The 112,775-nt window shown below is 71.5% G+C and carries 99 protein-coding genes, 1 rRNA gene and 9 pseudogenes (1 of these 109 running past the window's edge); 58 read left to right on the top strand and 51 right to left on the bottom strand.

What is annotated here, in order from left to right; all coding sequences use genetic code 11:
* The 3 genes from rrf to ACYVMZ_RS31010 form a co-directional block, all read left to right on the top strand.
* Positions 1-94, top strand: a 5S ribosomal RNA gene (gene rrf / locus ACYVMZ_RS31000); the annotation flags it as partial.
* Between the two features lie 203 nt (positions 95-297).
* On the top strand, positions 298-1,215 hold the full coding sequence (locus ACYVMZ_RS31005; RefSeq protein ID WP_461085740.1) for a hypothetical protein: 918 nt from the start codon (positions 298-300) through the stop codon (positions 1,213-1,215).
* Positions 1,107-1,844 carry a hypothetical protein gene (locus ACYVMZ_RS31010; RefSeq protein WP_461085724.1) on the top strand — a complete coding sequence of 246 codons (738 nt, stop codon included), beginning with the start codon at positions 1,107-1,109 and terminating at the stop codon, positions 1,842-1,844. Before ACYVMZ_RS31005 ends, ACYVMZ_RS31010 begins: the two co-directional genes overlap by 109 nt.
* Before the next feature lie 52 nt (positions 1,845-1,896).
* Here ACYVMZ_RS31010 and ACYVMZ_RS31015 read toward each other — a convergent pair whose 3' ends face one another.
* Positions 1,897-3,189, bottom strand: coding sequence for a DUF1015 domain-containing protein (locus tag ACYVMZ_RS31015; protein ID WP_461085542.1), 1,293 nt, complete (start codon positions 3,187-3,189; stop codon positions 1,897-1,899).
* 74 nt (positions 3,190-3,263) lie between these two features.
* Here ACYVMZ_RS31015 and ACYVMZ_RS31020 point away from each other — a divergent pair, with 74 nt between their 5' ends.
* From ACYVMZ_RS31020 to ACYVMZ_RS31035, 4 genes are all read left to right on the top strand, one after another.
* Positions 3,264-4,295, top strand: coding sequence for an HAD hydrolase-like protein (locus tag ACYVMZ_RS31020; protein WP_461085544.1), 1,032 nt, complete (start codon positions 3,264-3,266; stop codon positions 4,293-4,295).
* A 77-nt stretch (positions 4,296-4,372) separates the two neighbouring features.
* Positions 4,373-5,416: a FecCD family ABC transporter permease gene (locus tag ACYVMZ_RS31025; protein ID WP_461085546.1), complete on the top strand. Its 1,044-nt coding sequence runs from the start codon at positions 4,373-4,375 to the stop codon at positions 5,414-5,416.
* 8 nt (positions 5,417-5,424) lie between these two features.
* The gene (locus ACYVMZ_RS31030; protein WP_461085548.1) at positions 5,425-6,471 is read left to right on the top strand and encodes a FecCD family ABC transporter permease; all 1,047 of its coding nucleotides are present in this window, start codon (positions 5,425-5,427) and stop codon (positions 6,469-6,471) included.
* The gene (locus tag ACYVMZ_RS31035) at positions 6,468-7,364 is read left to right on the top strand and encodes an ABC transporter ATP-binding protein (RefSeq protein WP_461085550.1); all 897 of its coding nucleotides are present in this window, start codon (positions 6,468-6,470) and stop codon (positions 7,362-7,364) included. Before ACYVMZ_RS31030 ends, ACYVMZ_RS31035 begins: the two co-directional genes overlap by 4 nt.
* Here ACYVMZ_RS31035 and ACYVMZ_RS31040 read toward each other — a convergent pair.
* Positions 7,348-7,695, bottom strand: coding sequence for an SCP2 sterol-binding domain-containing protein (locus ACYVMZ_RS31040; RefSeq protein ID WP_461085552.1), 348 nt, complete (start codon positions 7,693-7,695; stop codon positions 7,348-7,350). The two genes, ACYVMZ_RS31035 and ACYVMZ_RS31040, sit on opposite strands and share 17 nt — an antisense overlap.
* A gap of 42 nt (positions 7,696-7,737) precedes the next feature.
* Here ACYVMZ_RS31040 and ACYVMZ_RS31045 point away from each other — a divergent pair, with 42 nt between their 5' ends.
* The 6 genes from ACYVMZ_RS31045 (at position 7,738) to ACYVMZ_RS31070 (ending at position 13,937) form a co-directional block, all read left to right on the top strand.
* A complete protein-coding gene (locus ACYVMZ_RS31045; RefSeq protein ID WP_461085554.1) occupies positions 7,738-8,022 on the top strand; it encodes a hypothetical protein in 285 nt (94 codons plus the stop codon).
* 7 nt (positions 8,023-8,029) lie between these two features.
* Positions 8,030-8,845 (top strand): TlyA family RNA methyltransferase, encoded by an 816-nt coding sequence (locus ACYVMZ_RS31050; RefSeq protein ID WP_461085556.1) that lies wholly within the window; start codon positions 8,030-8,032, stop codon positions 8,843-8,845.
* Positions 8,842-9,747: an NAD kinase gene (locus ACYVMZ_RS31055; protein WP_461085558.1), complete on the top strand. Its 906-nt coding sequence runs from the start codon at positions 8,842-8,844 to the stop codon at positions 9,745-9,747. The genes ACYVMZ_RS31050 and ACYVMZ_RS31055 overlap by 4 nt, the downstream gene beginning before the upstream one ends.
* 139 nt (positions 9,748-9,886) lie before the next feature.
* Positions 9,887-11,605 carry a DNA repair protein RecN gene (gene recN / locus ACYVMZ_RS31060; protein WP_461085726.1) on the top strand — a complete coding sequence of 573 codons (1,719 nt, stop codon included), beginning with the start codon at positions 9,887-9,889 and terminating at the stop codon, positions 11,603-11,605.
* An 84-nt stretch (positions 11,606-11,689) separates the two neighbouring features.
* Positions 11,690-12,463 carry a hypothetical protein gene (locus ACYVMZ_RS31065; protein WP_461085560.1) on the top strand — a complete coding sequence of 258 codons (774 nt, stop codon included), beginning with the start codon at positions 11,690-11,692 and terminating at the stop codon, positions 12,461-12,463.
* 331 nt (positions 12,464-12,794) lie between these two features.
* Complete coding sequence (locus ACYVMZ_RS31070; RefSeq protein ID WP_461085562.1) at positions 12,795-13,937, top strand: glycosyltransferase family 4 protein; 1,143 nt, start codon at positions 12,795-12,797, stop codon at positions 13,935-13,937.
* Here the strand turns inward: ACYVMZ_RS31070 and ACYVMZ_RS31075 are convergent.
* Positions 13,934-15,577, bottom strand: coding sequence for a PucR family transcriptional regulator (locus ACYVMZ_RS31075; protein ID WP_461085728.1), 1,644 nt, complete (start codon positions 15,575-15,577; stop codon positions 13,934-13,936). The two genes, ACYVMZ_RS31070 and ACYVMZ_RS31075, sit on opposite strands and share 4 nt — an antisense overlap.
* A 225-nt stretch (positions 15,578-15,802) precedes the next feature.
* Positions 15,803-16,064 (bottom strand): annotated as a pseudogene (locus tag ACYVMZ_RS31080) (FAD-binding protein); the annotation flags it as partial.
* A gap of 183 nt (positions 16,065-16,247) precedes the next feature.
* On the opposite strand from ACYVMZ_RS31080, the gene ACYVMZ_RS31085 reads away from it, so the two are divergent.
* The gene (locus ACYVMZ_RS31085) at positions 16,248-16,439 is read left to right on the top strand and encodes a hypothetical protein (protein ID WP_461085742.1); all 192 of its coding nucleotides are present in this window, start codon (positions 16,248-16,250) and stop codon (positions 16,437-16,439) included.
* Here ACYVMZ_RS31085 and ACYVMZ_RS31090 read toward each other — a convergent pair.
* A pseudogene (locus ACYVMZ_RS31090) lies at positions 16,376-16,781 on the bottom strand (DUF3093 domain-containing protein). The gene ACYVMZ_RS31085 and the pseudogene ACYVMZ_RS31090 overlap by 64 nt on opposite strands.
* Positions 16,782-16,882: 101 nt before the next feature.
* Between ACYVMZ_RS31090 and ACYVMZ_RS31095 the strand changes: the two are divergent.
* The 7 genes from ACYVMZ_RS31095 (at position 16,883) to ACYVMZ_RS31125 (ending at position 24,714) form a co-directional block, all read left to right on the top strand.
* A complete protein-coding gene (locus tag ACYVMZ_RS31095; protein ID WP_461085730.1) occupies positions 16,883-17,161 on the top strand; it encodes a DUF6228 family protein in 279 nt (92 codons plus the stop codon).
* A 379-nt stretch (positions 17,162-17,540) separates the two neighbouring features.
* Complete coding sequence (locus ACYVMZ_RS31100; RefSeq protein ID WP_461085564.1) at positions 17,541-18,788, top strand: aspartate ammonia-lyase; 1,248 nt, start codon at positions 17,541-17,543, stop codon at positions 18,786-18,788.
* Positions 18,789-18,826: 38 nt separating this feature from the next.
* Positions 18,827-20,275: a four-carbon acid sugar kinase family protein gene (locus ACYVMZ_RS31105; protein WP_461085566.1), complete on the top strand. Its 1,449-nt coding sequence runs from the start codon at positions 18,827-18,829 to the stop codon at positions 20,273-20,275.
* Positions 20,275-21,123 carry a class II fructose-bisphosphate aldolase gene (locus ACYVMZ_RS31110; RefSeq protein WP_461085568.1) on the top strand — a complete coding sequence of 283 codons (849 nt, stop codon included), beginning with the start codon at positions 20,275-20,277 and terminating at the stop codon, positions 21,121-21,123. Before ACYVMZ_RS31105 ends, ACYVMZ_RS31110 begins: the two co-directional genes overlap by 1 nt.
* A 173-nt stretch (positions 21,124-21,296) precedes the next feature.
* Positions 21,297-22,046, top strand: a complete 750-nt coding sequence (locus ACYVMZ_RS31115) for an aspartate/glutamate racemase family protein (protein WP_461085570.1) — start codon at positions 21,297-21,299, stop codon at positions 22,044-22,046.
* A gap of 48 nt (positions 22,047-22,094) precedes the next feature.
* A complete protein-coding gene (gene otnI, locus ACYVMZ_RS31120; RefSeq protein ID WP_461085572.1) occupies positions 22,095-22,901 on the top strand; it encodes a 2-oxo-tetronate isomerase in 807 nt (268 codons plus the stop codon).
* A complete protein-coding gene (locus tag ACYVMZ_RS31125) occupies positions 22,855-24,714 on the top strand; it encodes an aldehyde dehydrogenase family protein (RefSeq protein ID WP_461085574.1) in 1,860 nt (619 codons plus the stop codon). The genes otnI and ACYVMZ_RS31125 overlap by 47 nt, the downstream gene beginning before the upstream one ends.
* Positions 24,715-25,618: 904 nt before the next feature.
* Here ACYVMZ_RS31125 and ACYVMZ_RS31130 read toward each other — a convergent pair.
* The 13 genes and pseudogenes from ACYVMZ_RS31130 to ACYVMZ_RS31190 all read right to left on the bottom strand — a co-directional run bounded on the left by ACYVMZ_RS31130 (position 25,619) and on the right by ACYVMZ_RS31190 (position 37,593).
* Positions 25,619-25,972, bottom strand: a complete 354-nt coding sequence (locus tag ACYVMZ_RS31130; RefSeq protein WP_461085576.1) for a cupin domain-containing protein — start codon at positions 25,970-25,972, stop codon at positions 25,619-25,621.
* 249 nt (positions 25,973-26,221) lie between these two features.
* On the bottom strand, positions 26,222-27,502 hold the full coding sequence (locus tag ACYVMZ_RS31135) for an NAD(P)/FAD-dependent oxidoreductase (RefSeq protein WP_461085578.1): 1,281 nt from the start codon (positions 27,500-27,502) through the stop codon (positions 26,222-26,224).
* A gap of 175 nt (positions 27,503-27,677) precedes the next feature.
* Positions 27,678-27,815 carry a hypothetical protein gene (locus tag ACYVMZ_RS31140; protein WP_461085580.1) on the bottom strand — a complete coding sequence of 46 codons (138 nt, stop codon included), beginning with the start codon at positions 27,813-27,815 and terminating at the stop codon, positions 27,678-27,680.
* Positions 27,812-28,678, bottom strand: coding sequence for an ABC transporter permease (locus ACYVMZ_RS31145; protein ID WP_461085582.1), 867 nt, complete (start codon positions 28,676-28,678; stop codon positions 27,812-27,814). Before ACYVMZ_RS31145 ends, ACYVMZ_RS31140 begins: the two co-directional genes overlap by 4 nt.
* Positions 28,675-29,574: an ABC transporter permease gene (locus ACYVMZ_RS31150; protein ID WP_461085584.1), complete on the bottom strand. Its 900-nt coding sequence runs from the start codon at positions 29,572-29,574 to the stop codon at positions 28,675-28,677. The genes ACYVMZ_RS31145 and ACYVMZ_RS31150 overlap by 4 nt, the downstream gene beginning before the upstream one ends.
* 3 nt (positions 29,575-29,577) lie before the next feature.
* Positions 29,578-30,717 (bottom strand): ABC transporter ATP-binding protein, encoded by a 1,140-nt coding sequence (locus ACYVMZ_RS31155; RefSeq protein ID WP_461085586.1) that lies wholly within the window; start codon positions 30,715-30,717, stop codon positions 29,578-29,580.
* Entirely contained in the window at positions 30,710-31,813 is a 1,104-nt protein-coding gene (locus ACYVMZ_RS31160) for an ABC transporter substrate-binding protein (RefSeq protein WP_461085588.1), read from the bottom strand. The genes ACYVMZ_RS31155 and ACYVMZ_RS31160 overlap by 8 nt, the downstream gene beginning before the upstream one ends.
* A gap of 391 nt (positions 31,814-32,204) precedes the next feature.
* The gene (locus ACYVMZ_RS31165; RefSeq protein ID WP_461085590.1) at positions 32,205-32,885 is read right to left on the bottom strand and encodes a haloacid dehalogenase type II; all 681 of its coding nucleotides are present in this window, start codon (positions 32,883-32,885) and stop codon (positions 32,205-32,207) included.
* Between the two features lie 125 nt (positions 32,886-33,010).
* Complete coding sequence (solA, locus tag ACYVMZ_RS31170) at positions 33,011-34,147, bottom strand: N-methyl-L-tryptophan oxidase (RefSeq protein WP_461085592.1); 1,137 nt, start codon at positions 34,145-34,147, stop codon at positions 33,011-33,013.
* 114 nt (positions 34,148-34,261) lie between these two features.
* Entirely contained in the window at positions 34,262-35,320 is a 1,059-nt protein-coding gene (locus ACYVMZ_RS31175; RefSeq protein ID WP_461085594.1) for a tartrate dehydrogenase, read from the bottom strand.
* A 73-nt stretch (positions 35,321-35,393) separates the two neighbouring features.
* The gene (locus tag ACYVMZ_RS31180; protein WP_461085596.1) at positions 35,394-36,278 is read right to left on the bottom strand and encodes a LysR family transcriptional regulator; all 885 of its coding nucleotides are present in this window, start codon (positions 36,276-36,278) and stop codon (positions 35,394-35,396) included.
* Between the two features lie 425 nt (positions 36,279-36,703).
* Positions 36,704-37,088, bottom strand: a pseudogene (locus tag ACYVMZ_RS31185) (ATP-binding cassette domain-containing protein); the annotation flags it as partial.
* 100 nt (positions 37,089-37,188) lie between these two features.
* On the bottom strand, positions 37,189-37,593 hold the full coding sequence (locus ACYVMZ_RS31190) for a hypothetical protein (protein WP_461085598.1): 405 nt from the start codon (positions 37,591-37,593) through the stop codon (positions 37,189-37,191).
* Between the two features lie 209 nt (positions 37,594-37,802).
* Between ACYVMZ_RS31190 and ACYVMZ_RS31195 the strand changes: the two genes are divergently transcribed.
* Positions 37,803-38,075 (top strand): hypothetical protein, encoded by a 273-nt coding sequence (locus ACYVMZ_RS31195; RefSeq protein WP_461085600.1) that lies wholly within the window; start codon positions 37,803-37,805, stop codon positions 38,073-38,075.
* Here ACYVMZ_RS31195 and ACYVMZ_RS31200 read toward each other — a convergent pair.
* The 4 genes and pseudogenes from ACYVMZ_RS31200 to ACYVMZ_RS31215 all read right to left on the bottom strand — a co-directional run.
* Positions 38,034-38,309 (bottom strand): annotated as a pseudogene (locus ACYVMZ_RS31200) (hypothetical protein); the annotation flags it as partial. The gene ACYVMZ_RS31195 and the pseudogene ACYVMZ_RS31200 overlap by 42 nt on opposite strands.
* Entirely contained in the window at positions 38,248-38,604 is a 357-nt protein-coding gene (locus tag ACYVMZ_RS31205) for a UvrD-helicase domain-containing protein (RefSeq protein WP_461085732.1), read from the bottom strand. The gene ACYVMZ_RS31205 and the pseudogene ACYVMZ_RS31200, both read right to left, overlap by 62 nt.
* Before the next feature lie 38 nt (positions 38,605-38,642).
* Positions 38,643-39,403 (bottom strand): annotated as a pseudogene (locus tag ACYVMZ_RS31210) (transposase).
* 73 nt (positions 39,404-39,476) lie between these two features.
* Positions 39,477-41,279 (bottom strand): glycoside hydrolase family 15 protein, encoded by a 1,803-nt coding sequence (locus ACYVMZ_RS31215; RefSeq protein ID WP_461085734.1) that lies wholly within the window; start codon positions 41,277-41,279, stop codon positions 39,477-39,479.
* Positions 41,280-41,808: 529 nt separating this feature from the next.
* Between ACYVMZ_RS31215 and ACYVMZ_RS31220 the strand changes: the two genes are divergently transcribed.
* The 11 genes from ACYVMZ_RS31220 (at position 41,809) to ACYVMZ_RS31270 (ending at position 54,738) form a co-directional block, all read left to right on the top strand.
* Entirely contained in the window at positions 41,809-43,470 is a 1,662-nt protein-coding gene (locus tag ACYVMZ_RS31220) for a CTP synthase (protein ID WP_461085602.1), read from the top strand.
* 95 nt (positions 43,471-43,565) lie between these two features.
* Positions 43,566-44,192: an NUDIX domain-containing protein gene (locus tag ACYVMZ_RS31225; RefSeq protein WP_461085604.1), complete on the top strand. Its 627-nt coding sequence runs from the start codon at positions 43,566-43,568 to the stop codon at positions 44,190-44,192.
* A gap of 171 nt (positions 44,193-44,363) precedes the next feature.
* Positions 44,364-46,430 carry a tetratricopeptide repeat protein gene (locus ACYVMZ_RS31230; RefSeq protein ID WP_461085606.1) on the top strand — a complete coding sequence of 689 codons (2,067 nt, stop codon included), beginning with the start codon at positions 44,364-44,366 and terminating at the stop codon, positions 46,428-46,430.
* Positions 46,431-46,575: 145 nt separating this feature from the next.
* A complete protein-coding gene (gene ald / locus ACYVMZ_RS31235) occupies positions 46,576-47,691 on the top strand; it encodes an alanine dehydrogenase (RefSeq protein WP_461085736.1) in 1,116 nt (371 codons plus the stop codon).
* Positions 47,692-48,115: 424 nt separating this feature from the next.
* Complete coding sequence (locus ACYVMZ_RS31240; protein ID WP_461085608.1) at positions 48,116-49,252, top strand: ParA family protein; 1,137 nt, start codon at positions 48,116-48,118, stop codon at positions 49,250-49,252.
* Complete coding sequence (locus ACYVMZ_RS31245; protein ID WP_461085610.1) at positions 49,237-49,830, top strand: hypothetical protein; 594 nt, start codon at positions 49,237-49,239, stop codon at positions 49,828-49,830. Before ACYVMZ_RS31240 ends, ACYVMZ_RS31245 begins: the two co-directional genes overlap by 16 nt.
* Positions 49,831-49,848: 18 nt before the next feature.
* Positions 49,849-51,120, top strand: a complete 1,272-nt coding sequence (locus tag ACYVMZ_RS31250; RefSeq protein WP_461085612.1) for a segregation and condensation protein A — start codon at positions 49,849-49,851, stop codon at positions 51,118-51,120.
* Positions 51,117-51,839, top strand: coding sequence for an SMC-Scp complex subunit ScpB (gene scpB / locus ACYVMZ_RS31255; RefSeq protein WP_461085614.1), 723 nt, complete (start codon positions 51,117-51,119; stop codon positions 51,837-51,839). Before ACYVMZ_RS31250 ends, scpB begins: the two co-directional genes overlap by 4 nt.
* On the top strand, positions 51,839-52,903 hold the full coding sequence (locus ACYVMZ_RS31260) for a pseudouridine synthase (protein WP_461085616.1): 1,065 nt from the start codon (positions 51,839-51,841) through the stop codon (positions 52,901-52,903). Before scpB ends, ACYVMZ_RS31260 begins: the two co-directional genes overlap by 1 nt.
* A 99-nt stretch (positions 52,904-53,002) precedes the next feature.
* Positions 53,003-53,722 (top strand): NUDIX hydrolase, encoded by a 720-nt coding sequence (locus tag ACYVMZ_RS31265; protein ID WP_461085619.1) that lies wholly within the window; start codon positions 53,003-53,005, stop codon positions 53,720-53,722.
* A complete protein-coding gene (locus ACYVMZ_RS31270; RefSeq protein WP_461085621.1) occupies positions 53,719-54,738 on the top strand; it encodes an ADP-ribosylglycohydrolase family protein in 1,020 nt (339 codons plus the stop codon). The genes ACYVMZ_RS31265 and ACYVMZ_RS31270 overlap by 4 nt, the downstream gene beginning before the upstream one ends.
* A gap of 33 nt (positions 54,739-54,771) precedes the next feature.
* Here the strand turns inward: ACYVMZ_RS31270 and ACYVMZ_RS31275 are convergent, their stop codons facing one another.
* From ACYVMZ_RS31275 to ACYVMZ_RS31285, 3 genes and pseudogenes are all read right to left on the bottom strand, one after another.
* Positions 54,772-55,527 carry a nucleotidyltransferase domain-containing protein gene (locus tag ACYVMZ_RS31275; protein ID WP_461085623.1) on the bottom strand — a complete coding sequence of 252 codons (756 nt, stop codon included), beginning with the start codon at positions 55,525-55,527 and terminating at the stop codon, positions 54,772-54,774.
* A 22-nt stretch (positions 55,528-55,549) separates the two neighbouring features.
* Positions 55,550-55,954 carry a Rieske (2Fe-2S) protein gene (locus tag ACYVMZ_RS31280; RefSeq protein ID WP_461085625.1) on the bottom strand — a complete coding sequence of 135 codons (405 nt, stop codon included), beginning with the start codon at positions 55,952-55,954 and terminating at the stop codon, positions 55,550-55,552.
* A pseudogene (locus tag ACYVMZ_RS31285) lies at positions 55,951-56,198 on the bottom strand (DUF6529 family protein); the annotation flags it as partial. The gene ACYVMZ_RS31280 and the pseudogene ACYVMZ_RS31285, both read right to left, overlap by 4 nt.
* Before the next feature lie 115 nt (positions 56,199-56,313).
* On the opposite strand from ACYVMZ_RS31285, the gene aroH reads away from it, so the two are divergent.
* The 5 genes from aroH to der all read left to right on the top strand — a co-directional run bounded on the left by aroH (position 56,314) and on the right by der (position 60,834).
* Positions 56,314-56,676, top strand: a complete 363-nt coding sequence (gene aroH / locus ACYVMZ_RS31290) for a chorismate mutase (RefSeq protein ID WP_461085627.1) — start codon at positions 56,314-56,316, stop codon at positions 56,674-56,676.
* Positions 56,673-57,758, top strand: a complete 1,086-nt coding sequence (locus tag ACYVMZ_RS31295; protein WP_461085629.1) for a prephenate dehydrogenase — start codon at positions 56,673-56,675, stop codon at positions 57,756-57,758. The genes aroH and ACYVMZ_RS31295 overlap by 4 nt, the downstream gene beginning before the upstream one ends.
* An 89-nt stretch (positions 57,759-57,847) precedes the next feature.
* On the top strand, positions 57,848-58,534 hold the full coding sequence (gene cmk / locus ACYVMZ_RS31300; protein WP_461085631.1) for a (d)CMP kinase: 687 nt from the start codon (positions 57,848-57,850) through the stop codon (positions 58,532-58,534).
* Complete coding sequence (locus ACYVMZ_RS31305; RefSeq protein WP_461085633.1) at positions 58,492-59,226, top strand: lysophospholipid acyltransferase family protein; 735 nt, start codon at positions 58,492-58,494, stop codon at positions 59,224-59,226. Before cmk ends, ACYVMZ_RS31305 begins: the two co-directional genes overlap by 43 nt.
* Before the next feature lie 114 nt (positions 59,227-59,340).
* On the top strand, positions 59,341-60,834 hold the full coding sequence (gene der / locus ACYVMZ_RS31310) for a ribosome biogenesis GTPase Der (RefSeq protein ID WP_461085635.1): 1,494 nt from the start codon (positions 59,341-59,343) through the stop codon (positions 60,832-60,834).
* A 68-nt stretch (positions 60,835-60,902) separates the two neighbouring features.
* On the opposite strand, the gene ACYVMZ_RS31315 is transcribed toward der, so the two are convergent.
* Positions 60,903-61,304, bottom strand: coding sequence for a hypothetical protein (locus ACYVMZ_RS31315; RefSeq protein ID WP_461085637.1), 402 nt, complete (start codon positions 61,302-61,304; stop codon positions 60,903-60,905).
* Between the two features lie 156 nt (positions 61,305-61,460).
* Positions 61,461-62,243 carry a hypothetical protein gene (locus ACYVMZ_RS31320; protein ID WP_461085639.1) on the bottom strand — a complete coding sequence of 261 codons (783 nt, stop codon included), beginning with the start codon at positions 62,241-62,243 and terminating at the stop codon, positions 61,461-61,463.
* Between the two features lie 537 nt (positions 62,244-62,780).
* Between ACYVMZ_RS31320 and ACYVMZ_RS31325 the strand changes: the two genes are divergently transcribed.
* A complete protein-coding gene (locus tag ACYVMZ_RS31325) occupies positions 62,781-63,422 on the top strand; it encodes a LysM peptidoglycan-binding domain-containing protein (RefSeq protein WP_461085641.1) in 642 nt (213 codons plus the stop codon).
* Between the two features lie 76 nt (positions 63,423-63,498).
* Here the strand turns inward: ACYVMZ_RS31325 and ACYVMZ_RS31330 are convergent, their stop codons facing one another.
* Genes ACYVMZ_RS31330 through ACYVMZ_RS31340 form a run of 3 tightly spaced genes read right to left on the bottom strand, consistent with a single transcriptional unit; the run spans position 63,499 to position 67,398 of the window.
* Positions 63,499-64,149, bottom strand: coding sequence for an ATP-binding cassette domain-containing protein (locus tag ACYVMZ_RS31330; protein WP_461085643.1), 651 nt, complete (start codon positions 64,147-64,149; stop codon positions 63,499-63,501).
* Positions 64,146-66,899, bottom strand: a complete 2,754-nt coding sequence (locus ACYVMZ_RS31335) for an ABC transporter permease subunit (protein ID WP_461085645.1) — start codon at positions 66,897-66,899, stop codon at positions 64,146-64,148. Before ACYVMZ_RS31335 ends, ACYVMZ_RS31330 begins: the two co-directional genes overlap by 4 nt.
* 10 nt (positions 66,900-66,909) lie before the next feature.
* Positions 66,910-67,398 (bottom strand): hypothetical protein, encoded by a 489-nt coding sequence (locus ACYVMZ_RS31340; protein WP_461085647.1) that lies wholly within the window; start codon positions 67,396-67,398, stop codon positions 66,910-66,912.
* 238 nt (positions 67,399-67,636) lie between these two features.
* Between ACYVMZ_RS31340 and ACYVMZ_RS31345 the strand changes: the two genes are divergently transcribed.
* The 3 genes and pseudogenes from ACYVMZ_RS31345 to ACYVMZ_RS31355 form a co-directional block, all read left to right on the top strand.
* The gene (locus ACYVMZ_RS31345) at positions 67,637-68,212 is read left to right on the top strand and encodes a hypothetical protein (RefSeq protein ID WP_461085649.1); all 576 of its coding nucleotides are present in this window, start codon (positions 67,637-67,639) and stop codon (positions 68,210-68,212) included.
* On the top strand, positions 68,181-69,488 hold the full coding sequence (locus ACYVMZ_RS31350) for an ABC transporter substrate-binding protein (RefSeq protein ID WP_461085651.1): 1,308 nt from the start codon (positions 68,181-68,183) through the stop codon (positions 69,486-69,488). Before ACYVMZ_RS31345 ends, ACYVMZ_RS31350 begins: the two co-directional genes overlap by 32 nt.
* Before the next feature lie 45 nt (positions 69,489-69,533).
* Positions 69,534-70,599 (top strand): annotated as a pseudogene (locus ACYVMZ_RS31355) (helix-turn-helix transcriptional regulator); the annotation flags it as partial.
* On the opposite strand, the gene ctaD reads toward ACYVMZ_RS31355, so the two are convergent.
* Entirely contained in the window at positions 70,484-72,175 is a 1,692-nt protein-coding gene (gene ctaD, locus ACYVMZ_RS31360; RefSeq protein WP_461085653.1) for an aa3-type cytochrome oxidase subunit I, read from the bottom strand. The pseudogene ACYVMZ_RS31355 and the gene ctaD sit on opposite strands and share 116 nt — an antisense overlap.
* A gap of 427 nt (positions 72,176-72,602) precedes the next feature.
* Here ctaD and ACYVMZ_RS31365 point away from each other — a divergent pair, with 427 nt between their 5' ends.
* On the top strand, positions 72,603-72,818 hold the full coding sequence (locus tag ACYVMZ_RS31365) for an I78 family peptidase inhibitor (protein ID WP_461085656.1): 216 nt from the start codon (positions 72,603-72,605) through the stop codon (positions 72,816-72,818).
* Between the two features lie 72 nt (positions 72,819-72,890).
* Here ACYVMZ_RS31365 and ACYVMZ_RS31370 read toward each other — a convergent pair whose 3' ends face one another.
* Positions 72,891-73,916, bottom strand: a complete 1,026-nt coding sequence (locus ACYVMZ_RS31370) for a phosphatase PAP2 family protein (protein ID WP_461085658.1) — start codon at positions 73,914-73,916, stop codon at positions 72,891-72,893.
* A 229-nt stretch (positions 73,917-74,145) separates the two neighbouring features.
* Positions 74,146-75,407 (bottom strand): annotated as a pseudogene (locus ACYVMZ_RS31375) (hypothetical protein).
* Between the two features lie 273 nt (positions 75,408-75,680).
* On the opposite strand from ACYVMZ_RS31375, the gene ACYVMZ_RS31380 reads away from it, so the two are divergent.
* Together ACYVMZ_RS31380 and ACYVMZ_RS31385 are read left to right on the top strand one after the other, a co-directional pair.
* Positions 75,681-77,285, top strand: coding sequence for an MFS transporter (locus ACYVMZ_RS31380; RefSeq protein WP_461085660.1), 1,605 nt, complete (start codon positions 75,681-75,683; stop codon positions 77,283-77,285).
* 95 nt (positions 77,286-77,380) lie between these two features.
* Positions 77,381-78,571 (top strand): acyl-CoA dehydrogenase family protein, encoded by a 1,191-nt coding sequence (locus ACYVMZ_RS31385; RefSeq protein ID WP_461085662.1) that lies wholly within the window; start codon positions 77,381-77,383, stop codon positions 78,569-78,571.
* Positions 78,572-78,608: 37 nt separating this feature from the next.
* On the opposite strand, the gene ACYVMZ_RS31390 is transcribed toward ACYVMZ_RS31385, so the two are convergent.
* Entirely contained in the window at positions 78,609-79,046 is a 438-nt protein-coding gene (locus ACYVMZ_RS31390; protein WP_461085664.1) for a cell division protein SepF, read from the bottom strand.
* A 291-nt stretch (positions 79,047-79,337) separates the two neighbouring features.
* Between ACYVMZ_RS31390 and ACYVMZ_RS31395 the strand changes: the two are divergent.
* From ACYVMZ_RS31395 to ACYVMZ_RS31415, 5 genes and pseudogenes are all read left to right on the top strand, one after another.
* Positions 79,338-80,556 (top strand): annotated as a pseudogene (locus tag ACYVMZ_RS31395) (DUF5685 family protein).
* 406 nt (positions 80,557-80,962) lie between these two features.
* Positions 80,963-81,868, top strand: coding sequence for a S1 family peptidase (locus ACYVMZ_RS31400; RefSeq protein WP_461085666.1), 906 nt, complete (start codon positions 80,963-80,965; stop codon positions 81,866-81,868).
* A gap of 413 nt (positions 81,869-82,281) precedes the next feature.
* On the top strand, positions 82,282-83,364 hold the full coding sequence (locus ACYVMZ_RS31405) for a S1 family peptidase (RefSeq protein ID WP_461085669.1): 1,083 nt from the start codon (positions 82,282-82,284) through the stop codon (positions 83,362-83,364).
* Between the two features lie 490 nt (positions 83,365-83,854).
* Entirely contained in the window at positions 83,855-87,271 is a 3,417-nt protein-coding gene (locus ACYVMZ_RS31410; protein ID WP_461085671.1) for a DNA polymerase III subunit alpha, read from the top strand.
* A complete protein-coding gene (locus ACYVMZ_RS31415) occupies positions 87,268-88,242 on the top strand; it encodes a DNA polymerase Y family protein (protein ID WP_461085673.1) in 975 nt (324 codons plus the stop codon). The genes ACYVMZ_RS31410 and ACYVMZ_RS31415 overlap by 4 nt, the downstream gene beginning before the upstream one ends.
* 17 nt (positions 88,243-88,259) lie before the next feature.
* Here ACYVMZ_RS31415 and ACYVMZ_RS31420 read toward each other — a convergent pair whose 3' ends face one another.
* A complete protein-coding gene (locus ACYVMZ_RS31420; RefSeq protein WP_461085675.1) occupies positions 88,260-88,634 on the bottom strand; it encodes a cupin domain-containing protein in 375 nt (124 codons plus the stop codon).
* An 87-nt stretch (positions 88,635-88,721) separates the two neighbouring features.
* Between ACYVMZ_RS31420 and ACYVMZ_RS31425 the strand changes: the two genes are divergently transcribed.
* The gene (locus tag ACYVMZ_RS31425; RefSeq protein ID WP_461085677.1) at positions 88,722-89,168 is read left to right on the top strand and encodes a MarR family winged helix-turn-helix transcriptional regulator; all 447 of its coding nucleotides are present in this window, start codon (positions 88,722-88,724) and stop codon (positions 89,166-89,168) included.
* 179 nt (positions 89,169-89,347) lie between these two features.
* Here the strand turns inward: ACYVMZ_RS31425 and ACYVMZ_RS31430 are convergent, their stop codons facing one another.
* A complete protein-coding gene (locus tag ACYVMZ_RS31430; RefSeq protein WP_461085679.1) occupies positions 89,348-90,280 on the bottom strand; it encodes a lytic polysaccharide monooxygenase auxiliary activity family 9 protein in 933 nt (310 codons plus the stop codon).
* Between the two features lie 189 nt (positions 90,281-90,469).
* On the opposite strand from ACYVMZ_RS31430, the gene ACYVMZ_RS31435 reads away from it, so the two are divergent.
* Entirely contained in the window at positions 90,470-90,919 is a 450-nt protein-coding gene (locus tag ACYVMZ_RS31435) for a GNAT family N-acetyltransferase (RefSeq protein ID WP_461085681.1), read from the top strand.
* Between the two features lie 14 nt (positions 90,920-90,933).
* Here ACYVMZ_RS31435 and ACYVMZ_RS31440 read toward each other — a convergent pair whose 3' ends face one another.
* Entirely contained in the window at positions 90,934-91,068 is a 135-nt protein-coding gene (locus tag ACYVMZ_RS31440) for a hypothetical protein (RefSeq protein ID WP_461085683.1), read from the bottom strand.
* Positions 91,069-91,207: 139 nt separating this feature from the next.
* Here ACYVMZ_RS31440 and ACYVMZ_RS31445 point away from each other — a divergent pair, with 139 nt between their 5' ends.
* Positions 91,208-91,849 carry a class I SAM-dependent methyltransferase gene (locus tag ACYVMZ_RS31445; protein WP_461085685.1) on the top strand — a complete coding sequence of 214 codons (642 nt, stop codon included), beginning with the start codon at positions 91,208-91,210 and terminating at the stop codon, positions 91,847-91,849.
* A gap of 61 nt (positions 91,850-91,910) precedes the next feature.
* Here ACYVMZ_RS31445 and ACYVMZ_RS31450 read toward each other — a convergent pair whose 3' ends face one another.
* Entirely contained in the window at positions 91,911-92,411 is a 501-nt protein-coding gene (locus ACYVMZ_RS31450) for a ribonuclease FAU-1 family protein (RefSeq protein ID WP_461085687.1), read from the bottom strand.
* Complete coding sequence (locus ACYVMZ_RS31455) at positions 92,392-93,321, bottom strand: GNAT family N-acetyltransferase (RefSeq protein WP_461085689.1); 930 nt, start codon at positions 93,319-93,321, stop codon at positions 92,392-92,394. Before ACYVMZ_RS31455 ends, ACYVMZ_RS31450 begins: the two co-directional genes overlap by 20 nt.
* Before the next feature lie 160 nt (positions 93,322-93,481).
* On the opposite strand from ACYVMZ_RS31455, the gene ACYVMZ_RS31460 reads away from it, so the two are divergent.
* Positions 93,482-93,850 carry a GntR family transcriptional regulator gene (locus tag ACYVMZ_RS31460; protein WP_461085691.1) on the top strand — a complete coding sequence of 123 codons (369 nt, stop codon included), beginning with the start codon at positions 93,482-93,484 and terminating at the stop codon, positions 93,848-93,850.
* Positions 93,851-94,426: 576 nt separating this feature from the next.
* On the opposite strand, the gene ACYVMZ_RS31465 is transcribed toward ACYVMZ_RS31460, so the two are convergent.
* The 6 genes from ACYVMZ_RS31465 to ACYVMZ_RS31490 all read right to left on the bottom strand — a co-directional run bounded on the left by ACYVMZ_RS31465 (position 94,427) and on the right by ACYVMZ_RS31490 (position 101,015).
* Positions 94,427-95,200 (bottom strand): DUF72 domain-containing protein, encoded by a 774-nt coding sequence (locus ACYVMZ_RS31465; protein ID WP_461085692.1) that lies wholly within the window; start codon positions 95,198-95,200, stop codon positions 94,427-94,429.
* Between the two features lie 21 nt (positions 95,201-95,221).
* Entirely contained in the window at positions 95,222-96,316 is a 1,095-nt protein-coding gene (locus ACYVMZ_RS31470; RefSeq protein ID WP_461085694.1) for a DUF5925 domain-containing protein, read from the bottom strand.
* Between the two features lie 66 nt (positions 96,317-96,382).
* Positions 96,383-97,180: a polysaccharide deacetylase family protein gene (locus ACYVMZ_RS31475; protein WP_461085696.1), complete on the bottom strand. Its 798-nt coding sequence runs from the start codon at positions 97,178-97,180 to the stop codon at positions 96,383-96,385.
* Positions 97,173-98,225, bottom strand: coding sequence for a glycosyltransferase family 2 protein (locus ACYVMZ_RS31480; protein WP_461085738.1), 1,053 nt, complete (start codon positions 98,223-98,225; stop codon positions 97,173-97,175). Before ACYVMZ_RS31480 ends, ACYVMZ_RS31475 begins: the two co-directional genes overlap by 8 nt.
* A gap of 11 nt (positions 98,226-98,236) precedes the next feature.
* A complete protein-coding gene (locus ACYVMZ_RS31485; RefSeq protein ID WP_461085698.1) occupies positions 98,237-99,073 on the bottom strand; it encodes a glycosyltransferase family 2 protein in 837 nt (278 codons plus the stop codon).
* A gap of 736 nt (positions 99,074-99,809) precedes the next feature.
* Complete coding sequence (locus ACYVMZ_RS31490; RefSeq protein WP_461085700.1) at positions 99,810-101,015, bottom strand: S8 family peptidase; 1,206 nt, start codon at positions 101,013-101,015, stop codon at positions 99,810-99,812.
* A gap of 315 nt (positions 101,016-101,330) precedes the next feature.
* On the opposite strand from ACYVMZ_RS31490, the gene ACYVMZ_RS31495 reads away from it, so the two are divergent.
* Positions 101,331-102,137, top strand: a complete 807-nt coding sequence (locus tag ACYVMZ_RS31495; protein ID WP_461085702.1) for an SGNH/GDSL hydrolase family protein — start codon at positions 101,331-101,333, stop codon at positions 102,135-102,137.
* A gap of 4 nt (positions 102,138-102,141) precedes the next feature.
* Here the strand turns inward: ACYVMZ_RS31495 and ACYVMZ_RS31500 are convergent, their stop codons facing one another.
* The 4 genes from ACYVMZ_RS31500 to ACYVMZ_RS31515 all read right to left on the bottom strand — a co-directional run bounded on the left by ACYVMZ_RS31500 (position 102,142) and on the right by ACYVMZ_RS31515 (position 108,706).
* The gene (locus ACYVMZ_RS31500; RefSeq protein WP_461085704.1) at positions 102,142-103,788 is read right to left on the bottom strand and encodes a serine/threonine-protein kinase; all 1,647 of its coding nucleotides are present in this window, start codon (positions 103,786-103,788) and stop codon (positions 102,142-102,144) included.
* A gap of 43 nt (positions 103,789-103,831) precedes the next feature.
* Positions 103,832-105,520 (bottom strand): nickel transporter, encoded by a 1,689-nt coding sequence (locus ACYVMZ_RS31505; protein ID WP_461085706.1) that lies wholly within the window; start codon positions 105,518-105,520, stop codon positions 103,832-103,834.
* Positions 105,517-107,073: a tetratricopeptide repeat protein gene (locus ACYVMZ_RS31510; RefSeq protein ID WP_461085708.1), complete on the bottom strand. Its 1,557-nt coding sequence runs from the start codon at positions 107,071-107,073 to the stop codon at positions 105,517-105,519. The genes ACYVMZ_RS31505 and ACYVMZ_RS31510 overlap by 4 nt, the downstream gene beginning before the upstream one ends.
* A 100-nt stretch (positions 107,074-107,173) precedes the next feature.
* Entirely contained in the window at positions 107,174-108,706 is a 1,533-nt protein-coding gene (locus ACYVMZ_RS31515) for a DUF4331 domain-containing protein (protein WP_461085710.1), read from the bottom strand.
* 336 nt (positions 108,707-109,042) lie between these two features.
* On the opposite strand from ACYVMZ_RS31515, the gene ACYVMZ_RS31520 reads away from it, so the two are divergent.
* The 3 genes from ACYVMZ_RS31520 to ACYVMZ_RS31530 all read left to right on the top strand — a co-directional run bounded on the left by ACYVMZ_RS31520 (position 109,043) and on the right by ACYVMZ_RS31530 (position 110,846).
* Positions 109,043-109,585 (top strand): sigma-70 family RNA polymerase sigma factor, encoded by a 543-nt coding sequence (locus ACYVMZ_RS31520; RefSeq protein WP_461085712.1) that lies wholly within the window; start codon positions 109,043-109,045, stop codon positions 109,583-109,585.
* Between the two features lie 52 nt (positions 109,586-109,637).
* A complete protein-coding gene (locus tag ACYVMZ_RS31525) occupies positions 109,638-110,450 on the top strand; it encodes an anti-sigma factor (protein WP_461085714.1) in 813 nt (270 codons plus the stop codon).
* Positions 110,451-110,576: 126 nt separating this feature from the next.
* Positions 110,577-110,846, top strand: coding sequence for a hypothetical protein (locus tag ACYVMZ_RS31530; RefSeq protein ID WP_461085716.1), 270 nt, complete (start codon positions 110,577-110,579; stop codon positions 110,844-110,846).
* Positions 110,847-111,043: 197 nt separating this feature from the next.
* Here ACYVMZ_RS31530 and ACYVMZ_RS31535 read toward each other — a convergent pair whose 3' ends face one another.
* Together ACYVMZ_RS31535 and ACYVMZ_RS31540 are read right to left on the bottom strand one after the other, a co-directional pair.
* Complete coding sequence (locus tag ACYVMZ_RS31535) at positions 111,044-111,826, bottom strand: ABC transporter permease (RefSeq protein ID WP_461085718.1); 783 nt, start codon at positions 111,824-111,826, stop codon at positions 111,044-111,046.
* On the bottom strand, positions 111,823-112,775 hold the 3' portion of the coding sequence (locus ACYVMZ_RS31540) for an ATP-binding cassette domain-containing protein (protein WP_461085720.1). It continues 31 nt past the right edge of the window; only the last 953 of its 984 coding nucleotides appear in the window; its start codon lies off the right edge, out of view — the gene reads right to left on this strand; its stop codon occupies positions 111,823-111,825. Before ACYVMZ_RS31540 ends, ACYVMZ_RS31535 begins: the two co-directional genes overlap by 4 nt.

The following is a 112,775-nucleotide window of genomic DNA, read 5'->3' on the forward strand; positions in this document are numbered from 1 at the left end:
AACGCCCGGTTACATTCCGAACCCGGAAGCTAAGCCTTACAGCGCCGATGGTACTGCAGGGGGGACCCTGTGGGAGAGTAGGACGCCGCCGAACAATCTTTGGAGGGACCCCTGGTCTCCAGCGTTCAGCTGGGACCAGGGGTCCTTTCGCTGTTTTGAAACAGGCACAGCCCGGAGCGCGTCGGGTACCCGGCTGCGCGAGAATGACTGCGGTACCGAAGACAGGAGTCACCATGTCCACCAACTCTCCCGACGACCGACCAGAGCGCGACCAGCGGCGACGGGACAGTGGTGACCGTGACGACCGCAGTGGTCAGCGCGGGGAGCGCGGCGGCTTCCGTCGTGACAACGACCGTGGTGGCTACCGTCGTCGTGACGACCGCGATCGTGGCGGTTTCCGGCGTGACGACCGCCGGGGCGACGATCGGCGAGGCGACGATCGACGTAGCGGCGACCGTCCGTCCTTCCGCCGTGACGACCGTGGGGAGCGTCGGGACGACGACCGCGGGGAGCGCGGTGGGTTCCGTCGTGACAACGACCGTGGTGGCTACGGTCGTCGTGACGACCGCGATCGTGGCGGTTTCCGGCGTGACGACCGCCGGGGCGACGATCGACGAGGTGACGATCGACGTAGCGACGACCGTCGCAGGGACGACCGTGGGCAGCGCGGCGGCTTTCGTCGTGACGACAGGCGTGACGATCGTCGGGATGACCGGCGTGACGACAGGCGTGACGATCGGCGTCATGACAGGCGTGATGACCGGCGCGAGGGCGACCGTGGTGGGTACGTCCGGCGTGACGAGCGTCGGGATGATCGGGACCGAGGGTTCCGGCGGGACGACCGGAGTGCTTTCCGGGGGCGGGACGACCGCCGGGGCGATGACCGCGGGGAGCGCGGTGGGTTCCGACGTGAGGACAGCCGGGGCGAGCGCGGTGGGTTCCGGGGGCGGGACGACCGTGGGCGTGGGCCCCGTCGGGACGACCGTGGTGGCCGGCCCGGTGGGTTTCGCGGGCGGGACGACCGGCGTGATGACCGGCGTGACGACCGGCGTGGTGGTGGGCGGTTCCGTGAGGAGCGGGATCGTGACCGGGAGCCGATCAAGCGGCTGCCGATCCCCGAGGACGTCACGGGCGACGAGATCGACAAGGACGTACGGCAGGAGCTGCAGAGTCTGCCGAAGACGCTCGCCGAGGACGTCGCCAAGAACCTGGTGATGGTCGCGCGGCTCATCGACGAGGACCCCGAGGCCGCCTACGGATACTCCAGGGTGGCGCTGCGGCTGGCGTCGCGGGTCGCCGCCGTACGGGAGGCCGCCGGGTTCGCCGCGTACGCCAACCAGAAGTACGGTGAGGCGCTCGCCGAGTTCCGGGCCGCGCGGCGGATGACCGGGACCGTGGATCTGTGGCCCGTCATGGCCGACTGCGAGCGTGGGCTCGGGCGGCCGGAGAAGGCGCTGGACATGGCCGGGGCGCCCGAGGTGCACAAGCTGGACAAGGCGGGACAGGTCGAGATGCGGCTCGTCGCGGCCGGCGCCCGGCGTGACATGGGACAGCTGGACGCGGCGATCGTGACGCTGCAGAGCCCCGAGCTGGCGTCCAACTCCGTGCAGCCCTGGACCGCGCGGCTGCGGTACGCCTACGCCGACGCGCTGCTCGCCGCCGGGCGGGAGAGCGAGGCGCGGGAGTGGTTCGCGAAGGCCGTGGAGGCCGACCGGGACGGCAGCACGGACGCCTCCGACCGGCTCGCCGAGCTGGACGGCGTGGAGTTCATGGACGCCCTTGACGAGAGCGGCGGCGAAGACGCCCTGCACGAGGACGTCTCCCCGGAGGACGACAAGGACTGACGTCCGTGGCGGAAAGGGCGGGGCTCCGGCAGCGGGGTCCCGCCCTTCGTCGTCAGAGGTCCAGTGCGCGCAGCACCAGGCCCGACGCCGGTTTCGGGCCGAACGACGTCGACTTGCGGGGCATCGTGACGCCCTGGCGGGCGAGGTCGCGGACGACCTCCTCGCGGACCGGGTGCAGCAGGACGGCCGTACCGCCGTCGCGTTCCGCCTTGGTGACCGTGGCGGCCGTGTCGTGGATGTAGGCGATGCGGGAGGGATCGTCCTCGGGGATGTGCCAGACGTGGTCGAGGAGAGTGGCGTGCAGGACCGTCGCGTCCAGGGTGCGCCAGGCGACCGGGCGGTCGACGGGGATCGTACGGGCCAGGAGGTCCGGGTCCGGGCGGTCGACGAGGTGAAAGGCACCGTCGCCGGCCAGCAGGAACGCGTTGCCGGCGCAGGCCGCGTCCGCCAGGACCGCCAGGGCCTCGGCCAGGGGGACGTCGAGGCGGCGTACGCGGAACAGGCCGTCCAGGGCGGCCAGCGCGTCCGCGACCGGCAGGCCGTGCAGGAGGCGGTGGATGGCGCGGACGCGGAGCGGGTAGCGGGCCGTGTCGACGAGGAGGACCAGGCCGTAGTCCCAGGGGCTCGGGGAGGGGTGCTCGGTGCGGAGGCGGCGGTAGGTGGCCCAGCGGTGGTGGCCGTCGGCGATGAGGGCCTGGTGGCGGGCCAGGTCGGTCTGGATCTTCACCAGGTCGGCCGGGTCGGTGACCGACCACAGGCGGTGGCTGAAGCCGTCCTCCGTGGTCGTGGCCAGGAGCGGCGGCTGGTCAGCGGTGCGTTCGATCAGGTCGGCCGTGGCGGTCGCCGAGCCGTTGCCGCGGTAGGTCAGCAGGAGCGGTTCCAGGTTCGCCGAGGTGGCCCGCATGAGGGCGGCGCGGTCGGCGACGATGTGCGGCATGACGTCCTCGTGCGGGAGCACCACCTGCTCGGCGGGGTCCGAGACGCGCAGGGCGCCTATGACGCCGCGTTGCAGCATGCCGTTGCCGTCGCTCTGTTCGTAGATGTACAGGCCCGGTTCGGGGTCGGCGGTCAGCACGCCCTCGGACAGCCAGCGGCGCAGGGTGTCGGCGGCCTGTTCGTTACGGATGCTGGGGGTCGCGGCCTCGGGCAGGATCAGGCGGACGATGTTGTGCGGGTCGGCGGACTGGAGGTGGTGCAGGCCGTCGGGGCGGACCACGACGTCGTACGGCGGGGATGTCACGGCGGCCAGGCTGCCGACCCGGTCGGGGTCGTAGCGAAGGCCTCGGAACGGGGTGAGTTCCAGGCCTCGGCGCGTCGTTGCTTCCCAGTGACCTGCTGTGTTCATCCCGGCATCGTACGGGTGTCAGTGGCATGGGGCATGATCGGGGGAAAGCGAGCCACACCGAGGAGCGATGCGGAATGAGCCGGAGCGTCAGGACGAGGCCCGAGGGCAGTGGGCAGGCCCTGAGCGAGGCGTACGACACGGCGCTGCTCGACCTGGACGGAGTGGTGTACGCGGGCGGGAGCGCGATCGCGTACGCGGTCGAGTCGCTCGCCACGGCCCGCGCGGGCGGCATGCATCTCGCATACGTCACCAACAACGCTCTGCGGACTCCGGATGCCGTGGCCGCGCATCTGACCGAGCTGGGGATACCGACGGGCGCGGACGACGTCATCACGTCCGCGCAGGCGGTCGCGCGGCTCATCAGTGAACAGGTGCCGGAGGGCTCCCGCGTGCTCGTGGTCGGCGGGGAGGGGCTGCGGGTGGCGCTGCGGGAGCGCGGGCTCGTACCCGTCGAGTCGGCGGACGACGATCCGGCGGCGGTCGTGCAGGGGTACGGCGGGCCCGAGCTGCCGTGGGGGCGCTTCGCGGAGGCCTGTTACGCCATCGCGCGCGGGGTGCCCTGGTTCGCGTCGAACACCGACCTGACGATCCCCAGCGGACGCGGTATCGCGCCCGGCAACGGCGCGGCGGTGGAGGTGGTCCGGATCGCCACGGGCGCCGATCCGCAGGTCGCGGGCAAGCCGCTGCCGCCGATGCACCGGGAGACGATCCTGCGGACGGGGGCGAAGCGGCCGCTGGTCGTGGGGGACCGGCTGGACACGGACATCGAGGGCGCGTTCAACGGCGAGGTCGACTCGCTGCTCGTCCTGACCGGTGTCACGGATGGCGCGCAGCTGCTGGCCGCGCCTCCGCAGCATCGGCCGACGTACGTCGACGCCGATCTGCGCGGCATGCTCACCGGGCAGCCGGAGGTCGTCGAGGTGGGCGGTGGTGGCTTCCGGTGCGGTGGATGGACGGCGAGTGCGGATGCCGGGCGACTGGAGCTGGAAGGGGGCGGCGAGGCCCTGGACGGGCTGCGCGCGCTGTGTGCGGCGGCCTGGACGGTGGCCGGGGAAGGTGTGTGCGGGCTGGACGGGGGGAAGGCACTGGCTCGACTGGGCCTGTGAGTGCCGCGGCTGTGCGTCCGAGGGGGCGGTCGGCCTCGGAATCGTGATCGCTTGGCAGGGTAGGCTAACCTAACTGCGTGTTGGTCGACAGTCCTCCTGAACAGCGCGCGGAGACCGCCCCCGCGCCCCCAACCCGCCGGGCGATACGTGCCTTTGGGCTGCTCGTCTCCCTGGCCCTCCTGGTGCTGGTCGCGTTGGCGAGCATCGCGGTCGGTGCGAAAGAGCTCTCTCTGGAGCAGGTCTGGCACGGTCTGTTCGAGGACTCGGGCACGTACGGCGACGTGGTCGTCGCGGAGCGGCTGTCGCGAACCGTCCTCGGACTGCTCGCCGGTGCGGCGCTCGGGCTGGCCGGGGCGGTGCTGCAGGCGCTCACCCGCAACCCGCTGGCCGATCCCGGTCTGCTCGGCATCAACGCGGGCGCGTCCGCCGCGGTCGTCACCGCCATCACCTACCTCGGCGTCACCTCGCTGACCGGCTATGTGTGGTTCGCGTTCTTCGGCGCGGCGGCGGTCGGGGCGCTGGTGTGGTTCCTCGGCGGCAGCCGGGGCGCGACGCCGGTACGGCTGGCGCTCGCTGGCATGGCGATCAGTGCCGCGCTGTACGGCTATCTCCAGGCCGTGATGATCCTGGACGAGGCGGCGCTCGGGAAGATGCGCTTCTGGACGGTCGGTTCGCTGTCCTCGGCGGACGACAAGACCATCACGCAGGTGCTGCCGTTCCTGCTGGCCGGCTCCGTCCTGGCTCTCGCCCTCGCCCGGCCGCTCAACGCCATGGCCATGGGCGACGACACCGCCAAGGCCCTCGGCGCCAACCTGAACCGCACCCGGGCGCTGTCGATGCTGGCCGCCACCGTGCTGTGCGGTGCCGCGACCGCCGCCTGCGGGCCGATCGTGTTCGTCGGGCTGATGGTGCCGCACGTCGTGCGGTCCTTCACCGGGCCCGACCTGCGCTGGATCCTGCCGTACGCCGCGCTCCTGTCGCCCGTGCTGCTGCTCGGCGCCGACGTCATCGGCCGGATCGTGGCCCGGCCCGCCGAGCTGCAGGTCGGTATCGTCACCGCGATCCTCGGCGGCCCGGTGTTCATCTATCTCGTACGACGGCGGAGGACGGCGCAGCTGTGAAGACCGCAGTGAAGACCACACGTGCCACACGGGCTGTGCGGACTCCGGGCGGGCTGTCGGTCCGGCTGGACGTGCGCGCGCTGACCGTCGTCGTCCTGCTGCTGGCCGCGGCGCTCACGGCGAGCGTGGTGCTGATCGGTACCGGCGACTTCCCGATCCCGGCCGCAGACGTGCTGAAGACGCTGGTCGGCGAGGGCAACGCGGGCCAGGAGTTCATCGTCAACGAACTGCGGCTGCCGCGGGTCCTGGTCGGGCTGCTGGTCGGCGCCTCGCTCGGGCTCGGCGGCGCACTGTTCCAGTCCATCTCCCGCAATCCGCTGGGCAGTCCGGACGTGCTCGGCCTCGGGCAGGGCGCGACGGCCGGCGCGCTCACGGTGATCGTGCTGTTCTCCGGGAGCGCCAACCAGGTCGCCGTCGGCGCGCTCGTGGGCGGCCTGGTGACCGGGCTCGCCATCTACCTGCTCGCCTGGAAGCAGGGAGTGCACGGATACCGACTGGTCCTGGTCGGTATCGGTGTCTCCGCGATCGTCACCGCGATCAACGGCTATCTGCTCACCAAGTCCGACATCGTCGACGCGGCCCGTGCGGTCGTGTGGATGACCGGGTCCCTCGACGGCCGTGACTGGGCCCAGGTCTGGCCACTGCTCGGGCTGTGCGCCGTACTCGTCCCGCTCGTCCTCGCCAACGCGCGCGGGCTGCGGATGATGGAGATGGGCGACGACGTGTCCTACGCCCTCGGGGTGCGCGTCGAGCGCGTACGGGCGCTGCTGATGGTCGCCGCCGTGCTGCTCACGGCGTCCGCGACCGCCGCCGCCGGTCCCGTCGGCTTCGTCGCGCTCACCGCGCCGCAGCTCGCCCGGCGCCTGACCCGCTCGCCCGGTCCGAACCTGCTGCCGTCCCTGTGCATGGGCGCCGCCCTGCTGGTCATCGCCGACTGGGCGTCGCAGCGGGCCTTCGGCGCCGACCAGCTGCCCGTGGGCGTGGTCACCGGCGTCCTCGGCGGCGTCTACTTGGTGTGGCTGCTGGTCACCGAGCGCAGGGCGGGCCGGATATGAGTGCCGCCCCCGGCTCGGATACGAGCGCCAAGACCAGCGTCAGCAGCGGGCTGAACAACCAAAGGAGCACCGTGAACCGCCTGTCCGCCGAGAACGTCACCCTCGCCTACGACCAGCGCGTCATCGCCGAACAGCTGTCGGTGGAGATACCCGACCACTCCTTCACCGTGATCGTCGGCCCGAACGCGTGCGGCAAGTCGACGCTCTTGCGGGCGCTGTCGCGGATGCTCAAGCCCAGCCAGGGCCGGGTGCTGCTCGACGGGCAGGTCATCCAGTCGATGCCCGCGAAGAAGGTCGCCCGGACCCTCGGGCTGCTGCCCCAGTCGTCGATCGCGCCCGACGGGATCACCGTCGCCGACCTCGTCGGCCGCGGCCGTTACCCCCACCAGGGCATCCTGCGCCAGTGGTCGACCGAGGACGAGCGGGTCGTCCAGGAGTCCATGGAGCAGACCGGGGTCGCCGAGCTCGCCGACCGGTACGTCGACGAGCTGTCCGGCGGTCAGCGGCAGCGCGTGTGGATCGCCATGGCGCTCGCTCAGCAGACCCCGCTGCTGCTGCTCGACGAGCCGACGACGTATCTGGACATCCAGCACCAGATCGACGTACTCGATCTGTGCGCGGAGCTGCACGAGGAGCAGGGGCGCACGCTCGTCGCCGTGCTGCACGACCTGAACCACGCCGCCCGGTACGCCACCCACCTCATCGCCCTGCGCGAGGGGAAGATCATCGCCGAGGGCGCGCCGAACGACATCGTCACCGCGGAACTGGTCGAGGACGTGTTCGGGCTGCGCTGCCAGGTCATCGACGACCCGGAGACGGGCACGCCGCTGGTGGTGCCGGCGGCGCGCAAGGCACGTACGGCCGCGAAAATGGTGGCTACAGAAGCTTTCTGAGGCGGAACACGTCCCGCAGGCCCGCCTCCAGTCTCACCCGGCCCGAACCCCAGGCCTTGGCGAAGTTCAGCTCGCCGTTCACCAGTGCCACCAGGTCGTCGCCCGTCAGAGCCAGTCTGATCTCGGCCTTCTCGCGCGGCGGGCCCTCAAGGGTGTCGTGCACCACGATCCGGCCGTTCTCGAGCCGGCCGACGAAGGTGACGTCGAGGTCCTTGATGTGGCAGCTCACCGAGCGGTCCAGGGCGGCGGCCTCGCGGACGTCCCCTTCGGCGTTCTGCATGTTGTCCGAGAGCTTGTCGAGTGCGGCGCGGCACTCCTCGATCGTGGCCATCGCGACCGACGGTACCGCAGCGGTTCGGGGTAGCGTCAGGGCATGGACGACGCAGTTCCGCAGACCGGGACGCCTCAGGAGGCGGTGGAGGCCGAGCCCGCGTACGACCCGGCCGCCCCCGCCCCGCTGAACGTGCCCCGCACCCCCACCGGCAACGCCGACGTGGACGCGGCCCTCGACCGGCTCGGCGACGCCGACCACCTCGCCACCGACGGGCATGTCGAGGTGTACGAGGATGTACACCAGGGGCTGCGCGACGCGCTCACCGCGCTCGACGCCCGCCCGGGACCTCCGGCGCCCCCGTCACCGTTTGGACATAGGAGCTGAACCAACCGTGGCAGGAGTCGCACGCCGCCGTCTCGACGCGGAGCTGGTCCGCCGGAAGCTCGCGCGCTCACGTGAGCACGCCAGCCAGCTGATCGCCGCCGGGCGCGTCACCGTCGGCAAGACCGTCGCGACCAAGCCCGCCACACAGGTGGAGACGGCGGCGGCGATCGTCGTCGCGCAGGACGAGAGCGATCCCGAGTACGTCTCGCGGGGTGGGCACAAGCTCGCGGGCGCCCTGGAGGTCTTCGTGCCCCAGGGACTGGTCGTCGAGGGGCGGCGGGCGCTGGACGCCGGCGCGTCCACCGGCGGCTTCACCGATGTCCTGCTGCGCGCCGGGGCCGCGCACGTCGTCGCCGTGGACGTCGGATACGGACAACTGGCCTGGTCTCTCCAGAAGGATGAACGCGTCACCGTCAAAGACCGTACGAACGTGCGGGAGTTGACGCTTGAAGTGATCGATGGGGAGCCTGTGGATCTTGTCGTGGGGGATCTGTCCTTCATCCCGCTCGGGCTGGTCCTGCCCGCCCTGGTGCGGTGCGTGAAACCGGACGCCGACCTGGTGATGATGGTCAAGCCGCAGTTCGAGGTGGGCAAGGAGCGGCTGGGCAGCGGGGGAGTCGTACGGAGCCCGCAGCTGCGGGCGGAGGCCGTGCGGGGGGTGGCCGAGAAGGCCTGGCAGCTGGGGCTCGGGGCGAAGGGTGTGACGGCCAGTCCGCTGCCCGGGCCCTCGGGGAATGTCGAATACTTTCTGTGGCTGCGGGCCGGGGCACCGGAACTGGACCCGGCCGACGTTGACCGTGCAGTGGCGGAGGGGCCGCGTTGACAACGAACCGAGCTCGTACTGTTTTCCTGCTCGCCCACACGGGGCGGCCCGCGGCTGTGCGCAGTGCCGAGCTCGTGGTGAAGGGGTTGCTGCGCTCGGGGCTGGGCGTGCGCGTCCTGGAGGCGGAGGCACGGGACCTTCCGCTGCCCGACGAGGTGGAACTCGTCAAGGAGGCGACTCCGCAGTGCCTCGACGGGTGTGAGCTGCTCATCGTGCTGGGTGGCGACGGAACGCTGCTGCGGGGTGCCGAGTTCGCCCGGGCCTCCGGGGTGCCGATGCTCGGCGTCAACCTGGGGCGGGTCGGGTTCCTCGCCGAGGCCGAGCGCGACGACCTCGACAAGGTCGTCGACCGGGTCGTGACCAGGGCGTACGAGGTCGAGGAACGGATGACCGTCGATGTCGTCGTCCACCGCAACGGCGACATCGTGCACACGGACTGGGCGCTGAACGAGGCGGCCGTGCAGAAGGTGTCCGCGGAGCGGATGCTGGAGGTCGTCCTCGAGATCGACGGGCGGCCGGTCACGGGGTTCGGCTGCGACGGGATCGTGTGCGCGACGCCGACCGGGTCCACGGCTTACGCGTTCTCCGCGGGCGGGCCCGTGGTGTGGCCCGAGGTCGAGGCACTGCTGATGGTGCCGATCAGCGCGCACGCGCTGTTCGCCAAGCCGTTGGTGACCTCCCCGGATTCCGTGCTGGCGGTGGAGGTGCTGCCGCACGTACCGCCGGGGGTGCTGTGGTGTGACGGGCGGCGGACCGTGGAGCTGCCGCCCGGGGCGCGGGTCGAGGTGCGGCGGGGGGCTGTGCCGGTGCGGCTGGCCCGGCTGCATCACGCCTCGTTCACGGATCGGCTGGTGGCGAAGTTCGCGTTGCCCGTGTCCGGGTGGCGGGGGGCGCCGCACTAGCCTCCCGGGGGCCGAGCCACTCCCCCGGGTGACATAAGCGACCCATGTGACTTTGTCACCTGGGGCTTCTCACAAGCGAGGCGGGGGCCGTCGCACTCCCCGCCCCCGACCTCGTAAGGTCGTGTCCGTGTTGGAGGAGATGCGGATACGGTCGCTCGGAGTGATCGACGACGCTGTCGTCGAGCTGTCGCCCGGATTCACCGCTGTCACCGGTGAGACGGGTGCGGGCAAGACCATGGTGGTCACCAGCCTCGGACTGCTGCTGGGCGGGCGTGCGGACCCCGCGCTCGTGCGGATCGGTGCCGACAAGGCGGTCGTGGAGGGGCGCATCACCGTGCCCGCGGACGCGGCGGCCGCCGTACGGGCCGAGGAGGCCGGCGCCGAGCTCGACGACGGGGCGCTGCTGGTCAGCCGTACCGTTTCCGCCGAGGGGCGCTCGCGGGCGCACCTGGGCGGGCGCAGCGTGCCCGTGGGGCTGCTCGCCGAGCTCGCCGACGACCTGGTGGCCGTGCACGGGCAGACCGACCAGCAGGGGCTGCTCAAGCTGTCCCGGCAGCGGCAGGCCCTCGACCGGTACGCGGGCGACGCCGTCGCCGTGCCGCTCGCCAAGTACACCGAGGCGTACAAGCGGCTGCGGGCCGTCTCCGCCGAGCTGGAGGAGATCACCACGCGCGCGCGTGAACGGGCCCAGGAGGCCGACATGCTGCGCTACGGCCTCGACGAGATCGCGGCCGTCGAGCCGCGGGCCGGTGAGGACGCCGAGCTCGCGGAGGAGGCCGAGCGGCTGGGGCACGCGGAGGCGCTGGCGTCCGCCGCGTCCGTCGCGCACGCCGCGCTCGCGGGCAATCCGGAGGACCCCGAGGGAGTGGACGCGGGGACGCTCGTCGCGGGCGCGCAGCGGGCGCTGGAGGCCGTACGGTCGCACGATCCGGCGCTGGCCGCGCTCGCCGACCGGATCGGCGAGATCGGAATCCTGCTGCGCGATGTGGCGGGCGAACTGGCCGGGTACGCCGACGATCTGGACGCCGATCCGCTGCGGCTGGCCGCGGTCGAGGAGCGGCGTGCCGCACTCACCGGGCTGACGCGGAAGTACGGCGAGGACATCAACGCCGTACTGGCTTGGGCGGAGAACAGTGCACAGCGGCTGACCGAGCTGGACGGCGACGACGAGCGGATCGAGGAGCTGACCGCCGAACGGGACGCGCTGAGGGCCGAACTGGGCGGGCTGGCACAGGCGTTGACGGACGCGCGGACGGAAGCCGCCGAGCGGTTCGCCGCCGCGGTGACCGCCGAGCTCGCCTCGCTCGCCATGCCGCACGCGCGCGTGTCCTTCGCCATCCGGCAGACCGAGGACCCGGAGGGCGTCGAGGTGGGCGGGCGTACGGTCGGGTACGGGCCGTCCGGTGCCGACGAGGTGGAACTGCTGCTCGCCCCGCACCCCGGGGCGCCGCCGCGGCCCATCGCCAAGGGCGCCTCCGGCGGTGAGCTGTCGCGCGTGATGCTCGCCGTGGAGGTCGTGTTCGCGGGGACCGATCCCGTGCCGACGTACCTCTTCGACGAGGTCGACGCCGGTGTCGGCGGCAAGGCGGCCGTCGAGATCGGGCGGCGGCTGGCTCGGCTGGCGAAGACCGCGCAGGTCGTCGTCGTGACGCACCTGCCGCAGGTCGCCGCCTTCGCCGACCGGCAGCTGCTCGTGGAGAAGACCAACGATGGGTCGGTCACCCGGTCCGGCGTGAAGGTGCTCGAAGGGGAGGAGCGCATCCGGGAGTTGTCCCGGATGCTCGCCGGCCAGGAGGACTCGGAGACGGCCCGGGCGCACGCGGAGGAGCTGCTGGCGACGGCTCGGGCGGACGTGTAGCGGGCGGTCAGCCCGCGCGGATCCGGGGCGAGCTGTTGTGGGCGGTGGGCGGACTGCTGTCGGCCGGGGTCCTAGGCTGGCCGGATGATCGACCGTGCACGCACGACCAGCTCGTTCGCACGCGCCGCCGCCCTCACCCGGGGTGCGACGGCCGCCCTCCGCCGCGCGGCGCCCGGTGGCCGCGACCGGTGGGAGCGGAAGAACTACGCCGGGCGGACCGTCGAGTTGTACGCGGGGCCCGCTGCGGCGCTGGCGGCTGCGGTCGGGGCCGGCCGGGTGCGGCCTGCCGCCGGGTTCGCCGTGCTGGCCGCCGGGGTCTGCGGGGCGTACGACGATGTCGCCGGTGCCGGGGATCCCCGGCGGGGGTTCCGGGCGCATCTCGCCGCGCTGCGGGACGGTGAGGTCACCAGTGGTGCGGTGAAGCTGTTCGGGATCTCGGCGGCCGGGCTCGTCGCCGGGGCGCTGCTCAAGGAGCGGCCGGTCGACAAGGTGCTGGCAGGCGTGGTGATCGCCGGGGCCGCACACTTCGTCAACCTCGTGGACGTACGGCCCGGGCGCGCCGCCGCGGCGGTTCTCGCGCTCGGGGCGCCGGGGCTGGTGCGCGGCGGGCCCGCGGGGGAGGTGTCCGCCGCCGCGATGGGGGCCGCGGCGGCCGTACTGCCCGACGACCTCGGCGAGCGGGCGATGATCGGCGACACGGGGGCGCATGCGCTGGGGGCGGCGCTGGGAGCAGCCGTCGTCACCGGCGCCGGTCGCGCCGGGCTCGTTGCGCATGCGGCCGCGCTGGTGGGTGCGGCGGTGTGCGGTGGTGAGGTGAGTGGGCTGGCGCGGGTTGGGCTGCGTGTGGTGACGGGGTGAGAGGTGGGCACGGGTCGGGCTGAGGGTGGGCGCAAGGTGGGCCGGGCGGGCACGGCCGGGTTGCCGCGCGGCGGCAAGGTGAGGGAGCCGGCCTCGGCAGTGGATCGGCTGGGTCACTCGTGTGGGTGACGCTGCCCGTCTCGTTGCCGCGGCAGCCGTGCGGTCGCGGTGGTCGCCGTTCCCGGAACCCCCGTACGTCCTGGCATCCTTGGCGGAGTACGCGTAGGAAACCGCGCGGTGCACACCCTCCGCCCGATCCTTCTGTACTTTCTTCGTGACCGCCCCGAATCTTCTTCGTGACCGCTCGACCCGAACCAGGAGCCCCGGCCACGTGACCCCCGTGAGCAGCCCGTCACCGCACGGCCAGTCGCCGCTGCGCACCGTGCAGGTGCTGGGCGGAGGCAACGCCGCCAGCAGTGCGCACGTGCGCTCCCTGGCCGCGGGGCTCGTCGCGCGGGGCGTGAAGGTCACGGTGTGCGCCCCCGTGGAGGCGGACCACGCCTACGACTTCACCGGCGTCGGCGCCGGCCACGTGCACGTGCCGCGCAGCAGCGACCCGGTCTCGGTGGCGGCCCTGCGCGCGGCCTGCGCCAACGCCGACCTGGTGCACGCGCACGGGCTGCACGCCTCCTTCCGTACCGTGCTCGCGCTGAGCGGTCGGCGCGTCCGTACCCCGCTCGTCGTCACCTGGCACGACCGGGCGCACGCCGACGGGCCGCGCGCCCAGCTGCTGCGGCTGCTGGAGCGGCGCGTGGCGAAGGCGGCCACCGTGGTGCTGGGGACGACCTCCGCGCTGGTGGACCGGGCGCGCCGCACCGGTGCGCGGGACGCGCGGCTCGCCGCCGTCGCGCTTCCGGGGCCTCGACGGCCCGTCGAGCCGGACGATCCCGACCGGCTGCGGCCCAAGGTCCGGGCCGAACTCGGTGCCATCGGGCGCCCGTTGCTGATGGCCGTCGGCTCCCTGGAGCGGCACCGGGGGTACGACGTCCTGCTGGACGCCACGCACGCGTGGCGTCGCCTCGATCCCGTGCCGCTGGTGGTGATCGCGGGGGAGGGCTCGCTGCGCGGCGAACTCCAGCGGCGGATCGAGGAGGAGGGGCTGCCGGTCCGGCTCATCGGCCGACGTGACGACGTCACCGACCTGCTCATGGCCGCCGACCTCGCGCTGCTGCCCAGCCGGTGGGAGGCGCGCTCCGTCCTCGCCCAGGAAGCCCTCCACGCGCGCGTGCCGCTCGTCGCCACCCGCGTGGGCGGCATCCCCGAACTCGTCGGCGACGCCGCCGAACTCGTCCCGTACGGCGATGCCAAGGCGCTCGCCGACGCCGTCGTACGCCTGCTCGGCGATCCCGGGCGCCGGGAGCTGCTGAAGGAGAAGGGCGCCCGGCAGGCGGCCGACTGGCCGACCGAGGACGAGACCGTCGCCCAAGTGTTGAGCATCTACGACGAGTTGACCCAGCCGCAGCCGTTGATCTAGCCCACGTGGCGGCGTGCCCGCAGGGCCAGGCTCAACGCCAGGACCGTCTGGGGGTCGTCGAGGTCCGTGCCCAGCAACTCGCCGATGCGGGCGAGGCGGTTGTAGAGGGTCTGCCGGTTGAGGTGCAGTTCGCGGGCCGTCTCCGCCTTGCGCCCGGCGTGGGCCAGGTAGGTCTCCAGGGTGGGCAGCAGCGGCGGTCTGGAGCGGCGGTCGTGGTCGCGGAGCGGGCCGATGGCGCGGTCCACGAAGGCCGCCAGGTCCGGGTGGTCGCGCAGGCGCCACAGGAGCAGGTCGGTGTCCAGGCGCCGCGCGTCGTACCAGGGGCGGTCCGGCAGGCCCTGCGCGGCCGTCGCCGTCTCCGCCGCGTGCCGCAGCCCCGCCGAGGCCGCCGCCCAGCCGCCGGCCACCCCGACGACCACGACCGGCGGCTGTGTCCCCGGCCTGAGCATCCCGGCCCGTTCCACACCGGCCCGCAGCGCCGCCGCGACCCGGTCCGCCAACGCCGACCGCTCCGACTCCGAGCGCAGCCCCAGCAGCAGCGGCACACGGCCCTCGACCGGCCGTACGCCCAGCAGGACCGGCACACCCACCGAGGCCAGTTCCTCCCCGACCGCGCGGGCCAGCACCGCCCAGCCACCGCCCGGCGCGAGGGCATCCCCGAGTCGCATCACCACCGGCAGCAGCGGGCTGTCGCCCGGCTTGAACCCCAGCACCCGCGCCTGTGCGGGCGCGTCCTCCGCGCTGATCCGGCCCTCGGCGAGGTCGGTGAGGAAGTCGCCGCGTCCGCGCGCCGCCAGTTCCTCCTCCTGGCGCGCCTGCATCAGCACCACGGCCAGGATGCCCGCCGCCCGCTCGGCCGCCATGCGGTGCACCGGCGCCAGCGGAGCCCGTACCGGCAGCAGGACGAGCCGCGCGCGAACACCGCCGGAGCCCGGGCCGCCGCCCGGCACGTCCACGAGGACCGAACCGGCCGGTGGCGGGGCGTCCTTGTGCGGGCCGCGCAGTCCCTCCCACACCTGGAGCGGGTCCGCGCCCTCGGGACCGGCCCCGGCGGCGTACAGCAGCTGGCCGTCCGCGGTCTCCAGGAAGACCGGGTTGCCGCTGAAGTCCGCCAGAATGCCGAGGACTTGCGGTACTCCGCCGCCTCCCAGCAGCGCCTGGGTGCAGCGGCGGTGCACCTCCTCGGCGCGCTGCAGCAGCGCGTAGTGGCCGTTGACGATCTCGGTGTGGATCTCCTCCGTGACCGTCACGAACGGCACCTCGCGATGCAGTTGCACGAGCGGCAGACCGGCCGCGCGGGCCGTGTCGACCAGGGCGGCGGGCAGACGCGTGAAGCGCGGGCCGAGCTCCACCACCAGGGCCGCGATGCCGCGCTCGGCCAGGGTGCGCACGAACGCCCGCTGCTCGGCCGGGCGGCTGCCGAGGCCGTAGCCGGTGGTCAGCAGCAGCTCGCCGCCCTTGAGCAGCGAGGCGATGTGGGGCACCTCACCCGCGTGCACCCAGCGCACGGTGCGCCCCAGCCGGTCGGCGCCCGCCAGCACCTCGGGCAGCCCGCCGCGCAGCCCGGGCAGCTCCAGCGCGCGCTGCACGGTGATCCCGGCCCCATGGGTACCGAATCCGCTGTCCCTACCGCTGTCCATGTGCCGGACGCTACCCGGGGGCATGCGTCCGGCACATCTCCGCGCGGTTCCGGAGCCCGGTGACGCCGGCCGGACGCGGGAGCGCTGGTCGGCGGCTGGGCGTGGCTGGTCGGCGGCCGGACGCGGGAGCGCTGGTCGGCGTCCTGTGTCCGACCGGCCGGAACACGGACGGCGAGGCCGGAGAAGTCCCGGCTTGAGGTACCTGGCGGTACGGGTCGGGGCGGGGTGCATCCGGCGCAGGCGCAAGTCGACGACCAGTGCCCCGTCCCCCAGCGTCATGCCCAGCACGCTGTGGCCGCCGCCCCGGACCGCGACGGGCGGGTCCAGCTCGCGGCGCCGAAGCGCACGGCCCGGACGACGTCCTCCTCGTGCGCGCACCGGGCGATCACGGCGGGCCGCCGGTCGATCATGCCGTCGAAGACGCTCCGCGCCTCGTCGTAGCCCGGGTCCCCCGGGAGAACACCTCGCCGGTCGGACCCTCGCGCAACGCGGCGAGGGCCGGGCCTGTTGTAGGTTTCCTTCGCTTTTGGCCACCGCTGGGGCCGTGCGCTCCAGGTTCAGATGCGGTACCAACAGGCTGGCCGCGGTTCTATTCCATGATCGTGTCCATTTCCTGGGGGCTGTTCCGTCGCATGTCAGTGCATGTTCAGAGGCCCGCGCACCGATCCTCGTGCCGGACGCACGCAAGCTCGACCGCACGGCGTACGGCAGCCTGCGCGAGGCCCGCATCGCGTACGAGGACCGGCAGCGCCAGGAGCAGCTGGCGCTCGACGACCCACGGTCGCCCATCCTCCCCTGTCAAACAGAGCTGCGGATCGCTTCCGCAAGCCGATCCGGCGTGCGGGTGGAGAGGTGGATGTAGGGAGTGGGGTCCCCGGGGGCGACGACCTCGACGCGGACCGGGTGGTGATGAAGCCGCGCATCACCATGAACGCCGGCAGAACTTCCTTATACGTACGCCACGCCCGAGCTTCCTCGCCGTCGAGTGACTCCGGTTCGCCCAGTGCGGTCAATGGGATACGTGCGTCTCCGACGAACAGCAAGCCAGCCACCACACGGATCCGCATCGAACCCAGCGCGCTGACCACGAACCCGGCCAGGCCGGTGCCCGCGGCAGGTCGATCAGGGCGGCGATCACGCCGTAGGGCATGAAGACAGCGGCAAGGGAGAGGCCGAAGAAGACAGCAACGCTCGACTTCCTCATCAGGGCCTGCGGGCCATGGGGAAACGTCGAGACCTCGGTGCAGACCTGGGACGGCGACGGCCTCGGCACTTCCTCACCTCGCTTGCCGAAGACTTCCGGGGCTGGAAGGAGTACGTACCTGGCACTCCCTCTGCTGCGACCCGACTCTCTCAGCGGAGCACCGCCACGGTGGCCACGTCCAACTGACTTGGGGCATTCACGACCGAGCGCCCTCCGAGGAATGGCACTTCCCGACCACCACGGTGCACGCAGCAGGCGAGGACATCCGCAACCTCGCCGCCGAGATCCACACTCATTGCGGGGCGTCGCGAAGTAGCCGAAAGGGGGCGCCTCACCACGTGAGATGCCGCCTAAGGCCGCCTTATAGGGCAGCCTTATAAGGTACATCGGGATTGGGTCTTGGACGCGCTGCCCGGCCCGCTGCTGCAATCGGCCGTATGACGAACCAGAACCACCGCCTCGCCCTCGCCCCCGGTGACGGCATCCGGTCCGAGGTCCTGCCGCCCGCCGGGCGATTGCCGAAGGCACCCGTCCCCTCCTGGGACGGCACCGCCTGATTCCTGCCGCCCGGCGGCGCCTGCGACGAGGCAAAGGACAAGGCGTTCTGAGCCGATACCGACGGCGGTGACACTGCCCAGACTTTCCGCGGCGTGGTCGTGGCAAGTCGCACCGCCCTGGCGGGTCGTGCTCGCTCGCCCTCTTGCCGCACCCCACACACCCGCACGCCTGAACACGCTCCGAGAGAAGGCCCGGCCTGCCATGACCGCCGTAGCGCACCGCAGCGAGCACGACCTGCTCGGTTATCGCGACGTCCCCGCTGAGGCGTACTGGGGCATCCACACCCTGCGCGCCAGGGAGAACTTCGCCATCACAGGCACGCCGATTGCCGCCTGCCCGCATCTGATCGACGCTCTGGCCGCCGTGAAGGAGGCCGCCGCCCTGGCGAACGAGGAACTCGGCCTGCTGGAGCCGAGGAAGGCCGCCGCGATCGTCGAGGCCTGCCGTGAGATCCGCGACGGCAAGCTGCACGACCAGTTCGTCGTCGACGTCGTCCAGGGCGGCGCCGGCACCTCCACCAACATGAACGCCAACGAGGTCGTGGCGAACCGGACGCTGGAGCTGCTGGGGCACGCCAGGGGCCAGTACGAGCACCTGCACCCCAACGAGGACCTCAACCTCGGCCAGTCGACGAACGACGTCTATCCGACCGCGGTCAAGATCGCGACGGTGTTCGCGGTGCACGGCCTGCTCAGGTCCATGCTCGTACTCCAGGACGCCTTCGCCGCCAAGGCGGTCGAATTCCGGAACATCCTCAAGATGGGCCGCACCCAGCTCCAGGACGCGGTCCCGATGACGCTAGGTCAGGAGTTCTCGGCGTACGCGGTCATGATCGAGGAGGATCGCAGCCGGCTCTCCGAGGCAGTGGAGCTGATGCACGAGATCAACCTCGGTGCCACCGCGATCGGCACCGGCCTCAACGCCCCTGCCGGCTACGCCGAGGCCGCCCGCCGCCACCTCGCCGCCATCACCGGACTGCCGCTGGTCACCGCCGCCAACCTGGTGGAAGCCACCCAGGACTGCGGGGCGTTCGTGCAGATGTCCGGTGTGCTCAAGCGGATCGCGGTCAAGCTCTCCAAGAGCTGCAACGACCTGCGGCTGCTGTCGTCCGGCCCGCGCGCCGGGCTCGGCGAGATCAACCTGGCGCCCGTACAGGCCGGTTCCTCGATCATGCCGGGCAAGGTCAACCCGGTGATCCCGGAGGTCGTCAACCAGGTCGCCTTCGAGGTGATCGGCAACGACGTCACCATCACCATGGCCGCCGAGGCCGGACAGCTCCAGCTCAACGCCTTCGAACCGATCATCTGGCACTCCCTCTCAAAGAGCATCACCTCGTCCTGGACAAGGGCCTGTTGCCCGCCGGCACCCTCGCCGAGCTGCTCCGTCCCGAGGCCGTCGCGGGACCCGGTCAGGCCCTGGTGTGACGTGATCAAGCGCGACCCCGACTGACGTTCCCCGCAACTACCCCTAATGGAGCAGGAATCGCCATGCCCCTACCCCTCCATGCCCAGGCGCGGCCCGCCCCCGAGGCAGCGGTGCTCACAGGGCTGCCCCCGGTCCGCGAGGTGAGCGCCGCGGAAGTGGCCACCCGGATATCCGGCGGCCCCCGTCTCGTCGTCCTCGACGACGATCCCACCGGCACCCAGACGGTCGCCGACGTGCCCGTCCTGACGTCCTGGACGGTTGAGGACCTGCGCTGGGCGCTGCGCCAGGACAGTGGCGTCTTCTTCGTCCTCACCAACAGCCGCAGCCTGTCTGCTGAGGACGCCGCCGCGCGCAACCGCGAGGTGGTCCGCGCCCTGCACGCGGCCGCCGCGGGCGAGGGCACCGGTTACGTCCTGGCCAGCCGTGGCGACTCGACGCTGCGCGGCCACTTCCCGCTGGAGACCGATGTCCTCGCCGAGGAGCTGACCGAGCTGGGCGCAGGTGCCCCGGACGGTGTGGTACTGGTCCCCGCCTACATCGAGGCGGGTCGGCTGACCATCGGCTCGAACCACTGGATGCGGACCGCCGACGAACTGCTCCCGGTCGGCGAAAGCGAGTTCGCCCGTGACGCCACCTTCGGCTACCGCAGCTCGTCGCTGCCCGAGTGGGTCGAGGAGAAGACGGGCGGACGCATCCCCGCGGACCAGGTCCTGCGCATCACCCTCGACGACCTGCGCGGCGGTGGCCCGGCGCACACGGCGCGGCTGCTGTCCTCGCTGCGCGGCGGACGGGTGGCCGTGGTCGACGCGGTGTGCGACGACGATCTGCGAGTGCTCGCCCTGGCCCTCGCGGAGGCGGAGGAGAACGGCACGCGGCTGCTGTACCGGGTCGGGCCGTCCTTCGTCAGGGCCCGCGCCGGACAGGCCGGGCGGGCACCGCTCACCCCGGCCGAACTGCGCCCGCTGCGCGGCGACGCACCGCACGGTCTCATCGTCGTGGGGTCTCATGTCGCGCTGACGACACGGCAGTTGGACCGGCTGCGGGAGCGTGGCGGGATCGCCGAGTACGAGCTGGACGTGGCCCTGCTGCTCGACGAGGAGCGGCGTGACGCCCACATCGCCGAGGTCGCGGCCGCGGCCGCCGACGCGCTGGACTCGGCCGACGCCGTGATCCGCACCTCTCGCGTGCTGGTGACGGGTGCCGACGCGGACGACAGTCTGGCGATCTCCCGCCGGGTCTCCGCCGCGCTCGTTCAGACCGTGCGCCAGGTCAACGCCTCCCGGCGGCCCGCTTTCGTCGTCGCCAAGGGCGGCATCACCTCCAGCGACACCGCCACCCACGGCCTTGAGATCCGCCGTGCCTGGGCCCGGGGCACGCTGCTGCCGGGCATCGTCTCGCTGTGGGAGCCCGTGGACGGCCCCGCCGCAGGCATCCCCTACATCGTCTTCGCCGGCAACGTCGGGGGCCCCGATGCCCTCGCCGACGCCCTCGACCTGCTCAGGAGTGCCTGATGCTGCTGCACGGAACCGATGCCCTGAAGCAGGCCGCGGCCGCCGGTCACGCCCTGCCCGGGTTCGTCGCCTACAACCTGGAGACGGTCCAGGGCGTCACGGCCGCCGCCGAGGCCGCCGGACGGCCGGTCTTCATCCAGGCGGGCTCCAGTCCCTTCAAGCACGCCGGCCGCGAGGCCCTGATGCGGCTGGCACTGGACGCCGCGGCGCGCTCCACGGCCTCTCTCGGAGTGCACCTCGACCACAGCCGGGACCTGGACGAGATCACGGCCTGCCTGGAGGCGGGCTACACCTCCGTCATGGTCGACGGCTCCCACCTGCCGTTCGCCGAGAACATCGCCTTGACGAAGGAGGCGATCCGCCGGGCCCGCGACCACAGTGCCTGGGTGGAGGCCGAACTCGGTGCCCTCCCCGGCGACGAGGACGTCTCCACCGACGCCGTCGCGCCGGCCGCGGCGATGACCGACCCGCAGCAGGCGGCCGAATTCGTGGCCGCGACGGGCGTGGACGCACTCGCCGTCGCCGTCGGCAACGTCCACGGCTTCACCAAGCACCCGGTCCGCCTGGACCTGGAGCGGCTGGCCGCGATCCACGAGGCCGTAACCGTCCCGCTCGTCCTGCACGGCGCCAGCGGTCTGCCCGTCGAGGAGCTGCACGGCGCCCTCGCCCGAGGCGTCGCCAAGGTCAACGTCAACGCCGAACTGCGCCGCGCCTATCTGGAGGCCACCCGCGTGACCCTCCCGTCCGCGTTGCCCGGCTCCGACGTCGTCTCCCTGTGGGCGGCGGGCCGCGACGCGGTCCGGGACGCCGCCCTGGAGGTCATCGGCCGCCTCAGCCCCCGCGCTTAGGGGACGCACGCGTGACCTGATCCAGCCCCGCTGCCCTAGCCGCACCACACCGCCAGACACAAGACCGTCGTGCGCCCCGGCCGTGCGCGCTGCGCGCGGTTCGCACCGTTCCGTCCCGCGCACTCGTGCCCTCCTGGGCACGCGGGCCGGTACCTCACCCTCTTGGAGCCACCATGTCCACCACTGCCTCGATCGCCGTGCTGCACACCAGCCTGCTGTTCGTCAACCCCGATTCGGTCATCAACGAATACCTCGCGGAACTCGCGCCAGACGCCAAGGTCCTGCACTTCGTCGACAGCGATGTGCTCGCAGCCGTGGTGCGCGACGGTGAGGTCTCACCTGCCAGCACGCGGCGCATGGTGCACCTGGCCCAGGCCGCGGAGTCCGCAGGGGCCGACGTCATCTTCTCCGCCTGCTCCTCGGTCGGTCCGGCCATCGACGTGGCCCGACGCCTGGTCTGCGCCCCGATCGTCAAGATCGACGACGCGATGACCGCGTCAGCGGTCGAGACCGCGGGCGCCATCGGCGTCCTGGCGACGGTCCCCACGACGCTGCCGCCGACCCGTGCCCTCGTCGAGGAGAAGGCCCGGGCTGCCGGTCGCGACATCACCGTCCAGGAGCAGCTGTGCGAGGGTGCCTTCTCGGTGCTGATGTCCGGTGACCGCGACCGCCACGACGCGATGGTGCTGGACGGGGCACGGGCGCTGGCCAAGGAGGTCGACGTGATCGTGCTGGCGCAGGCATCCATGGCACCGCTGGCTCCCGCGATCGCCGAAGCGGTCGGCAAGCCCGTGCTCTCCAGCCCGCGCAGCGGAGCGGAGAACGCGGTGCGGGTGCTGAACGAGCAGACGGCGGAACCTGGCCATACCACGGAGAGGGCCTTTGAGACCACGGGATGGCAGGGAGGCTGCGGAGCAAGGTGATTGAACCACTGACCGTGGCCGTCCCCCGGCCGGAACACAGGAGCCAGCATGCCGAGATTCGCAGCGAACCTGTCCATGATGTACAACGAGCACGATTTCCTCGACCGCTTCGCCGCGGCCTCGGCTGATGGCTTCCAGGGGGTCGAGTACCTCTTCCCCTATGCGTACGACGCCGCCGAGCTGCGCCGCCGGCTCGACGACCACGGCCTGGTGCAGGTGCTCTTCAACGCACCTGCAGGAGCGTGGGAGTCCGGAGAGCGCGGGATGGCGGCACTGCCCGGACGTGAGGCGGAGGTGCGTTCCGGGGTGGACCGGGCGCTGGAGTACGCGGGGGTGCTGGGCTGCCCGCGGGTGCACCTGATGGCCGGGCTGGTCCGACCGGACGCGACACCGGTGGCCAAGCACCGCGACACCTATCTGACCAACCTGGCGTGGGCCGCGGAACGGGCCGCCGCGGCGGGCGTCGACATCCTGATCGAGCCGATCAACGGCCGCGACATGCCCGGATACTTCCTGAGCACCCAGGCCGAGGCCCACGCCGTGGTGCAGGAGGTGGGAGCCGCCAATCTCAAGGTGCAGCTCGACCTCTACCACTGCCAGATCGTCGAGGGCGACCTCACCACGACACTGCGCCGCGACCTGCCGACCGGCCGGGTCGGTCATCTGCAGATAGCGGGCGTGCCCGACCGGGATGAGCCCGACCAGGGTGAGTTCAACGTCCGCCACCTGCTCGACGTGGTCGACGAACTGGGCTTCGACGGGTGGGCCGGCTGCGAGTACCGCCCCCACGCCGGCACGAGCGAAGGTCTTGGCTGGCTCAACGACTACCGCAGCCACCAAGCAGACAGCGCATGAGGATGAGCGGTACGGCCTCGACCCTGACCTGGTCACCTTCGCCAAGGGCGTCACCTCCGGCTACGCCCCGCTGGGCGGCGCCCTGGTCTCGCCGCGCATCTGGCAGCCGTTCTACCGCGACTGCGAGCAGACGCCGATCTTCCAGCACGGCGCCACCTACGCCGGAGACCCCACCGCCAGCGCCCTGGCCCTGCGCAACATCGACGTCCTCGAACTGCGCGGCAACACCGTACGGATCAGCCCGCCCTTCATCACCACCGACGACGAACTCCGCCATCTCGTCGCCGCCATCGACACCGTCATCACCGCGCAGGACAGCGAGCTCATCGCCATCCACCAGCGCTACGCCGCGCCCACGCGCCCCGTTCTCCAGGAGACTCCCGTGTCTGACACCGTCGTACCCCCCAGCATCGAATGGGGCGCCGACACGGCGCCCGTGCACAACCCCTACACCGGCGAGGTCATCGCCTCGGTGCCCACCGTCGAAGCAGGCGCCATCGGCGGCATCCTGCAGCAGGCCAGATGCGGGCGCCGCACCGCGGCCGCGCTGTCCCGCGCCTCCAGGGCCTCCGTGCTGGAACGCGCCGCCCGACTGATCGAGCAGCGCGCCGAGTCCTTCGCCCAGCTGATCGTCAGCGAGGCCGGCAAGACCATCACCCAGGCCCGCAAGGAAGTCGCCCGCGCGGTCAACACCCTGTCCCTGTCCGCGGCCGAGGCACGGCGCAACGCCGGCGAGGTCATCCCCTTCGACTCCCATGAGGGCTCCGAGAAGCGGCAGGGCTGGTTCACCCGTGAACCGCTGGGCATCATCGCCGCCATCACCCCGTTCAACGACCCCCTCAACCTGGTCGCCCACAAACTCGGCCCCGCCATCGCCGGCGGCAACGCGGTCATCCTCAAACCGTCCGCGCTGACGCCACTGTCCGCGCTGCGCCTGGTCGACACGCTCATCGAGGCCGGCCTGCCCGAGGAGATCGTCACCGTCGTCAACGGCGACGCCGGCATCGCCGCCGCGATCGTCGCCGCCCCCGACGTGCGCATGGTGTCCTTCACCGGCGGATTCGCCACCGGCGAGGCCATCTCCCGCACGGCCGGCCTGAAAAAGCTCGCCATGGACCTGGGCGGCAACGCCCCGGTCATCGTCATGGACGACGCCGACCTGGACGAGGCCGTGGCCTCGTGCGTCTCCGGCGCGTTCTGGGCCGCGGGCCAGAACTGCATCGGCACCCAGCGGATCCTGATCGCCCACGACGTCTACGAGCGCTTCCGCGACGCCTTCGTCGCCCGCACCAAGCTGTTGCGCGTCGGCGACCCCCTGAACGACACCACCGACGTCGGCCCCATGATCACCCGGGAGGCCGCGGCCGCCACCCGGGCCAAGGTCGACACGGCGGTGGCCGAAGGCGCGGTGCTGCTGTGCGGCAACGACGTCAACGGCGCCCTGTACACGCCGGCCGTCCTGGAAGGTGTCCCGGCCACCTGCTCGATCTGGCAGGAGGAGGTGTTCGCCCCGGTCGTCGTGCTGCAGCCGTTCACGTCCTTCGAGGACGCCATCGAGCAGGCCAACGCCATCGACTACAGCCTCCACGCGGGCATCTTCACCTCGCGCCTGGACCGCGCCCTGAGCGCGGCCCGGCAGCTGGAAGCGGGCGGAGTCATGATCAACGACTCGTCCGACTACCGCTTCGACGCCATGCCGTTCGGCGGGTTCAAGTACGGCAGCATGGGCCGCGAAGGCGTGCGCTTCGCCTTCGAGGAGATGACCCAGCCCAAGGTCGTCTGCATCAACCACATCACCGACGTGGTGCACTGACCGCCTTGCGCGCCGAGCACGACTCTCCGGGCAGTGGCGCGACCGGAGGGTTTGTCAGATCTGTGGTGGGGCGCACCTGACTGTCTGTAGCATCAGCCGCATGATTCGGCTGGAACGATCGCCTGACGCCCTGACAGCAGAAGGGTGCCTCCCACCTGCGATGATCTGGACTGTCTAGATCAAGAAGACCGCGAGGAAGAGGCACCCAACGGGTGAAGAGCAGCGGCTGGGATCATCGGCTTGCCGTGCGGGCCGACGGCAAGAACCTGATCGGCCACGCGGGCGTGGGCTGCTGCGGAAGGTTGCGCCCGCATCGGCCTGGCCACTGCGCTGAATGGGGCGTTGCCGAGGGGCACCGGGCCGGACTGGCGGGACCGGGGCTCGGCGCTGCTCCAGCTGGCCTGCGCAGTCGTGCTCGGTGCGACGAACACCTAGGAGGCGGCCGAACACCGCCCGCCAGTGGTACTGGAGTTGCTCGTCGTCGTGCTGGAGAAGGAGCCGGGTTCAGGCGACGTTCGTGGCGACGCGAGGGCTTGAGCCGGCGCACGACATCCCCGCGCGCCGGAAGCGGAGCGAACGCGGGCAACCAGGACACCCAACACCCCCGCCTGCGCGAGGCACTGGAGAACCGGCCGTGCGCTTCGCCACCCCCCTGCGGGCCGCGGGCCACGGAGGGCCCCTTCGATCTGGGCCTCTCCGTGCGCCCACCTGCTTTCCATGCGGTGACGCCGAGCAGTACGGATGGGACCGGGCGACAGCCGACGGTCCCATCCGTACATACCCCGTCGCTGAGCCGCATTTCTGCCACAGCGCGGTCCTCATTCAGGGCATCGAGACATGTGTCTACCGGGCAGATTGCCCTTGCGAAAGGCCCCGACGCCGATCGTGCCCTGCGGGATCGGCGTTACGACACGGTCACGTAGATCTTGCGCACGGTTTCGATGGTCTTCCAGACACCGACGTAGCCCGGCTTCATGACAAAGCTGTCGCCAGCCTTGTAGATCACCGGCTCACCACCTTCCGGCGTGAGTTCGACGACTCCGGAAAGGATGTGACAGAACTCGAAGGTCTCGCCCTTGATCGAGCGCGTCTCGCCGGGAGTGGCTTCCCAGACACCCGTGTTGATCGTTCCTTCGCGGGCGGCGTCCTGGGCCCATGTCCTGTAAGTCGGGTCGCCGGAGATCAGGCGTTCCGGCAGCGGGCCGGACTCGCTGGGAGCGAAGGAGGGGTTGGTGTCGATGGTCTTCAGGAGCGACATGCTTTTCCTCTATTGCTTTCGGGAACGAGGCAAATTGAGAACGGACATACCAAGCGTCACCGGGTCGGGTTCGACCAGGCTCATCGTGCATCTGCGATTGAGGCCTGACAGCTGCGCTCCACGGTCACGGCGCGCAGCAGGTCGGCGAGCCTCTCGGCGGGCAACGGGCCCTTCTCCTGAGCGGTCGGGCCATGCACGGCTTGCCACAGAGCCATGCTTCCGATGCTGCCCAGGCCGGCTGTCGACCGGTCAGCGGATGCGGTCCAGCGTCTTGTAGTAGGCGCCCGCGAAGGGCAGGAACCAGGCAGTGCCGTTGTAGAGGGGGATGCGGGGCGGGGCGATGTCGCGGACGGGGCTGACCTCGGGGTGGCCGTCCATCACCTCGGCCATGACGTGCCCCATGTGGGTTGCCATCTGGACGCCGTGGCCCGCGTATCCCATGGAATAGTAGACGCCGTCCTCGGTCTGCCCGGCGTGCACGATGCGGTCCATGGCGAAGCCGACGGAGCCGCCCCACACGTACTCGATCTTGGTGCGGGAGAGCTGTGGGAAGATCTCGCACATCTCACGGAACAGAACCTGTCCGCTCTTCTTGTCCGAGGTGGGATCGGACGGGGCGAAGCGGGCACGGCCGCCGAACAGCAGCCGGTTGTCAGGGGTGAGCCGGAAGTAGTGGCAGACCTTGTTGGAGTCGACGATGAGGCGGGCCTTGGGGATGATGTCCCGGGCGAGCTCCTCACCGAGCGGCTCGGTCACGATGATGAAGCTGCCCACGCAGACCTGCTGGCGGCGCAGCCAGGGGAAGTTCTTGTCGGTGTAGGCGTCGGTGGCCATCATGACCTGCCCGGCACGGATCACACCGCGCTCGGTGCTGACCTCGTACCGGCCGGCAGCGGTACGCCGCACGCCGGTGGCCGCGTTGCGCTCGTGGATCTCGACACCGGTGCGCTCGCACGCCTCGGCCATACCGCGCACGAAGCGGCCGACGTGCAGGGCGGCGCTGAACGGGTCGAGCAGCCCGCCGTGGTAGGCATCGGATCCGATCTCGGAACGCAGCTCGGCCTTGCCGATCAGAGTCGTCTCGTGTCCGAAGTACTTCGCCAGGTCGCGCTGCTGGGCCTTCTTGCTCTCGAAGTGCGAGGGGCGGGACGCGACGCCCAGGCGTCCGACGCGACGGAACTGGCAGTCGATGGATTCCTCGTTCACGAGCCGCTCGACGGTGTCCACGGCCTCGCCGTAGGAGTTGTAGATCTCGCGGGCCCGTTCGAGGCCGTACCGGCGGATGGCCTGGCCCACACCGATGGTGAAGCCCAGGTTGGCCATGCCGCCGTTGCGGGCGGAGGCGCCGGAGCCGATCTGGCCCTTCTCGACGAGGGTGACACGGGCACCCTTGCGGGCGGCGTGCAGGGCGGTGGACAGACCCGTCAGGCCGGCGCCGACGACCACCAGGTCGGTGTCCTCGGTCAGCGGCTTGCCGGACCGGTCGGGAAACGCCCCTGCGGTTTCTATCCAGTAGGGAATCGTCTTCATTTCGGGTCCTTAGCGGGGAGTTTTCACGGCGCGGCCGGGCACCACCAGGAGCACGGCCGACGGGGCTGCGGTCGCTGATCAGCGGGGGCGCAGTGGGATCAGCGGCAGGAAACGGTTGCAGACGCGGGCGAGGAGGCCGGCCCCGCCTGCGGTCGGCGCGATATCAGGTCGACGATCAGGCCGGTGCCGGCCACAGCCCCCACGGGCCGCCGATGCAGCGCCTGCCGTCGGCGTCGTCGACGTACGATCCCTCCCCTCGCTGGACGACGAGGAGGTTCTCGCCCTCGAGGCCGAACGAGCCGTTGGCGGTCATGCGGCCTCGCCGGCGGGATTGGCGACGCCTGCCGTGTTCTCGACCGAGAGCAGGGAGCCCTGCTTTCCGGAGTCGATCCAGCGCACCAGGGCCACCAGGCCCAGGGCGAGGATGGCGAAGGCGGTGAGCAGCGCGCTGACCGCGGTCACGCTGGGGTCGATCTCGAAGGTGAGGGAGTTGTAGACCTGCACGGGCAGGGTGACGGTGTCGACGGAGGAGAGGAACTGGGAGATGTAGAACTCGTCGAAGCTGGTGATGAAGGAGAAGATCGCTGCCGCGATCATGCCCGGCGCGGCCAGGGGGAAGGTGATGCGCCGGGCGATCGTGAGGCGGCCGGCGCCCATGCTGGCGGCGGCGTCTTCGAGGCGTTCGTCGATGCCGCGCAGGGTCGCGATCAGGATCAGCACCGCGATCGGCGCGGCCAGCACCGTGTGCCCCAGCGCGATCGCGATCGGACTGCCCAGCATCGCGGCCGGCTCGAAGAGCAGGAACAGGCCCAGCGCGGTGACGATCTGCGGGATGACCAACGGTCCGAGGACCAGGGCGAACACTGCCGAGCGCAGCGGCAGTTCACTGCGGACCAGAGCGGTCGCCGCGGTCACAGCGATGATCAGTGAGAACACGGTGCTCATAGCGGCGATCAGGGCGCTCAGGGAGAGCGCGGCGGGCCATTTGCTGCCGTCGGCGAACAGTGCCTTGTACCAGTTCAGCGTCCACGCCTCGGGGGGGAACGACGCGACGGCGTTGTTGCTGAAGGAGGTGACGAGGATGACGACGATCGGCAGCGCCAGGAACAGCAGGATCACGGTGGAGATGGCCGTCAGGGCGATCCGCCCGGCCAGGCTGCTGCGCAGTTCCATCATGACGCACTCCTCTTCTTACGGCTGGCGCCGAGGGAGCTGACGGCCTTGACCAGCAGCAGTCCGGCGAGGGTGAGCAGCAGCAGGATGACGCCCTGGGCGGCGGCCCCGTTCCACTGGTTCTCCTTGGTGACCTGCTGGTTGATGAGGGTGGCGATCATCGTCTGGTTGGGTCCGCCCATCAGGGCGGGGGTGATGTAGTAGCCCAGCGAGAGGATGAAGCTGAGCAGTCCGGCACTGGCCAGGCCGGGGGCGACCAGCGGCAGGTAGACCCGGCGGAAGATGGTCACCCGGCCGGCGCCCATGCTGGCCGCGGCCGCCAGCAGGCGCCGGTCCACGCCGCGCATCACCCCGTACAGCAGCAGCACGGTGTACGGGAGCATCATGGAGGTGGTGCCGATGACCACGCCTAGCTCGTTGTAGAGCAGCTGGAACGGCGCTCCGGGGACGGACAGGGCGGTCAGGGTCTCGTTCACCAGGCCCTTGTCGCCGAGCATGATGATCCAGCCGTAGGTACGCACCAGGGCACTGATGAAGTGCGGCACGACCACGACCAGCATCGCAAGGCCCGCCAGGATGGGCTTGAGCCGACAGATCGCCTGGGCGAGGAGAAACCCGAAGACCAGGCTGAGCAGCGCCGTCTCGGCGGAGATCCGCAGCGTGGTGATCAGCACGGACAGGTTGACACCCGTCAGCGCGTCGGCGTACCAGTGCAGCGTGAAGGCGCCGTTGGCGTCCTTCAGGCTGAGCAGCAGGGTGCTGAAGATCGGGTAGACGAACAGCACCAGCAGGTAGACGACGACGGGCAGGGCGTAGAGGATCCCGACGCGGGTCTTGCGCGAGGCGAGGAGCTTGCGCGGACGGGCGGGCGCTGGGGCGGTGGCGGTGAGGGCGGCCATGGCTCACCCGTCCTGTTCGGTGGCGAAGAGGTTGACGTCGTCGGGGTCGGCGGTGATCCCGACCCGCTCACCTGCGACGGGGCCGCGTCCGGCCGGGACCTCCAGGCGCAGCAGGGGCGCGTCCTTGCCGTCGATGCGCACCCCGGCGCGGACCAGGGTGCCGACGTAGGTGGCGGTCTCGACCGTGCCGGTACAGAACCCGTCGTCACTGGCGCAGGCCCGCAACCGGCCCGGCTGCACAGCCACCTTCACCTGCGTACCGGTGGCCAGGTCGTGGCGGCGCGCTTTGATCAGGCCGCCACTGCCATCGAGACGGACCAGGGTGTGCTCGCCGTCTTGCTGCTCGATGCGGCCGGGCAGGAAGTTGGCCGCGCCGAGGAAGTCCGCCACGAAGGGGGTCTTGGGCCGTTCGAACAGCTCGCGGGGGGTGTCGAACTGCTCGATCAGGCCGTTGCGCATCACCGCGATGCGATCCGACATGACCAGCGCCTCTTCCTGATCGTGCGTCACATAGATGACGGTCAGGCCCAGCTCCTGCTGGATGGTCTTGATCTCCACCTGGAGCTGGTCGCGCAGCTTCTTGTCCAGCGCGCCCAGCGGCTCGTCCATGAGGATGACCGGAGGCCGGTAGACCAGCGCCCGGCACAACGCCACACGCTGCTGCTGACCACCCGACAGCTCACGCGGCTTGCGCCCGGCGAACCGCGACAGGCCCGCGATCTCCAGCGTCTCCCCCACCCGCCGGCGGATCTCGTCCTTGCCCACCCCACGCAGCGTGAGCGGGAAAGCGACGTTCTCCTGCACGGTCATGTGCGGGAAGAGCAGGTACTGCTGGAAGACGAAACCCAGCCCCCGCTTCTGCGGCGCGAGCCGCGTCACGTCACGGCCGCCGACGGTGATGGTGCCGGAGTCCGGCTCACAGAAACCGGCGATCATCATCAGCGTCGTGGTCTTGCCCGACCCCGACGAGCCGAGGAAGGTGACGAACTCACCCGCCGCGATCTCCATCGACGCCTCGTCCACGGCGACCACGTCACCGTAGGTCTTGCGCAGAGCCACCACCGACAGCGCCTTGCCGGTCGCGGTGGCCGGCTTGGCGCCGGCCACCTTCACCGACGGTGCGGCAACACCGAAATCAGCCACGAGCCCACTCCAACCAGCGCTTGGTGACGGCCGCTTCGTTCTTCAGCCACCAGTCGATGTCCGCGTCGAAACCCTTGTCGTAGTACTTCGGCGCACCCGCGAGCGCGTTGCGCTCGGCCTCGGTGAGCTTGGCGTAAGCCAGCGGCGAGGACGGGTTCGACGGGAAGGCCTTGGCCAGGTTGGCCTGGCTCTCGGCACTCAGCGAGAAGTCCATCAGCCGGTAGGCGTTGTCCGCGTTGGCCGCGCCCTTGGCGATGGCATAGCCCGAGAACTGGCGGCGGATGCCGTTGAGCTGGCGCTCCACCGGGACGCCCTGCTTTTGCAGATCGGCGATCCGGCCGTCCCAGACGGTGGACATCGTCACCTCCTGGCGGCTCAGCAGCACGCCGGGCACCGGGCCGCTGTCCCAGAACTTCTTGATGTCGCCCCGCAGCCGGGTCAGCACCTTGAACGCGCGGTCCACATCCAGCGGATACAGCTTGTCCATCGGCACACCGTCGGCCAGCAGCGCGAACTCCAGCTCCGGCAGGTCACCGTCCGGGCTGCACATCGCACGCCCGCCCTTGAACGCCTTGGTGTCCCAGAAGTCCGCCCACGACTCCGGCTTACGGCCGCCGAAGGCATCCGTGCGGTACGCAATACACTGACCGTAGAAGCTGTGGCCGATGGCATGGTCGGTGATCTGAGCCTCGGGGATCTTCGCGCTCTTCACGCTCTTGAGCCGGTCCCGGTCCAGCGCCTCCAGGGCGTCCTCGGCCGCGTACTTGGCGAACGACATCATTGAGTCGTTGATGAGGTCGCACTGCGGGCGGCCCTGCTTGATCTGGGCCAGCAGCGGGGCGTTGTCCAGGTTGAGCACCTTGACCTGGATGCCGGTCTCCTGGGTGAACGGCGTGTAGATCGCCTTCTGCAGGGCCGCGCCCCAGGAACCGCCGCTGTCGCGGACGACCACCGTCTTGCCCTTGCCGCCGCTGCTCGCGGCGGACCGGCTGGTACCGGTACCGCAGGCGCTGAGGGCGGTCGCGGCGGTTACGCCCGCCGTGACTCCGCCTATTCCTCGCAGGAACAGTCTGCGGTCTATTCGGGCGTCTTTCATTGTGTGCCTCCTGGTGGTGCCGGCCGCGAGAAGGGGAGCGGCTGGGGACGTGGAAAGCGGCAGCTGGAGCTGGGTTTAGGGGGTGGTGATCTGCCTCGTCGGAATCGACGCCCTGGCCTGGGCCGGAGGGTTGGGCGCGTGGCTGTGTCGGAGTCCCACGGGAGGGCCAGGGCGGCCAGTTCCGGGTCCGGGACGGTGAGGTCGTGCGTGCCGTAGGGGATCAGCCCGCCGGCCCGGGGCGTGGAGCGTGTGCTCCCCGCTTTCGGCCGGGTCGATGATGCGGCGGAGGACGTCGCATCATCGACCCGGTACTTCGAGTTCTACGCGGTCGTCGCCGACATGGACGGCGGGTCCTTCGGGGCTGTCGGTGCGGGACGGCGCGCGTCGCGCGTCAGATGCCGAGCATGGTGTTGAGCTCGTCCAGGGACTTCACCGTCACGTAGTCGTAGCCGTGGGTGACGGGGTCGCAGCCGCGGTCCAGGAGGACGAGGTTGCGGAAGCCCATGTCGTGCATCGGCATCAGGTCGTAGCGGGTGTGCGAGGAGACGTGCACGAAGTCCTCGGGGGACGCGTCGAGCTGGTCGAGCATGTACTCGAACGCCGCGTAGCGGGGCTTGTAGTAGCCGGCCTGCTCCGCGGTGAAGACCGCGTGGAAGTCCGCACCGAGCCGGGGCACGGTCTCCTCGAGGAAGGCGTCCTCGGCGTTGGAGAGGATGACCAGCTTGTAGTTCTCGCCCATCTTCTTCAGCGGTTCCGGCACATCCGCGTGCGGGCCCCAGCTGCGCACCCCGTCGGCGAACCGCTTGCCGGCGTCCGGGGCCGCCTTGATGCCCCACTTGCGGCAGACCCCCTCGAAGGCGGCCTGCAGCGTCTGCTCGTAGGGGTAGTACTTGTCGAGGACCGAGTCGTAGCGGTAGCCGCGGAACTCCTTGACGAACTGGTCCCAGTGCTCGGCCGGGATCTGGTCGCCGACGAGCTCACGCGTGATGGGGGTCATCGGCCACTCGATCAACGTGCCGTAGCAGTCGAACGAGACGTACTTCGGGCGGAACTGGAACGAGGGAATGGGCATGGAAGTGCTCCACTTTCTTGCGTCGGGGAACCGGTCAGGGCCAGCGTGGGCCCTTCTTAGACATGCTCATGACAGAGATGTCGGGAGTGGGGGTGGGGGGTGATGACGTCGACGATCGCCGGGGATCAGGCGGCGCCGACTCCTGCCGGAGCGAGGAAGTCGATCGGCTGCTGCGTGGTGCCGTCGAGCGCCAGGTCGGCGGCGATCTCTCCCATCGCGGGCGACAACTTGAAGCCGCTGCCGGAGAACCCGGCCATGACGATGATGTCGTCCTCGCCGGGCAGATGACCGACGAGCGGGTTTGCGGACTCCGTGTAGCCCTCCATGTAGGCCGACACCCTGATGGGGTCGGGGTTCAGGTCGGGCATGAGTTCACCGATGAGCTCGCGGAAGATGCCGAGTTCTTCGGGGCGGACGGTACGCTCGAGCCGTTCGGGCTCGGGCACCGGCGCATGGTATTTGAAGGAGAGACCGAGCTTGACGGAGATGCCGTCGGGCGACGGGATTCCGAAGCAGTCGTGGGGTGTGGCGCGCACGAAGGAAGGGGCACCGCCCGCGAACCAGTCGTGGCGGGTGGGCAGGTGCCAGGAACAGATCACCCGGCGGACGTCGATGCTCCGGGGCAGGTCCGGGAGCAGTGTGTTGATCCAGGGGCCCACGGTCACCACGGCGGCGTCCACATGGTCCGTGCCGTGGTCGGTGACGACGTTCACCCCGCCGCCGGCCGCGGGGGCGACCTCCCGCACCGTGGTGTAGCGGTGCAGCCGGGCGCCCAGCTGCTCGGCACGGGCGGCGGCGGCCTGGATCGACGCCTCCGGCCTGATGACGGCGCCCAACCGGTCGAGGACGGCGGTGTGTCCGTCCGGGAGCCGGTGCTGCGGGTAGCGGCGGGCGAGTTCCTCCCGGTCCAGTACCTCGTGATCCAGCCCCTGGGCGGCGCTGGTGGAGAGGAGGAGGCTCATGGACGGTGAGGAGGCCTCTCCCATCACCAGGCTGCCGCTGCGGCGTCGCAACGACCGGCCCGTCTCCGCCTGGAGCTGCTCCCACATCCGGTCCGCGAGCCGCAGCAGCGGAATGTACCCGGGCTCGCCGAGGTGGGCGGCTCGGTAGATGCGGCTCTCGCCCCCGGCCGCTCCGCGGTCGTGACCCGGTGCGTACCGGTCGTAGCCGATGACCTCGGCTCCGCGGGCGGCCAGTCTCCACATGACCTGGCTGCCCATGCTGCCGGCACCGATCACGGCGACGCGTTTCGGGATGCTCATGAAATCGCTCCTTTCTTCCGATTTTGGGTCCCGCTGGATTGGCGTTCACTTTCGGCCATGGAATCTTGCGGGTCAATCCATACTTCGCTTTACCTTGAGGCAGGGGGAGACGGCTCAGAGGAGCTCGATCAGCTGGTCGGTGAACTCGGCGGTGGTCGCCGTTCCGCCCAGGTCACGGGTGCGGACATCGGTCTTGGCCAGGACCGAGGCGATCGCGTCCGTGATGTCCCTGGCCGCGGCGGGATGGCCGAGGTGGTCGAGCATCATGGCCGCGGACCAGATCGCGCCCAGCGGGTTGGCGATGCCCTGACCCGCGATGTCGGGCGCGGAGCCGTGCACCGGCTCGAACATCGAGGGGAAGTCCCGCTCGGGGTTGAGGTTGGCCGCCGGGGCGATGCCGATGGATCCGGCGACGGCGGCCGCGAGGTCGCTGAGGATGTCGCCGAAGAGGTTGGAGGCGACGACGACGTCGAAGCGGGCCGGCTCGAGGACGAACTTGGCCGCGAGCGCGTCGATGTGCTCCTGGTCCCAGGCGACCTGCGGGAACGAGGCGGCCCGCTCGGTGACGAGCTGGTCCCAGAACGGCATGGTGTGGATGATGCCGTTCGACTTGGTCGCGGAGGTCAGGCGGCCGCCGCGCTGGGAGGCGAGCGTGAAGGCGTAGTCCAGCAGGCGTGAGACGCCGGCCCGGGTGAACACGGCCTCCTGCACGGCGATCTCGTCCGGGAAGCCTCTGTTGAGCCGGCCGCCGACCTCGCTGTACTCGCCTTCCGAGTTCTCCCGCACGACGACGACATCGACCTCGCCCGGCCGTGCGCCGCGCACCGGGCTGTCGATGCCTTCGAAAACACGGATGGGCCGGAGGTTGACGTACTGGCGGAAGCTGCGCCGGATCGGGATCAGCAGCCCCCACAGCGAGACGTGGTCGGGCACCCCCGGGTATCCCACCGCGCCCAGCAGGATCGCGTCCTTGTCGCGCAGCTGGTCGATCCCGTCGGCGGGCATCATGGCGCCCTCCCGCAGGTACCGCTCGCACGACCAGTCGTACGACGTGTAGGACAAGCTGAAGCCGTGGCGGCGGCCGAGGACATCGAGCACCTGCTGTGCTGGGGGCAGTACCTCGGCGCCGATGCCGTCGCCCGGGATCAGGGCAATCCGGTGGTTCGTCGTCATGGCGTCGATTGCAGCAGGGCGGTCCGTGGGGCGTCCAAGACGCAAAGCGGATCTCCCTTATAAGCGGCGCCTATCAGCTGTCGGCGGCCGAGGTCGCGGCCGTGAGGAACGCGGCGGCCGCGGGCGACAGGATGCCGCGGCGGGCGACGAGGGCGATGTCCAAGGTGTTCTCCGGCTCGATGTCCAGGACGCGGGCGCCCAGCCGCCCGGCGAGGTCCCGCCAGGAATCCGTGACCACCGCCAGCCCCACCCCGGCCAGCACCAGAGGCATCAGCGACACCCGGTGCTCGGTCTCGACCGCGACGGCGAACTCGATGCCCTGCTCCTGCAACGCGTCGACATAGGCACGCATCCCGGTACCCGACTGCCCGACGATCAGCCGCTGTCCCGCAAGCTCCCGGCATTCCACCGCCGTCCGGCCGGCGAACGGGCCGTCGGCGGGCACCACCAGCACGAAACGCTGCCGTCCCAGCGCATGCGAGACGACCTCCTTGTCGGAAAGAGGACCGGCGGACGCCAAAAGCCCCAGCTCCACCGCACCCGTGCGCACCATGTCGATCACATCACGCGACGTGAACGCCGCATTGATCGCCACGGAAACACCGGGATAACGGCGGCTGAAGGCACTCACCAAGCTCGTCAGCGGCTCCACCGCCTGTGACGGCATCGCCGCCACATCCAGGCGCCCCTCACGCAGCTCATGCACCGCCGCGACACTCGCCCGCGCCGTCTCCAGACTCCGCACAGCCTCCCGGGCAGGCTCGATCAGGGCCCTTCCGGCCTCCGTCAGCACCGCCCTGCGCCCGATGCGATGGAACAGTTCGGATCCCAGATCACGCTCCAGCGCCCGCACGGCCTGCGACAGCGACGGCTGCGACACGTACAGAGCCGACGCCGCACGGTTGAACCCCCCACGATCAACGATCGCAAGGAAGTACTCCAGCTGCCGAATGTCCATACGCGCCCTCTGCCCTGGAAGAAATCAACCGACGACTCGACCGGTCCCGACCATGGTGGCGTGAAGGATCGCCTCGACGAAGTACGGACCACCGATGCACTGGCCGTCATCCTCACCGAAGCGCGGTTACAGCCACCTGAGGCACTCAATGGCTGGCTGCGGCACTCGGTCACAGCCGTCTCCCGGCCCGAGGCTCGAACAGACACTGAGGGCTTCTCGCATGTGCCGTCACCGACAGGGCCGGCAACTGTCACACTCAATACTGCATGCACCGTCCAGGATGGAACGCTTACGCAAGAGGATGCTCCTCCGCAGGAGAACGAACGGTGCTGCAAGTGGCGGACCGCGAAGTGTTCGCGACGGTTGCACACCAAAGAGGCCGCCTTCGTTCGAGTGACGCGGGCCGGCTCACGGCGGGTACTTCCGGTCGCCTCGTCCAGGAGCAGCGGGCGGGGCTTGCTCAGGAGGGCGCGGGCGATGGCGATGCGTTGCCGCTCGCCGCCCGATAGCTTCGAACCGCGGTGTCCGACCGGGGCGTCCAGGCCGGGGGGCAGGCGCTCGACGAGGGTGTCGAGTTTTGTCCGGGCCAGGACGTCGCGGATGTCGTCGTCCGTCGCGCCGGGCGCCGCGAAGACCAGGTTTTCCCTCAGCGTGCCGGTCAGCACCGGAGCGTCCTGCTCGACATAGCCGATGGCGGACCGAAGCCGGGGCAGTGACCTAGCCCCTTACGTCCGTGCCGTCGACCAGCACGCGGCCGCCGGCGACCTCGTGGAACCGCTCGATGAGCGCGAACACGGTGCATTCAGCGGCCGACCCGGCCGCGGACCGGCGGGATCGCGTCGAGCAGCGCACATCTGGGTCATGCCGTTGTGGCGTCGGTGAAACCGCCCACGAGGCGGAGAATCGGGTGTCAGGGATGGACAGTCCCGGCAGCGAACCAGTCACGAGCGGTTGATTCTCCTCCTTCGGGCAGGTCGTTCAGGAAGACCACTGCCAGACCGCGCTTGGCTCGTGAGCAACAGACGTAGAACAGGTTTCGTGACCGTTCGGTGGGGTCGGGCTTGTCGGTGCCGACGAGCATCTTGCCGATGTTGTACATCGTCCACGCGGAGTCGTCGACCACCACGACAACGTTTCCGAACTCATCTTTCTTCACGCCGTGCTGCGTGGAGAAGGGGGTGAGTTCGTCGATGAACTGGGTAACGCTGATGACCTCCCGATAGGGAATGTTGCGTAGGTTGTTGGAAAAGTCGGCCTTTCGCTGTTGGCGGTCGTCCAGGCCGGTCGCAGTTCTGCGGCGTTCGAGATCCCGCACCCTTCCTGGAACGGACAGAAGGTGCGCGCCATGAGGTCATCGGGGCCGTGGCTGCCAAGCTGCCGGTACTGCTCCAACAGGCTGGCGTACTCCAGCGTGCCGGCGATGCCGCGGTGGGTGAGCAGGAGGTACTTGGTGTTCTCGCTTGACCAGCCTTTGCTTGCAAGAGTGGCCTCTGCGGCAGCAAGCCGGGGCGGGCCGGGAGAGGCGTGGGTGTTGAGGAACAAGTGCACCTCGCCCTCTTGCTGTTCTCCGGAGGCCCGCTGGATGAGCTGGGGACGCATTTTGTTGAGAACGTCGATAACAGGGCGCGAACACCGGTAGTTCTCGTGTTTGGTGATCGGCGTAAGTTTTGCATGCTGAACCGCACCGACGCCGGACCGGTAGATCTTTTGCATCGAGTCGCCGAAGAGGCCGATCACACAGGGGACCTGACCTGCGCCTGCCAGGTGGTCCAACAGCAGCTCAATCGTCTTGGGTGAGGTGTCCTGGTACTCGTCGACGAAGATGACGGGTATGTGCTGGTGATGATGCGTATGAGCTTTGGATGGGCGGCGATGAGGCGGAGGGACAGTGCAATGACATCGTCGTGGGAGATGCGTCCCTCGCTCAGTTTCCGCCCTCGGTCCGAGTACTCGATGACTGGAGGAGTGGTTACCTCGTCGAGATCTTCTGGCTTCGACAGTCCCTTGTTGTAGTCGAGGACCTGCTGCCAGAGCTCACGCGGATAGGCCTGGATAACGCTCCCGAGGAATTCGTGGATGGTGCCGACAGCGGGTCCGCCGAAATTCGTTCAACAATCTTCTTTTTGGCCACGTTTGTGTACGTGATGCAGGCGATTCGTCGGCCGCTTGCCTCAAGCTCTGTGCGCCGGTGGCTGAGGAGGTGCTGCAAAGCGCGGACGAGAGTCGTCGTCTTGCCGGCCCCTGCTCCGGCTTCCAAGAGGAAGCTGCGCCCGGCTTCCAGCTCTTCGATAACGGCCGTGAGGGTGTCTAAGGGCCGTCCCGTAATTGATCATGGTCGTGCTTGCTGGCCTGCCTGCTCTCGGCTCAGCCGGTGACGGTGAGGTTGTAGAGGCGGGCGATACCGAGCATGGCGTGGTGAACGCCGTCCCCTTTCAAGCGGCAGTCACGGAGGATCTTCCAGCTCTTCATCCTGGCGAAGGCGTGCTCGACGCGGGCCCTGACCTTGCGGTGCGAAGCGTTGTGTTCCTCTTTCCAGGTCGGGAGGTTTGCCTGGCCGGGGTCACGGCGGTGAGGGATGAGCAGGCCAGTGCCCCGGTAGCCGCCGTCAGCGATCACGGTGGTCCGGCCGATGGCGCCCTTCGCTCCGGACAGCTCCCATGCCTTGCAGTCGTTGCGGTTCCCCGGGACTGGCCGGCCGACGGCGACGACCAGGCGGGTGTCGGCGTCGATGACGACCTGGTGGTTGGTGGAGTACCTGTAGTTCTTCGACTGCTCGGCGATCGTGTGGTCACGGGTGGGGACCAGGGTGCCGTCGACAATCAGCACGGTGTCCTTCCGGAACCTCTTGCGAGGCCGCAGGGCGAGCGATGGCCCGAGGTGGGCGATGATCCGGTCCGCGGCGGACTTGGAGACCCCGAAGAGCGGAGCGAGCTGCCGCAGAGGTTTGTCCGCCAGTACGCGGCCACCAGCAAGACTCTGTCCTCCAGTGGCAGGCCCCAGGGGCGACCTCTGCGCACCGGGTCGGTGCCCTCCCGCCGCAACGCGGTCACGAGCTGCCCGAACTGTCGCGGGCTCAGCCCGGTGAACGGGGCTATCCAGGAGGGTTCCGTGATCACACCAGCCACGGCGAGATCGATATTGGCTACGCGGTGGCCATCGCTGATGGAAAGTGGCCACGGGATCTGGAAACCTACATGTTCAGCCGCCGTACGCGCCGGACGCCGTCAGCCGCAGCGCCGTGTCGATCAGCGGCACGTGGCTGAAGGCCTGCGGGAAGTTGCCGACCTGGCGCTGCAGCCGCGGGTCCCACTCCTCCGCCAGCAGACCGAGGTCGTTGCGCAGCGACAGCAGCTTCTCGAACAGCTGCCGGGCCTCGTCGACCCGGCCGATCATCGCCAGGTCGTCGGCCATCCAGAACGAGCAGGCGAGGAACGCGCCCTCGTCGCCGGGCAGCCCGTCGACGCCCTCGTGGTCGCCCTGGGTCGGGTAGCGCAGGATGAAGCCGTCCGGCGTGGACAGCTCGCGCTGGATCGCCTCGATGGTGCCGATGACGCGCTTGTCGTCCGGGGGCAGGAAGCCCATCTGCGGGATCAGCAGCAGCGAGGCGTCCAGCTCCTTCGAGCCGTACGACTGCGTGAACGTGTTGCGCTCCTTGTCGTAGCCCTTCTCGCACACGTCCCGGTGGATGTCGTCGCGGAGCTCCTTCCAGCGCTCCAGCGGGCCGTCGGCGTCGCCCGACTCGATCAGCTTGATCGTGCGGTCGACCGCGACCCAGGCCATCACCTTGGAGTGCACGAAGTGGCGGCGCGGGCCGCGCACCTCCCAGATGCCCTCGTCCGGCTCCTGCCAGTGGTCCTCCAGGTAGCGGATCAGCTTCAGCTGGAGCAGGGAGGCGTAGTCGTTGCGGGCCAGGCCCGTCATGTGGGCCAGGTGCAGGGCCTCGGTGACCTCGCCGTAGACGTCCAGCTGGAGCTGGTGGGCCGCGCCGTTGCCGACCCGGACCGGGGCGGAGTTCTCGTAGCCGGGCAGCCAGTCCAGCTCCGCCTCGCCGAGCTCGCGCTCGCCGGCGATGCCGTACATGATCTGCAGGTTCTCCGGGTCGCCGGCCACCGCCCGCAGCAGCCACTCGCGCCAGGCGCGGGCCTCCTCGCGGTAGCCGGTGCGCAGCAGCGAGGACAGGGTGATCGCCGCGTCACGCAGCCAGGTGTAGCGGTAGTCCCAGTTGCGGACGCCGCCGATGTCCTCCGGCAGGGAGGTGGTGGGCGCGGCCACGATGCCGCCGGTCGGGGCGTACGTCAGGGCCTTCAGCGTGATCAGCGAGCGGATCACGGCCTCGCGGTAGGGCCCGTGGTACGTGCAGTGCTCGACCCACTCGCGCCAGAAGTCCTCCGTCGCCTCCAGCGACTGCTCCGGCTCGGGCAGCGGCGGCGGCTCCTTGTGCGAGGGCTGCCAGGAGATGGTGAACGCGATCCGGTCACCCGGAGCGACCGTGAAGTCCGCGTACGTGGTCAGCGACTTGCCGTAGGTCTCGGCGTGTGTGTCGAACCACACGGAGTCCGGGCCCGCCACGGCCACCGTGCGCCCCTCGTGCTTGTGCACCCACGGCACGATACGGCCGTACGAGAAACGCATCCGCAGGGCGGAGCGCATGGGCACGCGGCCCGAGACGCCTTCCACGATCCGGATCAGCTGCGGGGCGCCGTCACGCGGGGGCATGAAATCGGTCACTCGGACCGTGCCGCGCTGGGTGTCCCACTCGGACTCCAGGATCAGCGAGTCGCCGCGGTAGCTGCGCCGGGCCGCGGTGGGCGGCTGCTGGTCGGAGGCGTACGCGGGCCCGAGCCGCCAGAAGCCGTGCTCCTCGTTGCCCAGCAGACCGGCGAAGATGGCGTGCGAGTCGAAGCGGGGCAGGCACAGCCAGTCGACTGTCCCGTCCCGGCAGACCAGGGCAGCGGTCTGCATGTCTCCGATGAGTGCGTAGTCTTCGATGCGCCCGGCCACGTGCAACTCCAGTCGAACGGCCACGTCACCCCGCATGGGGGCTGTCGCTAGTGCGGTCAAGGGGTTCTTGTAATGCGTCGTTGAGCGATGAAGCAAAACAGTCGCTCTGCCGTGATGCAAAACGCCAATTGTTGCTCAACGAACTGACGAGCTCTCGTTGTTCCGGTGTTTACGGTCGGGGTTGGTGCCGTGAGGCCGGTCGGGCTCGGCAGCGAGTGTCCGAGCAGGATACGACGCACGTAGATGATGTGTATGCCGCTCCGGGCAAGGCGAGTACGCCGAACGAGTGAGCAATGGGTGAGAGACCGGTGTGGGAGACCGCATCCGTGGCGGCGCGTGTGCGGAGCGTGGCCGGAAGCCATCCCCGCGCGGCGCTGATACGCTGGTAGCCCGTGGACCGGTGGGCCCCTTCCCCGGAGGGGAAACTTCGACAGGGAACCCCCGAACCGCAGCGACGGCACCCCGGAGACCTCCGGCAGGCAGCCGTACCGCACCCACAGACCGCGACCACGGGAGCCCCCTCTTGGCCATGCCTGCTGCTTTCCGAAACAGCACCTCGACGACCAAGCACATCTTCGTCACCGGGGGTGTCGCCTCCTCTCTCGGCAAGGGGCTGACGGCCTCCAGCCTCGGCATGCTGCTCAAGGCCCGCGGTCTGCGCGTCGTGATGCAGAAGCTCGACCCGTACCTGAACGTCGACCCGGGCACGATGAACCCCTTCCAGCACGGTGAGGTGTTCGTCACCAACGACGGCGCCGAGACCGACCTGGACATCGGCCACTACGAGCGCTTCCTCGACCGTGACCTCGACGGCTCGGCCAATGTCACCACCGGCCAGGTGTACTCCACGGTGATCGCCAAGGAGCGACGCGGCGAGTACCTGGGCGACACCGTGCAGGTCATCCCGCACATCACCAACGAGATCAAGCACCGCATCCGCCGCATGGCGACGGACGAGGTCGACGTTGTGATCACCGAGGTGGGTGGCACGGTCGGCGACATCGAGTCGCTGCCGTTCCTGGAGACCGTCCGCCAGGTCAGGCACGAGGTCGGCCGCGACAACGTCTTCGTCGTGCACATCTCCCTTCTGCCTTACATCGGGCCCTCGGGAGAACTCAAGACGAAGCCGACCCAGCACTCGGTTGCGGCTCTGCGCAACATCGGTATCCAGCCGGACGCGATCGTGCTGCGCTGCGACCGTGAGGTGCCCACCGCGATCAAGCGGAAGATCTCCCTGATGTGCGACGTCGACGAGGCCGCCGTCGTCGCCTGCCCCGACGCCCGCTCGATCTACGACATCCCGAAGACCCTGCACGGCGAGGGCCTGGACGCCTACGTCGTGCGCAAGCTGGACCTGCCCTTCCGTGACGTGGACTGGACGACCTGGGACGACCTGCTCGACCGCGTCCACAACCCCGACCACGAGGTCACCCTCGCCCTGGTCGGCAAGTACATCGACCTGCCCGACGCCTACCTGTCGGTCACCGAGGCGCTGCGCGCCGGCGGCTTCGCCAACAAGGCCCGCGTGAAGATCAAGTGGGTCACCTCCGACGACTGCAAGACCCCGGCCGGCGCCAAGGCGCAGCTGGAGGACGCCGACGGCATCTGCATCCCGGGCGGCTTCGGCGACCGCGGTGTGCTCGGCAAGGTCGGCGCGATCAAGTACGCCCGCGAGAACAAGATCCCGCTGCTCGGCCTGTGCCTCGGCCTGCAGTGCATCGTGATCGAGGCCGCCCGCAACCTGGCCGACATCTCCGACGCCAACTCCACCGAGTTCGACCCGGCCACCGCCCACCCGGTCATCTCCACGATGGCCGAGCAGCTCGACATCGTCGCCGGTGAGGGCGACATGGGCGGCACGATGCGGCTGGGCATGTACCCGGCCAAGCTGGCCGAGGGCTCGATCGTGCGCGAGGTGTACGGCGGCAAGGAGTACGTCGAGGAGCGCCACCGGCACCGCTACGAGGTGAACAACGCCTACCGCGCCGAGCTGGAGAAGAAGGCGGGCATCCTGTTCTCCGGCACCTCGCCGGACGGCAAGCTCGTCGAGTACGTGGAGTACCCGCGCGACGTCCACCCGTACCTGGTCGCCACGCAGGCGCACCCCGAGCTGCGCTCGCGGCCGACGCGTCCGCACCCGCTGTTCGCCGGCTTGGTCAAGGCCGCGGTCGAGCGGAAGAATTCCAAGTAACACACCAGTTGTACGGTGGCCGGGGTGCATACCTTCACAAGGTGGGCACCCCGGTTTCTTTCAGCACGTCTCTTTGGGCACGTGGAAGGACAGGCATGACGATCAAGGACACCCCCGAGGAGTGGGAGATCCGGGCCACGGACACCCCCTTCGTGGGCAACAAGACCTCCGTCCGCACGGACGACGTGGTCATGCCCGACGGCACGGTCGTCACCCGCGACTACCAGGTCCACCCCGGCTCCGTGGCCGTGCTCGCCCTCGACGACGCCGACCGCGTCCTGGTCCTGCGCCAGTACCGCCACCCCGTGCGCCACAAGCTGTGGGAGATCCCGGCCGGTCTGCTCGACGTACCCGGCGAGAACCCGCTGCACGCCGCCCAGCGCGAGCTGTACGAGGAGGCGCACGTCAAGGCCGAGGACTGGCGGGTGCTGACCGACGTCTACACCACCCCGGGCGGCTGCGACGAGGCCGTTCGGATCTTCCTCGCCCGCGACCTGTCCGAGGCCGACGGCGAGCGCTTCGAGGTGGAGCACGAAGAGGCCGACATGGAGATCGCACGGGTGCCCGTCGAGGAGCTCGTGCGCGGGGTGCTGGCCGGCGAGCTGCACAACAACTGCCTCGTCGTCGGTGTCCTGTCGCTCGTCGCCGCGCGGAACGGGGACGGGCTCGACGCGCTGCGGCCGGCGCAGGCGCCGTGGCCGGCGCGTCCGTTCGAGGCGTGAACCCACCGCCGCAGCCCGCGGGGCTCTCTGGTGTGACGATCTGCTGATCCGATCGGGGGACGTGTCCGCCGCGCTCCACACGGGACGTAGCAGAGCGTGAACTAGGCTCTGGAGACGCCCGATCCGGAGTCCCGGCGGGCCCCGGCATGCGGTGGGACGGGAGTGTGGCCCGTGACGGATCAGGTGGTGGACACAGACAGCGTGCAGCTCTCCGGAAAGGTGACCGAGGAGAGTCGGTTTCTCGGCCGCACACGGGAGTTGAAGGAGCTGCGCGCCGATATCGAGCGCATCGGCCTGGACACCCTCGCCGGCCGCAAGGCCCCCCGCGCGCGCGTGCTGCTCATCGCCGGCCGGCCCGGCTCCGGCCGCACGGCGCTTGCCGAGGAGCTCGTACGACAGGTCGCGGACCGTTACCCCGACGGGGTGCTGCGCGCCCGCCTGAGCGAGCCCGACGGCACGCCCGTGCCCGTCGAACGCACCGCCCGGGACCTGCTCACCGCCCTGGACGTGACCGCCCCGGCCGGAGCCGCCGAGGACGACCTCACCGCCGAACTGCGCACCGCCCTGGCCGACCGGCGGGCGCTGCTGCTGCTCGACGACGCGGCCGACGCCGAGCAGGTCGACGCCCTGCTGCCGCAGAGCCCGGACTGCCTGGTCGTCGCCGTCTCCGGGGGCCCGCTGACCGGGATCGCGGACGTCCGCCCCTGCACCCTGGGCGGCCTCGACACCAAGTCCGCGGTGGAGCTGCTGTCGCGGCACACCGGCTCGGTCCGCATCACCGTCGACCCCCGGGCCGCCGAGGGGCTCGCCGAGGAGTGCCAGGGGCAGCCCGCCGCGCTGATGCTGGCGGGCGGCTGGCTCGCCGCCCGGCCCCAGGCGGCCGTCTCCGACCTCGCCAAGCAACTGCGCGCCGAGGACGCCGAGGGGGCACCCCTCACCCGCGTCTTCCGGCTCGCCTACGCCTCGCTGCCCGCCACCGCCGCCCGGATGCTGCGCCTGCTCTCCCTCGCCCCGGCCGGCCTGGTCGACCCGCAGATCGCCTCCGCGCTCGCCGGCTGCTCGGTCGGCAGCGCCCGCACCACGCTGGACGACTTCGTCGCCCTCGGCTTCCTGCACGCGGTGGAATCACCGCTGCCGGAGTACGAGGTGCCCGGCTGTCTGCAGGCCCTGCTGCGCGCCCTCGCCCAGACCAGGGACAAACCCGCCGAGCTCCAGCTGGCCCGCGCCCGCATGCTGGAGCGGACCGTACGGCTGCTGCAGTCGTGCCGGGCGATCACCGAGACCGACAGCCCGCTGGCCCGCGAAAAGCTCCTCAGCATGCCGGAGGCGCTGCGCTTCCCCACTCCCCGGGCCGCCGCCGACTGGCTGCGCATCCGCCGGCCCGCCCTGCTGGCCGCGGCCCGCCTCGCGGTCGCCGACGGGGAGCTGGACACCCTCGCCCGGCGCTTGATGTCCCAGCTGGTGCGGGCGATGGCCGCCCACGTCGGCACCCAGGCCGCCGCCCCCGACCTGTACGGCGTCCACCGCCTCGTCCTCGACGTGGCCGAGCGCCGGAACCTGCCCCGGGAGAAGGCCGCCGCCCTGCTGAACCTCGGCGACCTCGACGCCCGCACCGGCCGCACCGCCGAGGCGCTGGTGCGCTACCGGGCCGCGCTGGACGCCGGACGCGAGGTGAACGACCCGTACGCGACCGGCCGCGCGATGGAATCCGTGGGCGGTGCCCACCTGGAGCTCGGGGACTACGACCGGGCCGCCGACTGGTTCGGCCGGGCCCTGGTCGAGCGGCTCGCCCGGGACGAGCGCGCGGACGCCGCCCGGCTGTACGGCCGCATCGCCTCCGCCCACACCTATGCCGGGCGCTACGGCGAGGCGGTGCGCAACTGGCGCGCCGCGGTCGCCGGGTATCGCAGGACCGGCGATCTGGCCGCCCAGGCGCGGGCGTTGAGCGAACTGGCGCGAGTCCAGGAGTACGCGGGGCGGCCCGAGGAGTCGCTGCGCACCTGCCGGGAGGCCGTGGAGTGGGCCCGGCTGGCCGAGGACACCCGGTTGCAGGGCGCGCTGCACCTGCGGGTCGCCGACACCCTCGAGCACCTCGGCGACCCCGCGTCGGCCCGGCTGCACCGGGGCGCGGCCGAGCGGATGCTGGAGGAGGAGGCCCAGGAGCCCCAGGACGGCGACTCTGATCTGGAACAGGGAGCTAACGCCTGCGAAATCCGTAGCGCATCCGCTGAAGATTGATGCAATGAAAGGCTAGACAGCGGGAACACCTTCATTAGACTGGCTCTGCCGCACGTTCTCCTGCGGTCTCTCCCGGTGTGCCCGCGCGTGCCCGGGTATGTCTAGTAATACCCCCATACCCTCTGAGCCAAGGACCGTGATCGACGTGAAGGTCGGCATTCCCCGCGAGGTCAAGAACAACGAGTTCCGGGTGGCCATCACCCCCGCCGGCGTGCACGAGCTGGTGCGCCACGGCCACCAGGTCGTCATCGAGCGCGGCGCCGGGGTCGGCTCCTCGATCACGGACGACGAGTACGTCTCCGCCGGCGCCGAGATCCTTCAGACGGCGGACGAGGTGTGGGCCGCCGCCGACCTGCTGCTGAAGGTCAAGGAACCCATCGCCGAGGAGTACCACCGCCTCCGCAAGGACCAGACGCTCTTCACCTACCTGCACCTGGCCGCCTCCAAGGAGTGCACGGACGCCCTCCTGGAGTCCGGCACCACCGCGATCGCGTACGAGACGGTCGAGCTGCCCAGCCGCGCGCTCCCGCTGCTCGCCCCCATGTCCGAGGTCGCGGGCCGGCTGGCCCCGCAGGTCGGCGCCTACCACCTGATGCGCGCCAACGGCGGCCGCGGTGTGCTGCCGGGCGGTGTCCCGGGTGTGACCCCGGCCAAGGCCGTCGTCATCGGCGGTGGCGTCTCCGGCTGGAACGCCACCCAGATCGCCGTCGGCATGGGCTTCGACGTGACCCTGCTGGACCGCGACATCAACAAGCTGCGCGAGGCGGACAAGATCTTCGGCACGAAGGTCAAGGCCGTCATGTCCAACTCCTTCGAGCTGGAGAAGGCCGTCCTCGACGCCGACCTCGTCATCGGCGCGGTGCTCATCCCCGGCGCCAAGGCCCCGAAGCTGGTCACCAACGAGCTCGTCTCCCGGATGAAGCCGGGAAGTGTCCTTGTCGACATCGCGATCGACCAGGGCGGCTGCTTCGAGGACTCCCGTCCCACCACGCACGCCGAGCCGACCTTCAAGGTCCACGACTCGGTCTTCTACTGCGTCGCCAACATGCCGGGCGCGGTGCCCAGCACCTCCACCAACGCCCTCACCAACGCCACGCTGCCGTACATCGTCGAGCTCGCCGACCGCGGCTGGGTGGAGGCGCTGCGCCGCGACCCCGCGCTGGCCAAGGGCCTCAACACCCATGACGGCAAGGTCGTTTACCGCGAGGTCGCCGAGGCGCACGGCCTGGAGCACGTGGAGCTCGACTCCCTGCTCGGCTGAGCGCCCGACTCCCTGCCCGGCGGGGCGACAGGATCAAGTCATCCGTAAGCAAAAGGCGATACGTCAACACGGCTCGTCAACACCGCGCACCCGGCCGGACCTTGTCGAGAAGGTCCGGCCGGGTGTGTGTATGGTCACTTCGCGCCGCTCGGGCAACTCGCCTCGAACGCAACCCTTCAACCGATTCGCACACCGGCGAAACCTGCCGTGCGACGGCCGTACGCCCTTGACAGCGGGATGTTTCATTGCCGACACATCGGGCCGGGTCCGGCGGATTGTGTTGCTGCGGACCGCCGACACGCCATAGAGTCGCCAACCGTCGGCATGGTGCCACGCTGACCTGTCTAGAAGTTTCCTGGTCACCAAGGAGGTAAGACGACTTGTGAATGAGTCGACATTTACTCCCGGGGGTGGTCAACCAGGAATGCCTGCACGGGGCCAGGGCTCCGCGGGGTTCGAGGCTGTCGGCTCCGTCGCTGTGCGCACCTTCGCAGCCCACCAGAGTCGCCAGAGCCCAGGGGTGACTCACCCAGCACACCGAAGCATGGATGGCCATCACGTGAACGCCATGGCCGGCGACGGAAGTGGCGCGCCCCACAACCACTTCGCCGACTACGACGAACTGCCCGAGGGGCACTTCTACGACCCCGACGCGGAGTACGAGCCCGACCCCGAGTACGCGGCCACTCTCGCGCCCGACGCGGCCCGCCAGCGCCGCGAGCGCATCGGTCCGACCGGGCGCCCGCTGCCGTACTTCCCGATCCCGGGCCCGCTGACCGACCACGGCCCCGCGAAGATCATCGCGATGTGCAACCAGAAGGGCGGCGTCGGCAAGACGACGTCGACCATCAACCTGGGTGCCGCGCTCGCGGAGTACGGACGCCGTGTCCTCCTCGTGGACTTCGACCCGCAGGGCGCGCTGTCGGTCGGACTCGGCGTCAACCCGATGGAACTCGACCTCACCGTCTACAACCTGCTCATGGAGCGGGGCATGGCGGCCGACGAGGTGCTGCTGAAGACCGCGGTCCCCAACATGGACCTGCTGCCCAGCAACATCGACCTGTCGGCGGCCGAGGTCCAGCTGGTCTCCGAGGTCGCCCGCGAGTCGACGCTGGCCCGCGCGCTGAAGCCGCTGCTGCCCGACTACGACTACATCGTGATCGACTGTCAGCCCTCGCTCGGCCTGCTCACGGTCAACGCCCTGACGGCCGCGCACAAGGTGATCGTGCCGCTCGAGTGCGAGTTCTTCGCACTGCGCGGTGTGGCGCTGCTGACCGAGACCATCGAGAAGGTCCAGGAACGGCTCAACCCGGAGCTGGAGCTCGACGGGATCCTCGCCACGATGTACGACTCGCGCACGGTGCACAGCCGCGAGGTGCTCGCGCGGGTCGTCGAGGCCTTCGACGACCACGTGTACCACACGGTCATCGGGCGCACGGTCCGCTTCCCGGAGACCACGGTCGCCGGTGAGCCGATCACCACGTACGCCTCCAACTCCGTCGGTGCCGCCGCCTACCGCCAGCTCGCCAGGGAGGTGCTCGCCCGGTGTCACGCCGAGTGAGTCTGCCGGGGGCCGACGAACTCTTCCGTACGACAGGGGGAATGGGGCTGCAGCCCTCCACGCCCAGGCGTCAGGCCAACGGCGACGCCCGGGTGCCCGCTCCCGCGGGGGAGGGCGACGCCGTGGCGGCCTCGGAGGACGCGCCGCAGTCGGTGCCCGCGCAGGGCGGCGACGGCGAGGGCGCGGAGCACGTCGCGGCGGACGCGGAGCCGGCCGAGGCCGGGGAGTCCCGCAGCCGCACCGCGGCGACCGAGCGCTCCGGCTCCGGGCGACGTCAGGCCGCGCAGGAAGGTTCTGCCGCCGCATCCTCCTCCGCTGCTGCCGCCGCGCCGCGCAAGCGCGGGCGGGCGGCCACGCGCCGCCCCAGCGGACGCGAGCGGCACGACGAGAAGATCACGGTGTATGTGTCCGCCGAGGAGCTCATGGACCTGGAGCACGCCCGTCTCGTCCTGCGCGGCGAGCACGGGCTGGCCGTCGACCGCGGCCGGATCGTCCGCGAGGCGGTCGCCGTCGTCCTCGCCGACCTGGAGACCCGCGGGGACGCCAGCATCCTCGTACGACGGCTGCGCGGGCGGTAGCGGTAGCCTGCGGGGGCTATGACCTCGAACGGCGCCTCAGTCCCCGCTTCCGGCTCGGCCGGTCGTCGGCGTGCGCTGGGGAGGGGGCCGGGGGTTCCGCCGGCGGCTTCGCCGACTGAGCCGGTCGAGTCGCTCGCGCCTCCCGAGCCACCCGAGCCTCCCGTGGAGGAGGCGGCCGGTTCGGCCGCGAGGGAAGCGGCGCCTGGCGCGAAGCCTCCGGGGATCGCCGACCTTCCGGTTCCGGTCGAGCCGGAGCACCGGGGCGATGTTCCGGGGCAAGAGGGGGCGTCCGGCGATCCGGTCTCGGGAGAGGAGCCCGAGCGTGTCGATCCGGCACCGGAGCACGGGGGCCATGCCGTCCCGCCCGGGTCGCAGTCCGCGGGCGCCGCGCCGGAGGTGACGCCCGCGCCCGGGGCGGCTTCGGACGAGCCGGACCCTGGCTCGCACACCCCGCAGGATCAGACCGGGTCGGAGGCCGACGACGGTGTCTTCAAGGTGCGGCTCTCGAACTTCGAGGGCCCCTTCGACCTGCTGCTCCAGCTGATCTCCAAGCACAAGCTGGACGTCACCGAGGTCGCGCTGTCGAAGGTGACCGACGAGTTCATGGCGTACATCCGGGCGATGGGGCCGGACTGGGATCTGGACGAGACGACCGAGTTCCTGGTCGTCGCCGCCACCCTGCTCGACCTCAAGGCCGCGCGGCTGCTGCCCGCCGCCGAGGTGGAGGACGAGGCCGACCTCGCGCTCCTGGAGGCCCGGGACCTGCTGTTCGCCCGCCTGCTCCAGTACCGCGCGTACAAGCAGATCGCGGAGATCTTCAGCGGGCGGCTCGACGACGAGGCCCGGCGCTACCCCCGTACCGTCGGCCTCGAACCCCACCATGCCGAGCTGCTGCCCGAGGTCGTCATCAGCATCGGGCCGGAGGGCTTCGCCAAGCTGGCCGTCAAGGCGATGCAGCCCAAGCCCAAGCCGCAGGTGTACGTCGACCACATCCACGCCCCGCTGGTCAGCGTGCAGGAGCAGGCCGGGATCGTCGTCGCGCGGCTGCGGGAGCTCGGCGAGGCCAGCTTCCGCACGCTCGTGGCGGACACCGACGACACCCTGACCGTCGTGGCCCGGTTCCTGGCGCTGCTGGAGCTGTACCGCGAGAAGGCCGTGGCGCTGGAGCAGGAGACCGCGCTCGGTGAGTTGACCGTGCGCTGGACCGGCGGGGACGGGGACGAGACGCCGACGGTCACGGACGAGTTCGACCGGCCGCCCGAGCCGCCGAAGGAGGAGAAGAAGGCGTGAGCGAGGACACCATCGACGCCACCGATGTCACCGACGTCACGGACGCCACCGACGTCCCGGCCGGGCCGCGCACCGTCGCCGGCCTCGATCTCAAGCCCGCCCTGGAGGCGATGCTCATGGTCGTGGACGAGCCCGCGACCGAGGAGCATCTCGCGAAGATACTGGAGCGGCCGAAGCGGCAGGTCGCGGACGCCCTGCGGGAGCTGGCCGACGAGTACACCGTGCAGGGGCGCGGCTTCGAGCTGCGGTTCGTCGCGGGCGGCTGGCGGTTCTACACGCGCTCCGCGTACGCCGCCGCCGTCGAGCGCCTCGTGCTGGACGGCCAGACGGCCCGGCTCACCCAGGCCGCGCTGGAGACGCTCGCGGTCGTCGCCTACCGCCAGCCGGTCAGCCGCAGCCGGGTCTCGGCGGTGCGCGGAGTCAACTGTGACGGCGTCATGCGCACCCTCCTCCAGCGGGGTCTGGTCGAGGAGGCGGGCACGGAACCCGAAACAGGTGCGATCCTGTACAGGACGACGAACTACTTCCTGGAACGGATGGGCCTGCGCGGTCTGGACGAGCTCCCGGAGCTCGCGCCCTTCCTCCCGGAGGCGGAGGCGATCGAGGCCGAGACCCAGGAGGGCGTACCGTCGTTCGACCCGGACGCGCCTGATGACGACGCGCCGGGCGCCCCGGTGAACCCGGGAACCGACGACGTAGACGACCAGACGGAACTTTGATGCGAAGCAGCGGCAGGAACGGCGGACACGGCGGGCGCGGCAATCACCGCGGCGCCGGCAACGACAGGGACCAGAAGCAGGGGCAGGGCCGCCCCCGCAAGCCCCGCCCCGAGGAGCGCCGCTACGACGTGGGCCCCGGGGCCACGAAGGACGGCCCCAAGGCCGGCCGCGGCGGCGCGGCGCGCGGCGGGGCCAAGGGCGCGCCCAAGAAGCCCCAGCAGCGCGGGCGTACGGCCCCGGCGCGCCCCCGTGAGTACGAGGCGCAGATCGAGGAGCGCAACCGCGAGCGGTACGCGGGGAAGAAGGAGGTCAAGGTCCCCAAGACCTTCCCCGGCGCCGAGCAGGAGGGCGAGCGGCTGCAGAAGGTGCTCGCCCGCGCGGGCTACGGCTCCCGGCGCGCCTGCGAGGAGCTGATCGAGCAGGCCCGCGTCGAGGTCAACGGCGAGATCGTTCTCGAGCAGGGGCGGCGGGTCGACCCGGAGAAGGACGAGATCAGGGTCGACGGGCTGACCGTCGCCACGCAGCGCTACCAGTTCTTCGCGCTGAACAAGCCCGCCGGGGTGGTCTCCACCATGGAGGACCCCGAGGGGCGGCAGTGCCTCGGCGACTACGTCACCAACCGTGAGACGCGGCTCTTCCACGTCGGCCGGCTCGACACCGAGACCGAGGGCGTCATCCTGCTCACCAACCACGGTGAGCTGGCGCACCGGCTGACGCACCCCAGGTACGGCGTGAAGAAGACCTACCTCGCGCACATCGTCGGCCCCATCCCGCGCGACCTGGGCAAGCGGCTGAAGGACGGCATCCAGCTGGAGGACGGGTACGCGCGTGCGGACCACTTCCGGGTCGTCGAGCAGACCGGCAAGAACTACCTGGTGGAGGTCACCCTCCACGAGGGCCGCAAGCACATCGTGCGCCGGATGCTGGCCGAGGCCGGCTTCCCCGTCGACAAGCTGGTGCGCACCGCCTTCGGTCCGATCACCCTGGGCGACCAGAAGTCGGGCTGGCTGCGGCGGCTGACGAACACCGAGGTCGGGATGCTGATGAAGGAAGTCGACCTGTAAAAGAGCGTTCTTCAAGAGCGCGCAGGGCCCGCGAGGCTTGTGAGTGACCCCCACCCCCTTTTATAGTCGTGGTGACTATAAAAGGGGGTGGAGGTCGTCATGGCGGGCTACGACAAACACGCCTACGAACCCTTCGCCGTCACCGTCGACCTCGCCGTGTTCACCCTCCGCGAGGGCGCGCTGCACGTGCTGCTCGTCGAGCGCGGGGTGGAGCCGTACGCCGGGCGCTGGGCGCTGCCCGGGGGGTTCGTGCACCCGGACGAGTCCGCGGAGACGGCCGCCCGGCGCGAACTCGCCGAGGAGACCGGCCTGTCGGACGTCTCGGGGCTGCATCTGGAGCAGCTGCGGACGTACAGCGAACCCGACCGCGACCCCCGGATGCGGGTCGTGTCCGTCGCCTTCACCGCGCTGCTGCCCGACGCGCCCGAGGCGTACGGCGGCAGCGACGCGGCGCAGGCCCGCTGGGTGCCGTACGACACGGCCGGGCCGCTCGCCTTCGACCACGACCGGATCCTGGCCGACGCCCACGAACGCGTCGGCGCCAAGCTCGAGTGCACCTGCCTCGCCACCGCCTTCTGCCCGCCCGAATTCACCCTCGGCGAGCTGCAGCAGGTCTACGAGACCGTGTGGGGCACCGCGCTCGACCGGCCCAACTTCCGCCGCAAGGTGCTCGCCACCCCGGGCTTCGTCGAACCCGTCCCCGGTGCCGCGCGGCTGACCGGCGGGCGCGGCAAACCGGCCGCGCTGTACCGCGCGGGCACCGCCACCACCCTCCACCCGCCCCTGCTCCGACCGACCCGGGAAGGACGCCCCGCATGACCACCACCGTCCGCAAACAAGCCGCCACCGGAGCGCTCACCGGCCTCGCACTCGGGGACGCCCTCGGCTTCCCGACCGAGTTCAACGACGTGCCGTCGATCCTCGCCAAGTGCGGGCCGTGGCGGAAGATGGAGCTGCCCGATCCGGCGGTCGTCACCGACGACACGCAGATGACGCTGGCGTTGGGGCGGGGGCTGCGGACGGCGATGGACCGCGGGGTGCTCGCACCTGACGCGATGGCCGAGGCCGTACGGCAGGAGTTCATCGCCTGGAACCGGTCCCCGGAGAACAACCGCGCCCCCGGCAACACCTGCATTCGGGCCTGCGAACTGCTGGAGCACGCCGACCGGCCCTGGCAGGACGCCAGCCAGATCCACTCCAAGGGCTGCGGCGCCAACATGCGTGTGGCGCCGATCGGGCTGATCCCCGGGCTGAGCGACGAACAGCGCGCGGGCGCCGCCCAGTTGCAGTCCGCGCTGACGCACGGGCACCCGACCGCGCTCGCCGCCTCCGACCTCACCGCGCACGCCGTACGGCTGCTCGCGCAGGGCGCCGAGCCGGCCGGGCTGATCGGCCTGCTCCGCTCGTACGCCCTGGAGAACCGCTCCCGCTACCACCACCGCTGGCTCGGCGACCTGTGGACCCGCGCCCAGGACCCCGCCCCGGAGCAGTTCATCGCGCGCGGCTGGGACGAGTGCCTGGCGATCCTGGAGCGCCTTCAGGAGGCCGTCAGGACCGTCTCGCCCGAGACCGACCCCTGCCTGGCCACCGGCGCGGGCTGGATCGCCGAGGAGGCCCTGGCCACCGGGCTGCTGTGCTTCCTGCTCTTCGTCGACGAACCGGTCACCGCCCTGCGCCGCGCCGCCTGCTCCTCCGGCGACTCGGACTCCATCGCCTGCCTGGCCGGCGCCTTCGCGGGCGCCTACCTGGGCGCGGAGGCGTGGCCGACCGAGTGGGCAGACCGCGTCGAGTACCGGGGCGACCTGCTGACGCTCGGGGCGCTGTGGGACGCCTGAGCGGGGCGCGCGCCCGCTGATGCGCGGGCCGCCTCACAACTGCCCGACGCCCCCGGCGCGTACGGCGGTGCCCTGCACGGCCTCGTCGTACGCCTCCGCCTGGAGCGCTGAGGCCCGGCGGACGCGGGCGAGGAAGTCCTCCACGCGCCGCCGGTCCGGTTCAGCCGGGAGCGGGCTGCGGTGGGCGGCCTCCTCGGCCTCCGCCGCCAGGCGGGTCATCCAGGCGTCGACCTGAGACCACGGGACTTCGCCGCGCTTCACCGCGAGCAGCGGCTCGCGCTGGTCGCCGACGTCGACGGTGAGCCTGCCGGTGCGCAGCAGGTCGCGGGCGCTCATCAGCAGGCGCAGCAGGTGCATGGCGTGCTTCCAGCGCGGGGCGCCGTGCGTGCGGACGTCGGCGTCCAGCTTGCGCCGCTGGCCGTGCGCGTAGCGCGTGAACGTCTCGTGGGCCCGGCGGGAGAGGAACGCCTCGCGCAGGGCGAGCAGTTCACGGCCGGTGTCGTCGGCGTACTCCACGAGCGGGGAGTGCAGGCACTCCAGGATGTTCGGGTTGGCGCGCAGGGCCAGCTCGCAGAAGCGTTCCAGCTCCCAGCTGAACTGCTCCTCGGCCGGGCCCTCGACGTGCGTCGGCGGCTTGTCGAAACGCCAGAACAGGGGCGTCGGCGCGAGGAACACGCCCCGGCGGTCCGTGTCGCTGCCGTCCGTCGCCAGACCGAAGGCGCGCGAGCCCGTCACACAGGCGTAGATCGTGCGGTCGCGTACCAGGGTCTCGGGTGTCTCGGGGCGCATGCCCGGGAGCGTACGCGGCGCCTCACGCCAGGCGGATCGAATTTCCGTCCACGGTGATCCGCTCCTCGGGCAGCGGCCTGGTCGCCGGTCCCTCGGCCACCGAGCCGTCGGCGACGCGGAACCTGCTGCCGTGGCACGTGCAGTTGATGGTGCCGTCGGTGACGTCGGCGACGAGGCAGTTCTGGTGGGTGCAGATCGCCGAGAACGCCTTGAACTCGCCCTGTTCGGGCTGGGTCACGACGATCTTCTCGTCCTGGAAGACCGTGCCGCCGCCGACCGGGATGTCGCCGGTCGAGGCCAGCTCCTGCCCGGCGGTGGCCTGCGGTGAGCTCTCGCCCCCGTCGTCGCCGTTCGCGCCGCAGCCCGCGGTCAGCGCGGTCGCGCCTGCCGCGAGCAGAACCGTGCGTCGCGTCGCGCTGTGGGTCATGTCGTCACTCCGAAGGTGCGGAAGAACCAGAGGGCCGAGGTCAGCCGGATGAAGGTGAGGACGGTGCGGACCAGCCGCCGACGAGCGGCGGCAGCCGGCCGGGCAGTCGCTCCGAGAGGAGCAGCAGCATCTTGGCACTGAAAGAGCCGAAGGAGAAGCAAGCCGGGAGAGAGCGCCACAAAACGCGCGTTTGGGATGCCTGGTGGTCCGGCGCGTACAGGCCGCGCACCGCCACCGGCAGTGCGGGTGCGTGCCAGGCCGCGCCGTCTCACCGGGCGGGCGCCACATACCCGCACGACGCGGGCTGACTAGGCTGGACGGACAGGCAGCAGACAAGCACGTCAGCAAGGAGCATCGCCGTGGCGGTACGAGCGGTCCGGGGCGCCGTCCAACTGGAGCGGGACGAGGCCGGCCACATGGACGAGCAGGTCGGGGCCCTGCTCACGGCCATCCTGGAGCGCAACGGGCTGACAGCGGACGACCTGATCAGCATCTGGTTCACGGCCACGCCCGACCTGCACAGCGACTTCCCGGCGGCCGCCGCCCGCAAGCTCGGCATCGTCGACGTGCCCCTGATCTGCGCCCAGGAACTGGACATCGCCGGCGCGATGCCCCGCGTCGTCCGGGTCCTCGCGCACATCGAGTCCGACAAGCCCCGCGCCGACATCGCGCACGTCTACCTCGGCACCGCGGCCGCCCTGCGCAAGGACATCGCCCAGTGAGAACCGCACTCGTCATCGGCACCGGCCTCATCGGCACGTCCGCCGCCCTTGCCCTCACCCAGCGGGGCGTGGTCGTCCACCTCGCCGACCACGACCCGGAGCAGGCCCGTACGGCGGCCGCGCTCGGCGCCGGCACGGACGAGGCCCCCGACGGGCCCGTCGACCTGGCGCTCGTCGCCGCCCCGCCCGCGCACGTGGCCGACGTGCTCGCCGACGCCATGCGCCGGGGCGTGGCCCGCGGCTACGCGGACGTCGCCAGCGTCAAGGGCGGCCCGCGCCGCGAGCTGGAGGCGCACGGCCTGGACCTCGCGTCGTACATCGGCACCCACCCCATGTCCGGCCGCGAGAAGTCCGGCCCGCTGGCCGCCACCGCCGACCTCTTCGAGGGCCGCCCCTGGGTGCTGACCCCGACCCGGGACACCGACACCGAGGTGCTGAACCTCGCCCTGGAGCTGGTCTCGCACTGCCGGGCCGTGCCGGTCGTCATGGACGCCGACGCCCACGACCGTGCCGTCGCCCTCGTCTCCCACATGCCCCACCTGGTCTCCAGCATGGTCGCCGCACGCCTGGAGCACGCCGAGGAGGCCGCCGTACGGCTGTGCGGGCAGGGCATCCGCGACGTGACCCGGATCGCCGCCTCCGACCCCGGAATGTGGATCGACATCCTCTCCGCGAACCCCGGGCCGGTCGCCGACCTGCTCGGGGACGTCGCCGCCGACCTGGAGGAGACCGTACGGGCCCTGCGCGCCCTGCAGTCCTCCGACGAGGACAAGCGCCGCGAGGGCACCGCCGGCATCGAGGACGTCCTGCGCCGCGGCAACGCCGGCCAGGTCCGCGTCCCCGGCAAGCACGGGTCCGCCCCGCGGGCCTACGAGACGGTGGCCGTCCTCATCGACGACCAGCCCGGGCAGCTGGCCCGCATCTTCGCGGACGCGGGGATGGCCGGGGTCAACATCGAGGACGTCCGCATCGAGCACGCCACCGGGCAGCAGGCCGGTCTGGTGCAGCTCATGGTCGAGCCGAAGGCGGTGCCGGTGCTGACCTCGGCGCTGCGGGAGCGGGGCTGGGCGGTCCGCCAGTAAAACGGCCGCTGGGGAGCCAGTAACCTTGTGCGGGGCGCCCTCGCGTCCCGCACTCTGCCCACCACCTCGCACCAGGAAGGTGTCCCGCTGTGGAAAACGGCGCCGCCCAGCCCGTGATTGTCGCCATCGACGGCCCCTCCGGCACGGGCAAGTCGAGCACGTCGAAGGCCGTGGCGGCGCAGCTCGGCCTGAGCTACCTGGACACCGGCGCCCAGTACCGGGCGATCACCTGGTGGATGGTGAGCAACGGCATAGACATCGACGACCCGGCCGCGATCGCCGCCGCGGCCGGCAAGCCGGAGATCGTCTCCGGCACCGACCCGCGCAACCCGACCATCACGGTCGACGGTGTCGACGTCGCCGGCCCGATCCGCACCCAGGAGGTCACCTCCAGGGTCAGCGCCGTCAGCGCGGTGCCCGAGGTGCGCGCCCGGATCACCGAGCTGCAGCGCTCCATCGCGGCGAGCGCGGCCACCGGCATCGTCGTCGAGGGCCGCGACATCGGTACGACCGTGCTGCCCGACGCCGACCTCAAGATCTTCCTCACCGCCTCCCCGGAGGCCCGCGCCGCCCGCCGCAGCGGTGAGCTGAAGGGCGCCGACGTGCACACCACCCGCGAGGCGCTGATGAAGCGGGACGCGGCCGACTCCAGCCGCAAGACCTCGCCGCTCGCCAAGGCCGACGACGCCGTCGAGGTGGACACCACCGACCTGACGCTGGCGCAGGTCATCGAGTGCGTCGTCACCCTCGTCGAGGAGAAGCGGGCCGGGAAGTGACCTCGCCGTCCGTGCCTTCGCAGCGGGGTGCCGACGTCGGGCGGCGCATCGGCGTCGGCCTGATGTACGGGCTGTGGAAGCCGCGCGTGCTCGGCGCCTGGAAGGTGCCCGCGGCCGGCCCGGTGATCCTCGCTGTCAACCACTCCCACAACATCGACGGCCCGATGGTCATGGGCGTGGCGCCCCGGCCGACGCACTTCCTGGTCAAGAAGGAGGCGTTCGTCGGCCCGCTCGACCCGTTCCTGACCGCCATCGGCCAGCTGAAGGTGGACCGCGAGACCACCGACCGCACGGCGATCACCCGCGCGCTGGGCGTGCTGCAGAACGGCGGGGTGCTCGGCATATTTCCCGAGGGCACCCGCGGCGAGGGCGACTTCGCCTCGCTGCGCGCCGGGCTCGCGTACTTCGCCGTACGCAGTGGCGCGCCCATAGTCCCGGTCGCCGTACTGGGGACGGCTGGGCGGGATGGGCGGGGGAATACGGCGCGGCGCGGGCGGTTGATAAAGGGGCTGCCCCCGCTGCGCTCCCGTGTCGACGTCGTCTTCGGCGACCCCTTCGAGGCGGGCGACGGCAGCGGACGGCGTACCCGCACGGCGCTGGACGAGGCGACCGAGCGGATCCAGAAGCAGCTCACCGCGCACCTGGAGCAGGCCAGACGGCTGACCGGCCGCCGGCCGGACCCGGGCGTCTGACGGCCCCGGAAAACGCCGGGCGGCCGACCGGGCGCCGGGCGACACTGAGTAGTGGATCAACCCGGACCGGGGCGGCCCACCGACCACCACGATGAACGACGAGGTACGGACTTCATGAACGACGACATCCAGCCCGACGGCTCGGACGCGTACGAGGGCGCGCACGAGCACGACCACGGGGCGCTCGGCGACGTCGAGTACGCGGAGTTCATGGAGCTCGCGGCGGAAGAGGGCTTCGACCTCGAGGACGTCGAGGGCGCGATCGAGGCGGCCGGGCACGGCCCGCTGCCGGTCCTCGCCGTCGTCGGCCGCCCCAATGTCGGCAAGTCGACTCTGGTGAACCGCATCATCGGCCGCCGCGAGGCGGTCGTCGAGGACAAGCCGGGCGTCACCCGCGACCGCGTCACGTACGAGGCCGAGTGGGCCGGGCGCCGCTTCAAGGTCGTCGACACCGGCGGCTGGGAGCAGGACGTCCTCGGCATCGACGCCTCCGTGGCCGCGCAGGCCGAGTACGCCATCGAGGCCGCCGACGCGGTGGTCTTCGTCGTCGACGCCAAGGTCGGCGCCACCGACACCGACGAGGCGGTCGTACGGCTGCTCCGCAAGGCCGGCAAGCCGGTCGTGCTGTGCGCCAACAAGGTGGACGGCCCGAGCGGCGAGGCCGACGCGGCGTACCTGTGGTCGCTGGGGCTGGGGGAGCCGTACCCGGTCTCGGCGCTGCACGGCCGCGGCACCGGCGACATGCTCGACCGTGTCCTGGAGGTCCTGCCGGACGCCCCGGCCCAGACCTTCGGCACGGCCGTCGGCGGCCCGCGCCGCGTAGCCCTCATCGGCCGCCCGAACGTCGGCAAGTCCTCGCTGCTGAACAAGGTGGCCGGCGAGGAGCGCGTCGTCGTCAACGAGATCGCGGGCACCACCCGCGACCCGGTGGACGAGCTGATCGAACTCGGCGGCAAGACCTGGAAGTTCGTCGACACGGCAGGCATCCGCAAGCGGGTCCACCTCCAGCAGGGCGCCGACTACTACGCCTCCCTGCGCACCGCGGCGGCGGTGGAGAAGGCCGAGGTGGCGGTCGTCCTGATCGACGCCTCAGAGTCGATCTCCGTCCAGGACCAGCGCATCATCACCATGGCCGTCGAGGCGGGCCGCGCGCTCGTCCTCGCGTTCAACAAGTGGGACACCCTCGACGAGGAACGCCGCTTCTACCTGGAGCGGGAGATCGAGACCGAGCTCGGCCAGGTGACGTGGGCGCCCCGGGTGAACGTCTCGGCGCGCACCGGGCGGCACATGGAGAAGCTGGTCCCGGCGATCGAGACGGCCCTCGCGGGCTGGGAGACCCGTGTCCCGACGGGCCGGCTGAACGCCTTCCTCGGTGAGCTGGTCGCCGCCCACCCGCACCCGATCCGGGGCGGCAAGCAGCCGCGCATCCTCTTCGGCACCCAGGCGGGCACCAGGCCGCCGCGGTTCGTCCTCTTCGCCTCCGGCTTCATCGAGGCGGGCTACCGGCGCTTCATCGAGCGCCGGCTGCGCGAGGAGTTCGGCTTCGAGGGGACGCCGATCCACATCTCGGTGCGGGTGCGCGAGAAGCGCGGCGCGAAGAAGAAGTAGCAGAAGAAGCAGCAGAAGGGCGGCCCCGGTGGGGTCGCCCTTCTCCCTTTGCCCTCTTTGACGCTCGGTCAGAGGCCGCCGCGCCTCGCCGGCGGCAGCGCGGCCGGGACATGGTGCATCCCGGTGCCCTGCGGGCCGATCGTCCCGACCCGCTGCCACTGTGGCTGCTGCTGCCCGCCGTGCCGCGCGCTCTGGGCCCCCGCGCTGTAGGCGCTGTATGAGCCGCTGTACGACTCCGAGCCGTGGCCGCCGTACGAGCCCGTGCTGTGCGGGGTGTTCCCGAAGGCGGTGAAGCCCAGCTTCTCCTCGCCGCTGCGGTCGCCCGGCAGCGCACGGAAGGACTTGAGGTACTCGGCATAGAGCGCGTCGTAGATCGGCGTGGCCGAGGGGCCACCCTGGGAGTCCTGAGCCGGTCGCGCGGGAGGTGCCGGCGCGAAGGACTGGCGGCGGGGAACGTCGTATGCGTGCACGTATGTCCAAACGATCCCGATCCTGAAGAGATGCGGCTGGACACCGCCTTAAGGGGTGCGGTGCTGTGTCGACATGCGGCTCCGCCGCGTCGGCGCGCTCGACCACACAGGACCCGCAGCCGCCGAACAACGGTCAGCTCCCGAGTTCTTCGGCGCTCACGTCCCGGCAAGCGGCAGCGCCGCCCCGACCAACTTCCCGTTCGCCGCGGCCTTGTCCAACGCGTCCCGCAGCAGATCCTCCCGCGGCTGCCGCCCGATCGACCCCACCGGCGCCGCGAGCATCAGCACCTGCTGATGCTTGTTCGCGGCCGTCCGCCAGCCGTCCGTGACCTGCAGCGGCTGGTGCGCCTGCCACCAGGCCACCGGCTGTCCGCCGTTGGCGCCGGGCTGCAGCACGGCGTGCAGTCGGCCCACGGCGAGCAGCACCGACCAGCCGTGCAGCACGGGGGGCACGGCGGACAGCTCGGACAGGGGCATGAAGCCCTGCTCGATGAGCAGCGGCAGGAATTCGTCGCCGCCGCCGGTCGCGCCGGGGCGCGCGATGGCCGAGGTCGGCTCCACGACCAGGGCCGGGTGCAGCTCCCCGGCGATCAGGACGAGTCCGCTGGTCACTCCGAGCACGGCCTGCTCGGGCACGACCTTGTCGGGCTCCAGGTCGACGGTGTCTCCGGAGATGGACCTCACGGCGCCCTGGAGCTGTTCCTCGGTGACCTTGACGACCTGGGAGGGCAGGCAGCCGGCGTGGGCGAAGGCGAGGACGGCGGTCTCGTCCCCGATGAACAGGACGGTGCTGGTCAGCTCCTGCTCGGAATCGCCCGGAGTGCGGCAGGACGTGCAGTCGTAACTGCCCGGGGCACTCTCTCCGGCGAGCAGGCGGTCGGCTTCTTCGTCGCCGATCTCGGCGCGTACCTCGTCGCTGACGTCGAGCATGCGCGGCACGGGTGGCTCCTCGGGATGCGGTGCGTGGCGAGGCCGGGTGGCTCCCGGCCCGTGGTCCGGGCGGGTCCCCGGCTCATGAAGAAGACAACGGGCGATCTGTGGCGGGAGTCACGCCCCATGGCGAACGGAATCGAACCATCCTGCGCGCAGGGTCACGTCCGATGCGGAATCGGATACTCATCGTCAACTCGTTGTGCTGCCAACGGCGTTGGGAAGGTGAAGTGGGTCACAGATCGCCGAACCCGCTGGTCGACAAATCCTGAAATCGGCGAATGAAGTGGGTGTCCAAAAATCGCTGATACCGGCGGTAATGGCGAACTGGCCTCGCATGACAAGGAGTTGCTTGATACCGGCCGGACGCCGTCCTTACATTCCTCCGCCGTGTGCAACGAGCACCGCTCGGGTACGTCCGCCGGCCGCACCACAGCCAGCCGCAAGCACGAGCTCCGGCGGACGGGGCGAGCGCGACTCACGCGTCCAAGCGCGTCGAGTGGCGTTCCGCCTCGGGGGACCCCGAGTTGTTCGAGAGGGAACTACATGTCCGAATGTGCCGATAACACGTGCGACAACGCTCGGAAGACCCAGGTTCGTACGACGGCGGTCCTCGCCGGGGCGGCACTGCTCGCGCCCCTCGGGCTGCTGGCCGCGACCGGCAACGCCGCGGCGGCGGACGGCGCAGTGTGGGACCGCATCGCCCAGTGCGAGAGCGGCGGCAAATGGCACATCAACACCGGCAATGGCTACTACGGCGGACTCCAGTTCTCCGCCTCCACCTGGCGCGCGTACGGCGGTACGGCCTACGCGCCGACCGCCGACCAGGCGACCAAGGACCAGCAGATCGCCGTCGCCACCAAGGTCCAGCGGGCCCAGGGATGGGGCGCCTGGCCGACCTGCTCGGCGCGCGCCGGGGCCTACGGGAGCGCACCGGCTGCTCCCGCCGCCGAGTCGGCGCCCGAGCCGGCCCCCAGGAAGGCAGCCCCGGCGAAGGCACCGACGCGTTCGGCCGCCCACACCGACCGCAGCTCGTCCCGCGGCGACTACACCGTCCGTGAGGGAGACACCCTGAGCGGCATCGCCGCCCGGCACGGGATCAGCTGGGAGCGTCTCTACGCCGCCAACAAGGCGGTCATCGGAGGTGACCCCGACATGATCGTGCCCGGCCAGCGCCTCGAGATCTGAGCCGCTTCCCCTCGCCCGGGGCAGGGGCCCCGCCTGGTCCACCGACCGGCGGGGCCCTCGGCGTGCACACCGCAGGTCAGCCCCGGCGCCCGAGTTCCCCCGCCTCACCCGCGAACACGACGGCACCGCGCCGCAGTTCGTACACGATGGCCGTCCTGCCGCTCAGGGCGGGCGGCAGCCGCTGCTCCGCGACGACCACGCACGCGTCCAGCGCGCCCAGCAGCTCGTACGTGCGGGCCGCGACCGTGGGCGACATGCCCTGGGCGGGCTCGTCGACGAGCACCACGCGCGCGCGTGCCAGCAGGGCCCGGGACAGGGCCAGCATCCGCTGCTCGCCGCCGGAGAGGGTGCCGGCGCGGCGCTCCAGCAGGGGCCGCAGCTGCGGGTAGGCGTCGAGGGCGGGCTCGTGGGCGGGGGCGGCGAGGTCCAGGTTCTCGCGGACGGTGAGGGAGCCGAACACGGCCTGCCGCTCCGGTACGAGGCACAGCCCGCGCCGGGCCCGCTCGTACGCCGGTACGCGGGTCACGTCGGTGCCGTCCCACACCACCGCGCCGCCGGACAGCGGCACGGTTCCGGCCAGCGCGCGCAGGGCGGTGCTGCGGCCGGAGCCGTTGCGGCCCAGCAGCACGGTGAGGCCCGGGCCGGGGGCGGCGAGGGTGACGCCGTGCAGGGCCTCCAGGGGGCCGTAGCGCACGCGCGCGTGGCGCAGGGAGACGGTGGTCGTCATGGGCCGGCCGCCGATCCGAGGGCGTCGAGGACGCGGCCGGGCGGGCCGGAGGCGACGACGCGGCCGGCCGTCATCACGTGCACGACATCGGCGAGGTCGGCGACCAGGTCGAGGTCGTGCTCGACGACCAGCAGGGCCGTGCCGTCGGCGGCCAGGGCCTTCAGGACGCGGGCCAGCGCGGCGACTTCGGCGGTGTCGAGGCCGGCGGCGGGCTCGTCGAGCAGCAGCACGCGCGGGGCGCCCGCGAGGGCCCGGGCCAGTTCGACGCGGCGCAGTGTTCCCGTGGGCAGCCCGGCGGCGGGCAGGGACCGCACCGGCCCGTCCAGACCGAACAGCCGGAGCATCCGCTCCACGGCGTCCGGATCGGTCACCCGGCCCTGCTCGGCGCCCACCCGGACGTTCTCGGTCACGGTCAGCGTCGGGAAGACGGCCAGCTGCTGGAAAGTCCGCGCGATACCGAGCCGGGTACGGGCGTGCGCCGGCAGCCGCGTGATGTCCCGCCCGCCGAAGCGCACCTGTCCGCGCGCGGGCCGCAACGTCCCGGCCAGACAGTGGAACAGCGTGCTCTTTCCGGCACCGTTGGGCCCCACGACCGCGGTGATCTGCCCGGGCGGGAGGTCGAGGTCCACACCGTCGAGGGCGGTGAAACCGCCGTAGCGGGCGTGGAGATCGCGGGCGGTGAGGGTGCCGCCCGCCGACCCGGCACGCGCCCCACCGCTCACTTCGTGGCCTGCCCCGCCACGCGTCCCGTCGGCCGCCCGCCGACCCGCCGCGTCCTCCCGCCGCTGCCCCGGCGCGCCGGCACCCCCTCCCCGGCTCCCGGACCGGCGTCTGGCTTCAGCTCGCCCCACCGCCGTCACGCCCGTCAGAGCGGGGCGGCGCGCGGGCGGCGGTTGCGTCGGCCGCAGCCGGCCGCGCACCCGTGCCCCGAGCGGTGTCAGCGCCGGGCGGCGTCGCAGCCGTAGGCGTTCCGCCGCCGTGCGCAGCGCCTCGTACGGTCCTCCGGGGAAGCGCCCCACCAGGACTGCCAGGACACCGACGACCGCCGCCGCCACGCCGCCCCGCGTCCCCGCGTCGAGGCCCACCAGGAGGGCCGCGGCGCCCAGCGCGCCCAGGGCGCTGTCGGCGCCCAGGACCACGACCGCCGCGAACCACAGCAGGCCGCGTACGGGGTCGTACGCGGCGGGGTCGAAGGCGCGCAGCCCCATGCCGAGCATGCCGCCGCCCAGGGCGGCCAGCGCGGCGCCCGAGACGAATGCCAGGAGCTTGAGGGAGGGCACGCGCACGCCCGCCGCCGACGCCCCCGACTCGTGGTCCCGCATGGCGGCCAGGGCCCGGCCCGTGCGGCCCCGGCGCAGGGCGTGCGCCGCCAGCAGGGCGCCGGCCAGCAGGACCAGTTCCAGGACGTAGTAGGCGCGGTCCCCGTCGAAACCGGCCGGGCGGCCCAGGGACAGTCCGGCCGTGGCGTACGGCTGGGCGAAGACGAAGCGGCTCACGCCGACACCGACCGCGAAGGTCGCCAGCGCCAGCGCGAGGCCCTGACGGCTGATCGCCGGCCAGCCGGTCAGCATGCCCAGGGGCGCGACCAGGAGGACCGCCACCGCGAGCGCCAGCAGCTCCGGCAGGCGGGGCAGGCCCGGGAAGCGGCCCGCCGCGAGCAGGGCCGTGAACAGGGCGCCCAGGCCCGCGTACGCCGCCTGGCCGAGGGAGATCTGCCCGCCTCGGCCCGTGACCACCACCAGCGACAGCAGGATCACGCCCAGCGCGGGGACCTGCACCGACGTGTGCAGGTCCCGGCCCGCGAAGCCCAGCGGCAGCAGGAACAGCACGACGGCCACGATCCAGACGCCCGGCGGGGTCGGCACGCGCGCGGTGGCCGTGCGCGGCAGCGCGTCGCGGGTCCCGACGCCGGGCAGCACGACGGCCGCGACCAGCAGCGCCACGACGAACAGGTTCGCGCCGACCGCCTGCAGCAGAGGCTCGCCCCACCCGGACGGGTGCAGCCGCGTCAGCTGGCTCTGAGCGACCCCGACACCGAGGGCGACGACCACCGCCACCGGCAGGCTGCGCATCCGCGCGGCCACCGCGACCGCCACCACCTCCATCACCAGCAGCGGCAGCCCGTACGGGTCGAGACGCACGTACGGCGCCAGCAGCACGCCCGTCAGGCCCGCCGTGAACGACCCGAACGCCCAGCCCGCCGCGGCCACCCGGTCGGCGTCGATGCCACCGAGCACCGCGAGCTGCCGGTCGTCGACGACGGCCCGCAGCTCCCGCCCGAAACGCGTCCACCGGATCACCGCGGCGACACCCGCGGCCAGCACCAGCACCACCGCCAGCTGGCCCCACGGCTCGTCCGGCACCAGCTGCGGCGCGTCGTCCCGCGCGCCCTGCCCCCACAGCAGCGCCGCCCCGCCCACCAGCAGCACGAACACCCCGAGGGACGCCACCAGCGTCTGCGCCGGGTCGCCGCCCAGCACCGACAGCGGCCGGAAGACGAACCGCTCCAGGACGACGCCGAGGCCCGGCGCCAGCACCAGCAGCGTCACCGTCGCCCCCAGCCACAGCGGCCAGCCCCACTCGACCACGCACTGCCGCAGCGCGTACGCGCACACCATCGCGATCGCGCCGTGCGCGAAGTTGAGCACGCCCGTCGCGCGGTACGTCACGATCAGGCCGATCCCGGTGAGCGCGGCGGCGCTGCCGACCGACAGGCCGGCCAGCGTGAGGTCGTACGTCAGCGAGGACATCAGCCGGTCGTCAGTCGGTTTCGTCGGCCGGCTCGCAGATCGGGCAGGGGCCCAGCTCGCCGCTCGCCACCAGCTTGGAGTCCACCGGAACCGCCTCCACCTTCCCCGCGACCAGCGGGCAGTCCGCGCGGTGCCACAGCGTGCCGCCCGGCACCATCAGCATCTCTCCGCTGACCGCGAGGGGCGCGGCGGCGGCCTGCCCGGTCACCTCGTCGGCGTCGGCGTCGGCGGGTTCGGCGGCCACCAGCAGGCCGTACAGCTCCTCCACGCGCTCGGCGGCCATCGCGCCCCGGCCGTGGGCGAGCAGTACCGCGCCCGCGATGATCAGGGCGGCCCCGGGGATGGTGCAGGACGCGAGGTAGGGCAGCTGCCGTTCGGCGTACCGCTCGCCGGAGACGCCGTACCAGCCGATGACGCACAGGACGGCGCCGACGGCCAGCGCGGCCCAGGCGGCCCACAGGACGGGGCGCACGGTCCGCAGTCGGGCTGTCCGCGTCATTGGCATCGTTGGCGTCGCTGGCATCGCTGGCTCCCACACGTCGGGTCTCGGTGCACGTGCCTGGTGCCTCTGTCGGCGTCCGTCGGTCCCTGCCGGCCTCTGTCGGCCCGTGACGGCCCCTGACGGCCCCTGACGGCCCCTGTCCAAGTTCGCCGTTGGCTTGCACTATGCCTTCTGGAAGCTGACCCTGAAAGCACCGGGCGCACTTGGCCCGGACCGACACCCGGTGGTGAGCCAGATGGTTCTCGGCAGCGACCTCAGGCGGGGGAACGCAACGAGGGGCCGCGGCCCACGGGCTGCGGGACGGGGTACGGCGATGGCGGCCGCCCTGGCCCTGTTCCTCGCCCCGGCCCTCGCGGCCTGCGGCGACGACGCGGGTGGCGGCGGCGACACCCCGCCCCCCTCCCCGACCGTGCAGCCGACGACGAGCGCGCCGGCGGCCACTCCGCCCAACGCGGCGGCGGCCGAACAGGAGATCAAGCGCAACTGGCAGAAGTTCTTCGACCCGAAGACCTCCCTGCGGGACAAGCAGGCGGTCCTGGAGAACGGTGAGCGGATGGCCCCGGTGCTCAGGGCCTTCAGCGGTGACGAGCGCGGCGGGCAGGTCCAGGCGAAGGTCACCAAGGTCGAGTTCACCTCCCCGACCGAGGCGAACGTGACGTACGACCTGACCCTGAAGGGCGCCACCGCCCTGCCGAACGCCTCCGGGACGGCCGTCGAGCAGGACGGCGACTGGAAGGTGTCCGCCAAGACGCTGTGCGCGCTGGTGCAGATGAGCGGCAATGGGCCGGCGACCGCCGTCCCGGGTTGCTGAGGCCGCCGCCGCGGTGCTGCTGCTCGTCCTGAGCGCGGCCTGCGGCAGCCGCGTGCCGGAGAGCGAGTTCGAGCGCGACGACCGCAGCCCCGCGCCCACGCGGGACACGGCGGGCCCGGGGGAGCCGATCCGCGTCGGCATCATCACCAGCGCCACCAGCCCGGTCGGCGGCAGCGCCTTCACCGGCCCGCGCGACGGGGCCAAGGCCTGGTTCGACCGCCTCAACGCGCGCGGCGGCGTCGACGGCCGCCGCGTCGAGGTGCGGCTGTGCGACGACGGCGGCAGCGGCGTCGGCAACAACGAGTGCGTGCACAAGCTCGTCGACGAGGAGAAGGTGGTCGCCCTGGTGGCCACCACGGCCCTGGACTACGCGGGCGCCTCCCGCGTGTCACGCGCGCGCGTGCCCGACATCGGAGGCCAGCCCATCGGCGCCGCATACGACACCTGGCCGCACCTGTACAGCATCTACGGCAGCCACGCGCCCCGGAACGGCACCCCCGGCTGGGACGGCAGGCTGTACGGCGGCACCGAGGTTTACCGCTACTTCAAACGCGAGCACGGCGCCCGCACGGCCGCCGTAGTCTCCTACAACCAGTCCGCCTCCGCCGCCTACGCCCGGCTCGTCGAGCGGGGCCTGAAGGCCGAGGGCTACCGGGTCGTCGCCGAGCAGGTCGACTTCGCGCTGCCCAACTTCCGTGCGGTGGCGGCCGACCTGAAGGAGCAGGGCGCCGACCTGGTGTTCGACGCCATCGACACGCACGGCAACGCCCGGCTGTGCCAGGCGATGGACGACGTCGGCGTCCGGGTCACCGCCAAGGTCACCAACGTGCAGAACTGGACGTCCACCGTCCCCGACGACTACAAGGACGCCCCGCGCTGCCGCAACGCCCTGTGGGCGACCGGCTCCAGCCGCAACTACGAGGACACCGGCCATCCGGCGGTACGGGAGTTCCGGGACGCCACCAAGGGGCTGAAGACGCACTCGCAGTGGCAGCTGGAGGGGTGGGCGGCGGCGCGGTGGTTCACGGACGCGGCGAAGTCCTGCGCGGACGAGGGCATCACGCGCGTGTGCGTCGACGACTTCGTGAACCGCAGCGAGGGCTACACCGCCGGCGGCCTGCTCCTGCCCGTCGACTTCAGGCGGCTGTCCGAGCCGCCGAAGAGCGGCAGGACCTGTCTGTCGGTGGCCCGCTGGCAGGACGGCAAGGGCTGGGTCAGCCAGGGAGACATGAACCGCACCTGCTTCGACGTGCCGCAGCTGTCGTACCGGCCATGACCCTTGAGGACAGTGGTCGTCCGCGAGGGCTGGCAGACTCGCCCCATGTTGGAGACCTCGGCACGACTGCTGCGTCTGCTGTCCCTGCTCCAGGCCCACCGCGAGTGGCCCGGGCCCGACCTGGCCTGGGGGCACCTCCCATGCCCTTAAGGCAATGGGGGAGGCTCGGCGTCAGCGCCCGCACCCTGCGCCGGGACGTGGACCGGCTGCGCGAACTCGGCTACCCGGTCAATGCCAGCCCCGGCACGGGCGGCGGCTACCAGCTGGGCGCGGGCGCCGAAAGCCGCCGCTGCTCCTGGACGACGACGAGGCCGTCGCCGTCGCCGTCGGGCTGCGCACGGCCGCCGGGCAGGGCATCGAGGGCATCGGCGAGACCTCCGTACGGGCCCTCGCCAAGCTGGAACAGGTGCTGCCCAGCCGGCTGCGCCGCCGGGTGAGCACCCTCAACGCCTTCACCGTGCCGATGCTGCGCGGCCCCCAGCCGAACGCCGTCGACCCGGCCGTCCTGACCGAGCTGGCCAACCTCTGCCGGGACGCCGAGCGGCTGCGCTGCGAGTACCGGGGGCACGACGGCACGTCCACCCGCCGCACCATCGAACCGCATCGCCTGGTGTGCTCCGAGCGCCGCTGGTACCTGGTCGCCTGGGACCTCGACCGCGCGGACTGGCGTACGTTCCGCGTGGACCGCATCACGCCCAGGCCGCCGCACGGCCCGCGGTTCGTGCCGCGCGAGCCGCCCGCCGAGGACCTGGCCGCGTACGTCTCCCGGGGCGTGTCCACGCGCGCGTACGCCGAACAGGCCGTCATCCGGCTGCTGGTGCCCCTGGAGGAGGCGGCCGAGCGGACCTCGCCCTCCGCGGGGGTGCTGGAGGCGGAGGGCCCCGATCGCTGCGTCCTGCGCACCGGGGCCGCGAGCCTCGACGTGATGGTGATCCACGTGATGGTGCTCGGCTTCGCCTTCGAGGTGCTGGAGCCGGCGGAGCTGATCGAGGCGGTCAGGACGGCTCGTGACCGGCTTGATGACGCTTTGGCTCGGGCTGAGGGGTCATGGCCGCGTACTGCGGATGGTGCAGGTCGAACGCCGGCGACTCGGAGCGGATCCGGGGCAGCGACGTGAAGTTGTGCCGGGGCGGCGGGCAGGAGGTCGCCCACTCCAGTGAGCGGCCGAAGCCCCAGGGGTCGTCGACCTCGACCTTCACGCCGTACTTGGCGGTCCGCCAGACGTTGTAGAGGAACGGCAGCGTCGAGAAGCCGAGCAGGAACGAGCCGATCGTCGAGACGGTGTTGAGCGCGGTGAAGCCGTCCGCGGCGAGATAGTCCGCGTAGCGGCGCGGCATGCCCTCCGCGCCCAGCCAGTGCTGCACCAGGAACGTGGTGTGGAAGCCGACGAACAGCGTCCAGAACTGGATCTTGCCGAGCCGTTCGTCGAGCAGCTTCCCGGTGAACTTCGGCCACCAGAAGTAGAAGCCGGCGAAGATCGCGAAGACGACGGTGCCGAAGACCACGTAGTGGAAGTGCGCGACGACGAAGTACGTGTCCGTGACGTGGAAGTCCAGCGGCGGCGAGGCCAGGATCACCCCGGACAGCCCGCCGAGCAGGAACGTCACCAGGAAGCCCGTCGCCCACAGCATCGGCGTCTCGAAGGACAACGAGCCCCTGATCATGGTGCCGATCCAGTTGAAGAACTTCACGCCCGTCGGCACCGCGATCAGGAAGCTCATGAACGAGAAGAACGGCAGCAGCACCGCGCCCGTGGCGAACATGTGGTGCGCCCACACCACCATCGACAGACCGGTGATCGCCATCGTCGCCGCGACCAGCGTCAGATAGCCGAACATCGGCTTGCGGCTGAAGACCGGGACGATCTCGGTGATGATCCCGAAGAACGGCAGCGCGATGATGTACACCTCGGGATGCCCGAAGAACCAGAACAGGTGCTGCCACAGGATCGCCCCGCCGTTGACCGCGTCGAAGATGTGCGAGCCGAACCGCCGGTCCGCCTCCAGGCACAGCAGCGCCGCCGCGAGCACCGGGAACGCCATGAGGATCATGATCGACGTGAACAGGGTGTTCCAGGTGAAGATCGGCATCCGGAACATCGTCATGCCGGGGGCGCGCATCCCGACGATGGTGGTGATGAAGTTGACCGCGCCGAGGATCGTGCCGAACCCGGCCAGGGCGAGACCCATGATCCACAGGTCGGGTCCGACGCCGGGGGAGTGCACGGAGCTGTTGAGCGGCGCGTAGGCGAACCAGCCGAAGGCGGCCGGCCCCGAGGGCACCAGCAGCGAGCCGAGCACGATCAGGCCGCCGAACAGGAACAGCCAGTACGACAGCATGTTCAGCCGCGGGAAGGCGACGTCCGGCGCGCCGATCTGCAGCGGCATCAGCTCGTTCGCGAAGCCCGCGAAGGTCGGGGTCGCGAACAGCAGCAGCATGATCGTGCCGTGCATCGTGAACATCTGGTTGAACTGCTGGTTGTCCACGATCTGCAGTCCGGGCCGGGCCAGCTCGGCCCGCATCACCAGCGCCATGACACCGGCGATCAGGAAGAACACGAACGACGTGATCAGGTAGAGGTGGCCGATCTTCTTGTGGTCGGTGGTGGTCAGCCAGTCGACCACCACCCGCCCGTGCCGCGTCCTCGGCACGGTCCGCGCCGTCGCCTGTACGGTCTGCGTCCCCATCGCTCGCTCGCCCCTTCGCTCATCGCGTACCGGGCCCGCCGAAGCCCACGTCACACGTGCCCGCGAGCTCACGCCATGATGCTCGCGCCGCCGCGCGCTCCGACAGAGGGCGAACCCGCCCTTCTGTCCGGCGGCCATGCATTTCCTGTGGGGCGGACGGCTCCTACGGCCCGGCGCGGCGTCGGAATGGAATGAGTCCGGGGGCACTTCTCGGCACTTTCGACCGGGCATTTCGAAGAACCTGTGTGACACGCGGGAATTACGATGGAATGCCTGCGGAAGGCGTACACAACCGCCCATCCGTGCGACGGAGCGCGACCGAAACGCGTGTCGTGATCTTGTGACAGAAATGTGACGCGAGAGGGACGTACGACACGTGTTCCCGGTCGGCCTTCCGCGCTTGCCGGGCAGGGCATAGCGTGGCCGCATGGCACCCATTCCGACACCCCCCGCGGAACCCCACGACAGCCCGGACACGTACGTCGGCCTCGAGGCCGGCCGGGCCGAGCACCTCGCGCGCGAGCGCGGCTGGTCGACGGTGCGGGCGCTGCCGCCGGGGGCGATCATCACCATGGAGTACCGCGTGGGCCGGCTGAACTTCGAAGTCAGGGACGGCCGCGTGGCACGGGCCTGGAAGGGCTGACGACGGCGGCGGCCCCGGCTCCCCTCAGGGGAGTCGGGGCCGCGTGCTGTGCGTACCCGTCCGCGCCGTTGGTCAGCCGCCGGTCAGCGGGCGGGCCGCCGAGGCCGGGCCGCGCTGCAGGCGCTCCGCGTGCGGCGGGCGGCGGGGGCCGGCCGGGGTGACCGGCGTGCGCTCCGAGCGGGCCGTGTGCGGGCCCGGCGCCAGATAGACGGGGGCCCGGGACGAGCAGGCCGCGGAGACCGGCTCGCGGGCCGCGGCGTCCCCTTGGTCCGCGATACACGGCTTGAGCATGACCGGTGCCCCGAGCGGTGCGGTCGCCGGTGCCGTACGGCCCTGGCCGCGGCGGGCGCGCCAGCGGTCGCGCTGATCGAAGATCCAGGACTCGCAGCGGGCGATCAGCGGCTCGAACCAGGGCAGCGCCAGCAGGATCAGCAGACCCGCGGCCCAGCCGAGGAGCACGTCGCTCAGCCAGTGCGTACCGAGGTAGACGGTGGCCAAGCCGACGCCGAGCGAGGTCACCGCGGACACGGCGGACAGCCAGCGCCGGGCTCTCGGCGTGGACGCCATATAGGCCAGGATTCCCCAGGTCACCACGGCGTTGGCGGTGTGACCGCTCGGAAATATATCGCCGCCGAGCCACATCTCGTTCGAGCCGATCTCGGTCGCGTAGTGCGGTCCGAGACGCCCCATGCCGTACTTGGCGGCGCCGACCGTGACGTTCAGCAGCAGCAGGGAGACGCCGAGCGCGAGCAGCGGACGCAGGGTGTGCTGCCGCCAGGAGCGCCAGCCCAGCCAGGCCGCGACCATCACGGCGGTCGGGCCGCGCTGGCCGAGGACCACGTAGTAGTCGACGAACCAGTGGATCTCCGACCACTGCTGGTACGGCCGGAAGAACATGACCTGCCAGTCCAGCCGGACCAGCCAGGAGGTGATCACGACGGCCCACACGATCGCCCCGTAGAAGGCCAGGGTCGCCGCGAAGAGCACGACGCGGTGCCGGCTCATCTTCGGCACGTCGATGTGGGCCGGCCGTTCCGGCTCACGATCCAGCCTGGCGAACACCCGGTCCAGACGGGTGAGCTTCGGTTCGGTACGCACCCAATCGACGTTACAGCGAGTGAGCTCAGAACCCGGTCGATTCAGCGGCTTTGTGATGACGATGTGATGTGGGATTCCTCTCAGCGGGAGGGTTTATTTCCAGCGAATCCGCAATCGGCGACGGCTGCGGCCTTCAATTCCTTTGATCATTCCAAGTGCTCGGTTTAACGGCGCTTTTGAATTCGTTCACCGGGTCATGGTGCGGAATTCGCCAGATGCTCACGGACCGTCAGGGCGGACCGGAGCCGTTCAGCCAGAAGGCCCCGTACACCGCCGACGCCACGGCCACGGACCCGGCCACCAGCGCTGACCTGGGCGCACGCAACCGGGCCAGCGCCAGGGCGAGGGGCAGCAGCAGCGGGAAGGCGGGCAGCAGCAGGCGCGGTTTCGAGCCGAAGTAGCTCGACGCGCACAGGGCCAGTGCGGTGACGACCCCCGCGTACACCAGCAGCGGCAGCGGCTGGCGCTGCCGGACGCAGACGACGTACAGCCAGACCACCAGGCCGACCCCGGCGATCAGCCCGGCACCCGCCAGGGCCGACGGAAACGACGTGAACTTTTCGGCGACGAAGCGGGCGAAGGCGTAGCCGCCGTCGAAGCCGTTGCGCCAGCCGGCCTGGACGTCGAGATAGCCGAGCGGGCCCTTGCCGGTGCGGTGACCGACCCACAGGACGTAGCCGACGGTGCCGAGGGGCGCGAGCAGCATGCCGAGCGCCCGGCGCACAGGGACCTGGGGGGTGCGCGGCCCGCCGCGCGCGCCGTCCGGTGCCGGCACGCGCCGGGCGGGCTCGTCCCCGGCCGGGACGGGGGCGCGTTCCCCGTCCCGCGCGCCGTGCGCCGCGGCCGTGCTGCGGTCCCGCACGAACGAGGCAAGGCCCGCCGCCCACACCGCCGCGACGACGGCGAGCCCGACCGGCCGGTCAGCCCGGCCAGCAGGGCCAGGGTGCCCGCCGTCACCCAGCGGCCGGTGAGCACCGCGTGCAGCGACCAGGCCGCCAGCGCCGTGAACAGCGACTCGCTGTACGCCATCGACTGCACGATCCCGACCGGGAGCACGGCCCACAGCAGCACCGCGCAGACCCCCACCCGGCGGCCGTACACGTGGTCCGCCACCGCGAAGATCCCCCAGGCCGCGGCGAACGAGGCGAGCAGGCTCACGACGAATCCCCCGTCGGCGTACGACAGCGGGGACACCGCCGCGACCAGCCGCTCCAGCCAGGGGAGAAGGGGGAAGAACGCGAGGTTGGAGTGCACGTCCCCGTTCGACAGGCGCACCTCGTAGCCGTAGCCCAGCTCGGCGACCCTGGTGTACCAGAGCGCGTCCCAGCGGGCCGTCAGCAGCGTGTACGCGCTCTTGTCGCGCGCCGCGCTCCACAGGGCCAGCACGATGAGGCCCAGGGCGCGTACGGCCGCGTACCCGAGGAGCGCCGGGGCGGCCCGGCGCAGCGCCCCGGAGCGGGCCGGTGCCACGCGCGTCGCAAGATCGGTCACGGGCTCGATTATCGACCGGGGCCGGAACCGGGCGGACCGCCGGGGCGTGATCGCGGGGGAGGGGACAGGACAGGGGAGTGGTGTACGCCACACCTGTTCCGCCGCACGTGTGAGAGGTCCGCCACTCGGCTCCAGCAGGGACTCGCGTACCCTGACGTGTCACTCGCCTTTCGTTGCGCGGGCCGGAGACCACCGCTCCTCTCCGGCCGAGTCACGGGGAGTCCCCACCCCGTGAGCCCGCCGAACGCGAGGAGACATCTGGGAGGTACGTACATGTCCGGGACGACCACGGCCGCCGCTGCGCTGCGCCGTCGGGCGGCCGGGGCCGGTGCCGACCGCTGGGTTGTTCTCGTCGTCCTCTGCGTCAGCCTGCTGCTGGTCGCCGTCGACGCGACCGTGCTGCATGTGGCCGTCCCCGCTGTGACGGAGGACCTCAAGCCCGGCGCGATGGAGCTGCTCTGGATCGTCGACGTCTACCCGCTCGTCTGCGCCTCGCTGCTGATCCTGTTCGGCACGCTGGGCGACCGGGTCGGTCGCAGAAGAGTCCTCCTGCTGGGGTACGCGCTGTTCGGCGTCGCCTCCGCCCTGGCGGCCATGGCCGACAGCGCCCAGGTGCTGATCGTGGCGCGGGCGCTGCTCGGCGTCGGCGGCGCGATGATCATGCCCGCCACGCTGTCGATCCTGCGGCAGGTCTTCCCGGACCGGCGCGAGCGGGCGCTCGCGATCGGCATCTGGAGCGCGGTCGCCGCCGTGGGCGCGGCGGTCGGGCCGCTGCTCGGCGGCTTCCTGCTGGAGCACTTCTGGTGGGGCGCGGTCTTCCTCGTCAACATCCCGCTGATGCTGGTCAGTCTGCCGGTCGGATGGTTGCTGCTGCCCGAGTCCAAGGGCGATGGCGACGGCCCCTGGGACGTGGTCGGCGCGCTGATGGCCGCCGCCGGGCTGTTCGGGATGGTGCTCGGCGTGAAGCGGCTGGGCGGCGGGGAGCCGGCCGGGAGCGTGTTCACGGTGCTCCCGCTGGTGGCGGGCGCGGCACTGCTGGCCGCCTTCGTACGACGGCAGAGGCGCCGCACGCGTCCGCTGGTGGACCTGCGGATGTTCGGGCGGCCGGCGTTCAGCACGTCCGTGGGCTGCATCGTGCTGGCGATGCTCGCCCTGGTGGGTCTGGAACTGATCGCCGCGCAGTACCTGCAACTGGTGCTGGAGCTGTCCCCGCTGGAGACGGGTCTGCGGCTGCTGCCGCTGACCATCGCCGCGATGGCCGCGGGGCTCGCGGGCGCGCGGATGCTGCGGCGGTTCGGGCCGCGGCGGATGGTGTGTTTCGGCTTCTGCCTGACGGCGGCCGCGGTGGTGCTGCTCACGGCGCTGGGCCGGACCGACAACTGCCCGCTGATGCTGTCCGGGTTCGTGCTGCTCGGCTTCGGACTGGAGACGACGCTGTTCGGGGCGTACGAGTCGATGCTGAGCGAGGCGCCGCAGGAGCAGGCGGGCGGCGCGGCGGCGATCGGGGAGACGTCGTACCAGCTGGGTGCGGGCATCGGGATCGCGCTGCTGGGCACGGTCATGAACGCGGCGTACGCGCCGGGGCTGGACCGAGTGCCCGGGGTTCCGGCGGAGGCGTCGGGGGCGGCTTCGCACTCGTTGGGGGAGGCGTACGAGGTCGCTGCGCAGCTGGGCGGGCCCGCAGGGGTTGCGCTGCGGCATGCCGCCCGGGACTCCTTCGTGTACGGGCTTCATGTGACGTTGCTGGTGAGTGCGGGGTTGCTGCTGCTCGGGGCTGTGATGGCGTTGCGGCTGCCGCGGGAGATGCAGTGTGAGGGGCCGGCGGATGTGGACCTGCCCGCGCCGAGGGAAGCTGCGGAGTCCCGCGTGTCCGCGTGAGGTGGAGACCCCCTGGACGTGCGGCACATTGCGTCGTAACGTCGGCCGGAGTCGTGACTAGCAGCGCTAGTTTTGAGTGTCCCGGAGGGTGTCCCATGTCCGCGTCCGCGAAGTTGCCCCCCTTCGACCCCGCCGACCCCCTCGGCATCGACGACCTGCTGGAGCCGGAGGACCTCGCCGTCCGGGACACCGTGCGGGCCTGGGCCGCGGACCGGGTGCTGCCGTACGTCGCGGAGTGGTACGAGCAGGGGGAGCTGCCCGGTGTACGGGAACTCGCCCGCGAGCTCGGCCGTATCGGCGCGCTCGGGATGTCGCTCAGCGGGTACGGGTGTGCCGGGGCCAGTGCTGTGCAGTACGGGCTGGCCTGTCTGGAGCTGGAGGCCGCCGACTCCGGGATCCGGTCCCTGGTCTCCGTGCAGGGCTCCCTCGCCATGTACGCGATTCACCGGTTCGGGAGCGAGGAGCAGAAGCAGGCGTGGCTGCCGCGGATGGCCGCCGGTGAGGTCATCGGGTGCTTCGGGCTGACCGAGCCCGACCACGGCTCCGACCCCGCCTCGATGCGGACGTACGCCAAGAAGGACGGCTCCGACTGGGTCCTCAACGGGCGGAAGATGTGGATCACCAACGGGTCCGTCGCCGGTGTCGCCGTCGTGTGGGCGCAGACCGACGACGGGATCCGCGGGTTCGTCGTGCCGACCGACAGCGCCGGGTTCTCCGCGCCCGAGATCAGGCACAAGTGGTCGTTGCGGGCCTCCGTCACCAGTGAGCTCGTGCTGGACGACGTACGGCTGCCGGCCGATGCCGCCCTGCCGGAGGTGACCGGGCTGCGGGGACCGCTCAGCTGTCTGTCGCACGCCCGGTACGGGATCGTCTGGGGTGCCATGGGCGCGGCGCGGAGCTGTTTCGAGGCGGCGCTCGACTACGCGAAGTCGCGGGAGCAGTTCGGGCGGCCCATCGGGGGTTTCCAGCTGACGCAGGCCAAACTCGCCGACATGGCGGTCGAACTGCACAAGGGGATTCTGCTCGCCCATCACCTGGGGCGGCGTATGGACGCCGGCCGCCTGCGTCCCGAGCAGGTCAGCTTCGGCAAGCTCAACAACGTACGCGAGGCGATCGAGATCTGCCGTACGGCCCGTACCATCCTCGGGGCCAACGGGATTTCCCTCGAGTATCCCGTGATGCGGCACGCGACCAACCTGGAATCGGTGCTCACCTATGAGGGCACCGTCGAAATGCACCAGCTCGTGCTGGGCAAGGCGCTCACCGGACTCGACGCGTTCCGGTAGACCCCGCGGCAGGGCGGGGCCGGTGAGCGGCCCTGCCTCAGCTCTGGTTGAAGAAGCCGTCCGTGCGGTGCGCGGCCGGTTCCCCGCTGACGACCTCCGTGTCGGCCGGGCTCAGCAGGAACACGCGGTTGGACACGCGCTCGATGGAACCGCGCAGGCCGAAGATCAGCCCGGCCGCGAAGTCGACCACGCGCTTGGCGTCGCCGGGCTCCATGGCCGTGAGGTTCATGATGACCGGGACCCCTTCCCGGAACATCTCGCCGATGGCACGTGCGTCCCGGAAGCTGTCCGGGGTGACCGTGCCGATGCGGCGGCCCTTCTCCTCGGCGACGTCCGAGGCCACCTTGACCCGCGGATCGGTGACCCAGGCTTCCCCGGGCTCGGTCCCGTCGGAGTAGTCGTCGTCGTAGTAACGCTCGTCTTCGTTGTCGTCGACGAGGCCAAGCCAGGCACTTGCCTTGCGTACCGATCCCATGGACGCCTCCTCTCACAGCGGTCTTTCGTGCTTTCCGCATCCCTATGGTCATCCATGATGCGGACGGTGCGCCAAGTGGATAGACGCCGCGCGGGGGGTTTGTGACGGTACTGGTGCACAGCGAATCCGTCGAGAGTCCATGTTTCCCAAGGGTCTTGCGGTAAACGGCTACTGACTGGGAGTGAAATATGATTCTTCGCTGCGTACGGGTGATGGGCGGTGCGTACGGGTGAACGCGGTGGCCGATACGATGCGGCGGCTCAACGTCGTACGCACCACGGGGGAAGTGTCGTGTTCGGAATGGTCAGGCCCTGCCGGCACGGCTCGGTGAGAGGCTCACGGCCCAGTGGATGGCGCATTTGTGCGGTCTCTGCCTGGCGTTGCGCGGGGACCCGGGCAGCTCGCGCGCATCGTCATGAACTATGACGGGCTTCTCATATCCGTTTTGACGGAGGCTCAGGCCGAACGCGGCGGTGGCGGAGGGCGGCGGACGGCCGGCCGTGTCCGTTGCGCGGGATGCGTACCGCGTCCGTCGCGCACGGTGAAAGTGCGCGGCTCGCGGCGGCCGTGTCGCCGGTGCTCGCCTCGGCCAAGGTGCGCGACCACGTCGCCGACGGGGACGGGCTGCTGGCCCGCCGGCCGGTGGCGCTCGCCGCGCGCTGGGACCGGGCGGGCGCGCGGACCGGCTCCGACGTCGGCTTCGACACCGCGGTCCTCGTCGACGCCGTGGACCGGCAGGCCGGTGTCGAGGCGCTCGCCGGGCCCGGGACGCCGATCCTGACGGTCACCGAACCCACCGAGACCGCGACCGCCGCGGCCTTCGCGCACACCGCGGTCCTCGCCGGAAGGCCGGGGAATGCCGAACCGCTCGCCGAGGCCGGGCGGCTCTTCGGTCGGCTCGCACACCTCCTGGACGCCGTGCAGGACCGGGAGGCCGACGCCGCCTCGGGCGCCTGGAACCCTCCTCCAAGCTCTCGGCTTCGCTCGAGCAGGGGGGACCCCCATCCGCCACCGGCACCTCGCTCACGGAGGCCCGGCGGCTCGTCGACGATGCCGTGCACGGGATACGGCTGGCGTTGCGGGAGGCCGAGTTCACCGACGGCAGGCTGGCGCACCGGCTGCTCGTGCACGAGCTGTCGAACTCCGTCGACCGCGCCTTCGGCACCGTCTCCTGCGCACACGGGGCACACGGACACGGGGCACACGGTGCGCACGGCGCGGGCCCGTACGCACCGCCCGGGCCCGGCGGCCCCGGTGCCCCGCCGCCCCCGGAGCCGCCGCACCGCGACCGGCGCGCGGACTGATCGCGGGGTGCGCCGTGTGGCTCGGGCTGGCCTGCACGTGCCAGCTGTGCTGCGGCACGTACGAGGACCCCTGGACCCGGGACCGGAAGGAATCGCTCTGCACCAACTGCGACTGCAGCGGGTGCGGCGACTGCGGCAGCTGCTGTGACTGCTGCGGCAAGTGCTGTGAGGGCTGCGGGTGCGACGGCTGCGACTGCGGCTGCTGAGGAGCCGTCAGGCTCGGCCGCCCGCCCGGCTGGAGGGTCGCCCCTGCCCGCTCCGCGCGATCCGGAGGGTCGAATTCCGGACATCCCCGGGATGTGGCGGGGTCGGTGACCCGGCGGGCGTTTCGGGAGCGGGGCCTTCGGCTCGGTGGTGAGCTCACCTTTGCGCTGGGCGGGGCGGGCAGGAGCGCACGCCTGAGGCGGGGTCAGGGAGCAAGCCGCACAGATGGTTCAAAGGTTGACGGCCAAAAGGCACCCTTGCGCCGACCGTCCGTTCGGCCGAATACTCCCCCTCAGCGCTTGTCAGGGGCACGGCGTGTTCGGAATCCGGATGGCCGATTCCCCTGGCTGCGCCTCACGGGCCCGAACCCCACGAGGGCCCCCGACTTCCCCTTCGGAGGAAAGCAAAGTGAGGATCAAGCGCACCACCCCCCGCAGCGGCATCACGAGACGGACCCGGCTGATCGCCGTATCCACCGGCCTCGTGGCCGCAGCCGCGATCGCGATCCCCAGCGCGAACGCGGCCGACACCCCCAGCACCTTCAGCTCCGCCGAGCTCAAGAGCGCCGGTGCGTCGGTGCTGAAGGCCGACATCCCGGGCACCGCCTGGGCCGTCGACAGCAAGACCAACCGCGTGCTCGTCACCGTCGACAGCACCGTCTCCCAGGCCGAGATCGCCAAGATCAAGCAGCAGGCCGGCGCCAACGCCGACGCGCTCACCATCAAGCGCACCCCCGGTAAGTTCACCAAGCTGATCCAGGGCGGCGACGCCATCTACGCGAGCAGCTGGCGCTGCTCCCTCGGCTTCAACGTCCAGAACAGCAGCGGTGTCCAGTACTTCCTGACCGCCGGTCACTGCACCGACGGCGCGGGCACCTGGTACTCCAACTCCGGCCGCACCACGGTCATCGGTTCGACCGCGGGCTCCAGCTTCCCGGGCAACGACTACGGCATCGTGCGGTACAGCGGGTCCGTCAGCAGGCCCGGCACCGCCAACGGCGTGGACATCACCCGCGCGGCCACCCCGGCCGTGGGCACCACCGTCATCCGCGACGGCTCCACCACCGGCACCCACAGCGGCCGGGTCACCGCCCTCAACGCGACCGTCAACTACGGCGGCGGCGACGTCGTCTCCGGCCTGATCCAGACCAACGTCTGCGCCGAGCCCGGCGACTCCGGCGGCCCGCTCTACGGCAGCAACGGCACCGCCTACGGCCTGACCTCCGGCGGCAGCGGCAACTGCTCCTCCGGCGGCACGACCTTCTTCCAGCCCGTCACGGAGGCCCTGAGCGCCTACGGCGTCAACGTCTACTAGGGCAGGACCTCGGCCCCCGGTCGGCAGGCCGGCAGCAGCTCAGCCCCCGCACGCACCACGTGCGGGGGCTTCCCTTTTGCAGTCTCCCCGCAGCCGGTTCAGGAACAACTCGGGTCCCTCGCCCCCCTGTGGACCCGGACCCCGCAGGGGCGGAAACAAGTCAGGACTAGACCTCACGGTGTGCGCATGTGTTACTCGCCCGTAGTGTTTGCGGTGCGAAGAGACGGGGAGTGGCCGTGGACAGTCAAGGCAGCTCACGGCATAAGGGGCGCACGGCAGTTGTTCTACGCGCGTCCTGAAGTCGACCTTGTGTGCTCCCTGTGGGGTTCGGAAGAGTGAGCGCTCGTCAACCAGCCTTCCGGTTCGTGAGGTCCCCACAACCTCCGGGCTGACCCCCCACAGGAGGACGTGAGTTGAAGCACCGACGCATACCCAAGCGGCGTGCAGCCGTGGCAGGTGCGGGCATCGCCGCACTGGTCGCCGTGGGAGTCACCTTCCAGAGTGCGAACGCCAGCGAGACCCCGAAGGCCTCCGCGCCCGAGACCCTGTCGGTCACGGCGGCCGGAAAGCTCGCCTCGACGCTCGCCGAGGACCTCGGCGCCGACGCGGCCGGCACGTACTACGACGCCACGGCCAAGGCCCTCGTCGTCAACGTGCTCGACGAGACCGCCGCCCAGGCCGTCGAGGAGGCCGGCGCCAAGGCCAGACTCGTCGAGAACTCCCTCGCCGAGCTGAAGAGCGCGCGTACGACGCTCAAGGAGGAGGCGACCATTCCGGGCACCTCCTGGGTGACCGACCCGACGACCAACAAGGTCGTCGTCACCGCCGACCGCACGGTCTCCAAGGCCGAGTGGGCCAAGCTGACCGAGGTCGTCGACGGGCTCGGCTCCACGGCCGAACTCAAGAGGACGAAGGGGGAGTTCAAGCCCTTCATCGCGGGCGGCGACGCGATCACCGACGGCAGCGGGCGCTGCTCGCTCGGCTTCAACGTGGTCAAGGGCGGCGAGCCCTACTTCCTGACCGCCGGTCACTGCACCGAGTCCGTCTCCACCTGGTCGGACTCCAGCGGCAACCGGATCGGCACGAACGAGGTGTCCAGTTTCCCGGGGGACGACTACGGCCTGGTCAAGTACACCGCCGATGTGGCGCACCCGAGTGAGGTGAACCTCTACAACGGTTCGACGCAGAAGATCACGGGTGCGGCCGAGGCCACCGTCGGCATGAAGGTCACTCGCAGCGGCTCCACGACCCAGGTGCACTCCGGGACGGTCACCGGTCTGGACGCCACCGTGAACTACGGCAACGGCGACATCGTCAACGGGCTGATCCAGACCGACGTCTGCGCCGAGCCCGGTGACAGTGGCGGTTCGCTGTTCTCCGGCAGCAGCGCGATCGGCCTCACGTCCGGGGGCAGTGGTGACTGCTCCTCGGGTGGCGAGACCTTCTTCCAGCCGGTGACGGAGGCGCTGTCGGCCACCGGGACGCAGATCGGCTGACGTCCTTCCCGCAGTACGGCTTCCGCGAAGTCCCGCCCCTCGTGTGAGGGGCGGGGCTTTCGCGTTGTGGCTCCCGGTTCCGCCGGCCGCTGCGGGCGGACACCCCCCGACACGTCCCCTTCCGTGCGTGGGCGGCTGCGGGTGCGCGTCGGGCACCGCGCGCGGGTCCAGCGGTGAGCCGGGCAGCCGCTCCAGCCGGTCACCACCTGCTCGGCCGCTGCCCGCGGAGCCACGACCCCGAAGGGCACGTCTTTGGGCTTCGGGTCGGGGTGACGGCGTCCCTCGGTTTGCCGAGGAACGAGCCCCGGGGAGGGTCGGCGCCGGTGGTCTGTGTCATGTCCCCGCGGTCGCGTGACCAGGTGTTTGTGCAGGTGAGGTGGGGCCGAACGGATGTCGCACGCTCATTCGAAAATTGGTCTATGGTGGGGGTGAGGTAGCTGGGAACATACGTTCGAGAGTTCGGTGGGGCTCACGAGTGCGGGAGGTGCGTGTGCCGGGATTCACGCATCTGCACACCGTCTCCGGGTTCTCCCTGCGGTACGGGGCCTCGCATCCGGAGCGGCTGGCCGAGCGTGCCTCCGAGCGGGGCATGGACGCCCTGGCCCTCACCGATCGCGACACCCTCGCCGGTACGGTCCGCTTCGCCAAGGCCTGTGCGAAGGCGGGCGTCCGTCCGTTGTTCGGCGCGGAGCTGGCGGTGGCGGGGCCCGAGCCCGTACGGAAGGAGAGGCGTCGCACCCCTGTGCGCGGCGGTGCCTTCGTCGACGAGTCCACGCCCCGCGTGACCTTCCTCGCCCGGGACGGCGCCCGCGGCTGGGCCGAGCTGTGCCGGCTCGTCACGGCGGCGCACGCGGGCGAGGGAACACCCCTGCTGCCCTGGACCGACAACCGTGGTGACGGCCTGACCGTCCTGCTCGGCCCCGACTCCGACGTCGGCCGGGCGCTGGCCGCCGGACGCCCCGACCGGGCCGCGAAGCTCCTCGGCCCCTGGCGGGAGGCGTACGGCGATGCCCTGCGGTTGGAGGCCGTCTGGCACGGCCGCAACGGCACCGGGCCCGGCTCCCTGCGCCTGGCCGCCCGTACCGTCGGCTTCGCCGCCGAGCAGCGCGTCCGGCCGGTGCTCAGCAACGCCGTCCGGTACGCCGACCCCGGCCTGGGCCCGGTCGCCGACGTCCTGGACGCCGCCCGCCGTCTCGTGCCCATCGACCCGACCAAGGAGCTGGACTCGGGTGAGGCCTGGCTCAAGGACGCGGGCGCCATGCTGCACGCGGCCGAGCGGATCGTCGAGGCCGCGGGCTTCCGGCGGGAGGCCGCCCTGCGTCTGCTGGAGCAGACCCAGGTGACCGCTTCCGAATGTGTCGTCGACCCCGAGGACGACCTCGGTATCGGCACCGTCCACTTTCCCGAGCCGCACCTCGTCGGTGCCGGCCGCCGCACCGCCCAGCGGGCGCTCGCCTCCCGGGCGGCGGCGGGCATGGTGCTGCACGGATACGACCGGCGGCGGGAGTACTGGGAGCGGATGCACCACGAGCTGGACATCATCGCCCACCACGGCTTCGCCTCCTACTTCCTGACCGTCGCTCAAGTCGTCGATGACGTAAGGGAGATGGGTATCCGGGTCGCCGCTCGTGGCTCCGGCGCGGGCTCGCTCGTCAACCATCTCCTCGGCATCGCGCACGCCGATCCGATCGAGCACGGGCTGCTGATGGAGCGCTTCCTGTCGAAGGAGCGCGTCGTGCTGCCCGACATCGACATCGACGTGGAGTCCGCGCGCCGTCTGGAGGTCTACCGCGCGATCATCGGCCGGTTCGGCACCGAGCGGGTCGCCACGGTCGCGATGCCGGAGACGTACCGGGTGCGGCACGCGATCCGTGACGTCGGTGCCGCGCTGTCCATGGACCCGGCCGACATCGACCGCATCGCCAAGTCCTTCCCGCACATCCGTGCCCGTGACGCCCGCGCGGCGCTGGAGGAACTGCCTGAGCTGCGTCGACTGGCGGGGGAGAAGGACAAGTACGGCAGGCTGTGGGAGCTGGTCGAGGCCCTCGACGCCCTGCCGCGCGGGGTCGCCATGCACCCGTGCGGGGTGCTGCTCTCCGACGCCTCGCTCCTCGCCCGTACGCCGGTCATGCCGACCAGCGGTGAGGGGTTCCCCATGTCGCAGTTCGACAAGGACGACGTGGAGGACCTCGGGCTGCTCAAGCTCGACGTGCTGGGGGTGCGGATGCAGTCGGCGATGGCGCACGCGGTCGCGGAGGTGGAGCGGGTCACGGGTGAGCGGGTCGACCTGGACGCGCTGCCGCCCGGCGATCCGGCGACGTACCGGCTGATCCGGTCCACCGAGACGCTCGGCTGCTTCCAGATCGAGTCGCCGGGGCAGCGGGACCTGGTCGGGCGGCTGCAGCCGGCCACCTTCCACGATCTCGTCGTCGACATCTCGCTCTTCCGGCCCGGTCCGGTCGCCGCCGACATGGTGCGGCCGTTCATCGAGGCGCGGCACGGGCGGGCGCCCATCCGTTATCCGCACCCGGATCTGGAGGAGCCGCTGCGGGACACGTACGGGGTCGTCGTCTTCCACGAGCAGATCATCGACATCGTGGCCATCATGACCGGCTGCGGGCGCGGCGAGGCGGACCGGGTGCGACGCGGGCTGTCCGACCCGGAGTCGCAGGGGCGGATCAAGGTGTGGTTCGCGCAGCACGCGGCGGCCCGGGGCTACGACGCGGAAACGATTCGGCGGACATGGGAGATCGTCGAGGCCTTCGGGTCGTACGGCTTCTGCAAGGCGCACGCGGTCGCCTTCGCCGTACCGACGTACCAGTCGGCGTGGCTGAAGGCGCATCACCCGGCCGCCTTCTACGCGGGGCTGCTCACGCACGACCCCGGCATGTACCCCAAGCGGCTGCTGCTGGCGGACGCGCGGCGGCGCGGGGTGCCGATCCTGCCGTTGGACGTGAACAAGTCGGGGGTCGCACACAGGATCGAACTGGTGTCTGAATCTGAGGGTGTGTGGGGTCTGCGGCTGGCCCTCTCCGACGTGCACAACATCAGCGAGGCCGAGGCGAAGCGGATCGCGGACGGGCAGCCGTACGCCTCGCTGCTCGACTTCTGGGAGCGGGCCCGGCCCAGCCGTCCCCTGGCGCAGCGGCTCGCGCAGGTGGGGGCATTGGACGCGTTCGGTGCCAACCGCCGTGACCTGCAACTGCACCTGGCCGAGCTGCACCGGGGCGCCCGGGGCGCGGGAGGCGGTCAACTGCCGCTGGCCGGGGGGCGGAAGACGGCCCCGGCCGGGCTGCCCGACCTCACCTCGGCGGAGCGGCTCAGCGCCGAGCTGGGCGTGCTGTCCATGGACGCCTCGCGCAACCTGATGGACGACTACCGCGCCTTCCTCGACGAGCTGGGCGTGGTGTCGGCACGGCGGCTGCGTGAGGCGCGGCACGGGGAGGCGGTGCTGGTCGCGGGCGCCAAGGCGGCCACCCAGACCCCGCCGATCCGGTCCGGCAAGCGGGTCATCTTCACCACGCTGGACGACGGCACGGGCCTGGTCGACCTGGCCTTCTTCGACGACTCCCACGACGCCTGCGCCCACACCGTCTTCCACTCCTGGCTGCTGCTGGTGCGCGGGGTGGTGCAGCGCCGCGGCCCGCGCAGCCTCAGCGTGGTGGGCTCCGCCGCCTGGAACCTCGCCGAGCTGGTCGAGCTGCGTGTCGAGCACGGCCTCGACGCGGTGGCGGCACGGCTGGCCGAGCCGCTGCCCGAGGGCGGGGACGGCGATGCGACGGGAGGCCGACGCATCCAGCTGCCCACCGGATACCAGATGCATCCGTGGGCCGATCTGCGCCCGGCGGGCGAAGAGCCCGCGAAGGTACGGAAGTTGTGGCACCAGAGTCCGGGGAGTGCGGGATGACCATCCTCTGCGTACGTTTCCAGCTGCCTGAGATGTTCGAGGCCGCCCTGCCTCACCTGCTCGGCATGCTGGAGGAGTTCACGCCCGTCGTCCAGGCCCTGCCACCGGACGGGGCGCTGGCCGACGTCGGAGGCGCCGAGCGGTACTTCGGGCGCGACGCCGTGGAGCTGGCCTCGCTGATCCGGGTGCGCTCGCTCGCGCTGTACGGGGTCGACTGCGCGATCGGCGCCGGGCCCGGGCCGATGCTGGCCCGCATGGCGCTGAGCGACGCCGTGCCCGGTGTGACCCGCGCGGTGCCCGACGAGCCGGATGCCATCGCCGCGTTCCTCGCCGACAAGCCCGTCGCCGCGCTGCCCGGCGTCGGCGCCTCGACCGCCCGTACGCTGGGCGAGTACGGCCTCGACACCCTCGGCCGGGTCGCCGCCGCCCCGCTGTCCACGCTGCAGCGGCTGGTCGGCGCGAAGGCCGGCCGCGAACTGCACGAGAAGGCGAACGGCATCGACCGCGGCCGGGTCGTCCCGAACGAGGTGGCGCGCTCACTGGCCGCCGAACGCCCCTTCCACCGCGACGAGCTGGACCCCGACCGGCACCGCCGCGCACTGCTCGCGGCCGCCGAGGAACTGGGCGCCCGGCTGCGCGCCCTGGACAAGGTCTGCCGCACGCTCACCCTCACCGTGCGCTACGCCGACCGCTCCGCCACGACCCGCAGCCGCACCCTGCGGGAACCGACGGCGCATTCGCGCGCGCTCACCGAGGCGGCGTACGGCATGTACGAGGCACTCGGCCTGCAACGCGCCCGGGTCCGTGCGATCGCCCTGCGCGCCGAGGGTCTCGCCCCCGCCGAGGAGGCCTCCCACCAGCTCACCTTCGACCCCGTGGACGAGAAGGTCCGCCGTATCGAGGAGGTCGCGGACCGCGCGCGGGCCAAGTTCGGGCCGCGGGCGGTGTTCCCGGGCTCACTGGCCGCGTGACTCCTCTCGTACGGGCGTCAGCCGGCCCACGGCGGCACGATCCGCGTCCCGTCGGCCAGCTCCGCCTCCAGGCCGAGGGAGGTGGTGACCCAGGAGACGGCGGTCCGGTCGGCCGGGTTCTCGACGGCCAGGGTGGTGCCGGGGTTGATGATCACGGTGTCGCCCGCCGTGACGCGGTGGGTCTCGCCGTCGAGGGTGATGAGCAGTTCGCCGTCGAGCAAGTGGAAGATCTCCTCCTTGGTGACGGTGTGCGCGGGGGCCTTGGTGCCGGCGGGTATTTCGCCGCGCCAGGCGCACAGCTCCTTGCTGCCGGTCAGCGCGGTGGCGTACGAGACGAAGCGGGCGCCGTGCATCTCGTGGACGACGGCTTCGGATGAGCGGACGACGGGCATGACTGCTCCAGGTGGTCAAGTTGCTTGACTATATTCCCGTAATGGTCAACCTGCCTGACCGATCCGTCAAGGGTGTTCAATGCCCGCGTGGAGAACTCCGAGGCCATGTCCCTGTCCGCCGCCCTCCTCGCCGTCGCCGGTGAGCTCACCCAGCGCATCCATGACGGCGTGCTCGCCCGTGGTTTCGAGGGGCTTCGGCCCGCGCACGGCTTCGCCTTCGCGCGGCTCGCCCCGGACGGGGCGACGGTCACCGATCTCGCCGCCCACCTCGGTGTGACCAAGCAGGCGGCGAGTCAACTCGTCGACGAGATCGTGCGCAAGGGATACGCCGAACGGCGGCCGCACCCCGCCGACGCGCGGGCCCGGCTGGTCGTGCTGACCGAGCGGGGATGGGCCTGTACGAGGGCCGCGGAAGAAGCGGCCGCCGACGCTGTGCGGGCGTGGGTCGGGGTGCTGGGGGAGGGAGAAGTGCGCGCTTTGTGGGGCCAATTGCTGCGTATCGCGCCCGGCGGTCCGATTCGGCCTGCCTGGTGAGGGAATGCGAGGCGCCTCGGCGGTCGGCTGAGGCAGTGCTTCGGGGCCTGTCCGGCCTGAGCCGCCGGACAGGCCCCGGAGCCGGGTGGCTCAGCGGCCGTGCCGGCCGCCGACCGCCGCGCGGCGCCGGACCGACAGGAACAGGGCCGCCGACCCGAGCGCCAGCGCCGCCGCGCCGCCTACCGCGAGGTAGGGGGTGCCGCTGCGCCGCCGGTCTCGGCGAGGTTCCGCGCGGCGCCGGCCGCCTCGGGCTGGTGGGGAAGGGGCTGGTCGCCCTCGGACCGGTCGGCCTTGGGCTCACTGACGTCCTTGGCGGTGGCCGCGGCCGGCTCCGCCGACGTACGGGCGTCGTTGTCGCCGTGGCCGTTGTGCTCGATCGTCGACTTGTCGGCACCGTCCTCGATCTGTTCCCCGGTGGGCGCGGAGGCGGACGGGGCCGCGGCGGGGCCGTTGTCCGCCGGACCGCTGCTTCCGGTTGTCCCGAAGGTGACGTCCGAGCAGGAGTAGAACGCCTCCGGGCTGTCCGAGCGCTGCCAGACCGCGTACAGCAGTTGCCTGCCGGAGCGCTCCGGGAGGGTGCCGGTGAAGGTGTACAAGCCGCCCGAGGCGGCCGGGTCGGTGGCCGTCGCCACCGGGTGCGCGAGGTCCAGGTCGCTCCAGGCCAGCGGCTTGGACGGGTCGTAGCCGGGCTTGGTGAGGTACACCGTGAACGTGACCTTGTGCGGGGCGGTCACGCGGTACTTGAAGGTGTACGAGCCCCTCTTGACGCTCGTCGCCGGCCAGTCGGCGCGGGCCAGGTCGAGCCCCTTGAACTGCTCGTTGCCCGCGCTGCACAGCCTGCCGTCCGGAATGAGCTCCTGGTGGCGGCCGTTGGCGTCGCCGATGCGGATGCCGTTCCAGTCGTAGAGCGCCTGGGTGCCGCCGGCCGCCACCGCCGCCTTGCACGCGGCCGACTTCGGGCTCTCCGGGCCCTCGGCGTAACACTGCGAGACCCGGCTGACCGGGTCGCCCATCGAGCCGTGCGCGGTCGCCGGCGCGGCGTTCAGCGCGGTGACGGCGAGCGGGGTCAGGCCGAGGGCGGCGACGGTGGCGACCTTGCGGCGTGCGGGCATGCGGGAACTCCTCGAAACGGTTCGTGAAAGGGCGAATCCCGGGCACAAGTCCCGGGCGCGCATCCCGTGGGGTGATCCGAAGCTAGCCCCGACGCACCGGGAAATCGCCTGCTGAAGGCGGGTGATTGAGATCCTTAGGGTCCTCTTAAGGGAGTGCTCAGGCTGCGATCAGGTAGCTACCGTTCCGGCATGACAGACGACGAGATCCGGCCCGCGGTCGCCGCCGACGTGCCGACCGTGAAGGCCGTCACCGATGCCGCGTACCACCACTACATCGAACGCATCGGGGTGGTTCCCGTGCCCATGGAGGCGGACCACGCGGCGAACGTGGCCGCGGGAAAGGTGTTCGTGACGGGTGACCCCGTCATCGGCCTCGTCGTGATCGAGGCGTTCGAGGACCATCTGTTCCTCGACAGCATCGCCGTCCACCCCGATGCACACGGCAGGGGAGTGGGGCGACGGCTGCTGGAGTTCGTGGACGCACGCGCGCGTGCGCTGGGGCTGCCCGAGGTCAGGCTCTACACGAACGCGCTGATGTGGGAGAACCAGAAGATCTATCCGAAGTTCGGCTACGAGGTCGTGGAGCGTCGCGGGGACGGCCCGTACGACCGCGTCCATTACCGCAAGCGGCTGAACTGACCCGCCTCATGGGGTCAGGCGTCCGGCCACCAGGTGCGGGCGATGTCCTTGCGGACTTCCGGGCGCCCGGCGGGGCGCTCGTCGGCTTCCTCCCGGACCCGGCGGGCATCCGTCTTCTTCAGGGGCTTCTGCACGGTCATACGGCGCATGGCTGCCTCCTTCAGGGTCCACCGGGTTCCGTGTTCTCACGGAGGTAGACCTTTCGGGGGAGAGTTCCTCATCGCTGGTGGTCTGTCAGTGGCGGCTGTCACGATTCGGTTGTCAGTGGCAGGTGTCACTCTGGGACGCATGACGAACGGCAGTGACCGCACGACCTCGGCAGACGCGGACCGGGACGTCGGCCGGCACGTCGACTGGGATGCCCAGGCCGCCGCCTTCGACGACGAGCCGGACCACGGGCTGCGCGACCCGGCGGTGCGCCGGGCCTGGGCCGGCCGGCTGCGCTCCTGGCTGCCCGCGCGGGCGAGCGACCTCCTCGACCTCGGCTGCGGCACCGGCAGCCTGTCGCTCCTCGCGGCCGAGCAGGGACACCGCGTGACCGGCGTCGACCTCTCCCCGGCCATGGTGGCCCTCGCCCGGGAGAAGTCGGCCGGCCGTGACGCCGTGTTCCTGCTCGGTGACGCGGCGGCACCGCCGGTCGGCGAGCAGCGCTTCGACGTCGTCCTCGTACGGCACGTCCTGTGGACGCTGCCCGACCCGGGCCGCGCCCTACGGCACTGGCGGGGCCTGCTCCGGCCGGGAGGGCGCCTCGTGCTGGTCGAGGGCGTGTGGGGCACGGTCAGCCCGTCCGGCATACCGGCGGACCGGCTCACCGCCCTCCTCGCCCCGCTCACCGGGCACATACGCGTGGAGCGGCTGTCGGACGATCCGCTGCTGTGGGGCAGGGAGGTGGACGACGAGCGGTATGCGGTGGTGGCGGTGACCGAGTGAGCCCGCACGGGTGACAGCGCCGCGATGAGGCCCTGGCGACAGCGGCGTGACGGGACTCCGCCTAGGACAACAGCGCGCCGAAACCGCTCTCGCGGGCCAGTGTCTCCAGTTCGTCGAGCGCGGCCAGGGCGGCGGACGCCGCCTCCGGGTCCGTTCGTGCGAGGCCGCTCGCGGCGAACTCGTCCTCGTCCAGGCGTCGTACGTCCGCGCCGTCCGCCGAGCGCCACAGGTCCAGGTCGAGGTCCTCGACGACCAGCTCCGGGCCGGAGCACACGGCCGGGCGCGTGATGTCGCAGTACCAGCCCTTGACGAGGCCCGAAGCGGCGCGGACCTCCTTCACCGCGTACCAGCGATCGCGCCAGTAGTGCTCCGTGAAGACGTCCCCGGGTTCGAAGCGGACGAAGCCGAAGTCGCGTACGCCCTCGCCCGCCCAGGGGGCGCGGACGGTGATGCGGCTGCCGTCGTCGTGGAGCAGCTCCGCGGGGTAACGGATCTTCGTACGGCCCGCCTTGACGAGGACGACGTCCACCCGGTCCGTCCGGTCATCCGAGTTCGCGGACATACCGCACCTCCGTCGCGCACACCTCGTACCCGAACCACTTGTTGATCGCGATCATCGGTTCGTTGCCCGTGTCGTTGCCGGTGAACGCCTCCGTGTACCCGGCGGCGCGGGCGCGGTGCAAAGAGTCGTTCTTGGCGAGTTTGGCCAGGCCCCGGCCGCGGAAGGCGCGGGCGGTGCCGGTCATGGCCGTGCCGTAGCGGGTGCCGCCGTCGGTGTGGGCCACGGTGAAGGCGGCGGGGCGGCCGTCGACCACCGCGACCGAGGTGAGGACGAGGTCGAGGAGGGGGTGTTTCCAGTTCTCCTCGATCCAGGCCTCGTAGTCGGTGAACTCGACGTCGATGTCGCTCGGTTCGTCCGACGACGTCACCGCGTCCAGTTCGAACAGCGGGCGCGGGTCGTCCGCGAAGTCGGCGGCCGTGCGCAGCTCGACGCCCGGCGGCGGGTCCTGCCGGGGCGGCAGTGTGCCGTTCGCCAGGTCCAGGCGCAGGAAGTAGGCCGAGCGGCTGGCCCGGTAACCGTGCCGCTCGGCGAAGGCGCGGTTGCGCGGCTCGTCCAGGACCCAGGCGAAGAGCTTCCTGACGCCCCGGGCGGCCAGGCGCTCCTCGGCGGTGCGCAGCAGGAGCGAACCGGCGCCGCGCCGTGTCCGGTCGGGGCGTACGTAGATGTTGGCGGAGCCCTGGCCGGGCTCGGGGCTGTCATGGGCGACGCTGCTCTGGGCCGTGCCGATGATCTCGCCGTCCTCCTCGGCGATCAGCTGCTCGAAGTGGGCGTCCGGGTGGGAGTGCGTCAGGTGGTGCACCACGGATTCGGGGGTGGACAGCAGGTAGGGAAGGGCGAGGCGGCGCACGAGGGAGAACCCTTCGGCGTCGGCCCGTACTTCCGGACGCAGGTCGCGCACGATGACGGTCATGAGACGCACGCTACGCGGGTGCGCACCCGGCATGCCTCTCATTTTCCGGGGGCTTTGGCGGGCTTTCCGTAGGACTCCGGTGGGCTTTCCGCAGGAGTCCGTCGGGCTTTCCGCGAGGCTTCGGCGGGTGTGCCGCCCGCGGGTACGGGACAATCGCCCTGTGACCTTGAAGATCCACATCGACGACAGCGCCCCGCCCTACGAGCAGGTGCGGGCGCAGATCTCCGAGCAGGCGCGGTCGGGGACGCTGCCGGTGGGGTACCGGCTGCCGACCGTGCGGGGGCTGGCCGAGTCGCTGGGCCTCGCCGCGAACACGGTCGCCAAGGCGTACCGGGCGCTGGAGGCGGACGGCGTGATCGAGACGCGGGGGCGGCACGGGACGTTCGTGGCCGCCGCGGGCTCGGCGGCGCAGCGTGAGGCGGCGTCGGCGGCCCAGGGGTACGCCGAGCGGGTCCGGCGGCTCGGGCTCACGGAGGACGATGCACTGGTGGCCGTGCGGGATGCCCTGCGGGCGGCTTACGGGGAGTAGTCCTCGGCCGACTGAGGTGGTTGGTGGGGCGTGGTTTTCGGTTGGTCGGGGTGGTTGGCGTGTAGGAGTCCTCGGTCGGTCGGGGCGGCTGACGGGGAGCAGTCCCCGGCCGACTGGGGTGGTTGGCGGGGCGTGGTTTTCGGTTGGTCGGGGTGGCTGGCGTGTAGGGGCCCCCGGTCGGTCGGGGCGGCTGACGGGGAGCAGTCCCCGGCCGACTGGGGTGGTTGGCGGGGAGGGGTCTTCGGCCGGTCGGAGCGGCCGGCGGGGAGTGGTCTTCGGCTGATCGGGGCGGTTGGTGTGTAGAAGTCCTCGGCTGATCGAGGCTGCTGGCTTTAGGAGTCCTCGGCCGAGCGGGGCTGCTAGCGGAGAGTGGTCCTCGGCGACCGGGGCGGTGGCGTGTAGGCGTCCTCGGCCGACCGGAGCGGCTGACGCGGAGTAGTCCTCGGCCGGGGCAGTCGGCGCGCAGGAGTCCTCGGCCGGCCGGGGCAGTCGGCGCGCAGGAGTCCTCGGCCGGCCGGGGCAGCCGACGTGCAGGAGTCCTCGGCCGATCCCGGACCGCTGAAGCGGAGCAGTCTCTCAGCCGGTCCTCGACAGCTGACGCGGCGTGCGGGTCACCGTCAGTCCCGCCGCTCGCGCCATCTGGGCGAAGGCCCTCGCGTCGCCCACCGCCGCCGCGTTCGGGTCGTTGTTGAAGTACGCGTACACGTCCTCGGCGTCGGACCAGGTGGCGGCGATGCGGTGGGCCCAGGTGGCCAGGGACTGCCGGCCGTAGTGCGGCCACGGGTGGGCGCGGCCCTGGTGGAAGCGGACGTACCCCCAGTCGGTGGTGCGCCACAGCGGGGTCACGGGGCGGGCCAGGACGTCGGCCCAGCACAGGGCGGCGCCCCGGGAGGCGAGCACCTCGCGGACCTGCGGTGTCCACCAGGAGTCGTGGCGTGGTTCGACCGCGACCCGGGTCGACGCCGGGAAGCAGGCGAGGCAGGCGGCCAGCAGACCGGGGTCGGCGCGCAGGGTGGGCGGCAGCTGGAGCAGGACCGGGCCGAGGCGGTCGCCCAGCCCGGCCGCGTGGCTCATCAGGCGGTGCACCGGTTCCTCGGGATCCCGCAGCCGCTTGATGTGGGTCAAGTAACGGCTCGCCTTGACCGCGACGACGAAGTCCTCGGGCACCCGGCTCCGCCAGTCCTCGAAGGTCTCGCGCGCCGGCAGCCGGTAGAAGGCGTTGTTGCTCTCGACCGTGGCGAAGCCCGCCGCGTACTCCTCCAGCCAGAGCCGCATCGGCAGCCCGGCCGGGTACAGGACGTCACGCCAGTCCTTGTACTGCCACCCGGACGTTCCGACGAACAGGGTCATATCCCCATCAAAGCACCACCACTAGAGGTACAGCCCGGCGTCAGTACCCCCGCGCGGCTCCGGCAGTGCCGTCGGGGACGTGCCCCGGCGCAGCGCGTATAGCTCGGCCAGGGTCGCGCCGTCGCGGCCGATGCCGTCCTCGCGGCCCAGCCAGTTCACGGCCTCCGCGCGTGTCAGCGGCCCGACCTCGATGCGGGCCAGGCAGCGGCCGGGCCGGACGACGGCCGGGTGGAGGCGCTCCAGGTCCTCGTTGGTGGTGATGCCGACCAGGACGTTGCGGCCCTGGCCGAGCAGGCCGTCGGTCAGGTTCAGCAACCGCGACAGCGCCTGGCCCGCCGTGTGCTTGGCCTCGCCGCGGATCAGTTCGTCACAGTCCTCCAGGAGCAGCAGCCGCCAGCGGCCCTTGCCCGTCGGGTCGTCCTCGCCGATCGCGATGTCCATCAGATAGCCCACGTCGGAGAAGAGCCGCTCGGGGTCCAGGACGCAGTCCACCTGGCACCAGTCCCGCCAGGAACGGGCCAGGGTGCGCAGCGCGGAGGTCTTGCCGGTGCCCGGCGGGCCGTGCAGCAGGAGCAGACGGCCCGCGATGTCCTCCGGCGTCGTCTTCATCAGACGGCCCATCGCGTCCGCCACCGGAGCCGTGTAGTTGCCGCGCACCTCGTCCCACGTGCCCGCGGCGATCTGGCGCGTGGTGCGGTACGGGCCGCGGCGCGGGGAGACGTACCAGAAGCCCATCGTCACGTTCTCCGGCTGCGGCTCGGGCTCGTCCGCCGCGCCGTCCGTGGCCTGGTCGAGGATCTTCTTCGCCAGCTCGTCGGTGGTCGCCGTCACCGTGACGTCGGCGCCCCGGTTCCAGCGGGAGATCAGCAGCGTCCAGCCGTCGCCCTCCGCCAGCGTGGCGCTGCGGTCGTCGTCCCGGGCGACGCGCAGCAGGCGGGCGCCCGGCGGCAGGAGAGTCGCCCCGGACCGTACGCGGTCGATGTTCGCCGCGTGCGCGTACGGCTGCTCGCCCGTCGCGAAGCGGCCGAGGAACAGCGCGTCGACGACGTCGGACGGGGAGTCGCCGTCGTCGACGTTGAGCCGGATCGGCAGTGCTTCGTGCGGGTTCACTGACATGCCGCCCATGATCCGGCACGCGGGCGCCGCGTGCACCCCGTTTCCGAGGGTCACGCGGCGCCCGGCTCACAGCGCGCCGACCGCCGTCCGGCCGGCCTGCCGGGCCCGGCGCACCACGGCGTATCCCTTGGTCAGGGCCCGGTCCTTGGCGAAGGTGCGGGCGATCGCGCGGCCCTGGACCATCCGCTCGAACGCGTCGATTCCGGTGGTGCGGCGCACGGTGACGCGCCGCAGGGCGTACGGCCCCTGCCGGCGCCGCGCCAGGTCGTTGCCGACGGCGAGCGCCTGCGCGTACCCCGTCTCGCGCACCGCCTCCCGCACCCGGCGGCTGGAGTAGCCGTACGGGTAGGCGAACGAGGCCGGTACGGAGCCCAGTTGGTCGCCGACGATCTCCTTGCAGTGGATCAGCTCGAACCGCAGCGCCTCGTCGGACACCTGGTCGAGCTGCGGATGGCTGTGACTGTGCCCGCCGATCTCGACCCCGCGGCGCGCCAGCTCGCGGACCTGCTCCCAGTCCAGCATGGTGTCCAGGGCGTCCCCGGTGTCGTACGGGCCCCGGATCCATCCCGTGGTGACGAACAGCGTGGCCGGGAAGCCGTGTTTGGCGAGCGCGGGCAGGGCGTGCCGGTGCACGCCCTCGTAACCGTCGTCGAAGGTGATCAGGACGGGCCGCTCGGGAAGCGGGCGTCCGGATCGCCAACTGGCCGCCAGATCAGCCGTGGTGACCGGCGTGAAGCCCAGGTCCGCGAGCACCGCCATCTGTTCGGCGAACGCCTCCGGCGTCACGGACAGGGCGCGGGTGGCGTCGCTCGGCTCGGTCGCGACCGAGTGGTACATGAGGATCGGCACGGGTACGTCAGCCATGGCCGTCCTCCGGGGTCGCCATCGGGGTGCCGTTCCCGTCGGCCGTCGCCGGGAAGCCGTCCTGGGATATCGGCGCCACCCTGAACCTGGTCCCACCACGCCGGGCACGTACGCTCCCCACCACGTATCCGCCCGCCGCCGTGAGCACTCCGGCGACGATCGCGCCCGCGCGGCCCGCGCCGCCCGGGCGGGCCAGCAGGGCGTCGCGCAGGCCGCGGGCGACCCCGGCCGGCAGGACGCGGGTCGTGTACCGGCGTTCGGACTCCAGGCCCTTGCCGGCGCCGACGCTCCTGGCCACCAACGCCTTCGACAGGCCCTCGGCGTACGTCCGCGTGCGGAAGTACCGGAAGTGCTCGCGCGCCTCGGGCACCCGGTGGTGGATCACCGCACGGTCGTCGATCAGCAGGACCGCGTCGGGCCGGGCGCGGCTGAGGCGGATGCACAGCTCCGTCTCCTCGCAGCCCAGCGGGCGTTTGTCGCCGTCCCGTCCGATGCCGGTGGCGAAGCCGCCCGCCGCGTCGAAGGCCGTACGCCGGAAGGAGGCGTTGCCGCCCAGGACGTTGCGCACCCGGACGCGGCCGCGTGGCAGACCCCGGTACGTACAGCCCACCACCCAGTCGAACTCCTCCGGGAACCAGGCGGGCCGCCGGCCCGAGGCCCAGATCGGCACCGTACGTCCGCCGACCGCCATGACCCGCGGGTCGGCGTACGCCTCGGCGAGGTGCCGGAGCCAGTCCCGCTCGGCCACGGCGTCGTCGTCGAGGAAGGCGACGACCTCGCCGCGCGAGGCCGCGATCCCGGTGTTGCGGCCGGCGGACAGGCCGCGGGGGCCCGCGTTGGCGAGCACCCGCACGACGGCGCCGTCCGCGGACTCCTTGAACTCCCTGCTCAGGCAATCCAGCAGGGGCTGGTTGTGGTCGACGACCAGCAGTGTCTCCAGGGCCGGCCGCGACTGCGCCCGCACCGAGGCGACCGCCGCGAGGATGTCCTCCCAGCGGTCCTCGGTGTACACGCAGATCACGACCGAGACACCCGGAGCGGAGATGCCCGGGTCGCTCAAGACACCTCTCCCCGCACCGCGTCCAGCATCGGCGAGTGGTGCGCGCGGCGGCGCAGCGCACGCCGGTTGGAGCGCTCCTTGAGGATCACGTTGAGCACCCGGAAGCCGTCCCGTACGGCCCGCAGGTTGCTGGTGCCGTGGATGCGGAGGTACTCGTGGCTCGGGATCTCCTGCACCTTCAGCCCGGCCTTGACCACCCGGATGTTCATCAGCGTCTCGACCTCGAAGCCGGTGCAGTCGAGGTCGATCTTGTCCAGGCAGTGCCGCCAGAACGCGTTGTACCCGTAGCACAGGTCGGTGTAGCGGGCGCCGAACTTGCGGTTGACGACGGCGCACAGCGCCCGGTTGCCGAGCTTGCGGATGAAGGTCATGTCGTCGGTGCCGCCGCCGTTGGCGAAGCGGGAGCCCTTGGCGAAGTCGGCGCCGGAGACCAGCGCGGAGACGTACGACACGATCTCGTTGCCGTCGGCCGAGCCGTCCGCGTCGACCATCACGAGGATGTCGCCAGTGCAGGCCTGGAACCCGGTGATCAGGGCGTCGCCCTTGCCCTTGCCGCGCTGCTCGACGACCTTGACGTCGGGCCACAGCTCACGGGCCACCTCGACGGTGCCGTCGGTGGAGTTGCCGTCGACGAGGACCACTTCGTGGATCCAGTCGGGCAGGGTCTTGAAGACGTACGGCAGGTTCTCCGCCTCGTTCATGGCCGGGATGACCACGCTCACCGGCGGCGCGATGGCCAGGTGCGAGGAGACGGGCCGGTAGGTACCGGCGGTGGGCTGCCCGGCGGGCGACGGATCCCGGTCCGTGCTCGCCGGCTGCAGAACTGAGCTCATGAGTTTGGTCCCTCTCGTCCGGTGGACCGCCCCCCCAGGGCAGTCCGGATCCACGTCCGGTTCGAAAGGGGGGTTGTTCTCACCCACGCATGCGGAAATGGAACTCCGGGCACGCCGGGTGAGCTGGCAAAGCTGGCCGGTTCGCGAAAAGCGGCAGCCGACCGCGCGGCACGACTCGGTCCCATGGTGCGGTCACCGAGCACGGCACCCCCCTACCGCGCCCCGCGTCGGCCGTCGCGGTCCTTGAGCCCTCCCCTAGAGCCGCGTACTGACGGACGATGCGGGTGAGATGTATGACGGTATTGACGATTGAACCCGTATGGCAAGACCTGGAACGAGGCCTCACGTTTTTGTTGGTTTGGCCGTTGCGTGCACCTCCCGAGCCACCAGCATGGCGACGACGCCCGCGCCCGCAACCACGCCACGGACTGGACCGATCGGTTCCGGCCGGATCCAGGGGCGGGTGGAGGTGCGGGTCGGGCTGCGGGTGGAGGCGACTGCCTCGTCCACGGGCGCGAGAGCGCGCCCGGTTCCGGAAACCCTGAGACGGATGACGTGCATGGCCGACTTTGCCCCCCGAAGCGTCGGATGTCGCGCTTCAATGTCGCGCAGCGTGCGGGGAGCGTCAAGGGCCACAAGGCCCTGAGGCCGGAATTCGTCCGGGATTAAACAGGTGTTCCCCGGAGGCGAACTCGCCTCCGGGGAACGGAAGTTCACAGTGAGCGGGCCGTCAGGGTCACGGCACGATCTTCAGCAGCCGGTTCGGGGAGCCCGTGCCCGCGCTGGTCACCTTGCCGGTGGTGGCGCCGTTCACCAGCGCCGAGGCGACCTGGGCCGGCGTCGAGGCGGTGTGGCCCGCCAGGTAGACCGCGGCAGCGCCCGCCACGTGCGGGGTCGCCATCGACGTGCCGGAGATGGTGTTGGTCGCGGTGTCGCTGGTGTGCCAGCCCGCCGTGATGGAGGAGCCGGGCGCGAAGATGTCCAGGGCCGAGCCGTAGTTGGAGTAACTGGCCTTGGCGTCGGTGCTGGTGGTCGCGCCGACCGTGATGGCCTCGGAGACGCGTGCCGGGGAGGATGAGGAGGCGGTGGTGCTGCTGTTGCCCGCCGCTACGGCGTAGGTGACGCCGCTGGCTATGGAGTTGCGGACCGCCGTGTCCAGCGCGGTGGAGGCGCCGCCGCCGAGCGACATGTTGGCGACCGACGGGCCGGAGCGGTTGCTGGTCACCCAGTCGATGCCCGCGATGACGCCCGCGGTGGTGCCGGAGCCGCTGTTGTTCAGCACCCGGACGGCCACGATCTTCGCCTTCTTGGCGACGCCGTACGTCGAGCCCGCGACCGTCGTGGCCACGTGGGTGCCGTGACCGTTGCCGTCGGAGGCCGTGGTGTCGCCGTCGACGGCGTCGTAGCCGTAGGAGGCACGACCGCTGATCTGCGCGTGGGTGATGCGCACGCCGGTGTCGATGACGTACACCGTCACGCCGCTGCCCGCGCTGTCCGGGTAGGTGTAGGTGCCCGAGAGCGGGAGCGAGGTCTGGTCGATACGGTCCAGGCCCCAGGGGGCGTTGGACTGCGTGGCGGCGAGCTGGACGCGCTGGTTCTGCTCGACGGAGGCCACCGCCGGGTCGGCGGCGAGGCGCTTGGCCTCGGTGGCGGAGAGGGTGGCGGTGTAGCCGTTCAGCGCCTTGCTGAACGTCTTCTTCACCGTGCCGCCGTACTCCTCGACCAGGTCCTTGCCCGCGGCCGAGGACGCCTTCAGGCCCGCGCTCTTCTTGAGCGTGACGATGTAGCTGTCCTTGATCGCGGTCGGGGAGTCGGCGGCGAGCACCTTCCCCTCGGCGGGGGCGGCCTGGGCGGGGAGAGCGGTGAGCCCGCCCACGAGGGCGGCGGTCGCGACGGAGGTGAGCGCGGCGAACCGGAATCTCTTGCTACGCAGTTGTGCCATTACGAGGGAGTCCTCCTCTAGGCAGCGCGCGCCTGGGTGGGGCACGCGTCTGTGGGGGGTGTGCGCGGGCTCGCGCACACGGCCGGGAGCGTCGCGTTCCGCTCCGGGCCGGAGTAAAGCGTCGGCCGACTACGGGCGTAGAGCAAGGGAGTTGAGCATCAATCAACAAACCTGTCATGCCCATGAAACAAAACCTGCGATGAACGGGCTGTGGGGATCCCGGAAAGGGGCGAAAAGTCTTGGCATGGACACTTCCCGTCAACACGCGTAGTTGGTACGACGGTTAAGGCAGAGATCCTGCTAAAGGGAGGTTCCATGAGACGTTCCCGACTTGTCCTCCTCCTGAGCGCACTGCTCCTCGCCGTCGCCACCGCCCTCACCGGGGCCGCGACGGCGCAGGCGTCCCAATTCGCCGCGACCGGCGGCTATGTGGCGCTCGGTGACTCCTACTCCTCCGGCGTCGGCGCCGGCAGCTACGACAGCTCCAGCGGCGACTGCAAGCGCAGCACGAGGGCCTATCCGCGCCTCTGGGCCGCCGCGAACTCACCCTCGACGTTCCACTTCACAGCGTGCTCGGGCGCCCGAACGGGTGATGTTCTCACCGGTCAGCTCGGCCCGCTCAGCTCCACCACCGGCCTCGTCTCGATCACCGTGGGCGGCAACGACGCCGGTTTCGCCGACGTCATGACGACCTGCGTACTCCAGTCCGACAGCGCCTGCGTCTCCCGGATCAACACGGCCAAGGCGTACGTCGACTCGACGCTGCCCGGCAAGCTCGACAGCGTCTACTCGGCGATCCGCACCAAGGCCCCCAACGCCCACGTCGTCGTGCTCGGCTACCCCCGCTTCTACAAGCTCGGCACGACCTGCCTCGGCCTGTCCGAGACCAAACGGAAGGCCATCAACGACGCCGCCGACTACCTGGACGCCGCGATCCAGAAGCGCGCCCGCGACCACGGCTTCACCTTCGGCGACGTACGCCCCACCTTCACCGGCCACGAGATCTGCTCCGGCAACTCCTGGCTGCAGAGCGTGAACTGGCTCAACATCGGCGAGTCGTACCACCCGACGGCCGCCGGCCAGTCGGGCGGTTATCTGCCGGTGCTCAGCGGCAACGCCTGACCGTTCACTCCGATCCCTCGGATGCCGTACCGGAAGGAGAAGGGGAGGCCCCGCCCGTCGGGGTCTCCGTCTCGCACGTCACCGAGAACGGCACCGCGTTGGACCTTGCGTGCACCGGCTCCCGCACCTCGACACCGATCTCGTTCTCGAACGTCCCGGTCTCCGAGTACGTCGTCACGATCACCGTGTCCTGCTTCGTACGGCCGTCGCCCTGCGGGAACGACAGCGTCTTCCACCCCGGATCGGCCACCGAGCCGTCCTGCGTCACCCACCGGTAGCTGACCTCGGCCGGCAGCCGCCCGACGGTGAACGTCGCCGTGAAGGCGGGCGCCTGCTCGCTCGCTGGCGGACAGGTGCCTGAGTACTCCGTACGGGCGCCGGCCACCGTCACCCGCACCGACTGCGGCGGCGCAGTGCTCTCCTTGCTGCTGCTCGGACTCGGGGAGGGCTCCGGACGCGAGGTGTCCTGCCTGCCGCCGTCCTCCTCGGTCCGCGCCGGCGAACTCACCCCGGCCCCTTGGCTCGTGTCGCCGGAACCACTCCCGTCACCGCCCCCGTCCCCACGGTTCAGCAGCGTGTACGTCAGCCCGCCCAGCGCCAGCGCGAGGGCGGCCAGCCCCGCGACCAGCACGACGGCGGCACGGCGGTTGCGCTCCGGCCGCGCGGCTGTGGCCGACGTGGTGGACACGGGCCGCGCCGGCGGGCCCCCGACCGGTGCCGGCGGCGTGGGCGACGGGTGCGGCTGCGGGTGCGCCGCGACCGTCGGCGGGTACGGCACCGCCCGTACGGTGTCCGCCCGGGGCGTGCCGCCCGCGCCGATGACCCGCAGCTCCTGCTCGGCCCGCTCGGCCGGCAGCCGCTCCGCCGGATCCTTGCGCAGCAGCCCCTCGATGACCGGCGTGAGCGGACCGGCCCGGCGCGGCGGCGGCAACGCCTCGTCGACGATCGCGCGCAGGGTGCTCAGCGGCGTGTCCTGGCGGAAGGGGGAGGTGCCCTCGACCGCCGCGTACAGCAGCACACCGAGCGACCACAGGTCCGACTCGGGTCCGGGCGTGCGGCCGAGGGCCCGCTCCGGGGCCAGGAACTCGGGCGAGCCGACGACCTCCCCGGTCATGGTCAGCGCGGAACTGCCCTCGACCATGGCGATCCCGAAGTCGGTGAGCACGATCCGGCCGTCGTTCGCGATGAGCACGTTGCCCGGCTTCACGTCCCGGTGCAGCACCCCGGCCGCGTGCGCGGCACGCAACGCGGCGAGCACCTCCGCACCGATGTGCGCGGCACGCTGCGGTGACAGCGGGCCCTCGGCCTCCAGCACCTCGGCCAGGGAGAGCCCGCGGACCAGCTCCATGACGATCCAGGGGCGGCCGCCGTCGGTCGCCACGTCGTACACCGTCACCACGTTCCGGTCGGCGACCCGGGCCGCCGCCCACGCCTCCCGCTCCAGACGGGCGTACATCCGCTCCACGTCGGCGGTCGGCAGCCCGGCCGGGGCGCGCACCTCCTTGACGGCGACCTCGCGGTGCAGCACCTCGTCGCGGGCGCGCCACACCGTTCCCATACCGCCCTCACCGAGCGGGGACAGCAACCGGTAGCGGCCCGCGATCACACGCTCATGACCCGGTTCTTCGGACACGGGCGCCCCCATTCCCATCCGGGCGAATCCTCTGTTTTCCCCGTTTCTCCATGAAAGTAGCTCAGCCGAGGGCGGATGCCGCCCCCTTGAACACCAATCCGGCCCCGAGCGCCACGACGACGAAGGCCGACCCCAGCGGCGCGGTCCTGCGCACCAGCGCCGCCATGGGACCGGCCGTCCAGCGGGGCCGCCGGTCCAGCAGCCGGGTCACGCCGCTGCCCGCCTTGACGACGGCGTACCCGGCCGCGGTGAGGGTCAGGGCCAGTCCGACGCCGTACGCGACGACGAGCAGCAGACCGAACCAGGCGTGGCCGAGCGCCGCGGCACCGACGAGCACCACCACGGCGGACGGACTGGGCACGAGCCCGCCGGCGAATCCCATGAGGATCGTGCCGCGGAGGGTGGGGGCGACGGGGTGGGTGTGGGTGAAGCCGCCGTGGGTGTGTTCGATGGCGTGGGCGGAGGCGTGGGTGTGGGTGTGGGTTTGCGGGTGCCGGTGCGGGTGCGGGTGCGGGTGCGGATGGGCGTGGTTGTGGTCGTGATCGTGGTCGGGCGTGTGGCTGTGGTCGTGAAAGTGACCGTGGTCGTGGTCGTGGTCGTGAGAGTGGCTGTGACCGTGGTCGTGGTCGTGGTCGTGCGCATGACCGTGATGGTGATCGGGGGAGTGGCCGTGCGTGTGGCCGTGTTCGTGTCCAGGCCGCCGGCCGTGCGTGTGGCCCCGGGCGCGCAGGGCCCGGCGTACGAGGCTCGCCCCCGCCAGGGTCACCAGGACGCCGCTCGCGATGCCGAGCCAGGCGATCACCGAGGGGGCGGCCGCCGAACCGGCCGTGACCAGGACGCCGAGGGCGATCACGCCCAGGGTGTGGGTGATCGTCACCGAGGCGGCCAGGGGAAGGACGTCCTTCATCCGGGCCCGGCCGCCCCGGGCGGCGGCCGTCGCGGCCATGATGGTCTTGCCGTGGCCCGGGGCGAGCGCGTGCATCGCGCCGAGGACGACGGCGGCGAGGAGGGCGAGCGCGCCGAAGCCGACGGTGAGGTCGTGCCGGGCGACCAGGTTGTCCAGGGCGCGCGTCCAGCGGTCGGCGCCGCGCGGCAGGACGGAGGCGGCGGGGGCGTCGGACTCCTCCTCGGCCAGGGCCGGTCCGCCGGGGCGCAGACGCAGGGACGCGCTCGCGGTGTCGGCGGGGGAGGCGAGCAACTCCTCGGGATAACGGGTCAGTTCACGGGATACCGACTCCTTCGGCACGTCCGACGCGGTGAGCGTCATACGGTCGCCGCGCGCGGTGACCTCCCGCCAGCCGGGGCCGGACGAGGCGCCCGCGCTGCGGAAGCCGAGGGCCACGGTGTCCTGTTCGGGCAGGGCGGCGGTCAGCCTGCACTCCACGCGGAGGGTGTCGAGCCCGGCCTGACCTGGCCGCACGCGCGCGTGGCTGCGTTCGGCGGTGAGGGCGACCGTACGTCCGTCGACGGTGACCCTGCTGTCCCGGGCGGCGTCCGCGCACCGCTGCCGGGCCCACATCGCCATGCCCAGCCGCTCGATGTCCGGCTCGGCCTGGGTCGCCGGGATCTCGGCGAGGTCCTCGACGTGGTGGACGCGGAGTTCGCCGGGGGCGGCGACGAGGCCGTCGTAGCGGTTGACGGTGAAGTTGCCGAGCGGGTGCGCGCCGGCGGCGCCGGCGGGCAGGAGGGTGAGCGCGCAGGCGGCCGCGAGGACGGCCGCGCCGGAAACGAGGAAGCTGCGGGGGGTCACCGGGACGCCTCCAGGTCCTTCAGAGCCGTACGGGCCGCACGGGCGCCCAGGGGCGAGAAGCCGGGGTTCAGTTCGAGAGCGGCCGTCAGGTGGTCGCGGGCCTCCTTCTCGTGGCCGGTGGCGCGTTCGATCACGCCGCGGTGGTAGAGGAAGACGGCGTTGCGGTAGCCGGTGGCCGTGGCGCGGCGGGCGTACGGCAGGGCTTCCGCGTCGCGGCCGTTGACGTGCAGGGCCCAGGCGAGGGCGTCCGCGGTGTGCACACTGTGCCTGCGGTTCCACTCGGCGCGGGCCGCCCGCAGAGCCTCCTTCTTGTCGCCGTGGTCGGCGGCGGCGAGCGCGGTGTCGAGGTCGGCGTTGACGCCGCCCGCGCGGGCGAGGGCCGTCCAGGCGTCGACGAGGGCGTACTGGTCGCGGGCCCTGGCCCGGTCGCCCTCGGCGCCGCGGGCCTCGTACAGCTCGCCGAGCGCGACGAGCGGGCCGGGCAGCGGGGTACGCGCGACGACCCGCTCCAGGCCATCGATGGCCGCTGCCCGGTCACCGCTCGCGGCCTGCGCGCGGGCCCGGCCCTCCAGGGCGGGGAGGTAGTCCTCGTCGGCGGCCAGGGCACGGGCGTAGTGCCGCAGGGCCGCCTTGTGGTCGCCCTGGTTCCAGGCGAGTTGGCCGAGCGCGGTGGCGACGTAGGCCACGTCCGCGGGCGAGGCGGCACCGGCCAGCGCCCGCTCCAGCACGGAGCGCGCGGTGCGTACGTCGCCGCGCAGCTCCCGCACGTACGCGTACCGCGTGAAGACGGGCACGCCCGGCCGCCTGTCGTCGGCGGTGTCGGCGGCCCTGGCCGCGTCCTCGTACCGGCCGAGTTCGACGAGGGCGTCGATACGGGTGGACAGGGCGCGTTCGCTGTAGGGGTTCTGCTTCAGCGCCCGGTCGGCGTACTCCAGGGCGCCGGGGAAGTCGTGCCGGGCCGCGGCGAGGGCGGCACGGCCGGCCAGGGCCTGGTCGTTGCCGGGTTCGAGGGCCAGGGACCGCTCGAGCGCCCGCTCGGCCTGCGGATACCGGGAGGGGTCGCCCTTGGTGCGGGCCTGCTCGACGTAGGCGAGCCCGAGCGTGGCCCAGCCGCCGAAGTCCCTCGGCTGGGCGCGGAGATGGGCCTGCAGGGAGCGAATGCCCGCGTCGAGGTCCCCGCCGGGCAGTACACCGGGTGCCAGGGCACCGCCCCCGGGCATGGCGGCGACCGGGGCACTGCGACGATCCTGCACGCCCCCGACCGCCACGGCCCCGGCGGTGAGCGCGACGGCCAACAGCACGGCACACCCGGCGAGATGGGCCGCCCGCCAACGCCGCCCGGCCGCAGCGGCCCGCCGCACAGCGGCGACGCGCCGGTCGGGGGAGGCGGTCCCGGGGGCGGCAGGAGGGTCGCCGGGGGTGAGGACGGCCGCGTCGGCGGCGGGCTCCGGCTGGGCGTGTGGCGAGGGGGAACCGCCCTCGCGCTCCCGCGCCGTCGGCGGCTCCTCGTCGTGTCGTCGCTCCGCAGCGCTGTCATGGGTACGCGGAGACATGCCCTCTCCTCGGTCGGCTTGCTCTGTACGGGAGTCGGCGGCGCGGCCCGTGCCGTGGGGGATGGTGGGAACGGGCCGCGCCTGTCGGTGGGGGAGCGGGTCAGTACGCCCGGCCCCGCATGCGGCGCCACCACGACAGGGCGATGCCGATCAGGAGGATTCCGCCGGCGCCCGCGCCCGCCGACATGGCGATCAGGCGGGTGTCGTCGGTGCCCGACGCGCCGGCGGGCCGCAGCGCGTCGCCCAGCTGGTTGCGGACGTCGTTGCCGCTGTCGACGCCCTTGGCGAGCGGACCGCGCGATCCCTCGGTCGGGTTGGCGAGGTAGGGGAAGGAGTGGCCGAACTTCTTGTCGTTCGCGTCGACCGCGTCCCCCAGGTCGTTCTTCGCGCCGAGCAGTTCACCCTCGACGACCTGGAGGGAGGCGTCGATGACGTCGTCGGTCAGGCGACGGCCGTTCGGGAAGCCCGCGTTGTCGCCGTCCAGGACGCCCAGCCGCTTCGGCTTGGCGGCGGGCTTGACGGAGGTGTTCAGACGCAGCTGCTCCGACGGCGTCACGTGCGGCGGCTGGTTGAGGCCCTCGACGCCCTTGAGGAACACGTCGACCAGGTCGTTGCGCGGCTCGTCGGGCGCCGGGATCTTGTAGATCGCCTCGATGAGCTTCGGCAGCTCGGGGTTGGTGACGTTCTTCAGGAACTGGGCGTCGTCCCGCGGCGCGGACGCGTTGAACTTGTCCTTGTCCTTCAGCGGGTTGACGACCTCGTTGACCAGCGGGTTGCCCAGCCGCGAGACCTGCGTGAAGCGCCCCTGCGCGTTCTTGCGCTGCGTCGTGGACCAGATCCCGACGACCGGCTGGTCCGCCGACTCGGTGATCAGGTGGTTCGGGACCTGCAGGGCGATGGAGTTGACGTTGTAGCCCTTGAGGGTGTCGTTGCCGACCTCGGAGAGGTTCCCGCCGTACAGCAGGTCGAACACCCGCAGGTCCAGGAAGAACGGGTCGTCGGCCTGCCCGGCGAACGTCGTCGCGCCGCCCGCGAGTTGGTGGATGGCCTGCTTGCGCAGCGTGTCGTAGTCCGGCATGGACGCCTTGCCGACGTTCGACGGCGCCACCGGCACGTCGTCCGCGACCTTCGTCCTCGACACCGGGTACTGGTTCTTCAGCTTGAGCAGCTCGATGTCGTACGTCTGCGTGATGTTGAGGTCGGGGTCGTCCAGGCTGGTGACCGGGCCCGTGTTGTAGAGGAACGTTTTGTCGTTCTTGACGTGCGTCTTGAACGTGTAGCGGAACAGCAGGTCTTCCCGCGCGTCCCCGTTGCTGTCGACGCGCAGGTCGTACTGGGCGTCCTCGGCGAACGTGAAGAAGTTCGGTCCGCCGGCCGGCTCCTCGAACGGGATCCAGTTCGCGATGATGGTCGTCGTGTCCGGCTTGTCCGGGCTGACGAACGCGTACACGTCCGTGTTGTCGTACTGCGGGGTCCCCGAGATCAGCGGGGCCTCCCGGTGGCTGGAGGCGGAGGCCGCCTCAGGTTCCAGCGCGGTCACGCCGGCGGCTGCGAGCCCGCCGGCGGCCAGCGCACCACAGATCACGGTCGCGATGCTCCCGCGTCCCGCACCGGTCCTGGAGAAAGGTGTCATGCCGTCCGTCCTCAGTGCCAACTTGCCTGACGCACCGGGATTCGGAGCCGGTGCCGGGGCGGATTGGTCGAATCCGAAAACTCGTTCCGCCGCTGCCGTCCTTACGCGTCCCGCACCGGCATTACTCACTGCCCGCACCGGCATCTCCACTGCCCGCACCGGCACCTCGCCCTGCCCGTACGGGCATTGCTCACTGCTCGACCCGCGTTTTCGGCCCGCTGATCCGTATCCCATCCGGAGGTGCGTTCGCTGCGAATGCCTCAGGGGCGGGACGGGACGGTGTGGATGCCTCGGGTGACGGGTCGGCCGGCGTGCGGCCGCGGAGAGGGGAACCGAGTGGAGGCGGACGAGCTGCTGATCCGTGTGGCAGGCGGCGACCAGACGGCGTTCGAGCAGCTGTACGGGCTGGTGTCCGGGCCCGTGTACGGACTCGTGCGGCGCGTGGTGCGCGACCCCGCCCAGTCCGAGGAGGTGGCCCAGGAGGTGCTGCTCGAACTGTGGCGGTCCGCCGCGAGGTTCGACCCCGGCCGGGGCAGCGCGCTGTCCTGGATCCTCACCCTCGCCCACCGCCGCGCCGTCGACCGGGTGCGCAGCGCCCGCGCGGCCGGCGAGCGTGAGCAGCGCGAGGCGCAGCGGGCCCACCACCCCGCCTTCGACCAGGTCTCCGAGGAGGTCGAGGCCGGCCTGGAGCGCGAATGGGTGCGCCGCTGCCTGGACCGCCTCACCGCCCTGCAGCGCCAGTCCGTCACCCTCGCCTACTACGAGGGCTACACGTACCGTGAGGTGGCCGAGCGGCTCTCGCTGCCGCTGGGCACGGTGAAGACGCGCATGCGTGACGGGCTCACCCGGCTGCGTGACTGCCTGGGAGGTGTCGCATGAGGGTTCGTGCCCTTGGTGACCGTATGCCGGCGCTGTGCTGGGGAGGTGCGGCATGAACCTGTTCGCCCGCCTGCTGCGCCGCGAGGACCTGCACTCGCTCGCCGCGCCCTACGCGCTCGACGCCCTGGAACCCGCCGAGCGCGTCCGCTTCGAGCGGCACCTGAAGAACTGCGACCGGTGCGGCGCCGAGGTCCGTGCCCTGTCCGAGGACGCCGTCCGGCTCGCCTGGTCGACCGCCGCCCCGGCACCCCCGGCCCTGCGCGAACGGGTCCTGGCCGCCGTACGGACGACACCGCAGGAACCGGCGCCGGCACGTGGGCACACGCCCACGCTGCCGCCCCATGTGTGGGGCACCCAGCCACCGCCGGCGCGCTCCCGTGCGCCCCGGCCACGCCCCCTGTTCGTGCCGTTCGCCACGGCGACGGCCGCCGCGGCCCTCGTCGTCGCCTCGCTGTTCGCCGTCCAGGCGAACCGGACGCAGGACCAGCTGAACGCCGAACGCGCCCAGGCACGTGAGATCGCCCACGTTCTCGCCGCTCCGGACGCCCGTGCGAGCAGCGGCCGGGACGCCCGGGGCAGCACGATCGGAGTGATCGCTTCCGCGTCGGAGGGGCGCGCCGTCGTCACCCTCGGCGGTCACGACGCCCCGCCGGGCGGGCGTGTGCACCAGCTGTGGCTCATGCGCCCCGGCGCGCAACCGCGCTCCCTCGGACTCTTCGACGGCGACACGCCCTTGGTCGCCTCCGGTCTCGAAAGGTCCGCGACGTCACTCGCCGTAACCGTCGAACCCGACGGCGGATCGCCGCAACCCACCAGCCAGCCCATTGTCCAACTCGCCCTGAAATCGGTCGGATTCGGAGAGTGATCGCCGAGACATCGTCAACCACCTTATGGGGAAGGTGAATCCTGTGACCGCGATACACGTGTGCCCCACCGGGACGATAGGGTTAACCTGCCCGGGCCGGGTGGACTCGTACGGGTGGGGAGTGACATGGAACAGATAACAGTGCGCAGCAGGGCGCGGGTCCCTGCGATCACCTGCGGGAGCAGCGCGAGCAGTTCGCGCCTCGACCGCCACCTGTCGATACTGGCGGGTCCCGCGGTCCCGCAGCGGGAGACGGTCGAGGCGACCTCACTGATGCGTGAACTGACGGCGCGTGACACCACGCACGACCGCAGTGACCGCGGTGCCCGAGTGCGCCGCGTCTCGCTGTTCGCGCCGCTGCGTCGGCTGCGCCGTTCGCTGTTCGGCGGCCAGTAGGACCCGCGCTCAGGAACCCACACCGTCCCGGGCGCGGCGCTGCGCACTCGTCGTCCGTCATCCCCGCGGCACGCAGCGTCGCCCTGGTGTGTGGTCCCGAGCGCGGACACGTCGCTCCCCGCCGTGCCGCCTCCCCGCCCGGCGGTGGCGGGGGGTGGGCACTGTCCCCGCCCGACTCCGGCCGCCCGGACGGCCGTTCAGCGCCTGCCGTGCGTGTACCGGTGGACGGAGAGCGGCAGGAACACCCCGATGAGTACGGCGCACCAGACCAGCGACCCGGCCACCGGATGCGCCACCGGCCAGGCGGCTCCGTCCGGAACGGGAGCGTTGCCGAACAGATCCCGTACCGCCGTCGACACCGCGCTGATCGGATTCCACTCGGCCACCGTGCGCAGCCAGCCCGGCAGCCCGTCGGTCGGGATGTAGGCGTTCGACAGCAGCGGCAGCATGAACGTGGCGCTGCCGAGCTGCCCGGCGGCCTCCTCGCTCTGCGAGGCCAGGCCGAGCAGGATGCCGACCCAGGTGGCGGCGAAGCGGAACAGCAGCAACAGGCCGAAGGCGCCCGCCGCCCCGAGCCACCCGCCCTCGACGCGCCAGCCCATCGCGAGGCCGACCAGCAGCAGCGGGACGAGCCCGACCGCCGTGGTCAGCAGATCGGCCACCGCCTGCCCCACGGGCACGGCGGAGCGGCTCATGGGCAGCGTGCGGAAGCGGTCCATCACGCCCCGGTGCGAGTCCTGGGCGGCGGTGAACATCCCCGTCATGATGCCGTTCGCGACGGTCGCCACCAGCATCCCCGGCACCAGGAACGCGCGGTAGTCCTCGCCCGGCATGGCCAGCGCGCTGCCGAAGACGTAGCCGAAGAACAGCAGGAAGACGATCGGCATCGTCTGCGTCATGACCGTGATCGCGGGCGCGTGCCGGATCCGCTGGAGGTGGCGGCCCAGCATCGCGGTGCCGTCGTGGACCACCGCGCTCATGCGGCGACTCCCTTTCGGTCGGTTCGGTCGGCTCGGTCGGTTCGGTCGGCTCGGTCGGTGAGGCGCAGGAAGACCTCGTCGAGGGTGGGCGGGCGCAGGCTCGCGTCGACGAGCGGCACCCCGGCCGCGTCGAGTTCGCGCACGATCCGGGGGAGGGTGAGATCCGCGTCGAGGACCACCGCGCCCGCGGTGCGCCGCTCGTCGTCGAGCTGCGGCTGGGAGCCGGTCAGCTGGTCGAGGACCACGGCGGCCGCGTGCAGCGCGGGCGTGCCGCCGTCCTCGGCGACCACCACCTCGGCGTAACTCCCGATCCGCGCCTTGAGCTCGGCCGGCGTGCCCTGGTGCGCGGCCCGGCCGTCGTCGATCAGCACGATCTCGTCGGCCAGCTGATCGGCCTCCTCCAGGTACTGCGTGGTCAGCAGCACCGTCGTCCCGTCGTGCGCCAACGCGCGCACGGCGGCCCAGATCTCGTTCCTGCTGTGCGGGTCGAGTCCGGTGGTCGGCTCGTCCAGGAACAGCACCGCGGGTCGGGTGATCAGGCTCGCGGCCAGGTCCAGCCGGCGTCGCATGCCGCCGGAGTAGGTGCGCGCGGGGCGGTGGGCGGCCTCGGTGAGCCCGAAGCGCTCCAGCAGCTCGTCGGCGCGCGAGCGTGGCGCGCGCAGCACACGTGCGAACAGGCGCAGGTTCTCGGCGCCGGTCAGATCGCCGTCGACCGAGGCGTGCTGTCCGGTGACCGCGATCCGGCGACGGACCGCGGCGGCCTCGCGCACCACGTCGTGCCCGGCGACCCGCGCCGACCCGGCGTCCGGCGCCAGCAGCGTCGTCAGGACCCGGACGGCGGTCGTCTTGCCCGCGCCGTTCGGCCCGAGCAGCCCGCAGACCGCGCCCTGAGCCACCGCCAGGTCCAGCCCCCGCAGCGCACGCACCTCGCCGAAGCGCTTCTCCAGCC

The sequence above is a fragment of the Streptomyces deserti genome (assembly GCF_054782695.1).

Excerpts from the sequence above, each read along its gene's own strand:
- otnI (WP_461085572.1), top strand. The coding sequence starts at position 22,095 with ATGCCGAGATTCGCAGCGAACCTGTCCATGATGTACAACGAGCACGAT.
- ACYVMZ_RS31535 (WP_461085718.1), bottom strand. The coding sequence starts at position 111,826 with ATGAGCGCGGTGGTCCACGACGGCACCGCGATGCTGGGCCGCCACCTC.
- ACYVMZ_RS31175 (WP_461085594.1), bottom strand. The coding sequence starts at position 35,320 with ATGACGACGAACCACCGGATTGCCCTGATCCCGGGCGACGGCATCGGC.
- ACYVMZ_RS31340 (WP_461085647.1), bottom strand. The coding sequence starts at position 67,398 with ATGACGCGGACAGCCCGACTGCGGACCGTGCGCCCCGTCCTGTGGGCC.
- ACYVMZ_RS31250 (WP_461085612.1), top strand. The coding sequence starts at position 49,849 with ATGACCTCGAACGGCGCCTCAGTCCCCGCTTCCGGCTCGGCCGGTCGT.
- ACYVMZ_RS31130 (WP_461085576.1), bottom strand. The coding sequence starts at position 25,972 with ATGTCGCTCCTGAAGACCATCGACACCAACCCCTCCTTCGCTCCCAGC.
- ACYVMZ_RS31265 (WP_461085619.1), top strand. The coding sequence starts at position 53,003 with ATGGCGGGCTACGACAAACACGCCTACGAACCCTTCGCCGTCACCGTC.
- ACYVMZ_RS31330 (WP_461085643.1), bottom strand. The coding sequence starts at position 64,149 with ATGACGACCACCGTCTCCCTGCGCCACGCGCGCGTGCGCTACGGCCCC.
- ACYVMZ_RS31035 (WP_461085550.1), top strand. The coding sequence starts at position 6,468 with ATGAGTGCCGCCCCCGGCTCGGATACGAGCGCCAAGACCAGCGTCAGC.
- ACYVMZ_RS31475 (WP_461085696.1), bottom strand. The coding sequence starts at position 97,180 with ATGGCTGACGTACCCGTGCCGATCCTCATGTACCACTCGGTCGCGACC.
- recN (WP_461085726.1), top strand. The coding sequence starts at position 9,887 with ATGCGGATACGGTCGCTCGGAGTGATCGACGACGCTGTCGTCGAGCTG.
- ACYVMZ_RS31420 (WP_461085675.1), bottom strand. The coding sequence starts at position 88,634 with ATGCCCGTCGTCCGCTCATCCGAAGCCGTCGTCCACGAGATGCACGGC.
- ACYVMZ_RS31430 (WP_461085679.1), bottom strand. The coding sequence starts at position 90,280 with ATGCCCGCACGCCGCAAGGTCGCCACCGTCGCCGCCCTCGGCCTGACC.
- ACYVMZ_RS31495 (WP_461085702.1), top strand. The coding sequence starts at position 101,331 with ATGAGACGTTCCCGACTTGTCCTCCTCCTGAGCGCACTGCTCCTCGCC.
- der (WP_461085635.1), top strand. The coding sequence starts at position 59,341 with ATGAACGACGACATCCAGCCCGACGGCTCGGACGCGTACGAGGGCGCG.
- ACYVMZ_RS31390 (WP_461085664.1), bottom strand. The coding sequence starts at position 79,046 with ATGGGATCGGTACGCAAGGCAAGTGCCTGGCTTGGCCTCGTCGACGAC.
- ACYVMZ_RS31510 (WP_461085708.1), bottom strand. The coding sequence starts at position 107,073 with ATGTCTCCGCGTACCCATGACAGCGCTGCGGAGCGACGACACGACGAG.
- ACYVMZ_RS31350 (WP_461085651.1), top strand. The coding sequence starts at position 68,181 with ATGGGCCGGCGACCGCCGTCCCGGGTTGCTGAGGCCGCCGCCGCGGTG.
- ACYVMZ_RS31335 (WP_461085645.1), bottom strand. The coding sequence starts at position 66,899 with ATGTCCTCGCTGACGTACGACCTCACGCTGGCCGGCCTGTCGGTCGGC.
- ACYVMZ_RS31115 (WP_461085570.1), top strand. The coding sequence starts at position 21,297 with ATGTCCACCACTGCCTCGATCGCCGTGCTGCACACCAGCCTGCTGTTC.
- ACYVMZ_RS31485 (WP_461085698.1), bottom strand. The coding sequence starts at position 99,073 with ATGAGCTCAGTTCTGCAGCCGGCGAGCACGGACCGGGATCCGTCGCCC.
- ACYVMZ_RS31020 (WP_461085544.1), top strand. The coding sequence starts at position 3,264 with ATGAGCCGGAGCGTCAGGACGAGGCCCGAGGGCAGTGGGCAGGCCCTG.
- ACYVMZ_RS31380 (WP_461085660.1), top strand. The coding sequence starts at position 75,681 with ATGTCCGGGACGACCACGGCCGCCGCTGCGCTGCGCCGTCGGGCGGCC.
- ctaD (WP_461085653.1), bottom strand. The coding sequence starts at position 72,175 with ATGGGGACGCAGACCGTACAGGCGACGGCGCGGACCGTGCCGAGGACG.
- ACYVMZ_RS31105 (WP_461085566.1), top strand. The coding sequence starts at position 18,827 with ATGCCCCTACCCCTCCATGCCCAGGCGCGGCCCGCCCCCGAGGCAGCG.
- ACYVMZ_RS31260 (WP_461085616.1), top strand. The coding sequence starts at position 51,839 with ATGCGAAGCAGCGGCAGGAACGGCGGACACGGCGGGCGCGGCAATCAC.
- ACYVMZ_RS31065 (WP_461085560.1), top strand. The coding sequence starts at position 11,690 with ATGATCGACCGTGCACGCACGACCAGCTCGTTCGCACGCGCCGCCGCC.
- ACYVMZ_RS31455 (WP_461085689.1), bottom strand. The coding sequence starts at position 93,321 with ATGACCGTCATCGTGCGCGACCTGCGTCCGGAAGTACGGGCCGACGCC.
- ACYVMZ_RS31240 (WP_461085608.1), top strand. The coding sequence starts at position 48,116 with ATGCCTGCACGGGGCCAGGGCTCCGCGGGGTTCGAGGCTGTCGGCTCC.
- ACYVMZ_RS31415 (WP_461085673.1), top strand. The coding sequence starts at position 87,268 with ATGACCATCCTCTGCGTACGTTTCCAGCTGCCTGAGATGTTCGAGGCC.
- ACYVMZ_RS31325 (WP_461085641.1), top strand. The coding sequence starts at position 62,781 with ATGTCCGAATGTGCCGATAACACGTGCGACAACGCTCGGAAGACCCAG.
- ACYVMZ_RS31075 (WP_461085728.1), bottom strand. The coding sequence starts at position 15,577 with ATGGACAGCGGTAGGGACAGCGGATTCGGTACCCATGGGGCCGGGATC.
- ACYVMZ_RS31180 (WP_461085596.1), bottom strand. The coding sequence starts at position 36,278 with ATGGACATTCGGCAGCTGGAGTACTTCCTTGCGATCGTTGATCGTGGG.
- ACYVMZ_RS31100 (WP_461085564.1), top strand. The coding sequence starts at position 17,541 with ATGACCGCCGTAGCGCACCGCAGCGAGCACGACCTGCTCGGTTATCGC.
- ACYVMZ_RS31445 (WP_461085685.1), top strand. The coding sequence starts at position 91,208 with ATGACGAACGGCAGTGACCGCACGACCTCGGCAGACGCGGACCGGGAC.
- ACYVMZ_RS31385 (WP_461085662.1), top strand. The coding sequence starts at position 77,381 with ATGTCCGCGTCCGCGAAGTTGCCCCCCTTCGACCCCGCCGACCCCCTC.
- ACYVMZ_RS31490 (WP_461085700.1), bottom strand. The coding sequence starts at position 101,015 with ATGGCACAACTGCGTAGCAAGAGATTCCGGTTCGCCGCGCTCACCTCC.
- ACYVMZ_RS31140 (WP_461085580.1), bottom strand. The coding sequence starts at position 27,815 with ATGACCGCCAACGGCTCGTTCGGCCTCGAGGGCGAGAACCTCCTCGTC.
- ACYVMZ_RS31365 (WP_461085656.1), top strand. The coding sequence starts at position 72,603 with ATGGCACCCATTCCGACACCCCCCGCGGAACCCCACGACAGCCCGGAC.
- ACYVMZ_RS31450 (WP_461085687.1), bottom strand. The coding sequence starts at position 92,411 with ATGTCCGCGAACTCGGATGACCGGACGGACCGGGTGGACGTCGTCCTC.
- ACYVMZ_RS31500 (WP_461085704.1), bottom strand. The coding sequence starts at position 103,788 with ATGGGAATGGGGGCGCCCGTGTCCGAAGAACCGGGTCATGAGCGTGTG.
- ACYVMZ_RS31160 (WP_461085588.1), bottom strand. The coding sequence starts at position 31,813 with ATGAAAGACGCCCGAATAGACCGCAGACTGTTCCTGCGAGGAATAGGC.
- ACYVMZ_RS31530 (WP_461085716.1), top strand. The coding sequence starts at position 110,577 with ATGGAACAGATAACAGTGCGCAGCAGGGCGCGGGTCCCTGCGATCACC.
- ACYVMZ_RS31270 (WP_461085621.1), top strand. The coding sequence starts at position 53,719 with ATGACCACCACCGTCCGCAAACAAGCCGCCACCGGAGCGCTCACCGGC.
- ACYVMZ_RS31045 (WP_461085554.1), top strand. The coding sequence starts at position 7,738 with ATGGACGACGCAGTTCCGCAGACCGGGACGCCTCAGGAGGCGGTGGAG.
- ACYVMZ_RS31165 (WP_461085590.1), bottom strand. The coding sequence starts at position 32,885 with ATGCCCATTCCCTCGTTCCAGTTCCGCCCGAAGTACGTCTCGTTCGAC.
- ACYVMZ_RS31280 (WP_461085625.1), bottom strand. The coding sequence starts at position 55,954 with ATGACCCACAGCGCGACGCGACGCACGGTTCTGCTCGCGGCAGGCGCG.
- ACYVMZ_RS31275 (WP_461085623.1), bottom strand. The coding sequence starts at position 55,527 with ATGCGCCCCGAGACACCCGAGACCCTGGTACGCGACCGCACGATCTAC.
- ACYVMZ_RS31435 (WP_461085681.1), top strand. The coding sequence starts at position 90,470 with ATGACAGACGACGAGATCCGGCCCGCGGTCGCCGCCGACGTGCCGACC.
- ACYVMZ_RS31525 (WP_461085714.1), top strand. The coding sequence starts at position 109,638 with ATGAACCTGTTCGCCCGCCTGCTGCGCCGCGAGGACCTGCACTCGCTC.
- ACYVMZ_RS31220 (WP_461085602.1), top strand. The coding sequence starts at position 41,809 with ATGCCTGCTGCTTTCCGAAACAGCACCTCGACGACCAAGCACATCTTC.
- ACYVMZ_RS31040 (WP_461085552.1), bottom strand. The coding sequence starts at position 7,695 with ATGGCCACGATCGAGGAGTGCCGCGCCGCACTCGACAAGCTCTCGGAC.
- ACYVMZ_RS31015 (WP_461085542.1), bottom strand. The coding sequence starts at position 3,189 with ATGAACACAGCAGGTCACTGGGAAGCAACGACGCGCCGAGGCCTGGAA.
- ACYVMZ_RS31465 (WP_461085692.1), bottom strand. The coding sequence starts at position 95,200 with ATGACCCTGTTCGTCGGAACGTCCGGGTGGCAGTACAAGGACTGGCGT.
- ACYVMZ_RS31470 (WP_461085694.1), bottom strand. The coding sequence starts at position 96,316 with ATGTCAGTGAACCCGCACGAAGCACTGCCGATCCGGCTCAACGTCGAC.
- ACYVMZ_RS31110 (WP_461085568.1), top strand. The coding sequence starts at position 20,275 with ATGCTGCTGCACGGAACCGATGCCCTGAAGCAGGCCGCGGCCGCCGGT.
- ACYVMZ_RS31225 (WP_461085604.1), top strand. The coding sequence starts at position 43,566 with ATGACGATCAAGGACACCCCCGAGGAGTGGGAGATCCGGGCCACGGAC.
- ACYVMZ_RS31345 (WP_461085649.1), top strand. The coding sequence starts at position 67,637 with ATGGTTCTCGGCAGCGACCTCAGGCGGGGGAACGCAACGAGGGGCCGC.
- solA (WP_461085592.1), bottom strand. The coding sequence starts at position 34,147 with ATGAGCATCCCGAAACGCGTCGCCGTGATCGGTGCCGGCAGCATGGGC.
- ACYVMZ_RS31145 (WP_461085582.1), bottom strand. The coding sequence starts at position 28,678 with ATGATGGAACTGCGCAGCAGCCTGGCCGGGCGGATCGCCCTGACGGCC.
- ACYVMZ_RS31135 (WP_461085578.1), bottom strand. The coding sequence starts at position 27,502 with ATGAAGACGATTCCCTACTGGATAGAAACCGCAGGGGCGTTTCCCGAC.
- ACYVMZ_RS31440 (WP_461085683.1), bottom strand. The coding sequence starts at position 91,068 with ATGCGCCGTATGACCGTGCAGAAGCCCCTGAAGAAGACGGATGCCCGC.
- ACYVMZ_RS31515 (WP_461085710.1), bottom strand. The coding sequence starts at position 108,706 with ATGACACCTTTCTCCAGGACCGGTGCGGGACGCGGGAGCATCGCGACC.
- ACYVMZ_RS31150 (WP_461085584.1), bottom strand. The coding sequence starts at position 29,574 with ATGGCCGCCCTCACCGCCACCGCCCCAGCGCCCGCCCGTCCGCGCAAG.